This is a genomic window from Haloarcula sp. NS06 (assembly GCF_051122755.1).
In the GTDB taxonomy this organism is placed as follows: domain Archaea; phylum Halobacteriota; class Halobacteria; order Halobacteriales; family Haloarculaceae; genus Haloarcula.
In genome coordinates this window covers 230,687-346,029 of sequence record NZ_CP184845.1, presented here as the reverse complement: position 1 = coordinate 346,029, position 115,343 = coordinate 230,687, and the positions used below count along the sequence as shown (strand labels likewise).

Here is a 115,343-nt window from a genome sequence, read left to right as displayed (position 1 = left end):
GCCGTGTGCTACAGAGCCCCAATCAACAATCTGTTGCTCCGTCCTCATTTCGTATCGAATAGCAGCCGAGGTTAGTTCTGCCATTGAGCCATAACAACTGTTGATCAAACGAGCTACCGGATGGACATCCAGCATCTGTACACGAAGCCACTCCCGTGCTGAGAGATCGCCAATAGTAGCATGCGACTTCACTGCAATATTCAAGAGCTTTGGAAAACAGAGAACCAACAACGAACCATACCGAGTATTCCGGCCATCTTCCCGGTCACGCATCATCACTGAAGTAGCAGCAACCCATCCAAGAAGTCTCGTGCCGATGGCAGTACTCTCCCAGAGTCCACTGGTTGCGCCCGTTTTGAGCAGGTCCTTGCAGGTGTCCATGACCTCAGTGCGTATTCGCTCTTCCGCCGACTCATAACCTAGCGTGTCGATTAGTTCTACGTGCCCAGTGATGACGTGCTGAAAGGCTCTACCTGCGGTGTGCTCTATCGTGGCTTCACCAATTGTCTCCACCGTCTCAGAGACATCAAGTCCGACTTGTGTGAGATCGTGGTCAACTGCTTCTTTGACAGTATTTGGAATTTGATCCGTACACAAGGTTTCCAACGATTGGTCCATAGGAGAGTCTTCGGCAATTTCGCTGTCACCGTTGAATGCGATTAAAGTCGATACCCTTCCTGCCAGAATATCCAGCCCGAGTGACGCACTGGCTCGATCCTTGTTTGTTATGAATGAGTGAATAACCGAAATCAGTGCGAGGAAGGGATCTGGATTCGCTGAGTCCTTAGCAGAATCGTTGATTTCGTCAGTCATTGACTCCGGAGTCATTCGGTTCTTGAGATCTCGCAAAATGCCCTCTGGGGTTGTCTTTTCCAGTGTATCGCTCACGAAGCGATATAGTGTCAAGAACGCCCCGACCGCTACAGCAATTGAGAGCGAGAGTATGGCAGTCTGCGCTGTTGGTGATAGTTCCTCAAAGATGAATAGTCCCAATATATTCAGCCCGATTGACCCACCGAAAATACCGACAGTCAATCGATATGCTGGGTCAGATGTGAAATTTGTTGCTAGTCGTGGGGCGTACTGAGATGTGGATAACTGCACTCCCAATACAACTACAGAGAACACGATTGCAAAGATCCCAGTCTGGGCTCGAGCGAGTGTACTCAGCACTGACTGGCCTGTCGATTGAGGATCGTAACTAAATATGACTGCAGCAACAAATATACACAAGAATAGGACAAAAGCACCCACCCCTCGTCGGACAGACTCACGAATCATACCCATGACTGAATTGAGCCAACTGTTAGTCTCTTTTGACGTATTCGATGAGAAGTGCTGTGAGATTTTCTCCGCTCCAAGGTCCTAAACTGAATTCGGTGTTGGTTGTAAGAAGATTTCCAACGACGCGTATGAGGTGCTGAATCGTACTTACGCCCACGAATACAATTTTAGCCGGTTCGTCCTCAATGAGGTGACGTTGCAGCCGACGCCGTCGCAAGCAGAGTACCAGCACGTGGCAGCGACGGTATTGGTGGATAAAGCGCTAACCAACAGATGGTGGGTGATGCCATGAGTGCTGGTTAGCCACTTCTCCCACTCCGTTTTCTGACCGTCATTTATTGCTCGGTAGGTGTGTGAACTTACGGGTGAAATGGGAGCAGAAAGAGGAGGTGTTTTACCGCATCGTACAACTGCATTATTATACACACCATTGAGATTCATCCTGTGACAGTTTGAGGTGCATTGTGTCTTACTCCAAACACGTATTCAATAAACATCCACGCAACATTTCAAGAATAGAGACTCTGTGCACGGTTTGAGTCGATTCATCCCGCCTGCCCGGTACTCGGTATTACTGTCCTCACAATAGTGCTTGTTAAATATTCGGTCTGGCTTCTCCCCCAGAAGTGCTGCGGCTCCTGTTTTGTCAGTTGTGTGGATAGTAATCGACGAAATGAGTACCACACAGTCCACTCGAAAAAACCGTGGCACTGTCAGCTCCCGTCTTGGCGTGGCCGTAATTATAACCGTTACCGTGTGGATATATCTGGAGTTCGTTGCCATCTTACTCGGTCACTCCCCGAGGGCAGGACCGCTCCTGCTTGGCGAGTTCCCAGTCGTCCGTGACGTGAGCGCCCAACTCCTCCGTGGATTCCTCGCTGTCGGGCTCACACTGCTAGCCGTGCGGGTGTTCGATATTTCATCGCCGCTCGAATGGATGGGTGTGCGCCGTCCAAGGAAATGGGAGTGGGCGTATATTCTTCTGGGCGTCGTGCTGGCGTTCGTCTGGCTGGTCGGTTCTCTCGTTCTGATTCAGAATGTCCTTGGACTGGAGCGCACGATGCTACTAACACTTCCAGAGCGTGTCCGAATCGCCCGGGTAGTGACGTTGTTAGTGCTTGTCGGCCCAGCCGAGGAGGTGATTTTCCATGGTATCATCCAACGGTCACTGGAAGACGTTATCGGTCTCTGGCCAGCTATCGCTGCTGGTGGTATACTCTTTGGAATGTCTCATGCTGACCCCGCCGCCCTTGCTCTCGGTGACCTACTCTTCTATATCGCCCAAGGTGGCTTCGGCATGATTGCGGGTTGGATCTATGCCAAAACAGATAATATCGTCGTTCCAGCGCTTGTTCACGGGATTTTCGTTTCGCTCACTACCGCCTTGCCACTACTGGCTGGCTGAGGTGAATAGGATAATTATCGTACTAGCGCTTCAAACACTCGTGCTACGATTGTCCGGAGATGAGACCAAACAGTTGTAGGAGCGACACCAACCTCCTCGGCAATAGTCTTGTGGATAGCCTCTCTGGAGTTGCTGTAATACCAGTAGTCGAAAACACGCCGATTCTATTCGGCAACGCTCAGGGATATAGAACCGCTACTGGGGGTCGACAGCAATCAAGGAACCCCAGTATCGTCGCCAACGCATAGTTCATCCCTTTATTTGTCCAATTATCCAACGGGGCGGCATGGCGCAGGCGCCGTCGGAGTTCGGGGCGGAATTCGAAGCGAAGACAGAGACCTTCTTCGGCACCGCTGAGTTGCTCTACGCCAACCCCGGCCGGCAATACACCCAACAGGAACTCTCTGACCGCTTCGACTGCTCGGTAAGCGTGCGAATTTTGTGTTCAGATTTCGTGCCGTACTTATTTCTGGTAGTTGTAATTTAGTCTATTCGTCCCGCCCTCCGATACACCATTTCACTAACTGTTGGAGTAGTAATCACAGTTCTTGCAGCAGAGTTCGCCACATCGGACCACCTGATCATGGTCTCGCTTCTTCCACTCTACGGTGCAGTAACGTCGATGATTTTGGCACACAAACAACAGTGGCTTGCTCTGTCTCGTGGCAAGTCCACCCGGTCATCGAGGAAGCGAGGGGGTATTATCGGAGGTCTTGGCGCATTTACTGGGTCTCTGCTTCTCCAAGCGTCAATCCCCGCTGGACTTGCTGGGTATGGACTCATGCTTCTTGGCATGGCTGGGGCTATCGGCGACATGGCTGAGTCATGAACCGCCTGCACTGACCGCTTTACTATATATGCTAGCTACGTTCCGTTAGTCACTTCACGGCCTCAAGGAGTTCATCTCGTTCTGACCAGGGGACGACAGCGTCCGAATCATCGAACAACGTCATCATTCGCTCTTTTTTGAACTCCCCCTTAATTTCGTACCGATAGCAGGTGACGTTTCCACCGCAGGTGTGGGTCTCACCGGACGACGGTCCCTGTACCAGCAGCGTGGCGCCACTCCGTCGCTCAACGTTCCCTGACTCCTGGAAGCTGAACGTGGACCTCGAACGGACCTCACCGTCGACGAGGAGCTGGAGTTCGTACTCCTGTTCGCCGTAGTTCTCGGAACTCAGATTGACGACGTGCCACCGCTGGCCGGCTGCGAGCCGCTTGGAGCGGTTCAGCAGTGTTGTCTCGTCGGCCCGGACGCGGATACTGAACGTCCGCTCGTCGGCGTAGTCGCTCTGGACCGCGACTCCGTACCGGACCGGCCTTTCTTCCGTCCCGTCGGGTGTCAGAGTCGGCGTCCCATCGGTGAATCCGCTACAGCCGGCCAGTATCAGGAGGACCGCCAGCAGGAGGGCTTCGAATCGCATGTCTCCGACCTGCCGCTGTTCCGCGATAGGCCTTGGAACCGGGACAGTTCTTGCCGATATTCCCAAAACAATTATTGTAAATAGTGCTGTGTTGAGTAGCGGGTCTGGCGTGGTCGGTCGGAGGTTACACCGGCTTGTGAGCGAGTAGTTTTCGTGCAAAGTCCGATATTCTGTTGGCGACTCGCTGGTAGGCGTGGATACGCTCCAGCAGGCCGGTGTGTCGGTGTTCGTCGCGATGTCACCCACATACCCGACGATGGACGAAGACGACTTTCACGAGCTACTCAGCTACTTCAGAGCGCTCGGTGAGGTTGTCGTCTTCCACGAGCCAATCAATCCCCGTGGCGCGAACTTCCAGCAGTGTCTCACCGCCGCCAAAGAAGCCGAGTACGATGACGTTGTCACCGAACTCTAGCAGATGCAGGACAGCCACCAGTACTGGGTTGAATCGCGCTTGAGCAACTAACTACGGTCCAGCAGGTCGCGACGCGCTTCGACGGGCTCGACGTACATTCCTGGCCCGACGATGAGCTGGTGCGCTCGACAAGCGGCCAACTTCGGTCGAAGCTGAAAGCGATGAAACAGGCTGTGTCACCGGAATCGTTCTCTGGACAGGATTATCGGGAACCATCTACTCGGGTAGTGTTAGCAGAAGAATCTGAACAGATTTAGAGATTCATTTAGCCGAGAAGCAACTAACTCAGTTCTCTAAACAGTATGCCAGACACCAGTCGGATACTCGATTTTTACTTTCACCTCGCTGGGCGAGTGTTTATTTCCGATCACCTGTTTGTACAAAATGTCTCCCATCGAAAAACAGGCGGAGACAGTGAAACCAATGCCAATTAGCAAGAAACCAAGCAAGGCAACAGAGGCGAATATCAAGCAGAACGTTCCCAGTAAGAAAGGCGTCTACGAGCTGATTTCATTTGGGGAGGTAAAGTACGTGGGAAGCTCTTCGGATCTGCAGGAGCGACTCCTGACGCACCATCGGGAGCGAAAGCCCAATAAGTACCGTTACAAGACAGTGGGATTCCTGAAAAGCAAGGCAAAGGTGGAACGAGAACACTACGACCGGCATGTCGAGAAGCACGGTCAGCCGCCTGAGTGGAACGACAAGCGACCGTAGCTGAAGAACACGGTTCAAAGTCCTAAACGACTACTTCTCAACCGCCTCTTCTACAATCTCAATTTCTTCGCCCGTCAACCAGCGAGTTGCATTTAGCGCAAGCAGAAGCTGAGCTATGACACAGAAATAATAAATAAAGCAGTGGGTGATTTGACACTGTATGAGCGGCCCTCGATTAGAGCGATCTCAGGTAATTCTGTACATTGGCGTCATCTTCCTGATAGCAGGTGCTGGATTAGTTTATGTGGGCTATCCAGCATACACTACCTCGATAGTTGCACAGGAACCGAATAGAGAGGCAATGGCAACTGCGGTGGAGTCATATTCTGCGTCCGAAATTGACCCTATCGCATTCTCAAACCTCTCAGCACCAGAACAGACGGCCATCACACGTGCCAGCCAGTCATCGCAATTGACCTACACAGACCGTGGAGCATCCGATAGTGGGACACAGTTCAATTATCGAAACGATATCGTGAATTCGTACTTTGTCAGCTATAACGAGTCAATCCTTCGGGTTGAGGTTGTCATTGCGATGAACCCGGTATCTGTCGGAGCCGGCTCTCTCAGCGGAGTCGGAGGAGCTATACTTGTTATCAGTGGATTATGGGGACGCCACCGTAGCGATTGATAAATAATCCTTAGCTAAACTCCACAATGTCCATAGTCACTGTCCCGGCGATCGACGCTGTGCTTCGAGACACAGAAGGCGTTCCGTCAAAAGTGCTTCGTGAGCTGGCACTTGCTGAGTTGACGATGCAGCCGACGCCGTCGCAGGCGGGGTATGAGCACGTGGCAGCGACTGTGTAGCGAAAAGCGCTAACCAACAATGGCTGACCGATGCCCAAGGCCGTTGGTTCGCCGAGAACCGATTGGCTTCTGCCCGTCGGTTGTTTCTCACAATCTCACCAGAAATGCCCGCCCGGTGTGTCTGTGGATGTATCGCTGTAGATTCTACCCGATTGTGTTGCTGTTCATACCGGCTTGCTGAATATAAAACGCGAGTCAGTCATTGCCATCAGCACCGTTCCACGATCAAACCGTACTCGTCTTAGTGGCGGGTACGTGAATCCCCGCAACATTTCAACGTTGCGGGAGACGACACGCTTGATGCCCTCCATCATCGATGAAACCGTGTTCGGCGAACCATCCAGAGGTCTTGCATTGGTTTACCTCTGTGGCGCACTGCTGCTGGCCGGGCAGCAAGGGTACTACGTCATTGTAGAAGAGGCGACACCGTTCTATGCTGGACTGTTTCTGAGCGCCGGGATGGCCCTCTCCGGTATTGCCGAGTCCCTGCCGAAACCTCGACGACGGGCAGCTGGCGTCTTGCGGCTCACGGCACTCGTCGTGCTGGTGAGCATGCTCGTAATTTTAGTCGTCACACCCGAACTCCTCATTAATTAAGAGCGGTGGTCAATTCGAACTCACTGCTGCCGACCGGGTCTGTTCATGAAGAGAAACCGCCACGACTGGTAACGATTTACGGGATGAATCTGCCCTGTCAGTCACACGGTTTCTGACAGAATTCGACAGTCTGTAACCACACCGCTGCACGTACAGCGCTTAATTAGAAATTGAGGAGACTACGTCTAACCTGTTAGTGAACAGCCACTCCAGTCATACCCCGGCAAATAGAACGCGCTCGCCATGCTGCATACACCTTTGTATCGGTTACGCCGCTACTGACAGATTCTAAGCGAGTCATCAGGTTAGCCGATACATGAGTCACTATACTGAGTAGAGGGAGGCCATGGCGGTAGCCTCTTATCACAGACCACTCGAACTCACATATGATTGGGCTGGGGACGCTAATTATAATTCTCACAGTCTTTGTCGTGATGACTCTGACTCTTGGTCTGCTACTTCAGTTGCTGAAAGACGCTGACGGACTCTGAGCAGTCAATTAACTGTACTGACCCACCACAAGCGATTGCTTCAGTACCCGCAGTTTCTCGACGCCGAATCATGAGACATCGACGGCGTCCCGCCGGAAGTGCTTCGGGTGCTGGCGCTTGCGGACCTAACGGTGCAGGCGACGCCCACCCAGGCCGAACACCAGCACGTCGTGGCAACGGCCTGAACGAGACAGCGATACCTCTACTTTTTTGCTGAGTTGCGTGCGTACTTTGCATGGGTTGCGGTGGTTTCAAATTCCATCCGCTGACTGACCGCGACCCCGCGCCGAGGCCTGTTAGAGGCAGGTCCCACGACGGGGCGAGTGTGTATTCATAGCTGACGAGCGACTGGTACGTAAACCCCCCTTGGACTTCCGGAGTGAGGGGTCGCTAACCAACACGCGGTGGCAACAGCGGTCAACTGTTGGTTAGTTAGAGACCGTTATTCGATCAGTACAGACAGATCATAGCCCAATTCGTTCTGGCAAGTGACTTCGAACAAATCGTCCTTCACAACAGCAGGACCGGTCCGAGAAAAATGGCCGTGAGGACCACTGAAAGAGCTGCCATCCCATACGCGTAAAGTCCGTACTCTGCTGGATATTGATCCTCCACTTCAGCCTTCCACAGTCGAACAAGTCCGAGGGCTAAAATCAATAGACCAGATCCAAATTGAGAGAGATTTGCTAAATCGAATGAAATGCGATAAGTTGTGACGACCCCCGCCAGTAAAACCAAACCACTGTATATGAAACAAACCGTTACGAATCGAGCTGCTCGCATATTAAAAAACCACTTTGTCATGTCAAATAATAATACCGATAAATACGCAGACCTACTAAACAGGCGTTTCATCACTACGACTGTACAAAGAACCCACATTGGCAACGACTGGCCAGAGCGTATTTTCGGATAAGCGATTTCGAACAGTCGGCTTAGACCGCCCGGTCGACGAGTTCGTGCACCCAGTCTGGGGCGTCGAGATCAGCTGCAACGCCGTGCTCCCACGCCGCAACGACCTCGTAGCCGCCAGTGCGTTGGATTTCGAGCCGCCACCGGCGCGTATCGTCCTCGGCCTTGGGTTCGACTTCGAACTCCGCAGTGTCGTCGCCGGTTGCACCAAGGTACTGGACGGCGAGTTCAGTCCCATCATGCAGTTCGACCGTCTGGGCCTCTGTTGCGGCCATATACAACCGAATACGTGAGACTGGCTATTAAAATGGGCTTGTACTTCCGGAGTGGGGATTCGCTAACCAACGTGCGGTGATGAGAGCGGGAGATGTTGGTTAGTCAGAGGCCGTGATAATTGGCCACCTCCCCACTGATCTTGGTCAGTACAGGGAGGGTGCGTAAACTCACTTTTGTGAGGTCCACAAGACAGATAATCCCTTGACCGGAAGTTCATTTATGCCCCGTGACACTATCGTTTCATGGAACACATTTGTTCTATTCCTCCTCTTTCCGCCTCTTGCCATCATCGCTATTGTATTGTTCCCTCTGACGCTACTCGTTCTATTCTGGCTCTATTACAGGGGAAAGACCGAAGCCCTACGTGAGAGAACTACCCCCGAGTCAGGGAAATCTGTTGAGTAAGCATACTTACTTTACACCCACTTCACACACTCCCGCGATGAAGACAGTATGTAATAACCCCGCACTACCGAACCAGCACGTGCAACTCCAGCGACGACGAGAGTAACACATTGCCTGCCTAGGAGAACGCAACCGCCACAATCGTCACTATTGAGTCAGGGTATGAAACGGCGATTAAAACCCCCGCAAGATGGGCCGCAACTGAATCGTCCCAACGCTTGCTCTCTTCCCAGGGCAGGGGTACGTCACCCCTGCCCCGTTCGCCGTAGCGAGGTCCTCACGGACTACTCGCGCTTAAGCTGCAAGACGCGAACCGCGATGGACAATGCCGTCAGGGCTGTCGTCACAGCCCACATTGCCATCTTTACTGCGCTGCAGCCCGCGAAGAGCGTTCCAAGCATCTTGCGGGGTTGGTGACATAACATCACCAGTTTATTGAAACACAGCCCGCCGTAAAGCGTTATTGGTGACAGTGCCGCGGCTCAGAAATCTGGTACACAGGGAAGTGAAAGTCACCTCCCCGCAGATGCTTGGAACATTTGTATATACTGCCTATCCAGTGATATAAGTTACGCAACATTCCATCCCTACACTGCCTCACGCCGCCGCTCGTACTCCTCGCGTTCCAACGCCCACTTGTACGCACTGCCGGGCGTCGGGTCTCCAAGCCACTGCAGAAACCGCTCGGTCTCCGCGAAGGGCAATGCCAACCCCCGATCCCACACCATAACTTCGTAGCCCTGCTCAGCAAGCGCCTGGTCGCACGCCTGTCGCTTCCCGTCGTCGGTGATCGTCCAGGTAGCCCGTGGCTGCGTTGAACTCCCCGGCCACACTAGCCCACCGTCACAGGCATACCAGATGCGTGCACTCGGTTTCGTTAGCGTCCAGTCCGACGGCGGGCTGTCCATCCATGTCCAGTACCGCCCGAGGGCTGGATGTGAGAGTGTCCGGAGTCGGTAGGCATCAGCGTCGTCGCGAGTAATCCCGCAGGCAAGCCAGCCAAGCTGGTCACGAATCCATGTGAGGTGAGTCCGCCGCATCGAGGACAGTCGCAGCGCTGGCGGCCCGTCGTTCGGGTTATCGAGATTCCCGTCACCCACCAGACAGCCACGAATCGCCTCGTGCTGGGCATCGCTCAGGTCACGGAACGAACAGCGCTTGCTCCGCGACCAGTGCTGTGCAAGGCGCTGGTACTCGCTGTCGCACTGGTGGCAGACGCCCCCCACGAGCGTCGACGACCCACTCGCTCATACCCGCTGGTCCGAACGGATCAATATGTAGGTATCGTGTTCGCTTCAGTGTCGGTCGAATGCTATTGCTGTAGTCTGGTGCGTGGACGATAGGCAGCACAGCAGCTCTCAGTCACAGTTACTGGTCAGTACAGTGATTGTAACTCAAAGGCCACAAATGTCATACGTTGGCCGTGGCCGAGATCTATTTGCGGGTTGAAACTAAAGCGTCAAAAGGATACACTACCGGTTGTCAGCCGTTGGGTCGGCTTCCCCATTCACCAAGCGATACACTCCGAGCACTAACAGGACGATCCCGGCGAGCCCAACCCCGTAGCCGAGTGCATCCACGAGGCCACAGATCTTGCATCTTGAGGCGGTGATTATACTGTATACCGTCCCGTTTTTTTCCACAAGGGCAGTGGCCGATGTGTCTCCAGTTGGATACTCGAAATCTGGCGGTGACTGATACACCCGGATAAATTCATCAGCACGAAGTCCTTGGTCGAACAACTCTTGGCCCCCCTTTGAAAGGTTACTGTACTTGAGTACCTCGTCGTCGGGAGAGATATCCGATTCATCCACCTCCGTGACGAGAACTTGGGTTCCCGTATCGGGGGCAACGAACAAGAATAGGCCAGCTATGAAGAACGCTGCTACTGCAATTATAATGAGCGCGCGGCCACTGAATCGAAATCCTGCTGGTGTGCCCATCTTAGAGACTATCTGAAACGGATCAGGGAGGTAGTGTTAGTATCGAATTCCTCAAGCGAGGTGACGGTTTCATGTCCCGTGCAAGTGTGTATATTCTTTGTGGCATCGTTGCTCTTGCAGGCATGACGACGCTCCTGCTGCCGATTAGCGCAGATGCGTTCGGCTTCCAAATCGCTCTCTTGCAGCCCTCGACAGCGGGTACCATCGGCTACGCTCTGGCAGTCGCTGGCTTCGCTAACGTCGCTCTTAGCAGGGTACTCAAATTCGGGCTGAGCTTCACGGAGACAGCCATCACTCGTCAATCTGCTCCAGCAATTAGATTTCCTCATGCTAACCAACGAAGGAAGGGTAACATCTGCGATTGTTGGTTAGCCAACTCCCAATCCGCTTTCTGACCGTCGTTTGCTGCTCACGACCTTACCAGAAATACCGGCTCAGTGTATATGCGTACTGGACAGGTGGCGTGTATTCACCGACAGAAAACTTATCACCGGAACCGAATTTTACCGAACCACTGTGCCCTCCCGGCGAACGGTACTCCAGACAGGACTCGTCACGTTCAGCACGTATCTTGCGGGATGTGCCTCCCCAACCACCGATAAAAATGCTAGAACTCCCGCTTCATATGACGACTCCGGAACCTTTGGCGAAACTCCAGATGGTCCGAAGTCGTATCCTGACCGCCCCGACAGCCTGAGTCCTGAAACCATCTCTTCGTACGTTCGAGAGTTCGAATATGCGAGAGTGTACAACTCGCTCCACGAATCCGATGCAGAGACCGTCTCGGTTGATTGTACGGGTGTGTACGATACTGGCACTCGTGGCGGTCACTACGCCCTCGCAGCGTGTACTGGGTACGCTAATTACGCCGACGAAGTTCATGCCGACCACGGGCAACGCACGGCGGTTTACTTCGTGGGCGACGGGCTGACTGTTCGAATTGAACGCCTCGACAGTCGACACTGGAATTACAAAGATGTGTTTTCGGCCGAGGAACCGGGTGAGAATGTCGAACAACCCGGTGAGGGCTCATCGGCAGGCTATCGAGTGTATAATATGGATACAAAGGCCCAGGAACTATCGGTGACAGTGGATTTTCTCGGTGGGCTCACTCCTGCTGAGGCATTTTCCACTGAATACACTCTCGCCCCTACTTCGGGTATCTTGCAGGATAGTGTTACATACCGACGGGGTGAGTATCGAATTACTGCTGATCTTGCGAACGGATCCAGTGCATCGACGCAATGGACAGTCATGAAGGACGAAGACTATGGCCGAAACAAGACATCGATTATCGTCGACCCTGCAGGTGAACTCACGATTCGCAAGCCGCCGTTTGACAAGGCACGTTGATCGGACTGAACGCTGATCGTTCCTGTTTTCTAATTTCTTCGACGTGTGCTGCCTATGCCCTCTGTAGTAGCCTCGTGCTCACCAAGAAATTCCACTGCGGAACATATGTTCGAGAAAGCACTTATGATAGGAATAGCACATCTAAACTAATGTTCCGAAGAGATTTTTTAATACTATTGTCTTCCCCCTGTCTTTATTTGGCAGGCTGTTCTTCTTCATCAGACAATACAAGCACACCGTCAGAAATACCCGGTGAATCCCAAAAATCTCAACAGCAGTATCTTGAAATCCGAAACCGGACAGAAAATGAAGTGAGCCTATCCCTCAAAGTGGAAGGTCGAGATTCAATTATAATACAGGGAGACTATGAGGTGGGAGGTGACCAAACAAGAAATATCCCACTTCAAATCACTGAGGAGGGAAAATACGAGTTAACAGTCTCTCGCTCAGGTGGTAACGAAGTTTCGCAAACGTTGGTAATTGGAGAATATGACTTAGAACACGGTCCAAATGTGGTTATCGAACTCCGGGGCGGAAAGATAAAAATAACCGAATTAGAGTGAGCCAATTATAGACTCGTCCTAATAAATAAGAACGTGTCATAGAATCGACCCCATGTCTGTGGGTCGCTCATCGGCGATCTCGTGTGGGAGTTGAAGCGTGAGCTGTACCGTGGAAGAACGGCGGCGGGTTCGTCGAGTTGCGAGAGCGATTCGAGACGGAGTGTCTACTGAGTCCGTGGATGTGCTTGCACCGAGTGCGAGTCAGTACGGTGAATGGACGTTGGATGCTGTGTTACGTGGTTCGGAGGGTGCTCCGCCGGAGGTACTTCGGGAGCTGGCGCTGGCAGAGTTGACATTGCAGCCGACGCCGTCGCAATCAGAGTATCAGCACGTGGCAGCGACAGTGTCGGTTGAATAGAGCGCTAACCAACAAACGATGCGAATCGCCAGCACCTGTTGGTTAGCCAGTTCCCACTCCGCTCTCTGACTGCCATTTATTCCTCGGGTCCTTCCCTGAAACAACTGCTCAGTAAGCGAGCGAACTGTTCAAAAGAATTCCTCGAATATTCGACCTGCAACGAAGATAGCGATTGGAATTCCAACTAACGCGATGATAGCCACAAGAAACTCGCTAAAACTCCCCGAGCCGATTCCTCCATACTGGAAAAGCAATCTCATCTGAGATTGGATATCGTTCACCCAACGCTGTTATAGTTTTTCTGTCGGTTTTGTACACAACTGAGTAGTTCACTACAGACACATCTGGCTTGAACTACTGCTATGCCCACATCCTGTACTGACCGTACCGCACGCAAACTACTCACCGTACGGGATGGCTGTAATTTTATTAGCTACAAGCATGACGACGGGGAATTGACTGAGGCGTTTCTGCGGGTCTTTCGGTTGGAGCGCCCGGCCACCGGTCTCCTCCGTCCACGTATCCTCTGGCGGGTGCTACGTCCAGAACTTGGGACAGCAGGCAACCAGTCGGCGCAGTGACGGCCGGCACGCGAATCGCTCCACCGTTCGTCCGACAACGGCGCCGAAGACGAGTACGCCGATCCCAACGAAGAGAACACCGAGCTGAAACTCAAGGACTGCAACGGACAGCCAGCCGATACCCAGGTTCATCGCAGCTAAGACATAGGGATAGAGTAGTTGAAGCAGATTCATGGCTCGTAGCTAATCATGAGCAGGAAGTGTTAAACAAACAACGAACGCTCAAAAGTACGTTTGAGCGTTCACATCCCAGCTGAAGTCTGATTGCCGATCGCATATGCTTCGATATCAGGCTGCTCGCTCAGTGTCCGAATCAACGATACTGGAATCGGGGTCAGTATTGACGGTCACGCTCAATGGCATGGCGAGCGGATACTTCCTGGCGCAGCATCCACTGACCCTCGTTCCAGTTGCGGAGTTAGCCGACAGTCAGAAGCAGGTTGTCGAGGCGAGCCTCAACGATCCACTCAACATGTATCGCTACGTGCGTCTTGATGAGACAGTTGCGAGCGGAGAGAACCGCTCACTGGTGAAATTCCAGAGTTGAGCAGTACTGCCCTCTGGCCGACCTCACGGACGGTCCTATGGGAGACCACCACTGAACGCGGAGAACCGCAGGGCGTCCAATTGCATCGGAGTAGCCCACCTCCTTTACTATCGTAGCCTGTGTGGGTTGCAACGTGAAGCAGTGTCCCGAGACGCCCGCGCTTGACGAGGTTGAGTTCTCTGGACACGTCTGGGTGCAAGAACTCCCGACCGGTGGGAAGTTCCGATTTCAGGTGGCTGCATCGGGGCTGGTCACGTTCGCTACAGCCCAGCAATCTTTCGACACACCCGCCACTGTCCCACCGCAGTTCCGTCTGGCAGCCGAACTAATCAACGAGCGACTGGACCGTGACGCACTGGCAGCGGCGACGGACGACCCGGGTGATGTGACGTTTTGCGGGATTGCCACCCGAAATAAGGGGGTCGAGTACGACTGGCACACAGTCCCGGCGTTCGTCGGTGTCGACATCTGGTCCGATCGTAAGGACCAGTTTCTCTCGCCGGATGCGGCGGCTGGCGTATTCAAGCGGTTGGGGCTGCCGACGCTCCCAGCCATAGAAAAGGAGCTGGCCGCTGTACACGCTGATTTCACTCGGTATGCAGACCAGGATGGATTCCCTGAGTCAGAGTGGCGAGAGGGGCACGCCACTGGTGTGCTGATCCGAGACAAATCCGGTGGGCGTGCCGCCGAATGGTGTCGAGAGCAAAACACAGTGACTGCTCCCGAACCACAGGCAGCGGTGGATTTAGCAACGGAGTATGCGACTGACAAGCGAATCGAACAGACGATCGCTGAGCTGCAGGCAGATGGACACTCGGTGATTGTCGACACAATACGTGACCGGCTCGTCGCGGATGTGGCCCGCGAGGCATATGTGGATCTGTTCGTGGATGGCGAGTTTGTCGCCTCGCTATCCGCGTTCCGGTCTGCCGTTGCTGGGCGTGTTCAGCAACACCAGTCCACAGCGGATTAGACTGTTGGCTGGCGTCGTCGTTCTGGAGTGACTGGAACGAAAACGTCTCAGTCCGGAATTCCAGCCGCGCACAGGTTGAAGTGTAAATGGAAATATATTATTCAGTATTGTGGACGATTCCGACCATACGCAGGAAGCAGGTAAGTCGACAAACAATTCCAAATTCGCGCTGAATCGACGAACACTCCTTCAGTCGGCCTTTGCAGGAATTGCGATAGTAGGGAGTGTCGGTCTACCGATAGCAACTACCACTAATCGACAGTCCGACGCGAAGGATGGTGGAGATACCACCGATAGCTTGGAGGGCTTTCCGCCAAGTGGAATCACCGAGTATGGACGGAGCGTTACCCTCGGAAACGGAAAGGTCCGGACTTTCACGAGTGAAACACCTTCGGGGGAGCCAAAGTACCACGGAGTTGAGTTCGATCACGCCGCACTCGAAGGGCTTCCAGACGAGACAGATGTAAGCGAATCAGACAACCGAGCAGAGACTGATAAGTATCGGATTGGCGGACAAGCAGCAACGATCCACTTCAAACAGTCGCTTCAGTTCTTTGTACCTTTCCCGGACGCGGCCAATACGCCATTTACTTTCTTGGGACTCAACTGGAATCCAGACGGCCATTTTGGTGGCAAAGGAGCGTGGGAGAAGCCACATTTCGATATCCACTTCCACATGCTTGACCCGGCAACGGTGGACAACATTGCGGGCCCGCAGCTTCCACCGTACGATGCCAGAACACCGGGCGGAATCGAGACAAATTTCGACTTCGCTCAACTTCCAGCGGGGTACACGCGACCACCTCCGCCTGTCGCTGATGAGCGGTATATTACAGACATGGGTGAACACGCAGCGCCGATAGACGCTCCTGAACTCCCAAATGGCCCCGACGAGCAGGGTGACCCCATGAACTTCGACAACACACTCATTCAGGGGTTTATTGGGGACAAAGAGGGGTCACAGTTGGCGTTCGTAGAACCGATGCTTACCCGGGAGTTCTTGAGCGGTTTCCAAGGCAGCAAAACATATGATATCCCGCAACCGGATGAATATCCACACGACCAGCAGCACCCACACGAGTACAGCGTCCGAGACGTTCCATCGACAGACAGAATCGCAGTTATTGTGGAGAGTTTCAACCAGGGCTCCACTTGAGCGAAAGAGTCGTCTTCTCTGTACGCTCTCACCCTTGTAAATGACAATGTGTTATAACTTAGACAGAGAGCCTAAATCGGGCTAGTGAGTCTGTTCAGTTAGTAGCGGCTCAATGCTCTCAGGAATCGAGTCCTCTGAGATACGCCCAGTTGCTATGTTCCACTGCCTGTCAATCTCAGTACCACGGTTTTGGCACTCCGAATGCCCGTCCTTCCAGAAAAAATAATTCCCACATTCATGACACTGAACCTCCTCATCACCAACACCGACTGGAACCCGAGGTCGGTTGTCAACAGGGTCAACCGTGATGGAGGGCATTGCTCACTGCAACGACGTCCCACAGTAAATGTGTTTTCTCGTTCAGTAGACGACCAGCTACCCGTTACAATGGAATCGCGGGCCAGTTCTGCCATCGGATGAACAACCGACTTCATCGGTGGCGGCCGATATGAGTGCCTTGACTGGCTTCGCATGAGTCCGTGACATCAACCACGGACAGATGGAGTGGCGTCCATTGTGAACGCCCGTACCTGTGTACATATGAGATCGTTTCGGGTTCTCTACTACACCAGACCTAAGCATTTGGGCGGTACAGAAGCTGAAGTATCATTCCACGTTTAATCCGGGCTGCAATTCCGGCGTTCACTTCTCTCACCCAGTTAGAGTGCTTTCGGGGGAGAAATAACGCGAGGTATGGGCCCTCGGCAGCTCTTAGAAATATTCAATTCTACTAAGAGTACCGTCGGATGCCACCGAAGTGTTCCAGACTTTGTCCGCACTCCTTCGCAAAGTCAATTAGCAGGACCCATGGCCCAGCTCGTCAAGCGCGACACCGAGGTGTGCGACCATGGTCATCTTGCTGGTCTCGCCCTTGTCGAGAACCGTCGCCGCCCGTAGTGCCTCTAGCCTTGAAAATACGGCAGACAGACGGGTTCCCACCCGGAGTAATTCATATAGCCACTACCCACAGTCAGAAATCGCCCCCGCTACGGTGGTGTCTGCTAATTCTGCACTGACCGTACCGCACGCGAACTACTCACCCAGGGCCGACCGCCCTTTCTCGGTGTCGACGGTGAAGGTGCAGCGCATTACTGGGACAGCTACGAGTTCGCCGTGGCTGTCGTGGCGGCTAACGGTGATGCCGAGAAGATTGTGTTAGCCGAAACGCCGTTTGAGTCGCTCTCGGAGTGGTGCGAGTATACTCGTGGCGAGCCTGGCTGGGACGTTGGGCCACACGTCGGTGGGTCACTGGTGGGCGATCTTGTCCGGGGTGTTAAGACGTGAGCCGTACCGTGGAAGAGCGCAAGCGCGTTCGGCGAGCCAGACTGAGGCGACACCCTGCCAAAGCGGATGATTAGGTGGACAATCGGGAGGCGTAGTCGCGGCTGGAATGCCATGCAACACTCACCGGGTGACTTTGGAACAACTGGTACACTTAGAGGGGTATAACAGTTAAGACAGGACAGAAGGAGAGCTGCCCAAGTTCGGAGATAGCCACTCCTCAACCATGGTGGAGGCACAGAACGACGAATTACGGTATTGCTTGCACGGTGCGGACTCCGCTCGGTCAGGATACTGGAATAGCAGCCCAGATCAGGACTTTGCGATCAGTACGGAGAATCACTCTAAGACACGTTCGCGCTCGGTTGTCTGCTGTTCTGGTTCCTCTGTCTCTATGAGGTGGTCAAGACGCCGCTCAAATTCTTCTTGATCAAGTTCACCTTCTGCATACCGTCGCCGAAGCGTTTCAATTGGCGTTTCGCTTGACTCGTGTGGCTGCTGCCCGTCTTGCAGACTATCCGCAGGGGCTGCATTCGCTTGTCGAATGACCCCCCATATCAATTGTCCGGCGACACTGAGTGTGACGGTGCTGAGCAATAGGAACAATATCCCTGACACGACGCTTCCAGTCAGCGCAAAGAGCCCAAACACGAGTGCTGGGACACCAATCAAACAGGCGACAATGGCAATCGCAGTTCGACCAGTGGGGCTTTGGGGGGCATATCGGTGGACCAATTCGAACACACCTACGTTATTACTATTTTACAACTTAATAACCCCGGAAACGGAACATGATTTCTCCGGAGGGTCAAGATAGCCTTTTACGAAGAGGGTAGAACACTGGCCAGTTCGCAAGCACACTGGCTAGTCTTTTCTATACGGTAGTTCAGCAAACATTGACGTAAATGCATACCGCTATACGGAATTTCTACAAATTCTTTCTGACAGGAATCAGATCTACCTATTAGGGTTATCGATGCCAGCTGTTTCGAACATGATGTTCGCCAAATCGATATGATCGTGCATACTATTCACCTGTTCGGCATTCGGCCCGCTGGCGAACGTGGGGACTTCTTCACCGGTATGTCCAACCGTAGTCCAACCGATCCGAGCGCGTTCGTTGATTACGTCTTTCATCCCGACCCCATAACCGAGTGCGGCGTCGACCTCCGTCTCAGTCGGCTCAAACCCACCAAACTCTTCGATCAAATCAGCAATTTCATCTGCACCCTCATCACCGAATTCCTCCTCAACTCCACTGATTGCCTCGTTCATTGCCTCGCCGCTGGCTGTAACGTTATCCAAGACATCATAGTTCACGTCATAGGGGCCTTCAGTACCGAGTGAGAGGCCGCCACACTCATGATCCGCTGTTGAGATAACGAGGGTATCATTGGCCGTTTCTGCAGCCCTATCAAGTATGACTCCAACAGCGTCATCTGCCTCCGTCTGCTCGTGGGCAACCGCGAAATCATTGGCATGTGAAGCGTGGTCAATTCGTGCAGCCTCAACCATGAGGAAGAACCCATTATCGCCGCTTTCGGCCTCGAGAATATCTATTGCCTTTTCAGTCATCTTCGGTAGACCTGGTTCCTCAGACTCATCTCCCATCCGGTCAAGCGCATAGCTCATATGACTATCTGGGGCGAAGAGGCCAAGCGTTGGCTCCTCATTTACGGAGTCAAGCTCACTTTCAGTGGTCACGTAGTTGTATCCTTGATCCTGGAACTCCTGTGTAATGTCACGCCCGTCGTCACGGCTTCCCGGGAGGAAATGTCGTCTGCCACCACCAAATAGCACGTCCACGTTCTGGTCGTCAACGTATTGTCTTGCGATTTCGTCCTCTTGATCGCGGTCAGGGACGTGTGATGCGAAAGCTGCGGGTGTGGCATGCGTCATCCGCGCAGTGGTGACCAGTCCAGTTGCATACCCCTGTTCTCGGACCGCTTCAAGAATTGTCGTGACTTCCCGGAACTCGCCGTTATCCTCAACACCGCCAACGCCGCCATTGTAGCTTTTTACACCGGCGCTAAACGTTGTAGCTGCCGCCGCTGAGTCAGTGATTACCTCGTCGGGGTCATGTGGATGTACTGTGGTGAGACCGACGTTGTCATGACGGTCAAAATTATACTCTGCACTGCGGGTATTCTGTGGGAATGCATCGGGGTCTTCCTGATAGGCTTTGAGATATCGGCCGATACTGATATGAGACGTACCTTGGCCATCACCAACGTACATAATAATATTATTTTGATCCGACTGCTGTGTAGCTGCAGTAACTGTTGTACCACCTATTGTAGCAGCCCCAACGGCCGCCCCGACTGACTTAAGAAGTGTTCGCCGGGATGTATTAATTCGCTCACGGATTGATTTGGCAGATCCAGCGCCTTGCTGCGAATCAGAATTTCCCGTCATTACGGTAAGTTCACAGGAGTTTACTGTTTTAATAATTGATATTTTTTGTTCGTAACACTATGTACCACTAAATACAGAATAGGAATTCATTCACTCACAATTAGAAATGTCTAGAAACACTCAGTCTGGCAAGTGATCACCCCGGACCGTACATTGTTCCCTATTTTCTCAACACGACATATGTTGTTTCGATCAATTGTTGGATAAGAGCGAAACAGAAGGCCAAACAGATAGGCATCTGTTCGGTACGTCTGCGAACTGACTGTTACGTCGCCCAGTAACTATCACTACTTTTATACTATTTCGTCAGCCGTGCTGCGTATCTCCCATAGGATTATCACAGATACTAATCCAGCCGTTCAGCTGCTGTAATAAATATTTTATATCAACAACGTGTCTCTAAATATGAATGTCCTCCAAAGATATCCGAACAGGAGACAATCATGCGTAATCGAATAGCTCAGCTCATCCCTAAAAAGCTGCGCCCCCAAGCTACTCTGGCTGTATCTAGCTTCGTGCTCGGCGTGATATTTCTGGGTAGCTGGCTCACTGCAGCCGGAAAGCATCTTCTCCATCCTAGTTATGTGTCAGCGGGTGTGCTTGTCTTGTTCTTCCTTGGAGTCGGATGCATTCTGAGTTCGCTATGTCTGGTCTACGCGATGATCGAACACTCAATCACGACTGACCAAGGCGCAGAAGACGAAGATGCCGATTCAGCGGTTGATATACTCCGCAAGCAGTACGCAGCGGGAGCAATTACTGACGAAGAATTCAAACGCCGGTTGAATACGCTGCTCCAATCCGAGGACACTGATCAGCGTGAACAGGCAGAGTCCCCAGCATTTGAGGATGTAGTAAACCGTCCAGCTAGCGCTGATGCTCCATCCACAGCGGAATTGAACACGGATCAAAGTCGATGAGTCAGTTCCTGCGTAACTAAACCGGCAGTTGGCTCGGGATAGGAGTCAGGCCTTGGCAACCGTATGGACTGTACTGACTGTTCCGGCCACGAACTACTCACCCAGGGCTGACCGCTCTTTCTCGGCGTCGACGGCGAAGGCAGGGCCCACTACTGGGACAGCTACGAGTTCGCCGTGGCCGTTGTGGCGACCGATAGCGACGCTAAAAAGTGGAATTGACGGAGACGCCCTTCGAGCCGCTGCTGAGTAGTGCGAATACACTCGTAGCGAGCGCGGCTGGGATATCAGTCTACAATTGTCGCCAAACTGGGTTAGTTCACAGCGAGACTGAACTTGACCCACTGAGGGTCTCTGGGACAGTTAATTGCATCTCGGTGGTTCCACCAGTCGGTGTGGTAATTCGTATCATCGCCGAGTCACCCTCTGCGAGCGAGTTACCGAAGCTGTCTATGTTAGTTCCACCGACGCTAACATCGAACGGGGCAGCTCCGACGTCAAGTGTTATTTTGAGTCGGTCGGCGCGGTCGTTCAAGACTGGCCGCGAGCCGTCGTCGTCTTGGATTATCGTCGTTCCGAACGTTCCGTCGGCGGCACCACCCGATTGGCTCTGATGGACCAGACTGTACGAGCCTGACGAATCGACCCATTGGATAGTCGTCTCAGACAGATCGATGTTACCGGCGCCCGGCGCTCGACTCACGCTGATGTTCACGACGCCAACACGGTCTTCGCCGCTCACAGTACCTATTTGTCCGGTTGTAGAGGCTTCCTGTAGCCGATTGGTGACTTGGTCAGAGCTCTGTTGCCCCGTCTGTTCGGCGCTTGATTGAAGAAATCCGGCCGTATTGATCAGAACGCCGGCCGCGATTGCTGCAACGAGTACCATCGCAATGAAAACAATGAGCGTGCCGATACCAACCTGTCCACGAGAACCGTCCGGGCCAGTGTCGTAAGCGCCTTCCATATAATATCAAACAAATAGAACCGATATATAATGATTCCTGCAGCATTTTCACACGTGATACTTTCGACGCCCTTCGACGGGCTCGAAGCGCATTCTTGACCAGATAACGAACTGGTGCGCTTGACGAGCGGCCAACTCCGGTCAAAGCTCAAGGCGATGCAGCAGGCTGTGTCACCGGAGGCATTCTCCGAGCGCGAGACGGACGCTTCGCCTGAGCAATCGGAGTTAACACGGGACGGCGAGTCCGTCGAGCATCTTATTTAGCGGCCAGCCGACACCGTTTCAGGCGGGGTATCAGCACGCCACGCAACAGCATAAATCAGCAGAACACCAGCCAAGAAAGAATGAGCATTGTCCCAGTTGTTGGTTAACCAGCACCCGCTCCATTTTCTGACCGGCATTTATTATTCGGTTGGTCATCTGAACCAACTGCTCGGTAACCATGCATAGTAGCACGGGAGGTCGTCGGTCAGAACAAAGGAATGGTGATCTGTATGGGTGCCCAAGTCGATGATGAACATCTCGAGTGAGACACTTACTGATCTTTCTCTCGTTCAGAAATTTTATCATTTTCCGAGAAGCCAGCTATTCTTGTGAAACGGTTGGTAACTCCGCGCCAATTAGCTGCCGTGACGATTGCAACATCGCTTTGTTCAGTACTGGCGACTATCATTGCAATTGTAACGTATACACAACCCGATCCCGATGGGACGAGCTTAGCTGGTCTCTTTTTTATGGTGCTACTAGTTGTCGGGCTTCTGAGTGCTGGAAGCGGCGGATTGTTAGCCGCACATACACGGTGGGGGCAGTCCGGAACGTGGCCTAGGCGCCTTCTATACACCGGCGCTGTTGCTGGTGTTCTGGCTTCGGTGGTGGTGATTTTGTGGAGTGGAGCCAGCCAGATTCCTGAAACATCGGCTCTTGATCGATTGCTTCCGCCCATTGGTGGCGTCTTCTTCGGCATTGCCATGCTAGCAGCAGCAATTATCATACTCTGTGCAGCATTGGGCCTTCTGACACAGGGCGTACAGACGCTCACGAAGCACTGATTGTGAAGACACGGCTACTGGTTCGGCGCGAAACCATAGTTAGCTTAGACGTGAGTCCGCTGTACTGACTAAATCTCTGCTACCTATTCACTTACGACACCCATTATTCCTCAGCGTTGACGGCGGGGGTACTCCGCTTCGTGGCAATTCTTGTCTCAGGAATTTTAATCGCTGCTCCGTCCATCGGTTTTAGACTCATTATCGGAGGATAACCGTCCGTGTTGTTGCTCTCTGTACCGACATCCCTGGCGAGCGTATTGGGTATTGAAGGGTCAATTCGCAGTGTTACTTCCCACCCGCTTTCCTGCAATCTATTTCACTCGAATAGTCTCCTGCTGCGGACTCTTTGAATCGGTCACGCCGTTACTGATAGGGTAGTATTGGTAGGAGCGGGCTATACAGCAGAGTCGCATAACAGGGAAGTAGCTATTGATCGGTACAGGAGCGCACCGTCACCAATCAGTTTGAAATATCTGGTGTGTACCTGCCACTGTTGTCTGTGGTAACGACTGCGAGCTCGATCTGGCCCGAATCTCTGAGAACGGCTTGGAGATAGTTCACATATTCTCGTCCAGGTGGAGCGGGGTGAAACATAGCTTCAGTTTGAAACTCTTCCTGAGTAGTCTGTTGCCCGTCGACGGTACATTCGACCGCGTACCACACAGGTTCAGTGAACACATCAGTATATGTTGTTGACTCCTCTGACGACAACTGCTCTGTGGCGGTCAGATTGCGTTGTGGTGCTGGAACCGGTACGTCGCCCGCAACTGTTCCGGTTTCATTGTTGAGTTCACTCCCAACGTCCGTCACAGCCAGTTGTATTGCATGAGGAAGAGAATCTTGGTTAATAAACTGGAGGCTTCCAGCCGGGGGATCATCGGGCCCGATTGTGGAGCAACCGGCAAAGTTGCCAACAGTGCTCGCTCCGAGCGTGGCCAGAAACGCACGTCTATTCAGGGAGGGCATAGGCTATCCAAACTGCTCTTGGATTAAATAAATAGCCACCTCAAATAGATTCGGTAGTACGGGATGCTCCGGGAGTTAGGCTGGGTTGGCGTTGCACCCGACGCCGTCGCAGGCGGGATACGAGCACGTAGCAGCGACGGTGTAGGTAAGTAGAACGCTAACCAACAAGAAGTGAGCAAGGCACACAGCTGTTGGTTAGCCAGCTGCCACTCCGTTTTCTGGCAATCAGTTATTCCCGGGTACTTTCCTGAAAGGACTGCCCGATAAGCGTGCGTATCTCGCAAACGAGGGGTTAGTACCAGTGGGGTTCAGCGAGAGTGCTTCGTAGATGGACGGAGCGAATCTTAGTCGGTCACTGGTGGATCGGTATCCTTGTCATCACGGTGACGCCACCACCAGTAGAGACCACCACTGCCTGCAACAAGCAACACGATAGCAACTCCATCAAGTACGTGATTAAGGGGCGTTCCAGTTGGAACTGGTCCATCCTGTGTTACCTGAAGCAGACTATACGAAAGCCACGTCGCACACACCCCAAGCAACATCGCGAGCCGGGGGGTGGAATTTTGCCGCGACGATATTGTACTACGGCGAATCCAAGGAGAAGCAAGTAACCACTTCCGAGGGCGAGGCTGAAAATCTCGGGAACCATCACAGCCCGAGTTTCAGATTCCACTCGTGAATTGCTTTTGTCTTTCTATATCTTGGTATTGAACGAGTTTCGAAGGAACTCTGCGTCACGTCCTCGTACCTATCTTTGCTGAGACGACGTGTCTGGCCGGGCATGGCTATTGTGCAGAATGATGCGCTCTAAAGTAGCTGTACACCAAGGCTACGCATACGTTGATCAAAGCGTAACCCATGTCTCCAAACAAGTCCCTCCTATTCGCTCTAGTGTGTGGCCTTGCTGTCGGCAGCCTCGTCTACCGATTCTTGCTTCCGGATTGGTTCTTCGCGCTCGGCATTGCAGCAGTGTACGCCGGTAGTGTGTACTTCTATGTCTCGTTCGATATCCCGCTGCTTGGAGAACATATCACGTTTCGGAAACAACCACACAGACTTGGCCATGCAATTGGGATGTTCGGGCTGACTATAAGCCCATTAGCACTCATCGAATACGTTGAATTACAAACAGCCGAGGTAGCCGGAGTCCTTGTGTGGACCACTGGTGTCATTGCATACCTTCTCTTGATGTCAACCGCTCAGGGCCAAGAGTAACAGTGGAAGTCCAGACTTCAGACGACCCGTGTGGGGCTGAAACTCGGTATCCTCAGAGTGTGGTTGCTGTGGGATATCTCCACTAATTCATTTCGGTGGTCCTGTAGCGGTGATTGCCCACAAACGTGGAAGGTCAGTGACCAACTCTGATTGAATCACCACTGACCGGTCCAGTGTCCGCTTTTTTCATCTTCAGAATGACCGGGATTCGGTTCAGCCGTGCTATCGAATTCGAAGTATGTTTCTTATTCAAGTATAATGAATTGATTGTCCTCACTCATGACCCAACGATTCCCGACCTCCGTCCGCGGTCTGGGCCTAATCGTTGCGAACTGTATTCCGCTGGTCGGAGTCACTGTCTGGGGCTGGGACCTCTGGCTATTACTCATCGTCTACACAACTGAGGCCGCCTGTTCAGTCCTTATTGCAGCTACGAAGGCGTTGTTCGCTAAGCAAGGATCTCCGGGGCGTCCCGGGCAGCACGAGCCGTTACATGAACTTCGGGAGAAACGCGGTGGTTTCCAGATTTATTCGGACTGGCCGCCAATATACCCGCGAAACATCCCCTTCGCGCTAATGGTGCTAGGGGTTTGGTTCGGGTTCATCGGGCCAATCAGCCTCGTCTATCTTTTGGCGGTCGGACCTACAATTCAGCTCTCAGTGGGCCTCACAGTGAGTATCGTGGCGTTGATTCTCTCACAGGTGGAGGAGTTTGTGGTCGAGTACATTGGCACCGACGAGTACCGCGATGTGTCCGCACAAGAGCTGATCCGGACTCCAGCACAGTTGACTTTAGTGCTCCTCTTTGTCGGGTTTCTCACGTTAGGTGGGTCCCGAGCCGGTCGAATGACGTTGCTAACCGGACTCGTCGTCGGGAAAACTCTCAGCTCACTCTACCGGTTCTACGTGGATCATATCGGAGAGTCATCTCTCAGCGTCGATCTGGACCTGGCAGATGAGTTGCCCAAAAGCGAACCGCCACCAGAACTCACGGTACCGGAAGAACCGGTAGAGGCTAGTGTTATTGTCGATAAGAAATCGGTTCTCTTGGGAAGTCTCAGCGCCGTCGGGTTCGCACTGATCTCGCGGTTCACAGTTCTCACTGTCGCGGCGTTTGTCATCGCGTTACAGATCGGGAACCCAGTCTGGATCGGACTGGTTTCGGTCGTAGTTCTCTGTATCGTCGGAGCTCATATACTGAGTTTTTCTACGGTACGGAACAATTGAGTATCAGCGCCGAGGTGAGTTTCTGGTCGCCTACGACCGATTGTTGGAGTCCCCGCAGTGGATCGCTACGGTCGGTCCGGGAACCGATTTCTCCGTGATTAATGCTATCGTCGACCGGCTTCGCGGCACGGGACGGCTACGGATCGCCGGGGTTGATTCGGTCAACCAAGGTACCGTGCAGTTTGGCCCGCTATCTGATCTCGACGGAGCTATCGAGACGTTGAATCTACCAGTGTACCAAACGGATCGCCCAGACCGAGATCCGACGATCATCGCGGCTGCCGGCGGCTTGTTGCTCTTTTTCTCGCAGTTCCAGCTGGACTGTTTCTGGCCCCGGGAGTCGACTCTGGGACAGCCTACGCTTCACTGGTTGTTATCGGACCCTTCGCAGTAATTCACGCGGGTATCTTGTTGTACGTCGCGTTGTCTCGGATCTAAGTGGAACTCCTCGACGAGCCATCGGTCAACTGTTTCCAATGTCGGATGAATTGATATGGAGTAGTCGAAGAGAATTCAATTGGAGTCCGCGGTTCGGGTACCAGACAGCTTCACCGGACGTATGATGCACGCCTATGTGGTCCTCAAGCAATTGTGGATCACGCCACCGGAACCGGCCGTTAGAATCATAAAATATCGGCAGTTCGATTTCTCTCAAGAGAGTGTGTATTGCGGTTTAATTCGGCGTAGCAAACGTAAAATGAAAATTACGACAGAACACAGTCAAGGGGCGGATCCAGTAAAGAAGCCCATCGGTGCCGGTCGTCTGAGGTTGAAACAGTGAACTGACTTTTTCTGCAGTGACAGTAACACGGACGTAAGGCCAATGAGTGACCGTCAGTGCCCAGACTGTGACGTACAAATGGAGCAGACAAACATAACCGCAGAAGGTGTAGGCAATCTCTATGTTGAAACTGAGAGAGACGGTGGGATACTTGACCACCTCGGTGTCGGTCAGCAAACGCCACTCCATACATTTCTCTGCCCGGAGTGTGGGTTGACTCGGCTCTACGCTGATCTTTCAGAGTAACCCGCTGCACCTGATCCTCTACGGGGAGACCTGTACTGTGTAGCCAACAACACTCATAACATCCACCCAACGCTGTCAGTACCAGTACGGCCGATACAGTGGTTTAGGACCACAAACCATTCGTCTTTAGCTAATACTCACAGTAATACTATTAGACCGTGATTTCGGTCGAATTTTGGCTTCATACCACACCAGCACGCCCAAATCCACCGATTTTAGCGTTGGTCATCGCGGGATTTGACAAGGAACAGCGCCTCGACTGACGGAATTGTCACCCCTAACACTCACAGTTATAATTATTTGACTGAAGGTTACTATCGGTGTTAGCTAAAGACGGATGACCAGAGTAGACTATTTCGAGGATCTCATCCTCCACCGAATCAAGTACACGATTGTCGATATCCAGAATGTAGCAAGGAAGACATACATCGCGTCGCCTTGGGGGTATATCGACTGCGTGAACCCCAACGAAACCGCATAGCCGATAGCAGCGACAAGAATAGGGACACCGACGTGCACAAGAACGGATGGCTGTTGGGCGTCGCCCTGCAACCAATCTCTCTTGCTATGAAGATACATTCCAACCACTGTCAGGGGGGTCAAAACCAGTATTAGGGCGACCAGTCCGAAAGCAGAAAGAATCGACACGATATCAGTTGTTGAAGCAAAGAAAACGGCCCAGATGACGAGGGGAGACAGGACAACGTACCCGAATATAATGAGCGGCCATCCACCGGGGAGAGTAACATGGGATTCAAATCGCTCGACAAGGGCTAACGAAAATGGGTACCGCCATGCCGTCCCAAAAATGGCTTTCACCATCGCGATGAATCCGACAGCGAACGTCCAAACCGTGACAGCGAACCAAAGCGTGAGCAGTGCCGAAATACCGATGCCGGCGACGGTCGACACGGACGACGGAAGAACGGAAACATCGGTAATGCCCTGTCCAGTAAGTTCGGCATACGTGAACAGAGAGCCAAACGAGATGGCTGTTAGCAGCAACACAGTAAGGTGCCAATCAAGCGCATTGCGGGCGTTTCGCTTTGTGAACTCGTCAGTGGCGAGGAGGTACAGGAGTCCAGCTCCGACGATACCGGTTGGAATCGCGAGGAAATGGACGAAGATTCCACTGAGAGAGCGTTCATCAAGCAGTTTGGGTCCGGGCGTAGGTGGTGTGGAGGACATGGGTTGCGTGGAAGGTTTCGAAGTCGTATTGTTGATTTCTGATTCGCTTTGCTTACGTCGACGGCAGGAGGTTCAGTGGGCCATATTTGTCACGAACCCACCGAGCGGTCCGTTCGGTGACGAGCAACAGTATACTCACGAATACCAGGTTGAACGCGGTATCCCAGAGTACAATGTCGCTCTGGGCACCGCTTACGTCAGCACCAATGACTGTGAGGACGCCACCAAGTGCAAGCAGGACGAGGCTCAACTGGAATCCAGCGAGCACAAGGGTGCGGATTCCGGCCGTGTCCGAGAGGGTAAGGAATCCGCGAGTGGAGAGCCGATCCAGCGGGGAGTTTGCGTTCAGCGCGCGTTTGCCCTCGGGTGATATCGGCCAGTCCGACTCCGGATGATTGATGTAGTACAGGCTGATCGAGTCAGGATACGTTTCAGTTGCGACGACATCGATCTCCTGTAGCTCCTGAAGCCGGTTCCGAACCGTGGCCCGACTGACGTCAGGCTTAATGCGCGCATGCAGTTGACGGATCGAAAAGAACGGTCGATCGGACTCAAGCATCGTCTCGACAACGTGTTCTTGCGTGAGCGTGTTGTCGAGGTTCCGATCAATCCGTTCGTCAATCCAGGTTGGAATCGCGGACACGGTATCGGTGGATAATTGGCGGGGATAATTAAAATCGGACGAGGATTTCAACCCCATGAACTGCGATTTGGTGGCCGTGAAACGGAGTTAGTCCATCTTTAAGAACTGAGAACCCACCGTACTGCGACCGTTTTTGATACAGCTTTTGAAAACACAAACTGAGAGGAGTTCGGAGCCATGCACTAGCTATTTTTTAGCGTTGACACTGACCGACGGTCGCCTATACAGACTAACAAGCGCACCATTGACCTGTTCGGGAACTATTTGATACTAAAGCTCTCAACCAGCTTGGTCGTTGTCAGCAGCAGCAACGCGTGCTATTACTTCGGTAGGTGACACGCAAACGTACGTACTGACACGGGTAGTGGTTCTACCGGATGGCTCAGATCTTCTTTACAGCGGAAAAAGCTGTAAAGAGAGCGAAAAGCCCCCCAATTCCGATAGCGATGATCGGGGCGTTTGATGTTTCGTTCTTCAGAAACGCATCTCCTGGTTCATCTGGCGACACGTATGCAGTTGTTTGTGTCCCCTGCTCGTAATCTTCGATTTCCGATTCGGCTGCTGATCGTGTCTCATAATTACGCTCAATATTCGCTGGATAGAGTTGTGTCCCGGTGTATCTTGTCCCATTGTACGCGTATTCAAATTCGACTATCGGTTCGTACTCCACACCTGGGTTTGACGATGTGCCACTATCTGTCTCGATACTGAGTTCTGTGACAGTCGCGTCCACCGCAACCGAATTTCGAACTGCTTCGGTCTGCTGGACGTAATCGTATCCTCCATAGCTAGCGATAGCGACACCGATAAGCATGTATAATACTGCTCTCCCCAAGGTATCAGGGCCAGTAACACTGAAGCCTGAATCTTTGGCCATACTACCAGACCCCCTCGTGCTGCTGAATTTCTGGTAACAGCCAACAGCTGTCTCTGAGGCCTCGAAGTAATTGAGGACTGGCTCGCTTATTCGGACGGAAATGTCGGGGCAAGCAGCTTGGGGCCACAGGCCCGGCGTCGTGTCGTAGGAGTGCTCGGTGGTACTCTTGGAGGGCGGAATACACAAGAGACCATCATAGTCGCTGGCCACTAAAACATACATATCAGCGTGTCATAGAATACGTCTCACGCCCCCTACCTGGTGACTTTGGCTTTGCCATCGTCATCTTGGGTGGTGTCGGATTCGCTACCCTGTTGGGTCTGCCAATATCGGCGTCCGGGTTACTGTTTCGGAGGGAAACAGTGTAGTGAGCCGACGCATGATTCTTGATGAGGAGTCGCTGTTGGACATAGCTCTTGCCTCCTCGTCCCTCTCGAAAAGTAGCCTCGATAAGCGACTACTGTCATGCGGTTTCTTTCTTAGCTAAGGACGGATGCACTGTATTTCAGGTTCTATTCAGACGGGAGTCGGCATGGACCAGATGTTGTCGTTCACTCGGAGAGGGTGTCATAGAACGGTTGGCTTGGTTTTCTGATACCGGTCGAGAGAACTGCTGTTGTTACTTTTGAATAGCGGCAATAATGTCTACCTCTCAGACAGCGGTTTTCTGGAAGCTACTGAAGTGTGTGAATCGTTCTATGACACCCTGAGTAGAATACACAGAACTTGCCAGAGTTGAGAGAAACGCTTCTATCTGTCTGTCCGGAGCGAGGATGCTGCGCCGATGCCTGTAAACTCAATCTGTGCTCCACCACTAGGACTTTCGGTTACGGTTGCACTCCAGTTATGAGCGTCAGCAATTTGTTTGACAATTGAGAGTCCAAATCCAGTCCCACCGCCTGTACTTGTATAACCGTCCGTGAAAATCTGGTCACGCTCTACTGGATCAATACCGGGTCCATCGTCACTGATAAAGAATCCATTTGTAAGTGTATCAACTGTAACCGTCACGTCGGTACCACCATGGGTCACTGCATTTGCAAAAAGATTCTCAAGCAGTTGGCGGACACGTCCTGGGTCGGCCTCAAATTCAATATCATCATTGATGATAAGTTCAGCGTTAGCGGTTTCTAGAACGTCCCAGCAATCATCGGCGAGTGATGCAAGGGAGACTATCTCAGTGGTATCGATTAATTGTCCCCGTTGTGCGAGTGTGAGCACATCCTGAATGAGCGTGTCCATCCGGTCAAGTGCCCTGTAACCTCGGTCAAGATGATCGACATCAGTCGTCTGGCGAACGCCATCAAGTGTCCCTCGTAAGACCTGCAGTGGATTCCGCAGGTCATGAGTGACAGTCTGAGCAAACTCCTCAAGCTGCTGGTTCTGTTTCGTAAGCTTCTGTGTTTGTTCGCGGAGAAGTGCCTCCCGGTCGACACGCTCCAGCGCGGTCTCAAGTGTCGAAGCGAGAATCCAGCCGAACCGCTTGTCTGTCCTGTCAAACGCGTCTGGCGTATTGGCTGCAAACACAAGGAGTCCGTGACCTACCAAGGGATATAGCAGCGCGCTACGGCCTGGGGTATCTGATGGGAGCGCTGGGTGGTCGCTCGCGTCATCCACATATTCTGGCGTCCCTGAATCGTACACTTCCCAAAGGAACGTACTGATGGGGTCGGCATCTGCGCCATGTTCGAAACCATGGTGTGTACTGAATTCCGCTGCGAACGTATCGGTCGTAAAGAGTGGTTCCAAGACTTCTTCACGCTCATCTTCTTCGATGAACCCGGCGAGAGTCGTTCCAAGAATGTCTGCTGCGGCATCAACAGTAAGCTCAATCGTGTTAGTCAGAGTCGTGGTTTGCATTAGAGCACTCGTTCGCTCTTGAAGCAGCGCAAGCCGTTGCTCTCGGTCGAGACGATCAAGCGCACTCTTTGTATTCTCTGCAAGGAGTTGCCCTAACGAGACGTCAGTATCGTCGAAATCACCAGGCTTGGTTGAGTTTGCGAGCAAGAGACCATGCTCCCCAAGTGGGAAGTACAACCCACTCCGAAACACTGTTTCAGGGTTGTATATCTCTTCAGCGTTGTGGATGTCGTCGTACTGTCTGGCCTCTCCAGACTGAAATGTTTCCCAGGCGATTCCATGATCAAAAGTCACTAGTTTGTCGACGAACCGCTGTGTTCGGTCTGACACGGCGACGGGTTTTAGCCCGCCTGCTTGTTCATCGTAGAAGTGGACGCCGTTCAGTTCGAAATTAAGAATCGCGTCTGCTGTGTCGCTAGTGATCTGTGCAACTTCTTGTTTGGTTTTAGCATCATACAGGTCACGCGTCGCTTTGTGAAGCTTCTCAAGACGACGTTCGCGTCGATGACGATCAGTGATATCAGTGAGAGAGAAAACGACACTCTCGACTGAGCCTGCATTCAGAATTGGTGCGCCGCTCACAGCGAGTGAACGCTTCGTCCCATCGGGCCATCTGATTGTATGCTGGTCTCGTACCTGTTCACCATCATTCAAGACACGCCTGAACGGTAATTCGGTATCAGGAATTGGATTCCCGTCGGGGTCTCTGATATCCCACTCAGGATCGTTATACGCACGCCCTTCGAGTTTTTCTTGTTCCAATCCGAGCACTGTCTCAGCCCTGTTGTTCGCGAAAATAAACTGACCGTCTCTGTTGAGCTGAACGACACAACTCGGGACAGTCTTCAGCACCTGTTCGAACCGGCGGCGCTCTCGAGTTGCCTCTGTCACAGTTTCGTCGGTTGTGACAACAGTACTGATACTATCTGCTAGCAATTCGTATGGCTCGTCGCTCTCCGTCTTCTGGAGGTAGTCAGAGATACCCGCAGTAACGGCGTCACCGGCAACCGACTCGTTCCCGTACTCGGTGAACAAAATAAATGGGAGGGTAGGGTGGTTACTCTGGATGTGTTCGAACAGTTCGAGCCCAGTACCGTCTGGGAGCTTGTACTCTGAGACGATGCAGTCGTATCTATCGTTGCTCAGAGCCTGCAATGCAGACCCCAACCCAATAACAGTCGTGACCTGGACTTGGGCGTTCACCTGTTCAACTTGTTCAGCTGTTCTACGTGCGAACTCCAAGTCTCGCTCAACGTATAACACCTGAACGGTCATGAAATTAGATTGACCGCAGGCTACTAGAATGTTGCTTCAAATGTAGCCTGAAATGAGTATATATAATATCAATATAAAATCATCCAGTAATTAATTACTGAGTGCGTGGACCACCCACTATCGGGCGGATGCCTATCGCTGATGTCAGCGACTGTCGTCGCGAACGATAGTACGGACTTCTTGCTCTGGGAGCCTGTCACTATGGACGGCTGGTTTCTCAAGCGGTTCCAATTGTAGTACTCGTGAGGATTCGTCTGAAGCGTTTTGTGCGTTCTACTCGTTTCTAGTCGACCACTATCCTAAGTCCCTGAAAACTATCTTGAAGTGAGCATATTGTCGAGAAGAGTCTTAATCTACCAAATCCACCATCGAGCGTAGTTCAGATTCGATTTCCGCCATCTGCTCCGGGTCCCAATGGAACCGTTCCTCTATCCCCTCGTCAGTAAACCGGAGTGAAGCTCGTACGTCACGAGTCCGGTCGTGCTGGAGGAGTGCTACAGCGTACGCGAGCATCTGCAGTCGATAATGTTCCGCAAGCACATCCGAGGTTGTAGCTGAGAGATCGTTGGTCTTGTAGTCGATAATGTGGAAGGCATCCGGCAGGACGAGCAGCCGGTCGATGTCACCAACAATCCGCGACTCATCGATTCGGGCGACAACAGAGTACTCGTTGTGAACCTCCTGAATCTGGGCACCGGACTCAATGTGGCCCACATATTCGACTGCATCAGCAGCGTGGTTGACAGCTTCACGGAGGTCTGCTTCTGTCGGCTCTTCATCAGCCATCTGACTCAGGCGGTAGATGAGGGTATTCCACTCATCTCTCGATGGACGGAGTTCGTTGATCCGGTGAACGACCGTCCCGAACGTCGTTGGACTCAGGCCCGCCGATTCCTCACGGTGAGAGTAACTGTGACCGTCTGTAGACGCGTCTGCCACCGCATTCACGAGCGTCGTGGCCGCGATCCGTTTCGCCGGCGCTAGTGACGGCGGTGAAGGAATCGATATCTCCGGCGCTGGATCAACAGCGTCGTCGTCGGTCTGCCAGTCTACTGGGCGTGGCGGCCTGCGAACGGAATAGCTGGCCCCGTCCATCTCGCCACGGGCCTGTCCATCCCGAATCGCCTCGGCGACGAGTGCTCCATCGAGGAGGGCTGGCTGTAACCAGTCGCGCCATCGGTCAGCGTCGTCGAAGTCGGCAGGCTCGCCAAGTTCGATTGTCCCGGACTCGTCGACGTCGAGTTCGATGGCCTCCAACCCCTCTTCCAGCGGTTTAAATCAGAGGTGATTGACCATGGCCACGACTGGTAATCCCAACACGACCGACCGCACGCTCCATATCCGATTCCAAGAAAGTAGTGACGATGATCTTGAAGATACCCTCGCTGCACTCGATCGAGGCGAAATGCCTGCCCCACATCTCGAAGTCGTGTATCACGATCCAGCCGATGTCCATCGAGTCACTCGACCAAAGTCCCTTGAGCTCTTGCGGGCGATCGTCCAGCACGACCCTGACAGTATCCGTGAGACAGCTCGCCTCGTTGAGCGAGATGTGAGTCAGGTTCACCGAAACCTGACCGAACTTGAAGAACTTCACTTAGTTGAGCTCGTCGACGACGGCGAATCGGAGCGATCGTCGGTTTGGTACGAGGCAATTGATATCGATTTGCCGCTCGTGACACCGGATGTCGGATCGGACGAAGCGACGGCATAGTTACACTGGACCAGCATCCTGAGACTCGGAAGTGATATTTCTGGCGCAGCGGGTTCAGGAAAGCCGGATACTACGTGGAACAACGGGTACGGTGTCGGACGAATAGTTGAACGGCATATCGAGGAGACAGAACACGCGCCAGAGTGACGCAGTTCACTCCTCGGATACGGTGGGGCAAAGAATTCGTGCTGCCTTTCGTTTAGATCCGGCGCATTGTGGTCACTGTTTCTCGACCAGTCACACGCCAGCGACACCCGTTCCAGACGGATTCGACACGTTCGAAACGACCGTCTGATCGCGGGTTGAACTGAATTTTGCGCTTCGGGCCACGGACCGGTTCATAGACGAAACCCTTCGCGTCGGTTAGCGTCACGGTACGACTGTCTGTCGAGTTGTCTGGATCAGTCATTGGTGAGTCACAACTATGGGTAGAAACCGCGCTAAGCCGCGTGTAGAAGAGAAGCAAGCTACCGACTTAGCACCGCCGTGCTTGCGGCTAAGACTGCTGTTTTACACGCAGACGGTGCACTTCTGCTTCAGGACCGAATACTGACTATGAGGGGGCTGTTGCATGCATACCGACCGATAACGTCAGCGTGTTGTAGAATCTCTCATATCATATCCCTCAACGGTTCAATTCGAACGGCGGAATTCTCTGCCACGCATTAACATACTTATAATAAGCAGTTCACAATCCAGAGTATCTATGAGCGAGACAGCTGATACGATTCACGTTCTCCATGTCGATGATGACCCAGACCTCGCCGATTTAACCGCGGCGTTTCTTGAGCGTGAGAACGACCAGCTGGATGTTCAGACTGCGACCAGTCCCAGCGAGGGACTGGATGTACTTGCGGACATGAAGCCGGACTGTATCGTCTCCGATTACGACATGCCCCAACAGAACGGAATCGAGTTACTCAAAGCAGTCCGGCAAGAATATCCTGATCTTCCTTTTATTCTCTATACTGGAAAGGGGTCGGAGGAAGTCGCCTCAGAGGCGATATCGGCTGGCGTGACAGACTACCTCCAGAAGGACTCCGGACCCAGTCAATACGCGGTTCTTGCTAATCGAATTAGGAACGCTGTCAGACAGTACCATTCTCAGCAGATAATCGAACAGACTGAGCGAAAACTTTCCCAGATTGCCGGTAAATCAGAAGACGTTCTATTCCTGGTCAATGCGGATTGGAGTGAATTTCTGTTCGTCAGCTCGTCTTATGAAGATATTTGGGGGGAATCAATCGCTGAACTGAAAGCGAACCCGGAGTCATTTCTAGAGAAGATTCACCCTGACGACCGGGAGAACGTCCGGAGGTCGATGGACTGTCTCATGGACGGCAAGCCCGCCGAACTCGAATATCGCGTTCGCGGTGCGGATGGGGACTATTTCTGGGTTCGCGGCCCAAGCAAACCAATCTTCGACGAAGACGGGACCGTCGCTCGAATCGTTGGCTTCGCCCGAGATATTTCTGAGCAGAAAGAACACGAACAGGAACTCCAACGAGTCCAGACCCGAATGGAATTCGCACTTGACGCAACCGACGCTGTCGTCTGGAGCTGGAACGTCGATACCGACGAAACCGAGTTCTATCCATCCGCCGAGAACCTGTTCGGGTCCGAGGTCGACACTCGAGAGGAATTCCTAGAAATCGTCCACCCAGAAGATCGACAGCGAGTCCAAGATATCTTAGAGCTGATGCTGGAGACGGGTGAACTGAAGCAGGAGGAGTTTCGGATTTTCCGGGATGGAGAGGTGCGCTGGATTGCCGCACCGGGCCAGCCAGTTCTCGACGATGACGGACCAAATCGAGTACTCGGAGTCTCTAGAGATATCACCGAACGCAAAGAGCGCGAACAACGCTTCACACAGGCAACGGCGCGGCTTGAGGTACTCTTCGAAGAATCCCCCGATATGATTAATATCCACGATACGGAGGGGAACATCATCGATCCAAACCCGCTTTTATGCGAAGAAACGGGATACGATGAGGACGAACTGACTGATATGAAGGTTTGGGAACTCGATCAGGAACTCGATCCTGAGGCGGCACGTACGCAATGGGACAATATGGAGTACGGGGATCGTAGACGCTTCCAGGGAGTTTACCAACGGCGTGATGGCTCCGAGTTCCCGGTGGCAGTTCATGTTAGACGTCTCAGTGTGAGTGGAGAAGACCAGTTTATCGTAATCAGTCGAGATGTCACCAAGCGCAAAAGGTATGAACAGCAACTCCAACGAGAGCGTAATCTCTTTCGAGCGGTCTTCGAGGAAAACTTTGATACAATGATCCTGACTGACGACGATAGACAGTTCCTCAAGGTCAATCAGAGTGCGTCCGAGTTGTTTGGACTCTCAGAGAAGTCGTTAGTAGGCCGAACGGTCGAGGAATTCACGCCGGCGGATTTCGATTTTGAGGAAGCATGGCGAGAGTTCCAGCACTCGAATAAGAATCGTGGGACCTTCCCAATTGTTCGACCTAACGGTGAAGAACGGATCGTCGAGTACGCCGTGACAAGAGATGTGATCCCGGGCCAGCACTTAGCAGTTCTCCGTGACGTGACTGAGCGAGAACAGCGCCAGCGAAGACTCCACCGACAAAACGAGCGATTGGAGGACTTTGCAAGTGTTGTCAGCCACGATCTTCGGAATCCGTTGAGTGTAGCCGAGGGTAATCTTGAGCTTGCTCAAAAAGAATGTGACAGCAAGCATTTAGAGAATGTCGATCGCGCTTTGGGTCGGATGGGAGCCCTCATCGGAGACCTCCTGACACTAGCTCGCGAAGGCGAGGCCGTCTCCGATCTTGATCCGGTCGATCTCCGGGCGATTGTCAAGAACTGTTGGGCAAACGTTGAGACGACGGATTCCACGCTTGTCATCGACATTGAGAAGCCGATCTTCGCTGATGAGAGCCGCCTGAAGCAGGTAGTCGAGAATCTCGTCCGTAACGCTGTCAAGCACGGCGGCGATGATGTGACTGTTACTGTCGGTGAGTTGGATGATGGCTTCTACGTTGAGGATGACGGATCAGGGATCCCAGAGACCAAACTGGATACTGTGTTCGATGCTGGCTACTCGACAAGCAACGACGGAACTGGCTTTGGGTTGAGTATCGTCAAGCAGGTCGTTAGTGCCCACAACTGGGATATCCACTTGACTGAGAGTTCTAGCGGTGGTGTGCGGTTCGAAATTACTGGCGTTGAGTTCGTAGCTGAATAGACGCTCTGTATCTGCACTGCTTTCTGTAGATGCCGATATCCCAATATTTCATCACACGCTACTCGCTCGCTGCTGAAGTCTTTCACAATCAGTTTAGTCGCTTCGCTCAGGCCGACACCACCCTGTTGGTGGAGCATCCAAGCTCGAAGTCCGTGTCCTGTGCAGCGCCATTCGGCTTGCTTGCCCGCCGCTCGTCCAACGTGGACTCGTTCAGGTTGTATGCCTTGCGCGATTTCTGCGCTGCACCTTCTGCCGTCACGTCCTCACTGAACTCGGATGCTTCGATGACCCGACTCCGCGGACTGTGCCGGCTGACGTACTCGCCAGTGCCTGCTTCGAGGCGCTGGATGAGCGTCCACTGGCAGGCGTGAACCTTCTTGTCCGCGCCACGTGCCCCGTAGTCGCGATGGGGCTTTCCGTCGATGATGCGAACGACATCGCCTTCGTGGAGGTCCGTCACGATGTCGCCTGCCCACTCGGTCCAGTTCCGACAGTTCCGCGTGTTCTCGTGGATGATGAACTTGAATGACTCGCCCGTGGCAACATCCTCGATGAGTGCCACCTGATGTTCACTCGCGTTCATCGGGTCAAACAGCCGAACCACTTCGCCCTGGACGGTCACGGTCTGTCGCCAGTCCTCGATGTCGCCCACCGCGGTCGGCGCGACCTTGTAGTAATCATCGGCATTCTGCACGGCGCTCAACGCGGCGTCCCGCGCACTCCCCGTCTGGAGTCGCTCGTGGCACAGCAGGTGCAGCGCCCGCCGTTCGGTCAAGTTCGTCTTCTTTGCGACCTGCTCAACGTACCGGCCGAGCGCCTGAATCTCCTCACCGATGCGCTCGACTGGTGACCACGACTCGTCGGCCTCCAGCCCGGCTGCGAGTTTCGCTCGTTCGTCGAAGTCCGCGAGGTCCCGGTCAAGCCGGCCTGCGGAGTCGTGTTCGGGCTCCGGAGTGACTGCCGGCTCTGACGCAACCGCCGTGGCGCCGTGTCGGCTCGCCGCCGCTCGCTCCCGGGTGGGCGACATCCCGCTGTCGGCTTCACTCTCACTGTCGGCGTCGAACCAGCCCGTCGCGTACTTCACGTTTTCGACCGGGAGCTCGTCAAGGGACGGCTCGCTGCCCTGCTCCACGGGGTCGGCACTCGGTTCTGCGATGGCTCGTGCCTCGTTGGCCAGCCGGGTGTGGTCCGTCTCTTCGGCAACACGCTGCTCGTAGGCAGCGAGGGTCTCTTTGGGACGACGGTCAACGAGTTCGGGGATTGGCTCCTTGTCCGACTGGTCGGCAACGGGCAAGTCGTCCAGTCCCATGTTCTCCGCGACCTCCTCATCCGACTTCGTGTCGTATTCGCCACGGTCGAGTCGCTCCGGTGAGGTAAACCGAACGTCACGGTCCACCTTGAACTGCTGGGTGTTGTCGCCCTGCATTTCCGCCGTGTCTTCGGCCGTCTCGACCGACTGCCCTTCGTCGCCCTGGGCAGCCGTCAGGAGCTCCTCTTGGTTTTCGAGGTGAGCGCCCATCGGGGCCGTCGGCGCTTCGAGTTCCCTGACTTCCGGGTTCTCGTTGGTTTCTGGCGTGTCAAGGTCGAACATTCGCTTGGCAATCTGCTCCTCGCTCTGGTAGCCGGCACTCGCCGTGTTCGCGTCGCCCAGCGTGACCTCGTCGCTGCTGGTGTTGTTGAAGTCAGTACCGTCGTCGGAAGTGTTGTATTTCGTCATTTCGAGTCACCGTGTTTGCAAGGGCAAGACCGCTCTGCACCGCACCTCTCTCTCTACTTACCCTGCACTCCCACTGCGGGAGTATATAAAAGACCCTCCGGGTTGCCCACGTGTACCGGCTGACTGGCCAGCCGACAGTCGCGGAATACACCCGAAACAGGCACACTACTGCTTCCTCTCCAAAATATCGTGTTCGTACCATCTCTGTAACAACTTCTCAAATGCTTGCACTACAGAGATGCGGTGGCTGGTGCTGTGGGGTCGCCGTAGCGGTTGCTGTAGCGGTGGCCGTAGCGGTTGCTGTAGCGGTGGCCGTAGCGGTTGCTGTGCGGGTGGCGGTCGCTGTAGCGGTGGCCGTGCGGGTAGCGGTTGCTGGCCGTGGAGGACTGAAAGGGCGAGGTCGGTCGATCCGTCCCGGAGCCCGTAAGCACCTACTGGAGCGCAGCGTGGCTCCCGGAACGTGCGGTCGACCGGGCGAGGGCTTTCGGGCGGTCGAAGGGTCCAGCCTGCCTGTCGGTCACTGGCTTACGCTCGGACCACCCGCTGGACGTTCCCTGCCTCGTCGAGAGCGTAGTCCATCTGCTGGCGCTCGCCGTCGCGACAGGTGTAGGCCCGTGGCAGTGTCTCGTTCAGCCACCGTTCGCGGTCGGCGTCAGTCTGGATGGCCTCGTTGGGCCGATGCACGCTGAACAGGTCCATGCTGACCCAGCGGTTGACTGTGTACTCGCCGGTCGGCGTATAGACCTTCACCCGCTGATCCTCGACGTCGACGCCCACGACGGCGACCGCCGACTGCCCTTCGGCACATTTCAGCCCGTCACCGATATCCACAGCGTCGGGGTCGATATCGAGGTCGTCACTCATCGTCGTAGAACTCGTCGGCGGGGATGCGCGTTTCCTGTCCGGGACCGTGGACAATCTGGACATCCTCTCCACGGCGAAAGACGGTGTCAGCTGGCGTTACGTCGTCGGGACCGCGCGGCGGGTCATCGTATCGTCCCATGGTCTGTGTCAGCCCCGTCGCCCGAATATCGCGATCCCGTTGGCAACAGTGGGCTGAGGTGGCCTGCACAGAGCCGGACCGCCGCCCGTTAGGGCAAGGTGGAGCGTTTCCCCGAGCGCTTGCGCTCGGGAACCGCAGGCGTATAATAAAACAAGAGAGTGGCTGTTACCGGGGAGTCGGCCGCCCATGGCGCAACCAGAAGCGCTGGGTCAGGTAGGCGGTGAGGTACATGATGCCCAGCAGGATGACGCCCTCAACGGGGCTGGACATCGCTGTCTGGACGATCCACCCCAACGCGCCGATGCAAGCGATGGCCAGCTCCACGTCGGCGCTGTTCATCGGTCTTCCTCCGGGTCTTTGAGCCTGATGGCGTGCTGGGTCTGGAGGGACAGACCCGACACGACTGCGTCCTGCACGGCCTCGTCGTAGATGGCTGTGGAGGGCTCAAGGCTGACCGGGAGGTACAGGCCACGGTTCTCGTAGTCAAGCGAGACCTCGATGGTGCCCAGCGACTTGGTCCCCTTGGTGAGCTCCACCTCGACGACCGAGGGGCAGCCGCCGACGTCGAGGTTGTCGGGCGCGTTGGCCTCGATGGGTGGTTCGGCGTCTGGACCAAGGCCGTTGTACTGCAGGTCCTCGCGGATGGCATCGATTTCAGGGTCTTCCAGGGCCTTCGATGGCGGGGCCGGCTGGCCGTTCTTGCAGGGCTTGCACAGGAGGTCCTCGTCACGCTGGTCCGCTTGGTAGGCCGTGGATTCGTCCGTGGTGAACTGTCCGCCGCAGTTGTCACAGCTGACTGTAACTGCCCCGGGACGAGGCGTGTCTCGCGTGTTGACTGCCGTGCGACTCATAGGAGGAGCCCTCCGAGGACGGCGCCGACGAACGTGATCCAGATGAGCGCGATGCAACCGAACACTGCTGCCTTGGTGTGGAAACTGAACATGGCTCACTCCAGCAATATTACTCGAATATCGCTGCGGGTCGTTCCGTTTCCTTTCGGCGATGATCGGCAGGGGACCAGTAGCCGGGACCGCAGCCCGTCAGGGCAAGGTGGAGCGTATCCCCGAGCGCTTGCGCTCGGGAACCGCGCGGGTAAGAGGCGATCGGCCAGCCGGCGTGTATCGGCTGCCAAAAAAAGAGGCCGGTGGGCGTCAATCGAACTGCGTGCCACAGTTCATGCATTCGCCGTACGTCTCTCGGTGGCGTCGGCCGGGAAGTTTGAATCGCCGCTCTGGGAGGGCCACGACATGCGGGTCGTCGCAGCAGGACTTGGTTGTGTCGTCCCACTCGTCGTCGGCGGTGACGCCAGGGCAGTCTTCCGAGCAGTCTTGACAGTAGACCTCAAGCTGGTCGAGGACATCAACCACTTGGACGGGGCTGCACTCTTCCCCACACCCATCGCACGTGGTGCGTGTCTCGCGGGCAATGGCTTGTGCGTCTTCCAAGCGGTCCCAGCCGAACTGCGTGTCACACGTTTTGCAGATGGCATACACGCCTTCGAAGCTGTCACTGCGTTCACGGACAACTCGCGGCACCTTCGAGATGGAGGGGGACTCGCAACAGCGGTCAGTCGTGTCGCTCGATTCGTCGTCGGTCGCGTCGGTGGTGTTGGCAGACATCTCTCTTCGAACTCCGGCACTCCACTTGCGGGAGTGTATAATCAATCCACCCGGACTGCCCTCGCTGTTGCCTCCCGAATCGGCTGTATACGGGAGCTGATACATTCGGGTATCGAGTTCCCCGCTGCCCTGCCTCCATCGCGACGGCTGACCGCCACCGTGACCGGCGGCCGTTTTCACTCTGGTCCGGGGGTCTGTTTCACTCCGGCGTCCTGTCTGGAATAGCGTTCTGTCTGCTTCCGTGGCTGTCCGTGGTCCCGTCTTCCTCTCCCTTTCTGTATAGTTTCTTCCTCACTGCTTGTTGCTGGTGGCTCCACCAAATTTCGGGTTTTCTGTTTTTTCACTCACGTTTCCGGAATTCTTCCACTACACTGCTGTGCTGTTGGGGTGCTTCCGGGGGCTTCTGCATTGCCGTGGAGCAGGTGTGGTCGCGTTCAGGCTGGGGTTGTGCTTCTCGGTCTTGTCTCGGCTTTCTGATACACGTCTCACTGCCTATCCACTCTGCCTGTCACTCCCGCTGCACCCACCCCTCGGGAGGACTGAAAGGGGCCGGGGGCTCGATCCGTCCCGGACCCCGCAAGCACCGCAGCTCGCGAGGAGCGCAGCGGCGGTCCCGGAACGGTCGGTCGAGCACCCGGGGGCTTTCGAGGTCTACACCATCTCGGCCACGGCTGTCGCGGTCGCCGCCCCGGTGGTCTTGTCGAGGTGTGACACCCCACTGTTTCCGCTGTTACTCCACCCCCCATTTCGAGTGTTGTCCAAGGCCGACCCCACGGCGATGAGCTACGCCGACCACGCGCCAAAGCGCCTGTGTTGTAAACCTGATAGGACTGCGTCTCTCCCTATGGGTAGTCTGTTGCCTGCCCCACTGTGCCCTACGTCTCTCCCCATGGGGCTCACCCCGTGTGCAAGATGACTTCCCACTCTGTTCCTCGAGTCTGTCCTTCCCCATTGTCGCCATGGCAGCCGCCCACCCAGTCGTCGCGATCTCCCTTCCACTCTGGCTCCGGCCTGGCCGACTGTCCCACCGTCGACGACGTCTGTGGTCTCACCTGCCTCGCCATTGCCGGCGGCCTGCTGCTGTGTCTGCACACTGAGTTGCCACCTGTCGCGTCTGCCTTAGTCATTCTGATAGTTCACCCCTCTCGGGGGTCGCCCCCTTGGCGCTCTGCTGAAGCCCCTTTCTGGTCGGCTCTGGCTTCACCTCTGTATTCCCGTATTCCCCCCTTTCTCTTTGGACAAATACCCCAGGAATACAGAGAGTGTACGCCGACTAGAATTAACCATAGATGCTAAAAAAGAATCTAAGCCCGTCATTGATGTGTGGACGCTTCTTTTCACTGATGAGAGGTTGATATATGGGCGAAGAACTCTTGTAGCTCCTATATACAGCGGTATTAGAGGATTTTCGGCCACTGAATGAGCACTTTAGAGAGTGGACGCCGGTTAGAAGTGTGGACGCGGCTGATTTCGGTAGATTAGAAGTTATTGCTGGAATTTGGCGGGTTCTAAGGTGTGGACATTGCGGTAGAAGTCTGGACACACCTGATATTAGCCGATACGGGGTGCTAGTCACTCCACTCACGTCCGAAAAGGTGTGGACATCGCAGTAGAAGTCTGGACACGCCTGATTTCAGCCGATTCGGGGTATTCAAGGAGAACTATCTACCCGTAGAGTGGGTATATCACGACGTAGAAGTCTGGACACGGCAGATTCCATAATCTATGCGGGTGGCAATGAGTAAGCGTCTGACAATCCTACTGGTCCTGATATATCTACACTACCGAGTTGCCTACTGTGGTGTAGCAACTAGAGGTAGTGTGGGTCAGGCAGAAAATGGCCGAGCAGCAACTAGCTACAGCGACGAATATCTTTCAGACCAATTAGGCCTGATACTGACCTGCGCTGTTACTGTCGTCGAGCTGGTCGTACATCGCGTCGGGGAAGGGAAGACTCTGGTAGATGTTGTATGGGCAGAATGACTTGCCGACACAGTGGCGCTGCATATCGTGGTTGTCACAGTGCATCGGAAGCGGGGGATTCCCGTCGATCTCTCCGTGCCGTAATTCATAACGAGCCTGATAATCGGTGGTGTCTCTGTCGTACCAGTCCCACTTACTTTCGAAGAGATCGTGGACGTCAGCGACCACCGCATCTTCGCGCTCGGCTTCGGGTAGATCGTGGTAGCCTTCGAGCCAGAACACCATCCGAACGAAGTTGAACAAGTCTTTTCGTACAGGTCCACCGTTATCTAATTTTAGGGCATCAATCATATTCTTGAAGCACGGTAATTCGAATATATCATCCAGTTCATCGACCGTGATTTGCTTATAGTTTCCACTGCCACGACCGACTGAATAATCTGCGGTTCCTCTGTCGTATCGTTCAATCTGAACGGCGGGGTAATCGGATGAGTCAGCCATTTCACCTAACTTCATTGCCAGCGATTTCGTATTTTTGATATTTCGTTTTGCCCGCCCCTCACCGAACCCATCGGCGTCGTATTCCATGACCGCTTCGTAGTAGTCTTCGGCCTGATTGTACTCGGTGCTGTCGAGGTCGTCGGCTTCTTTGGCCGCGTTGCGGACGAGTCGAAGGAGATTATCTTGGGGGTCCCAGTCGGTCCAGAGGTCTTCCTGTTCACCGTGACGTATCAGCGCCTCGATAGTCTCTTTGATGACCTCGGCTTGGTTGTAGGCGTACTGGAATTGCTCCTCCGGAACCGATTCCCAGGTCACGCTGGCGATCCGCTCGAAGACGTCTTTCTGACGCTCGGTCAGCAGGGCTTGCCCATGGTCAATTGGGACGTAGATACAATTATTGTCGATGTGGTAATTCGGCTCGCCAACAACTTCGTTTGTGTCGGGATTATAGCTCCCACCCCAGCCCCCATTGTGGAAGCGGGCCTGACAGATTTCGCTCGCTGCGGCAAGTGGAATCTCGGTGAACCAGTCGAACTCTGGGTGTTCGTCAGGGCGTTTTTTCAGCGCACTTGCGCCCTTCATTGGGCGGGGTCGTTCGTGGTCAATCTCGGCCTTGTAGAGTTCATCGAGAAGTTCCCCAGTCGTCTGCATATCCATCTGAGTGACGATGCCCAGTAGCATCTGCGTGTGGTACTGGCGAACGTACTGGATGAGCTGTATCTTCTCTGGCGGTGCATTCTCGACTTTCGGATGCATCCTGATGGCACAGGCAGTGGTGGCGGCGATGGCAGTGGCCCGTGCTGGGTCCATGATCGGCGGGTCTTCTATCCGCTTGTTCCGAACAGAGCCGTCCATTGCCTGCTCGAAGAAGTATTCAACGTCGGCAGCAAGGGCCTCGGCGTCGTCGTCGTACCAGTCATAGCCCCTATCGAGTAGTTGGATAACTTCGTTGTCGGAGTGAAGATCAGCGAACAGTGCGACTTCGATGGCCTTGCGGTCGGTGTCGACGTGCATGGTTACTGGGTTGCTTCGGGGGTGTCACAGACTGCTGGAACAGCCTCTGAGCGATAGTCAAAGTCTGGACTTTCGATTGGCGTGACGACGCGAGAGACGCCGGCATGAAGCGAATACGGGAGCCTGATAACACGCGATTCGTCTGTCGTTACAGGCGTGTCGATGGGGATGTCTTTCTTCTCTTCAAGTATGGTGGCGATGTGCCGCCGGGGAACCTCGCTGTATCGGTACTCCGGGTCGGGGTCATACATGTAGACGTGACAGCCTTGCCCGGAGTAGACGACTTGTGTGGCGTCGGTGTCCAGGCTACTCTCGAAGTAGTCTTTGACCTCAAAGCCGTATTCCAGCGCCTGGTCGAGGTCCTCGAAGCGGTAGGGGAAGCCCTCTGGTGGCGCGTCGATGACGCCGGCACGCTGCTTGAGGCTTTCCTCAGCGTCCTCTCCGTCGCCGTCGACGGCGGCTTTCGCATACTCCAGCGCGACGTCTTTGGCGTCAATGTCGACGACAAGGACCCAGTTTCGGTCGTGGAAATCGGTGCCGTAGTAGACTGCTTCTGGAACAGATGGGGCGTCAGCGAGCTCCGGTGAGACGAGTTTGTGTCGCCCGCTAATTGGGTCGTTCGCTGGTGGGGATTTGATGAACTGCTTGATACCGCTGTCGCCGGTCCACTGAGTGAAGTCACTGCTGTCATCACCGAAGGCTCCCCTCCGAACGAACTGTTTTCCGGGGACAGTGTCGCCTTTGACGGGGTACGCTTCTCGGAACGCAACCCCGACTTCCTTTGGTTGGCACTCCCGGACGAACGCCGGTATCTGATCGAAATACTCGTCGAACTCGTCCTGATAGTACTCTGCGATTTCGTCAGTGGTAGCTTGTTTCCAGGCCATTAGTTGTTCTCCGCCAGAGTTTTGTACGTTTTAACGATATCAGCACCCGGCTTTGGCTCGTCATCTAATTCTGCTTGCAACCTCCCTACTCGGTTTATTATCCGAACTGCGAGCGAGTCTGAGAACACGTGTTGATTGAGCATTGACCAGACCTCTGTCATGGCTTCTGCCTTCGGGTATGCCCAGATTGCATCCCCGGGTGCTTCTGAGAGCTTCTTGTAATCTTCAACAACTGCATCTGAATTATTCCCGGCTGTCTCTACCTCGCCAGTAACTACGACACTGCCAATACTGTCATACCCAACAACATCGTACGTTTCACCATTGTACCGTGCGTAGGGTTCACTCCAAGCAACGTCCTCTCTGTCAGCAACGTGCTCTGTAAGAAGGTAGACCCCGACCCGGTGGGGCATCTTTTCCATGTGGTCTCCAAACTCATTCCCAGGGACACTGTCACTGACTACCCGCCATCCTCTGCGCGTTAGCGAGTAGTACTTTTTCCGGAGGACCTTCGCGTCATCAATATATCCGCACTCAATCAGGCTGTCAACGTCGGGGTTCCCGGCGCGATCCCGTACGCTTGTCATCGAGTCGGTCAGCGTATACCAGTCCAACTCGTCGCGGAATGCGGCGGCGATAAGCGCCATGAACTCCTTATCATCTTCCGAGAACTCGTGGTCGTCGTGACGATCTAAGTTGAAGTCCGCATACGCTTCTTTGAGCGGCGTTTCCAGAGACACGTTCGCCGGGTGCTCCGATGGCGTGTCAGTCTCTACTTCTTGTCCGCCGCTGTCCTCTTCGTCGGCGTTGTCTTCTGTGTCGTCACTAGCCTCTTCATCGGTATTCTCTGCGTCTATCAGTTCTTCCGCTAGTGTGGGTCCACTGTCATTCATGTCTTGAGACTCTTCGTTCTCGTCGTTAAGCATCCGCTCAAGTTCACTGTCGGAAATAATCTGGCCGCGGCTTTCCGGTTCAGCGCTGCTATCGTGTGTCTCGGGAGGTTGGGTAGGCGTTTCTTCGTCGTTCTCAGGGTTGTCGTCTGCTTCTTCGCTGTCCGTGTCCTCTTCCTCTCCCTCTCCCTCTTCGCTGTCCACTACGCCGGTATCCGACTCGGTTCCATCAGCAGGCTCTTCGTCGACGTCGGGGGCATGGGGCGTGGCTTCTCCGGTCGGCGCATCGACTTTTTGCATTGCTTCCGGGTCAGTCTCGCCGTCGGACGCCTGATTTTTCGCGCTGGCGTGGAGGTCAGTGGGCGTGATATCAGTGCCCTGCCGCGTAGCGACATTCGAGACGGTCAGAAGCGCCCGGTAGTACTCTTCCTCGGGCAAACTCGTCAGCAGTGTATTGACTACACCAGCGAGGGCGTCAGGCCTGTCGAAGATTAACTCGCCATATACGTCTTCGACCTCGTCTTCGGGGAGTGGGGTGAGAGAATCAAAGTCAGGACCGTCGTTGGTTTCGGGTTCTGTTGCCTCATCTCTCTCCGAGCTCGTGTTGGCTGGCGCTTCTGATTGTGGTGGTTCTGAGTCGTCGACTTGCTCTGGGCCGGCGGCAGAGTCAGCATCTGCATTGGGTTTTGCATCTGCGGTCGCCCCAAGAGGCACTGATTCGGAACTGTCCTCGCTACTAGTTCCTAGTAGCCCTCCAGCGCCTCCCGACGATTTCTTGTCGTCTTCGTCTTCACTTTCACTGTCTTTTGGGACGCCTGGTGTTGGGACGGCTCCTTTTTTATCGCCGTCGTCGCTATCGTCGTCGTCGGTGGCATGAAACCCAATGGCATCTCCAGAGGACTGCCGTTGGGCGATTTCTTCGGCGGATGGTCTGATGTACCCGTGCCGGTTCGCAACGTATTTTTGCCGCTGCTCATAGAGTTCGTAGAACTTCTCTCGCTCTTGTTCATCGAATGCCCCATCTCCTTCGGGGTGGCCATCGGGTATTCCGAGGGATTTAATCGAGAACGGCGGTGGAACGTCTGCACCGAACTGTGGTTCTGGGAGGTCGGCAATCCACTCGCCACCGCTCAACTTCCTGATTTTGTTCCGGATTTCTTTGCTTTCCTTGTCACCGTGAACAAGGGACTCGACGATTCGCTGATCCGGTTCGAGTTGCCCGATAATTTTCGTCTGAACGTTTGTGATGAGTTCGTTGTACGTGTCGCTGTCTGAGTGCTTACGGACTTGTTCGGGGAACTGCATCACCATGCCCAGCGACAACCCGAACTCCCGCGCTTCGGGTATGAGCGTGTTCGTAACGAGTTCTGTAGAGACGATCGGGGCAGATTCCTCGATAACGAGGTTTACCGTGTTCTCGATGTCTTCGTGAGACTTCCGGTCGTTGTACCGCGACCGGACTGCGCCCCACAGCGCTGACAGCACATACATCGAGAACGCTTGCTGGGATTCGTCGCGAACAAAGTCGCCGGTGTCGAAGAGGATGACCTTGTCTGACGTGAGGAGTTCACGAAAGTCGAGGGCGCTTTTCGGTGGGTCGATCTTGTCGTTGTCGTCGTTGTCGTTGTCGTTTTCCTTCGCCTTTTGATAGTCGTCTTTGGTGATCCCGTTGATTTCGTAGGACCCGGTTTCGTTGTCCCAGTCTGGATTCTGGTTGAACAGTCGGTAGAGGTTGATGTCTTCTTGCAGGTCGTCGAGTCGGTTGATGACGGCCTGCATCGTGTTTTTGAAGTCCTGTTCGCTGTTGTTGAGCTGGTTGGTCAGGATACGCTCGACCTGGGGCTGGTGAGACACACGCGGGATAGTCTGGTCGGCGTACATCTCGACAGCAGTGGTGTACAGCTCGTCAAGCGTGAAGCTATCCTGTCCATGCCGAGAGTCAAATTGAGATTTAATCAGCGCCCCCAGGACGGTCTTCGCAACGTAGGCAGTGTCGTAGTTCTCGTCCACCATCTGCATAATCATGTTGAACTCGTCAACTTTCAGTTGAATCGCGTCGTCGCGATTCATCCCTTCGTACAGGTATGGACGGATATCGAAGAACGAGATTGCGGGGAGGACTTCGGGGACGTCGAATATCTGGACGTTTCTTAGTTCCTCGAAGGTCGCGGCATGGGATTTGGCGTAGTTTTCGACCATGTCCCCGCTCTTGGGGTCAACGAGGATTGTGGGGCCGTCGACGTTCTCATGCAGCGATAGCAGCATTGCGATGGTGTTGATGGTCTTCCCTGCCCCCGATGCACCGACTTTCAGCCAGTGATTTGTGAGAACGTTTTCGGGGACACTGGTTGGCTCGTCTTCGGGGATACCGTCCTCGTCGAAGGCGTAGCCGATGTCCATGCCTCCAGTGAGTTGATTGTGTATCTGGGGCCGTGGCCGGCGGAGATGGTTGGCGTCAGCGTCAGTAGTCCCAGCAGATCGGAAGGCATCGCCGTCCATCTCTTCACCGCTGGGAATGATCATAAAGTCGCTGAGTTCGTCGGCGTTCAGGATGAGTTCTGGCCGCTTTTTCGGGTCGTTCCAGAGGTTGAATCTCGTGTGCCAATAGCGCCGGTCCTCGCGCGTGACGAGATCATGGTTCATGAAGTTCTCAGCGACTTCAGGGGCTGAGAGGTCCGTCCCGTCTGGAGGGCTTTGCGGAGCCGTCTCGCCGATGACGTGGTAGTACACTCCGTCGAGCGGGTCGAACAGTGGTTTGAGCGATCCAAGTGCTTCATCTGCGGCGGCCATGCTCCCATTTTTCAGCGGAGTGGCCGTGTCTGGGTCGGGGTCGAACTCTTCGTAGGGTGTGAGAGAGATTGCCCGGACGTTTGCGTTGAAGGTCTTTTTCGGACGCTTGTTCTCGATGAGTTTGATACGGCGGTACTCGTAGGCTTTCAGGTCTCTGTCTTCGTCTGTCTCGTAGCCACCGAGGACGTACTTTTCGAGCCACGGTTGGCTGAAGTCGCCGCTGCGGATGCTCTGTTTCCGTGATTGGGCTTTGTCACTCCAGTCGCGCCGTGCTTGGAATACGACTTGGAACGCGGTCGGCACTTCGGCTTTCTCAAGGTGTTCAAATAGGGTTTCGATGGTTTCGGGCGATTCAACGTCGCTTTCGTCATTGCTTTCTGACTCGTATTCGGGGTTGGATTCGGTAGCGGTTTTGAGTGTAGTCATCCAGTCCCCGATTGTTTCTTCTTGGCCGTACCAGCGCGTTGCTTTCGGGTGGGTGTAGTCCATCGCTGGACGGGCAAAGATATTGTTTCCGTCCGGTGTCAGGGTCGGGCCATCAAGGGTGAAATCGGCAACTTGGTTCTTGTCGTGGGCAGTTTCGATAACGTGTGGGGCTGCCTCTGTGGCAGGGTTGACGAGGATAACCGTCACGGCGAGTCGTTCGAGTGTCAACAGTGCGGCTACCGGAATCACGACGACTACAACGCGGCGAAGAACGCCGGTTTGCAGTATCTCCGTCGTCAGCAAAACGCAGACGATGGAGGCGCACCCGTAGATATGTGCTTGAATCGCGGGACGCTGAACGTGAGTGGGGAATACGCACCCCCTGCCTCTGTTGAGGCATAGAACGGGCGTCCACGCGAAAGCCTCGGGGCTTGACCCCGAGGCGATTTACTCTGAGGTGTAACGGAACCTGCAGATATCGATCACTCAGAATCGACGAGACCTGCAAGCCACTCAGGAACTGGGACAATGGGAGACGACACAACTGCTGATTCAACCGACTCGCCAAGATATGTGAGTCGTGCAGTCACTGAACTCTCTGCTGGGAGTTGCTGCTCAAGCAGCCACGCATAGAACGCTACCTGCAGCCGATGCTGTTTCCTAGTTTGTTCCTCAATTGAACTGTGTGTGAGTTTTAGCTCGTCAACAACCCACTGTCCATCGGACTGAACAGAGACGATGTCTGCTCGATTTTGGGTTTCTATCTCGATGCCATCTATCTCAAGCACGGTATGAATTGGTTCCTCGACGTACTGGGTCTGGGCTTGCTGGATCTCCTTCCACGTATCGCTGGTAGCAAACTGTGGACAAATACGATCACTGAGATACGTCTGAATCGAAGTTCGCATTGCAGGTGTAATCCGAGAATTCGAGGCCGTAACGCTCTGAGCTAGAATCTCTGGGAGCGGTCCATCAAACGACCGGAGGCTCGCGGTAGACACGTTCTGCGAGACAGCACGTGTGAGAACCTGATGCGTGATTTCTCCAAGCTGTTCTCGCTCGATCCCATCCGGAAGGTCTAGGTCTAGGTCTATTGACTCACTTCGAGTAGAGACGCTCTCTGCTCTCTCACCTAGGATATATTGCGCCTTTGAACCAGTCCCATTGGCGGTGAGTTGGTACACCGATGTTCCGTTCACATATCGGCTTGTCCATCCGGTCTTGGTTTTAGCTGGGACGTGAGCACTCCGAGGCGTTGGGTGTTGGCCCTCGCTCGATTTGCGCTCTGGCAACGCGACATCGTTCACACCGACAGTGAGTGCCTCTTCTTTCTCAGCGTTGGACACTGGTGCCTCGTATATACCTGCTGATGAGTTCTCTTCAAACGAGAGTGCGTCAGCCAGCGTTGCTATCCACGACGTCTCAACACCGTTATCTCGGCGTTCATAGGGTAGTGAGAGGACGAGATGATCGCGTGCTCTCGTGAGAGCCACGTACAGGACTCGCCACTGTTCTGCACAGTATCGCTGACTGATCCTACTGAGCGATGGAGGGCCAGCAATGCGACCGTCACTCCAGTAGTCACTCGCCCACCGAAGTGACCCATAGTCCGTCGTCGCAGGCCCTTGGTCATCTGACTGTGTGAGCGGTGTTCGAGAGACTGTCTCTGGCGGCGCAAGCGCCAGTGTATCGCCGAGTGCGAGAAACGTGTCAGTATGCGGGCCCCGAAAATTCACGGAGCCGCTCGCATCTGCGAGACAGACAACGCTGTCTTCGTCGCCTTTCATATTGTGGATCGTCCGAAACACGATATCGTACTCGTCTTGATTTGGCACGGGGTGGACGAGGCCGTCTTTTGGCTCCGCAACATAGCTGTTCAGGATCTGAGCGAGTTCACTGAGTGAATATCTTTCATCGCCTTCCCAGTCTTCGATCGAGTAGAGAAGTGCATCGCAGGCTGCCAGACGTCGTTCAGGATCTGGTACTTGCCCAAATGGGTCTGCACGCAAGCCAAGCATCTTGATGATCTCTTCGGCAACGAGCGACCCGGGATCACTCGTGTGCCGAGCACGCCGCCGCGCAAGAGCCACGAGCCCGGCCAGGAATCCGTCTTCAGTGGCTGCTTGTCGATCAGAATCACCACGTTCTGCCACGGCATCGATCTGATACCCGGCATCCTCGAATAACGCAGTGCTCTCGGACGAAAGCGGGAGACACTCGGACTCAACGAGGCGACGGGTGCGTTCGGGGTCATATGGCTCAACCAGCCATCGGACGACTCGACAGATGAGTTTGATCAACGGGTTCTCGAAGAGGTGAGTACTCGCATTGACGACAGAGAAGCCCTGATTTGTCATCTGCTCCGCCAGCTCATCCATATTCGAGCGAGTGGCAAACAGGACTGTCACGGTGTCATGTCCGAATGTACCATCTGTAAGTCCGCCAGCGAGATAATTCGCCACTGGCGTCTTTTCTGTCTTGAACCAGTCTGGAGTACCAGGAGCCCCTTCTGGTTGTGTGTATCCCGCAATATGGACTGCAGGGTCTGGTGTCCCACTTCGCGTCGGCTCAAGCGAGGAATAGTCGGTGTTCGCCGAGACAGCGTCGACACCGCCTCCACGGGCTGGGTCTGTGAACACGTCCCCGAAGATCGTATCCACAGCTGCTGCGATGTCTGGGCGCATCCGGTAGGTGCGAGACCCAGAGTAGGACCGATGCTCTGTCCATTCCGTCTCGAAGTATTCACCACGCTTGAAGCCCGTCACAAACTGCTCTGGCCGTGCATTCCGCCAAACGTAGATGCACTGATCGACATCGCCAGCCATCAGCACCCGTGTCTCGTCGGTAACAAACGGCGCTAGCGCATCGTGCTGTGCAATCGAGATATCTTGTGCTTCATCGATGAGCAGCGATTGGAACTTGGCAGTATATCGCGCTTTCACGCGGGCTCGGTATTCTTCCGACGCACTCTCGTCGGCGCCGGCTATGTCCTCCAGCGGGTTGTCGAAGTATTCAGCGATCCAGTAAGCGATGTCAGCGTGCGAAACAACACCCTGCTCACGACACGCAGCATCGTACGCACGTTCGTACCCTTCGAGAACAGTACAGAACTCTTCGATACAGGTGAGCCACTCTTCATAGCACTCTTGATCGTCCTTGACAGCCTCGTTCGTTTCCCCATCTGTTTCAGGCGGTTGTTGGGCTGCAAAGTCGGTGGCGACGTCGTCGTCGTAGAATGTGCGTATATCTCCAAGGAGGTCTGCAAGCGTCTCTGGTGGCCCACTTGGATACACATCGGCGACGGTGTCTCGAAGCCGGGCCTCGAAGTCGTCGATCGAGAGCCGCCGATCGCGCTTTTTCGCTCTCGCGTCCTCGAGAAGGGCATGAAGGCGGTCATCCGAATCGGCAGCAGTCGGATACGCAGTATCGAGCCGTGTACACTGGTCAGAATAGGCATCATCTTGGCGGACCGACGCTATGCAGTTCTGTCGAAGGAGCGAGAGCTGCGACGCGTTCCCGACGCTCGGCATGCCATCGAAGCCAAGTTCAGACGCAATATCCTCGAAAATCCCACGGAGTACGCTGTCTATCGTCCCGATATGGTCTGTCATCTGAAGGCGGCGTTTGAGCTGGTCTGCCGTCTCGGGAGATATCTGGACAGGATACTCTCCATCTGTATCCTCAGCAAACGCATCAAGCGCGTCTCTGATGCCTGGTTCGATGCTCGCTGCATCCTCGCGTGAAAACGAGATCACACAGAGTTGTTGTTCGGGACACCGGTCGCCGGCAGCATCAGCCCGAACAAGGGCCTCTGCGGCGATCTGGTTGAGCGTCGTGGATTTCCCAAACCCTGGATTGCAATCCAGAGCGAAGAAGCCAGCGTCGTGCTGAAAGTAGTCCTCGCGGACAGCAGCCTGTTTCCCCTTCATCGGGGGAACAGTCTCACTCATTCATTTCCCCCGTCTGTGCTGACGTTCTCTGGAATCGAATTCCGAATCCGGTCAGGCAAGATGACATTTTCTCCCAACAGCTCGCGATACGCGTCTTCACTGAGTGTCGTTGTCGAGAGGTTCTCCAGCAATGGTGACCGCTGATAGCTGACTCCTTTCACATCTTCAGTAAACCGGGTCACAATCATGTGATTCGTCGCCGTCCGAACTGCGTCGACTGCGTGGTCGTACTCGCGTTCTTCAGTCCACGCACCTCTGACACCAAGGGTGCGTGCCTCGGGTGACTCGCCGTCTGTGACGACCGTCTGGACTTCCACCGGGAATTCGCCGTGGGGTTGCTGCGGCCATTCACCGTCGACGAACCCGAGTGCGATGACGAATGGATACGACCGTAACCACGTGTCAGTCGCATCAAGTACATCGAGTCGCTCAGCGTTCTCGTGTTCCCGGCGGCCTGGGCGAGCTGTTGCGATCGTCTCGATCACCTCCAGAACTGACGACCATGACGACTCGATCTGGTGTCGGTCACGCCAGTCGGCGTATTTTGCACGAGCCTCGCGTAGCAAGTGATCAGAATCAGTATCCCCGGCGACGCGCTGTATGGCCCGGGCAGCACGTGATGTCTCAGTATATGCTACTGTATCGTTTTCCTCGATGTGCGGAAGAACAACAGTCTCAAACCCACCCAGAACTGGGCCAAGCGTAGCGAGAATATCATCTGGTACCGGCGCAGATCGATGGCGCTGGCACCAATCAAGATAGCTCTCGAAGCGACGCTGGACGTTCGGACTAACCGACGTCGTCATGGCAACAGTGTCACGCCACTGATCCAGCGTTCCGGAATAGTCCGTGCCGACGCCCTGCCGGATTTCACTAATTTCAGCGGGTGTAAACGGTGTAACGATCTCCTCTCCCTCCGCGTCATCCTTCGTGACGAGCCACTTACATTCCAATGGTCGGAACATGGTCTCGGCATCGATAGTGCCGGCAGACGCAGCGGCAAGCACTGAACAGGTTTCAGCCACGACTCGATACGGGAGCGATCGCTTCAACTCTAGTTGCGTCCAAAACGAGAGATGACGTCCGTATGTGTTCGACGCACGGGTCAAGTCACGTTCGTACTTGTCGATATCACGAGCAACGATCGCGATATCACTCACGGAGACGCCCTCTCGGAGAAGTCCCTCACAAACCGCGAGTGCAGCCCTCGCCTCCTCAGCCCGTGTTGGGGCCACAATTTCCGTTGCTGGCGTAGTCCGGAACTCATCGATCTGCAAGCGCTCAATCGAATCTGACGGACTCGGAGTACTACTACCGTCCAGTCGCGACTGAAGTCGGCTGGCAATCCGCGGGCCAGTGCGTGCACGGAGATAGAGATGAACGGTACTCGAAGTCTCGCGACCGATTGCTGTCAGAAACGCGAGCAGCGGCGTCCCCAACGTACTAATTCCGACGACGTTGACCCGCTCAATCTCAGAGTACTCTTTCTGCCAAGCATCTCCTCCTGTGTTTGTTACCACTTCAGTACCCGCCTCTAACACCGCCTCTGTGGAGATGTATTCCTCGACGCGGTCGCGAAGCTGCTCCTCAAGACTGCTGATGCCCGTCAGAAGGTCAAGTGCATCTCGACGAGCAACACCGTCAAGCTCAGCACAGACCGTCTCAAGTGCGGAACGGCGTGTTGAATGATGCCCTGTGAGTAGCGACAGTTCTTCTCGCGCCGCTTCGATCCGATCCAACTGGGTTGTAAGCGACGTTCCAAAGACACGAGATAATCGAGACACATCTCCAGACGGAGACTCCAACAGGTCTTTGAGCACCTGGAGGCGATCCATTCGATCAAGAACCGCTGGATCTGATCCCTTCGGTGATGAAAGAAGCTCGGTCGCTACGGCTGCTGGCGTGAGCAATGCAAGTGAACTTCGCGGCTGATTTCTATCGGCAATCGCTCGTTTCAGGTTTCGCCGATGAAACTGTTCAGGGGCAAGAACAATATCTGTCGGCTGCTGAGCACGGCGAGCGCGGTTTATCAGCTCCTCTTCTGCACAAATATGGATATTTTCTACGTCAACGGGCAACTTTGAATGGAGGTGGCTGCTCATACTCTCTAGTTTTGTGAACGTAACTCAGTACAAGCGCGCATGGTATAGAAGCTGGTGTAAGACACCTTTTTATCAGCAAGCCGGCTACTATTGTGTGCACACAACACTGGCGCTCCACGCCATCTTTTTTGGGACGCACGCTTACTCACCCAGTAGCCACCTTGCTACGCAGAGCCGCTGATACGATTGCAATCTCAAACGCTTGTTTACTACACTTTCAGAGGTTTCGAGCCTGATTGACTTACTATTCTCTGTTATTTGTCAGCAGTCTGCTTCAATGCCGGCCACCAGCCGCTTGTCGAGGAATCGTTCTCGGAGTGTCCCGTCGGTGCTGATGCTTTCGAGAAGTTCTCGCACCCGGACAGAGGATTGTACGAGATTATATCGGTCGACAAGGGCAGTGACAGGGCGTATGCTAACTGGCCGGCCAGTGACTGCAGCATCCCGAAGCGCGAGGCGAATGACCTGTAGATCGTGTCGGGACCCGAAGCCCCACGCTGTGGCTCGTTCCTCAAGTTCGGTATCGTAGGTGTCGAAACCGATGATGTCGTGACATTGCCGACAGAGACAGACGCCTTGATCGGGGTCGTGGGACCAGTGATGATAGTCCAGATTCCCGCCGACAAGTGCTGAATCACGCTTGAGTTCAGTCAGCGTTCGCCGACACAGCGGACAGGAAACCTCCCAGTTCCACCCGAACGCTGCAGTTTTCGTGGCGAACCGCTCAGTGTACTCGTTGGTACGGGGTTCGTCCTTGCTGTTGGTGATTCCACTCCAGAGCCACTCATCCCAGAAGCACTGGACCATCGTTGTGAGTGTTGCCGGGTCAACAATCTGGAGATAGGCTGCGTCGACGCCGACAGCACACCACGTTCGCAAGTCGACCTCACACTGTGTGCATGCCGTATCGAAGTGCGGGACAACGCTTGGGAGGCCCTGTTCGTACAGCGCGACTGCCTGACCACAGTTCGGACAACAGATTGCGACGGGAACGTCTAACAACGCAGACTGCTCATCAACCCGAGACAGGATCTGTGCACGACTGCCGTATGGGCGCTGTGGTGACTGGCTACAGGCAGTCTTGTTGAGGAGATCGTCCAGTTCGTCTGTACGTGACTGCTCAGTCATACTCCTGCATCGGCATATCGCTCTGTTTCGGGATTCTGCTCTCGGAGGCGCATCTGCAGGTCCTCAATCGGCTCAGTATCGACAGTCTGCCAGTCACCACCGCAACGGCGCTCTTCGACCCGCCACATCGTCTCCTCCCCACGACAGGCGAAATATCGGATACGCCGTGGTTGGCCGTCAGCGTCTCCGTCGAAAGAGAGAGTAAGAGCGGTTTCTAGTTGCTTCTCGGTACACACAAGTGTACTGAGCAGAGAACGGGACGGCAAGAGGGGTGGGGTTACCCCCCGTAGCCCTCACCCTCAATTGGGCCGCTAAACACGCCGTAGAGAAACTTGAAGTACCACAGCACCAGCAGCAGCACCGGGAATCCGAGAACGGTCACGAGGTTCAGCGCTAGCGGCGACACGACCGCTTCCCTAACCAGTAGCCCGGTCGGCGGATAGATCGTCGGGTACAGCAGAATTGCGACCAGATCGTCAACAGTGTGGGAAGCGCCAGTGCACTCGCCAGCCAGGCCCGGTACTGGCCGCGTCTGGCCAGCACGCTCCCGATCAGCCCCACGGCGACCGAGAGGGCGGCGACTGCCGCCACGGGAAGCGAAAGCACTGTGTCGGCAGCGCCACCCGCGTCGGTCAGGACAACAGTTCCCAGCAGTACGATAACCCCACCAAGGTATGCCAGTGTTGCACCGATGCCGTACGTACGTAGTTCTGACGCTAGGCCGGGCTCGGTCTTGGCTGCGAGGAACGCCGCCCCCGTGACTATCGAGACGGCGACCAGGCCGACGCCAGTCAACGCCACTGGTAGCGTCGCCCCGCCGAACAGCCAGCGACCCGCGAGCATCCCCAACAGGAGCGGCGCAAACACGCTCCCGCCGATGAACGCGTAGTCGGTGTAGCGCTTCCAGCGCTCGTCGTCGCGCTGCTCGCGGAGTTCCGGACCGAGGCCGCGGAACACTAACGCGACGACGAACCCGAGCGCGAGCAGATAGTTGTCCGCCAGCAGGCGCGAGTACACGCGCGGGAACGCCGCTAGCAGCATCGTTCCGAAGGCGACGACCCACACCTCGTTCGCGTCCCAGACCGGTCCGAACGCCGCCAGGAACGTCTCCCGCTCGTGTTCGCCCGTCCGGGTCGCGTAAAGCATCCCGATGCCGAAGTCGAACCCGTCGAGGACGACGTACATTCCCAACGCGAACAGCACGGCGCTGAACCAGATCTCCGGCAGGGACTCAACGAGGTACGCGTCGACGGGCAACAGCGCGTCAGTCATCGCTACTCACCCACGGAATCGGGCCGTGCCAGCGGCCGCCACTCGACTCCCGGACGCCGAGTGACTGGAGTTCCTCTCGGACCAGCCACTTCAGGATGTACAGCGCAGTCAGCAGCAGCCCGACGTAGAGCACGACAAACGCAACCAGGGTCAGTGTCGCCTCGGCCCCGGTCAGCGTCGATGACACCGCCTCGCTCGTCTTGAGCTCGCCCTGGATGACCCACGGCTGCCGGCCGATCTCGGTGACGTACCAGCCGGTAAGCAACGCAGCGTAGCCGAACGGCGATGCAGCGATCATCGCCTTCAGGTAGCGTGTGCTGTCGGACAGTCGCCCGCAGTACATGAGGTAACCGCCCCACAGTGCCAACCCGATGAACAGGAACCCGAGCCCGACCATGAAACGGAACGACCAGAACACGAGTGCTACGGGGGGGTTCTCCTCGTACTCGTTCAGTCCGATGACCTCGGCGTCGAAGTCCCCGCCACTGGCGAGGAACGACCCGACTGCGGGAAGGCTCACGGTAACGAGGTTCTCGGCCCGCGGGTCGGTGAGTGCCTCAGGTGATTTCGGAAACGCGAGCAGGTGTAGGTCGGCCTGCCCCGTCTCGTAGTGTGCCTCCATCGCGGCAAATTTCTGTGGCTGGGTGTCCTCAACGTGGCGGCCGTAGGCATCGCCGTGGACTGCCTGAAACGGTGCGGAGACGATCAAGAGTACGACAGCCATCTTGAGTGCGGTGTTCCAGGCTTCAGTGTCGGGCTTTTTCCATACGATGTACGCCGAAACGCCTGCAACCAGTAGTGCGACCGAAATAACCGACGCGTTCGTCATATGGACGTACATCCAAGGCATTCGTGGGGTGAAGAACGCGGCGAACGGATCGGTTAGTTTGGCGACCTCCATCCCGTTGCGGGTGACCATCTCGTAGCCCCGTGGTGTCTGCATCCAGGCGTTAACGATCAGGATCCAGAACCCCGATAGCCAGGCGCCGAAGCCGACGAGTACCGATGAGATGAGGTATGTTCGGTCCTCAACGTGGTCGCGGCCGTACAGCAACACGCCAAGGAAGACAGCCTCTAAGAAGAACGCCATCTTCGCCTCGAAGGCCAGTGGGCCGCCGATCAGTTCACCGGCCACCTCGGCGAACTGTGGGAAGTTTGTGCCGAACTGGAAGCTCATCGGAATCCCGGTAACTGTACCCATCACGAAGCCGGCGGCGAAAACCTTCACCCAGAACGAGCGCAATCGCGCATACCGCTGCTCGCTCGTCCGTACGTCTTTCCAAGTGAAATAGATAATAAACGGGGCGAGCCCGATCGAAAGGGACGCGAAGATGATGTGAACAGAGATTGTCCATCCGAACTGCATGCGGCTCGCGAGTTCCGGAGAGAGGGACGCCGCCCACACTGGGCTGACGGCGTTCAGTGGTATGATTGGACCCATTCACCTCACGCTACAGCACAATAGCTTATGAATAGGTCCTCAGTTTCCACTGTGAAGAATTCACCACAAAGTATTCCATTATTAGAACCGTACTTCTTGTACATCTCAATTGCCGGACAAATATACGAAATCTGATAGAGAGAGTTGACTGGTGAGTACGAACACTCGCCGATGGTGACGGCAGATAATACGCTGACGCTGTTGAAGAAGGAAACCGGAGTCGGATAGTGATGTTTTCACCGTGATAGTGCGGCGTCTGAGTGACAACACTCTTACAAGTCTTCGGAATTCGGAGATGCTGTCAATATTACAATAGGAACGGGTGATTGAGAGCTAGTCTGGAGCGGTTTCCACTCGACGATTCGTCCAAATACATGCATTACAGGCCCTCTAAACCCGCTGTAGTCTCAGCTTCTATGGGCTCACAGTAGTTGAGACCGGTCGTCTCAATGTATATGCCGTGAGAAGGTCAGGATGATCGCAAAGAGATCGGGGGGATCAACTGCACCATAGGTGTGTATATTTCGCTTCAAAGGGTAAGCACTACCTTCCCGACGCTGGTCCGATTTTCTAGTCGCTGGTGAGCCATTGCGGCTTTTTCCAGTGGGATAGTGTTATCAAGCACAGCTTCAAGAGTTCCGTTGGCGAGTTGCTGCAGAATACCGTCAGCAGGATCGAGGACACGGTCAGGGGCTTCTGCGAGCGCACCGCCGTAGTGATAGCCATAGACTTGAAGATTCTTTGTGAGTAACCCACTGGAATTTAATTGCGTTCCCTTACCACTCGCCACACCGAAGGCGACCAACCGCCCAAACGGGGCGAGTGCCCGCAGACTGTTGTGGTGGACTTCCCCGCCAACGCCATCAAGTACGAGATCAACGCCCTCTCCGTCGGTCAATGTATCAATCGCTTCGACAAACGGTGTTTCTTCGTAGTTGATGCAATGGTTACAGCCGAGGGCATCAATACGGCCGAGCTTTAGATCAGTGCTTGCTGTGCCGAACACTTCTGCACCGGCTTCCCGAGCAAGCTGTACGGCTGCGGTACCGACACCACCAGCTGCTGCATGGATGAGGACTTGGTCATTTTCATCGAGACCTCCCCACTCAAACAGGCAATTATGTGCAGTAAGGAATTGAATAGGAACCGCCACTGCCTCATGAAGCGAAACCGAATCCGGAACGTGGAATGTATGAACAGGTTTGGCGAGTGCGTACTCGGCATAGCCGCCTGTCCCGCTTGCAACATAGCCAACGACTCTCTCGCCACTGTCGAATGCTTCAACAGCAGATCCGGTAGAATCAACGAATCCAGCAATCTCAAACCCAGGTACATATGGGGGAGAAGGGCCGCTGGGATACGTGCCACGACGGTGCATCACGTCAGCGAAGTTGACCCCTGCGGCTTTGACTTCGATCCGGAGTTCGTTGTGTGATGGAGCTGGTTGCTCGTGGTTTGCCACTTGAAGTACGGTAGGGGTTCCGTACTCACGAACCTCGATAACTCTCATAAATCGTTTGAATGAGGCTGTGATGATTGCAGTTTCGACCTTGCCAACATGGATTGACGCAAAGTTGATGAATCCTACCCCGTTCGACACTGCGAATCAAATATCTACGAAACCCGCTGTAGTCTCAACTTCCCCTCCTTCTCAGAAGTTGAGACTGGCGCTCTCAATGCATACGGCTCAAGCCCCGACTCCTCAGTAAGCCAGAGTCGGTTAATCGGCTTGTTGATTATGTTGAATACTTCGTTCGCTAGGTAGAATCGATTCCGATCACGGTGAGTTTCTCGGGTGTCCCGTCATCGGGCGGTTGGGGTGGAGCTACGGTACAGGTGAGCCAGACCACCGAAGAAGGACTGTTAGATGAACAGCAGACCTCGATGGGTCTCTGTGCGGGTAACAGCCGCTAAGAGGGCATTTAATTGCCCATGACCCGGTAGTTTATTTTGTCGGGCATATATGAAATCTCATGGCCAATGGAGGCGACTCCGAGTTCAGCGATGAGGAAATTAGCGGCTATATGAATGACGTGGTCATCCTGATGTCAGGCTTTCTGCTGACGGTGTTTCTCACATTCCTCCTCGTTGAGTTGGTAATCGGGCCAATTCTGGCCTCCATTGTCCCTGCGTTTTCAGGAAGTATCATCAACTGTACCTTGACCGGCACCGAGTCCGTGTGTACCGGCGGGTTGAGTGCTCGTTGGCTGCTGGTCGTCGCCGTTGGCCCTCCGCTTACTATCCTTTGGCTGAATAATTATCAGGGCAGGGTTCGGCCTTACTTGGCTGCCCGCGGAATTGTGCCCGAGAAGACTCAGTAAGCTGGCTGTACTGAGCAGCGCGAGAGTGATGAGACCGTATGTTGCGAACAGTAGTTGAGACTGGTTGTCTCAATGCATACGGGGGAGATATTCTGCTCCTACGGACGTCGACGCGGAAACCGGCCGTATCAAGGAACTGGTTGCCAACCGAAACTATGCATCACAGCCCCCGCTAAACCTGCTGTAGTCTCAACTTCCACTCCTCCTCAGAAGTTGAGACTGCTGTTCTCAATGCATACGGACTACGCTTCCGGGGGTTTCGTTCAAAAGGGCGTGGCGAATCGCCAGAAGTAGCGTTATTCCACTGTTTCACCGCCTACTTAGTGTTTCTGAGAACTTATATCAAGATGTATTAAAGAATTCACCGCACAAAGTTCGTCCACGCACAGCGGCGTCAAGCGACCCCTTAGTCGTCACGAGCTGGCATACGTGGATCTACTCGTGCAGGGAGTTGAAGATGGAGTTGACTGGTAAGTATGAACACTTGTCGCGGATTACACCGGACAGCACGTTGACGTTGCTGAAGAGGAAGACAGGAATCGGATATTTGGCCGCTCTAAACCTTCTGTAGCGTCAACGTCCCACAGAATCGGTTACATGAGACTGAACTGTCTATGGGCTACACGATGACGTCAAATTGGTCTTGGATTTCCCCAATGTACGTGCCACCTGATGTGTCCCCAGCGGTACCCCAGGCATGGATACCTACGAGATAGAATGTGTCACCGTCGTCATAATATACCGGCCCACCAGAGTCGCCACCAGCAGTGATATCTTCGTACTTAATTTGTCGTACACCCGCATCAGTTGGTTCCGACTCTTTTAGAGTTCCAGATGTCCGAACAGTCTCACTACCCTGCTGGTAGATCTCTTCCTCATATGCCTTGTTAGTTACCCAGTCCCATGATTTGATGCCATTGACAGATTTGTCGGTATAACCTCCACCATTCTCGGCTAATTTACCATTAACGGTAAAATCAAGATCGCGGTAATTAATCGTGGCTGCATCAAATCCATTTTCTTTTTTACTTTGTTCCTCATATCCGATGTCTTGATTATAGTATGGCTGATGATTTTGAGAGCCAGCACAATGTGCAGCAGTGAGGAGCATTCGGCGTTCCCGGTCCTTGTCGTAAACGTGGTAGCCGAGAGTACATTGGTCAAATACTGACCTCTCAATGTGGCATCCCCCAGGAATTGGTCTATATGTTTCGTCAAACTTTTCTTCGTCTTTCTTTTTTCCTTGGGAAACAAATACTTGATATCGATGGGTCTGTTGTGGATATCCATCTTTTCCAACCGTTCCTTTAATATGTGAGGGGAGTTCGGAACGGAGTTTGCCAACAGTCACATCCGGGGACCGTTTTCTTTTTTCTGGTTCACCCTCGTTGTTCCTACGTTTGCTGATATGAGTAGTGTGCTTTACGTGGATTTTCAGCTTCAGGTTGTTGGGATTATTTGACGTGTACTTGACTGTAGTCTCAACAAGCCCTATCCTCCTACTTTGGTATAGCATCATGTAATTTATCAGGTCCGGCATATACAGTTTCCAAGTCGGTTAGCCCCTGAAACGGCGATATTCTGGTTTTAGGTCTAGGTTTGTATTACCGCAGTAAGCACCACCAGTTTCACCCGAACCGACGCTGTACGGGAAGCATGGATCGGCTTCCGCCGGAGTACAACGCTACTCCCGGGATGATGCCCTCGAAGCAGCCATCGAGAAGCGACTGATCGACATCGACTCCGGACGCTACCGAACAACCGTCGCGAGCGTGCTGCGGAAGTTCGCGGCATGGAGTCGAGACCAGCATGGCATTACCAGTCCAGAAGAGATTGACGACAATCGCTGTCGACAATACCTCGTGAAGCTAGCCCGAGCCGATGATCGGGACGATATCTCGCCAGAAACAGCACGGCGGTACTTCGCTTACGTCCGCTCATTTCTCACCTGGCCCGTCTACGAAGGGCTCATACCGACGAACCCAGCTAAGACCAACCACGCCGAAGGCCCCCGACAGACGAGACCAAGACTGACCAACAATACTGGACGACACGCGTCCGCGAAGCCATCTGTGCCACTGCGACCGCCCATGTTGATAAGCGCCGAGCGCAACGACGTCGATCGGGAGGCAGCCTATCGGGACTAGGCACTCGTCTTCTTGTATTCCGGAGACCACAGCGCGGAACTCGTCGCCGTCTCTGATGGCGAAGAACGGAACGGCATGCGGTGGCGGCATATTGACCTTGACTCCGGCACGATGCAGGTCTTCGGCAAGAACCGCACTCGTGAGTCTACCCCGATCATCGACGACGCGCTTCGCCCTCTCCAGCGCTGGAAGCAACTCGAAGCACTCTCACTGGAGCAACAACGTCGGGCGAAAACCTACGCCTCAGGTCTTGTTGCTGGTCGCAACAAGACCTGTGGCGGGCATCGTACGCGAGATTCTTCCAGCCAACAGCAAAGGTGCCCTCAACAAGTTCCTCACCGAGTACAACTGGGACGAACAGCAGTTCAATCATGTACGCCTCGAATACTCCCTGAAAGAAACGGTGTATAATTTCCTCTCGTGGGTTCGAGACAGCGATGATCGTGGCGTCGATGACCTCATGAACGAGATTGACCACCTCTTCGTCCACTCAACCGCCGACGCTAACGTGCAAAGCTGAGTTACTGGGCAAATCTCTTTCTGGCCGGCGCGCTCGGCATGCTGATCAGACTAGAGTAGGCGAACAAGACTGCCGTATCCGAACCTCCCCTTCGAGTCTCATCGGCGCCGTTGCGATGACGACACGGGAACCGACCTTACTGATACTGGGTGGGGTATTGGTGCCAGCGCAGGGCTCCCTGCCCGAAGTGCGTGGGCTCCTGTCGAATCCACGAGGTGGCGAGGCCGACGATGGCTAGGGTTCTTTCTCATTACATCGACATCGCTGCTGGTCGCCCACGCGGTCGGGATTCTCGTCGCTGCGGAGTGCGTACGCGTCGTCGTCATCGCGATTATCTTGTCGTTCCTGCTGGTCCTACCCGGGAACTCCACGGCTTCGCGAATCAGCTCTCCCACGAAGAAGTCCAGATTGCTGCAGAGTCGCGATCATCGCGTTCATCATCTATCCGCTCCTGCCCGGCGGAACGTACGGGCCGTGGAATGCGATCGCTCGAAACTTGTCTGGATGCTCGTCTTCGCTGTCAGCGGGATAGGGTTCGTCAAATACGCCGTCATGCAGCGCTACGGGAGTTGCGGGGTCGCAGTCACGGGCTTTTTCCGCGGGCTGGTTAACTTGACGGCGGTAATCGACGAGATCGTGGGCCGCACGAACAGCAACGCGTCGATCATGAACGTCGCCATCGGGACGATCCAGATGGCCGACGCCGCGATGACCGTTCGGAACTTCGCAATCGTGATCGCCTTCATTCCCCAGTCCGCCCTCGTTGTTGGCCTCGCGCTGGGTGGCGTCGCGCTCGCCCTCCACGGAACGACTGGGGCAGGGGAGTAAATCTGGACTTTGACTCGCCGTTCAGTAGCACGAACGCCCTCAGATTTGGCGTCCACTTTCTGGCCGTGTTGATCATCACCGCGGGAGCACAGCAACTGCTCGGAACGACCGGCTTCCTGTTGACCAGTTTCCTCAACAGCATCGTCTCTAGCGGCACCACGACGGCACTGATGACACTTACCACGACCAGACAGATTTCCGCCGCGGTCGCCGCACAGGGTGTCTTGCTCGGGACGCTCTCCAGTATTCTAGTGAAAATCAGGGTCGCCACCAGTATCAACCGCTTGTTGCTTGACTCCGTCGTACGCAAGTCACTCTACCTCTCAGTCATTGGTTTCGCGGGCACCCTTCTCAGCAGTCAGTTGCTCTGAACCGGGCAGTTTCCACCTCGCGTGTCGGCCGGCGACTCGATCGAGTGCTTCGACCGCGCCGTCGGCGTAGGTTGCCGCGAGGACAGTGGTCGCTGCCTCGCGGGCGTGGTCGTCGCAGTTCCCGACGGCGAAGCTCTCGCCCGCGGCTTCAAACAGTTCGACATCGTTGACGGAATCGCCGACAGCGACGAAGTCGGACGGTTCGACCCCCAACTCTGCCGTCAAGCGTCGGATTCCGTCCCCTTTCGTGATGTCCGGAGATTTGACATGGTAGGCGTAGCCGGTGTCGACAACACTCAGTCCGTGATCCTCGGCGATTTCCACGAGAGCGTCGTACTCGCTGCCGGTACTCACCGACACCTCGGTTTCCCGCCAGCGGTTGAGTAGGTCCGCGTCACCCCGACTGATGTCGTAACCGGCCGACTCGAACTCCCTGACCACTTCGTGTGGCGTTTCCCCGTTGCCGAGAATCGTGACGACATCGTCCGTCGCGACAACGCCCCCGTTCTCGGCGACGACGTTCGTCTCGATGCCGAGGAACTCACAGAGTGCGACCGGATAAGGGAACGCCTTCCCGGTCGCGAAGGCCACGGGAGCCGGCCAATCCCGGAGGATATTAAATATCTGTGGATCGATTCCGCCCGACTCACGGGTGAGCGTCCCGTCGATGTCGAGTGCTACTGGTGGTACCATACTTGCCATCACCTCCCGTCCCCTTAGTAAAGTTTGCTGTCGGCTAGCCGGCTTACGTAACCAAATTTCCGATACAGCGTCTGAAGTGCCGTTTTAGATCCTTTATCAGCGGCTTCCGTCGACCGAACGTGTGCCATCCTGGAGGTATATGATGCTTATTAATATCTGATCGATTGAAGTGTAGATCGGCTGCAGCAACGGCCAATCGCTGTATAGCGAATATTCCGTGGTATCTATTTTGAATGTTCAAATATAAATATATTAATACAAGGTTTTATCATTTAGGTTATTCATACCATGTGGTGTAGCAATGAAAGAGCATAATTACTCACGTCGGCGGATCCTTGCAGGGTCCGCTGCGGCACTCGCAGGCGGAATCGCCGGATGTTCAGATCAATCGAACGGCTCGGACGGTAGCAGCGACGGCGGAAGCGACGGAAGTGATAGCTCCAGCGGGACCAGAACCGGCTCGGATAGTGGCGAGAGCTATCAGGTCGGGTATGGGGACTACGAGACGACTGTTAACGCCGCGAACTTCCCGAGCGGCGACAGTAAGCTCTACGTCTACGCCGTACAGTCGGGGTGGTCCAACTGGCCCGCTCTGATGAAGGCATTCAATAGCCAGTACGGCGTCACACTGAACGATGACGACCGCTCCTCTGGTGAGGCGCTCAAAGACGCCCGGGCACACGCTCAGAACCCGACACACTCGGCGTTCAACGGCGGGTACACCTTCGGCCTGCAGGCGATGCAGGACGGACTGACTCAGGCGTACAAACCCGCCAACTGGGACAAGGTGCCAGAGAAGCTCAAGACCGACAACGGTCACGTCACCGCGACCCGACGGATGACCACAGCAGTGACCTACCGAAAGGATATCTACGAGGAGCGCGGCCTTGATGCACCGGAGACGTGGGAGGATCTGCTCAACCCCAAAATTATGCAGGATCTCGCGCTCCAAACTCCCCAGGCTGCGGTCGGGTTGGCCTGTGCGCTCTCAATCAACAATGCCCGTGGCGGGAGCATGGAGAACGTCCAGCCGGTCATCGACTACTACAACCAGATTCAGGAGGGCGGCGCGGAGTTCACCGATAACTTCCTCGCGCAGTTCACGAAAGGTGAGTACGCGACGTTCATCCGGTATGACTACTCCGGACTCGACCTGAAGTACAACAACGAGAAGATCGATGAAGACAAGGTCGGTCTCGCGCTCCTACAGGGCGAAAACGGCAACAAGGGTGCGTTCAACCAGCCCTACGGCTATGCGATGCTGAAGGGTGCGCCCAACCCTGCGTCCTGTAAGTTGTTCATGGACTACGTTCTCTCGCTCGAGGGCCAGCGGAAGTTCCTCGACGCGTACGTCCGTCCGATCCGGGCTCCGGAACTAGACATGCCCGACGAGTTCCCCGCTCAGAGCAAGTATCAGGATACCCAGTTCCAAGTAGATTATCAGAACCTCCTCAGCAATCAGGAAAGTATCATTCAAGAGATCACGCGCGGAGCAAGCGTATAACCGATGGCGACTGAGTCCGAAACATTCGGCTCCTCAACAACCGAGCGACAGCGTGAGCGTCGCCGGATCGCGGCCCTCTGTGTGCCGTTTTTACTGCTCGTGATCTTTTCCGGCTTTTTCCCGCTCGTGGAGATGTTCCGGATCAGCTTCTCGGAATCGCAGTTTACCACGCAGGGGTTCTCTCTCGATTCGTATCGAACCATGCTCGAGGAGCCCTACTACTTGCGGGTCGCGTTCAACTCGCTGTGGTTCGCCGCGGCGACCACGGTCGCCTCCATCGCCGTTGCGGTCCCCGTGGCCCACGCTCTTGAGAAGTACGACCTTCCCGGCAAGCCCGCTCTTGTGACGATCATGTCGTTCCCCAACAGCCTCCCCGGCATCGTCGCGGCCTTCATGATCATCGTCCTGTTCGGGAACACGGGCGTTCTGACGAACTTCTTCGCGTTTCTCTCTGGATCCTCAGCGACTGATCTGGCCGTTGCGACGAGTGTCATCGGACTGTTCTTCGCGTATATGTACTCAATGATCCCACGTGCGATGCTTCTGCTCCGCGGGACCTACGCAGAGGTGAACACCGACGCCGAGGAGGCCGCCCGTAGTCTCGGGGCGACGCCCTTCGAGACGTTCCGCTACGTCACGTTGCCACAGATCAAACCAGGGCTGATCGGCGCGTGTATACTCGTATTTCGGACGGCACTGGCCATCTTCGGGACCATCCTCATTCTGAAGAGCCTCATCGTCTGGACGCTCCAGATCAACCGTGAACTGGCAAACGGGTTCGAGATTGCACAGGCCTCAGCCATGGCGACAGTCTGGTTCGTCTTCGTGTTCGCGTTCACAATGTTGACACTGCGCTATACGAGCGCGGAGGTGAGCATCGGATGAGCTCAGACCTCCAAGATAGAAGCCTCTCCGCGCGGTTCGGACGGCCAATAGTCAAGCTCGTGTTGGTCCTGACAGTGCTGTTTCTCGCAGCGCCGGTCGTACTCACGTTCGTGAGTTCCTTTGCGGCCGACTGGTCCGGAGTACTCCCGACTGGCTTCTTCACCACCCAGAACTGGAATGCCGTCATCTTCGGCAACGATATCGGCGCCAACGCCTCGCTGGGTTCGTCGCTGTTTTACAGCGTCGGACTCGCACTGGGTGGCGTTGTAATCAACCTGATCGCAGGTGTCCCCATCGCCTACGCCGTAGCTCGGTACGACTTCTGGGGTAGCGACTGGGTCAACATCTTCGCGATCCTCCCACTGGCGCCCGGTATCATTCTCGGCATCGCCTTCCTTCGAACGTACCCGAGCATCTCCAACTCGGGTATCGCGCTGATCATCGGCTACTCGCTGCTGAAGGCCCCCTACATGGTGATGGCCGTCCAGTCGAGTTTCGAGTCGATGGACCTCCAACAGATCGAGGAGAGCGCCCGCTCGCTGGGTGCATCTTGGCCCCGGACCTTCCTCACGGTCATCGTCCCGAACGCTAGAACCGGCATCGTCGCCGGATCGATCATCTCGTGGACGCTGGCCGCGGCGGAGTTCAACTTCTCCTACATCGTCTACTCGAAGGGGACGCCCCCGCTGTCGCTGTTCCTGTTCAAGAACATCACGAACAGTTCGTTCCTGAACGCGGCGTCGGCCGTCTCCGTGTTCTTCCTGCTTATCGCAGGTGTCACGATCGCACTCCAACTCATCGGATACCGAGGAACTGGACAGAAGGTGTAACCAATGTCTGAAATATCACTAGACAACGTAACGAAACAATTCGATTCAACGGTCGCCGTCGACGATATCTCCCTGACGATCGAGAACGGTGAAGTCATGGGGATCGTCGGTCCCTCCGGTTGTGGCAAGACGACCACGCTTCGGCTTGTCGCTGGCTTCGAGACCGCGACTGAGGGAGCGATCCGCTACGACGGCGACGACGTCACGCACGTCCCCCCGGAGAACCGCAACGTGGGACTGGTCTTCCAGTCGTACGCGCTATTCAACAACATGAGCGTCCTGAAAAACGTCACGTTCGGGCCTAAGATGCACGGCGTGGGCAAGTCGGAACGCCAAGAGCGCGCTCAGGATCTCCTCGAACTGCTCGATATCGGCGATCTGGGCGACCGTGATCCACAGACGCTATCGGGCGGTCAACAGCAGCGGGTCGGACTCGCGAGAGCGCTTGCCATCGAACCCCGACTGTTGTTGCTCGACGAGCCGATGACCGGGTTGGACGCAAAGCTGAAACAGAATCTCCGGAAGGAACTGGGCGAGCTACTGGACGATCTGGGTGTGACGACGCTGTACGTCACCCACGATCAGGAGCAGGCGATGTCGATGTGTGACCGCATCGCCGTAATGAACGACGGCCTCGTTGAACAGGTCGGCTCGCCCAGCGAGATCTACGAGTCGCCCAACAACGAGTTCGTCGCCAACTTCGTGGGGACATCCAACATCTTCTCAGGGTCGGTCCGGAACGGCCACGTTGACTTCGGATTCGCCAGCGTCGATTCGGGCGGCCTCCCGAACCGGGATGACGCTACGCTCGCGGTGCGTCCCGACGACTTCACGCTCGGAGACGGGCCGATCACGGCCGAGATACAGAACGTGTTCTACCTCGGCGAAAAAGTCCAGGCGATCGCTGAACTGGACGACGAGACCGAGATCACGGTCGAACTCGACCGGTATGAGGACCACGTCGAGAAGGGCGATCGGATCAATCTGAACATCGACACCACGAACGTGCACATGATCAAGCAATGATGAGGAGCGCTATCGTTGATCTGGACGGGACGGTCTATCGCGGGGAGGAGTTGCTCCCCGGCGCCGACGAGGGGATCTCTCTGCTTCGGAACGGCGACTTGGACGTTCTGTTTGTCACGAACAAACCGATTGAGCGGCGCGACCGCTACTGTGAGAAACTGAACGATCTGGGCGTCCCCTGTAGCTCCGACGACCTCATCACGTCGGCGACGGTGACCGCGGATTACCTCTCACAACGCCACCCCGAGAGCGTCTCCTACGTGGTCGGCGAGGACCCACTCCGGGACGAACTCCGCGCGGCCGATCTAGCGCTCACCGACGATCCGGCCGACGCCTCCGTCGTCGTCGCATCGATGGACCGGGAGTTCGACTACACGACTCTTTCGGACTCGCTCGCGGCCATCGACGAAGAGACGCTGTTCATCGCGACGAACCCGGACCGGACCTGTCCGGTTTCCGACGGCGAGATCCCCGACGCGGCGGGTATGATTGGCGCCATCCGCGGCGTGACCGGCCATCAACTCGACGATATGATGGGCAAACCGTCCGAGACAATCATGCGGACGGCGACAACCCGCCTCGGCGTGGAGCCCGATCGGTGTTTGATGATCGGGGACCGGCTGGAGACGGATATCGAGATGGGCAACCGTGCGGGGATGACGACCGTCTTGGTGCTGACCGGTGTCACCGATCCGTCGGACGTAGAAGAGAGCCCGGTCCAGCCCGATCACGTCATCGACTCGCTGGGCGACATCGACGAGGTAGTCCACGGGTGAGTTGGGAGACGTCGGAGGACCCATCGATCGTCGCCCACCGTGGCTTCGCCGGGCGATACCCCGAGAACACCGCCCCGGCCGTGCGGGCGGCCTCGGCCCACGAGGAGACAGAACTGGTGGAGGTCGATGTCGTGCCCACCGCCGACGGGACAGTCGTCTGCTTTCACGACAACCACCTACACCGGAGGGGTGAGAACCGCGGCGTGACCGACGCGCATGGCGTGGTCTGGGAGACCGACACAGAGACCGTGACGGGCGCGACCGTCCTTGACAGCGGGGCGACGGTGCCGCGCTTCGGGACGGTGCTCGACGCGCTGGAACCGGGCGTCGGGATCAATGTCGAACTCAAGAACCCGGGCAGCACCGACAGTGCGTTCGCGTCGTCGCTGTCGAGAGCGGCACGCGAGAGGGAATGCGACCTGTGGCAACCGTTCGTAACGAACGTGGTCGAATCCCTCAAATCGTTCGACGGACCCGTACTTGTCTCCTCGTTCTACGAGGGCGCACTCGCGGCGCTGGAATCAGTGGCGCCCGACCTCAGGTCGGCCGTCCTGATCTGGGAATCACTGACCGACGGACTCGAAATCGCACGCCGGTACGAGGTCGACGCGGTTCATCCCCCATGGAATCTGGTTCGCGGGACGCCCTTCGTTGGCGAACCGTTCCATCTCGACCGCTCACCAGTCGTCTCCGAAGACATCGTCGCGGCGGCTCACGACGCCGGAATGTCAGTCAACGTCTGGACGGTGGAGACGTGGTTCTACGCCGAACAGTTGGCCCGGGCCGGCGTCGACGGACTCATCGTTGACTATCCGAGGCTACTCAGACGGGGGAAGGGGCGACCGGCCGGATGACTAATTACCCCGTGAGGTGTACTTTCACCAGACGCGGACGAGGGTGACTACAGAAACACACGATGGATCTCGCTGAACGTATTTCCCGTCGCCGAGTAAGTTCGACCACAGAGGACATCGTCGCCAACTGGGAGAAATTGGACCCGACAATTCACCTCGACGAGCCGGTCGGCCGCGGCTCCGTCCTTGAGCAGATCCTCGACACCCTCGAGACGCTGTTCAACGGCGAGTTGCCGCCGAACCTCGTCGTCCGGGGACCTGCTGGCGTCGGGAAGTCGGCCATCGTCATCTCGCTGCTATCGAAACTCGCCGACGAGCTCGCTGAGTCCCGTTCCCGTCGATACACCGCCACTCGAGGCGGTAAGCGCCGCGACCGGATCCGATTTGCGTACACCGATGCTAGACACGCTTCGAGCCTGCACAAGCTCTATCACAGCGTCCTTGAGTACCTCACCAACGAGCCCGTCCCGGAACGCGGTATCGGCACCGATGACCTCCGCGAGCGGATCGAATCAGAACTTACCGGGACACCGGGTGCTGTAATTGCCATCGACCACGCCGACGAGGGCGATATGATCGACGCGGCGACACTCAAGCGACTTGACGAGGAGTTCGGCAACGCCTCGCTGATCACGATCGGAAGAAGCGATCCACAGTTGATCACGCCCGGCCAGATGGCCGCACAGATCGAGGTGCCGGCCTACCGAACACACGAGTTGATCGATCTGTTGACCGTGCGGGCCAGTCACGGGCTCACGTCCGGTATCACGCACGCGCAGGCTCGAACAATCACTTCTTGGGCCGAAGGTGATGCCCACGACGCGCTGGTGGCGCTCTTTACCGCCGCGATGTCGGCCAGCGAGTCCGGCCACGCCCAGCTCCGTGACGCCGACATCAAGATCGGAATCGACCGTTCGCCGCTGGACGGCGTCTCGCTGGGCCGGGTACTCACACTCAGCGAGAACAAGCAGGTCGTCCTCGAACGCCTCTTCGACGTTCCCGAGGAGCAACGGGTGAGCATCGAGACGACCGCCGAGACGATAGCGGCCAACTCCGCGCTCACCAAGACGACCGTCCGACGGTTCCTCTACGAACTCGCCGACGAGAACGTCCTGAAGAAGGTCCGGGCCGAGACGGCGCCGGGAAACAACGGGCGGCGCCCGACACGTCTCGAACCCCTCTTTCCCGTCGCCGTGTTCAAACAACTCCGATCGCTCCGACAATGACTCCGAGTATTCCCCCCGACGACCGAACGAACAGTAATCGAGACGACGCGGCGGCGCGGTACGTCGGTGCCATCGACCAGGGTACGACGGGGACGCGGTTCCTCGTCTACGACCGATCGGCACGACCCGTCACCAGCGCCTACGCCGGCCACGAACCGATCAGACCAGCCCCGGGACACGTCGAACATGATCCGACGACGCTGTGGGAAAACACCGTCAAGGTCGTCGAACGAGCCTGCGATCAGGCGGACATCCGGGCCGAGGAGCTGGCCGCCATCGGCGTCGCCAGCCAGAGGGCAACCGTGGTGCTTTGGGACGCCGAGACCGGGCAGCCGGTCGCCAACGCCATCGTCTGGCAGGATATGCGAACCGCCAACCGAACCGAGGAGTTGCGCGACAACGAGACCGAGAATCTGATCCGCGATCGAACCGGACTCGTCCCCGACACGTACTTCCCCGCGACCAAATTGGAGTGGCTCTTGGACGAGACCGATGTCCGGACGAACCCGGAGGGGATCCACTTCGGAACCGTCGACTCATGGTTGCTGTACAACCTCACGGGGACTCACGCGACCGACGTCACCAACGCGGCACAGACGATGCTGTTCGACATCGAAAACCGGGGGTGGGATGAGGAGTTGCTATCGATCTTCGACGTCCCCCGAGAGATTCTCCCGACAGTCCACCCTTCCAGTGACTCCGATGTTTACGGGGAGACAACGGTCGACGGCTACTTTGACGCGCCCGTTCCAATCACCGCGGCGCTTGGTGACCAGCAGGCTGCGCTGCTCGGCAACGGCTGTTTCGAGGCCGGCGATCTCAAGGTGAGTTATGGTGCCGGCTCCTTCGCACACTGCAACACAGGCACCGACCGGGTGCATAGCGGAAACAATCTCCTCTCGACGATCGTTTATCAAGAGGCGGGCTCGGAACCGATCTACGCGCTGGAAGGACCGATTTTCACCGGGGGCGCCGCCTTCGACTGGTTGCTTGACGTGGGGATCATCGACTCGGCGGGCGACATCGAGACGGTTGTCGACCAGACCGACCACTCCGAGGGCGTGTATCTGGTCCCCGGGTTTCGCGGCCTCGCGGCGCCACACTGGAACCAGTCCGCTCGTGGCTTGCTCGTTGGAGTCACTCCCGACACGACTCGGGGCCACCTCGTCCGCGCAGCCGTCGAGAGCATCTCATACCGGGTTCGGGAGGTCGTCGACGCGATTGGCCGGGATGTTCCGATGGAGACCGATTCGATTTGCGTCGACAGCGGACTGGCCGAGAACGACCAGTTCTGTGGGCTGCAGGCGGATGTCCTTGGGACATCCCTCGATCGCTCAGGGACTGAAGCCCCGACCGCGCTGGGAGCCGCCTACGCCGCCGGCCGAGCGATCGAGTACTGGAGTCAGTCAGAGTTCGCCGCCCAACTCGAATCGGCGGCCTCCTTTACGCCCTCCGAAGACACCGACTACGAACCCCGCTACGAACAGTGGGCTCGCGCGGTGGAACTGGCGACTAGGTGGACCGCCTCGCCGTACTCCGGATGATTACGGTAGCCGGTGGATTGTCTCCGTCCCATCGCCGGCCCGCAATGGGATCTCGATCCCGCCGTTCCGCGTCACGACTGCGTAACCGCCGGTCTCGACGTCTGGCTCCCGTTCCTTATTAAATGCGTCGACGGTGACATGGGGGAGTCCGCGGTAGGTCGTCAAGTCGCCTCATGGAGGTGACCGTTAAACGTTGCTCGGATCGCTTTCTCAGGACCGGCGTCGATCGCGTCCAGAAGAAGGCGCTTGTCGCCACAGAACGCCTCCTCGGGGATAGTGTCGAACCAGTAGTTTGAGCCGATCTCCCGAAGATGAACGGGATGGTGGACGAACACCAGTGCGTCCTCCAGTCGATCGAGCGCGGAACGGACGGTCTCGATCTGTTCGGCCCCGAGTTCGCCGCGGGCGTTCTCGAAGCGTGCACGCGCGGAGTTTAGAAAACAAGATCACGCTCGACGTCGACACCCCATAGCGGATCGTCAAGCACCGCAGCCAACCCCTCGGCGTCAAAATTGTCAAGATTGTAGTTGCCGGGGATCGCCCGGTAGGGGGCTGAGGGGTCATTGAGGTGGGAGCGGAGCGCGTCGAGGCGGCGCCGATCTGTCGCGGGGTCGGGCCCGTCCTGAATCAGGTCGCCCAACAGTACGACCAGATCCTCGTTCTGACCGGCGGTAGCGAGCACGCAACGCCACCAAAGAACGGCCCATCGCCTTTGTGACACTCATCCCGATGCGGTGCCGGCTGACGGGCATCACCGACATGGTCAGTGTTGACGCCGGTTCCAACCCGACACTGGTCAATGCCATTCAGGCCATCAAGGAAGGCGATGTTCTCGTAGTCAACGGCGACACACGCACGTGGAGTGAATTCTGGATCCACGATTTCGATCAAATAGAGGCAACGCTCTTGTGGCGTAGATTGTTGGTGAGTTAGAGCGCAGTTTCGAGGATGTTTTTGAATGCTTTTTTCGCGGTTTTCAATAGACACGACGACGAAGTTGGAACGCTCTGAGCTACGGCGTCAGCTTGTCTTTGAAGATACCTCGATGGGGCGAGAGCCAGGATCGCGCCAGCGATCTGTGGCTCTCACAGGTATTGACCTGAACGTCTCCGTCGGCATATTCGCCGTCGCCGTGGACGACGTATTCGCGGTCGAATGTATCGTCCTCGTCAAGCGGTTCGTATGCTCGAAAGCTTCGGTGTAGACGATCAGCGACTCCTCTTTTCGGTCAGCAAACAGAGCCGGATCGTTGATTCGTTGGCAGCTTCTGCTGGCAGCACATAGCGGTCGCCACTTCTACGATCAGTAAAAATGAACACTGGTGACTTGTCCTCGGCGTACGTGCCACGTCCCTGCGTGGACAGGCACTTGAGCCGCTGCTCCAATCAAAAAAGAGCGTGGGAGAAATTTGGAGGATAGTAGTAAGCACTATCGGTTTTACGCGGACCCCCGCTGTACGGGAAGCATGGATCGGCTTCCTCCTGAGTACGACGCTACTCTCGGGGATGACGCCCTCGAAGCAGCCATCGAGAAGCGACTGGTCGATATCGACTCCGGGCGCTACCGAACAAACGTCGCGAGCGTCCTGCGGAAGTTCGCGGCATGGATGCAGGACGAACATGGTATCGCCATCAACGCAGTCGTAGTAACGACTTGTGCAAAAGCCATAAGAAGTGATCTTAGCTGTATCTCAGCGTGTTGGAGTGCTTTCAGACATGGAACACTATCTAATAGTCGATAGGAACATATTTATTTGATAAAATTACAATAACGCAGTGCAATGCTCAAAGCGCTCACAATCTAGTCACCGAGGTTACACAGCGCCGGGAGTGTCGGCGTTGACAAGGTTCGAGGTTTTCAGTCAGCGCAGTATTATACCGACTGTCCTGTCCAACTCACTCTAATCACGCTGATTTTAATTCGAAGTAGTCAATCTCAAGTTCTCTATTGCCATTCCCATTGGTATCTGAATCGAGGATCAAATAGAGATTGTCGTAATTTGCAACTATATCTTGCTCTTCTGACTCTGTAAAGGAGTAGGAGTAGCTCTTAGAGCCCTTGACCTTCGTAGGGAGAGACTGTCGATAGGTGAGTTGCTCGCCACTCTCATTAACAAGGTAAAATCCAAAAGTGCCGCTGCCACCGCCAATCTGAATGCGCTCTATGTCGAAGATCATCTCATACTCAGTGGCTGTCTTGTCTACCGGCGGCAGTGCATATCCGACTTTGAGGTCCTCTTCGTTCCCCACAGAGATAGCTGTCGCAGTTGTACCATCGTTGTCGTTGACTCCAGAAGGCTTCTCGATAGTTCCACTTGGATCCGTTGGCTGTGAGGCGTCACCGCTATCATCATCTCTGTAGTTGCTCGCATCGCCGTAGTCGAATGTGCAGCTAATATTGATGTACGAGGTAGGACTGGTTCTCCGGGTCGCGGTAACCGATGTGTTGTCCGTTGTCGCCACAAAATCCAGGACAACTTGATACGAATCCCCGAAGTCATCGGTTTTGCTGGTGCAACTAATGTCCACGTCAAACTGGGCGTTGCCTGTGTTCCTGACAGTCGCTTCAACTGGTGGAGCAATAGTCTCTGTGCCGTCCCGTGCAATCAGTTTCACAACGCTCACATCAATATCTGACTCAGACAGCGAACCGATGTTGTCTGTTACTTCGTACACGGTTGCCGTGTCATCCTCTCCAGAGACTTCAGCAGTGCCAGATGTATCGACCAGTCCGAGAAGTGCATTGGCGTCTTTTGACGTGTCGATATTGCTCTCGCGGCTAGCACTGATTTGTGTGAACGCAAGTGACTCGGACACGAGCAGCGTGCCGCCCCCAGCTATAAGACCAAGAGCAGCGCGACGTGTGAGTGGCTGTTTATCCATCGTGAAGTGGAATATGCCGTATACAATCCATTTGGTTCCGCTTACATAAACACTGGTCGATAATACGAACAATCTTTGAAACAAAGCATGGAAGGGCCAGTACAACCGGAGCCTGTACCTACGTATTCACTTGAGGGGTAGGTGTATCAGGCTCTATACTGAATATGTGACCTGTATCTCGCACAGCTACTAGACATTTCTCGGAACTAATACAGTCTCTTGTCGACTTCCCAAATGGTTGTTCAATTAGACCATTGCTCCTCATAGGAGAATCGGTAGTAACGACTTTCTGAATAAGCCGTGAATTGGTCGGTACCGCCAGTACATAGTCCACTATCCCTGCCGTGCCAGCACGATTGCGTACAAAATCAAGCCGGTTCCGAGTAACTGGGTGAATCCTTCGGCAGTTTATACATATACCGCCCCGGCATAGCGTACGATGACTACAGTTGCAACGAAGCTGACAACTGTCAACGTTCCGACGATACACCCGACGCCGTCGATCATAATCCAGTCAGCTCGAGATATACTGGCAGACCTGTGTGAATGGTCTGACTACGAGTTTGAGGAACCACTGGAACCACACGGCGCTCGTCGTGGCCTCTGGCGGGAGATCTATCGCGAGAACCCACAGTTGGCACGGAACGTGTACGTCACAAATCCATCGAGACAACTTATGAAGGCTCCGCTCAAGAGGCCGCAAAACGCACTCGTGACGAAGCGAACGATATCATCTCTAGTGAGGAGACCAACTAACCTGGGCTGTACTGTGATTAATCGGTTAACAAGGAGATTTATTTCATGACTTCTGGGAGGAACTACCTGCTCAGGAGGCGTGCGAAGTTATCGGATTTTTACCCACCGCAAGCGCTATAGAGTACAGAATTTATTGTTCTGATATGTATAGGACTGTTCGAGATTCGCTTGAAGACTGGTATAATCCGAGTATTCAGTCTGCGGTGATTGTCTTGATGGGTTGGAGTTTTAGTCTCTTTCTGTTCCTCAACAGTCCCGATTTAACGAATCCGTACTACGTTTTCGGAGTCGGAGTAATGGGCTTCGCAATCGTCTTTGCGGCGCTTATGCTTATCTCTGTGCTACTGAAGCGCCAATAGACCACTACCCTGTACTGACCGTTTGTTGGGAGAGTCATATGTAGTGTGAGGTGCGGTGTATGACACCGTTTACAGTGCTGCTATGTATCCAAACACAGCCCATCGGCCTAATTTGAGAGCGACCCCGCAATTGGCTACAAACTCGGGGTCACCGCGTCCATATTATGCGAGCCCACTCGACTGGCGATACTGATAATCGCCAAGGCCCAGCAGCGGGAAAAAGAGGATACCAAGGAAGGTGAGCCCGAGTCCAAACCCGATACCTCTCCCGAACGCTCGAGCCACTCCAGCATGAATCTTGTACAGCGCGTATAGATTTATGACCGGGATAAATACGAGGACCAACCACCACCATGCATTCTCCCCGATCCGAAGCATGATATAGAGGTTGTATATCGGAATGATTGCCTTCCACCCTGCGTGACCAGCTTTCTTGAATACCATCCACATCCCGGCAATCTGGATGCCAACAATCAGCAGGTTGAACAGGAGGAGCACAATACCACCGGCATCACCACTTTGCAGGGGGGTAATTAACACCTCAAAGGGGACCATACCAGTAGTGGTTTACTGATTTGGTAAAAAAGTGATGAATCTTATAGGCGTGCTTGAATACTGTTTCTGTCGGCCGATAGTATTGACTAATAAACAGACTACTCTGGCGCAACGACGTCTTCACACATTGGACACTCGGCCCAGACGCCTGCCGTCCCGTCGCTCTTCTCATATTCGACCAGTGTCCATGCGGCTGTGATGGGCTCACCACAATGTGGACACCGACCAATGCGCTGTGTGTTTCCAGGCATAGAACGTAATCAGGGAATGTGACGACGTTGTGTGTGAAGAAATATCAAGCCGCTTCGGTCTTAACCGTTTGCGTCGTCAAAAAATCAACTATAGACTGTCCAATATCAAAAGGTCCGACTGACAACCCTCCATTCAATGGCCAGAGAGAGTTAATCAGTTTCAGTTTCACTCCGGTAGCAGAACATTCTAGCTTCCCTTGCAGAACAAAGCGTATGGAAGAAATAATCCCACTCGGGCGTGCGCGTCGGCGCTGTGGCGAACAAGTTGTCTTCAGTGTCGAGACCGAGTGGGGCGTATATACATATGATCTTGAGGCGCACCTACAGACCAACCCCGGACATAGGGCACCCATCAAGATAGAGTGAGACTATCCAACGCCACGAACAGTTACGATGAAGGGAACGACATCGCTGACAAATAGCGAGTAGTGAAGCAAGGACGTATCAGCCTCGCTGGCGGTACGGTGGACACTCTCCCATTGATCGAATACAAGTGTAAATCAGAGGGGTGTACATTGTGGCGGTCAACCTAAGAGAGACAAACAAATACTGGCCGGCCTACGCCAATTCAGCAGAGGAACTGATGTGGGTCCTAAGCACTCCTGTTCCGCCTCCTGATTTGAGACAGGCAGGGACATGAACGCGGCGTTAGACATCCCGGATGATTGTAGAGAATTGCGCTCCATATGGGGACGCTTAGACTTGCAAAGCGCGTCATTGAAGCAGAAGCACTGACGCTAACAGTAATTAATAGTTCTCTTTCTTTATTTAGAATACCGATTAAATTAACACTCTATGAAAAACGACTATGCCAATCCGCACTCTATGTGTGATATGGTCAAGGTAGATTCAAAGGGACGAATAGTTCTCCCGAAGAAGGTTCGAGAAGACCTTGGGATTACTCCTGGAACCGAGGTAACCATCCGAGGAGAAGACGGGAAAGCGGTCGTCGAGCCTAAAGAAAACCCCGAACAGATTATCGAGCGCGCGGAACAGTTCATCACCCAGATGTCTTCCGAGCACGGGGAGACGAAACCGCCTGAGGAAGGAGTGGACCCCATTTCCCAGAAGCACAGGGACGTGATTCGAAGAGGTGCAGAAGAAAACAGTGATGAATGACGCGTTCGATACCGAAGTCACAAATCCCGACACAATCGCTAAAAGTGTTCAGAACGCTAATCAGCCATTAAGCGGCGTTTGAGCCCCTCTGAGTCGTCTGTTCTTGTGAATACACCGTCTTCAAGCCACCAATACTGAGCCGACGATCCGCATTCCGAACTGAGATTTACGAATTCGGGGTGGCAGGTCAGAAAGAATACTTGGTTTGTCACTGAGAGCTCACCAATGACGTCGAAGACACGGGAGATGTGATCCGGATCGAAGTTTGTCGCAGCATCGTCAAGAATCACTGGAAGCTCGACCTCTATCTGACGAATCCGGGCAAGTCGCACCGCGAGGAACAACTGTTCGGCAGTAGCGCGGCTCAGTTCACCGACACCGTGGTGCGGACCATTGCTACGGAGGGCGCGAAACTCGAGGTCCTGTAATTCCCCATCGAGTTCGATACCATCGTACTCTTGCGTGATACTGCTGAAAATCTCGCTCGTCTCATCGACAAGCGAGTGAATCACGTCCTCCATTAGCCGCTCGTGAAGCTGACTAATCATCTCCTCGGCGATTCGGTTAACGGCGTACGCTTCACCCACACGCTCGAATTCGACACGCCCATCATCGATCTGTGCCTGCGCTTCTCGGAGATCGTCTTCAGAGGCTAACTGATCCCGTTCTCTCTCCAGCTCAAGACATTCTTCGTGGATCTCATCACGCCGATCTTCTAAATCGCCGATCTCGCCCTGGATGTCCCGAATCCTGTCTCCGATTGCATCTTCGTCTGCGAACTCATCGGCTGCTACCTCTGTTACTTCTATCCATGGCTCATCGTCATCGCGCAGCGGTGCAAAGACCTCCCGAGTAGACGGGCTATCAAGTCGGTTGGTTACTTGAGTTTCGAGCTGTTCGCGTTCCTCAACCGCAGTTGTGATCTCCTCCGCGTTTTCAGCCCAGTCATGGAACTCCTCTATACGGCGACGGATCGTCTCGTTGTCCGTCGACGCTTCGACGGACTTCTCATCGCGCCACTTCGTCAGTACTGAGTCAATATCGTCGACGCAATCCTCGCGATCGGCCTTTGCATTATGCACTTCTGTTGCCAGTCGAAGGTCGGCCGCAGTGGCCTCAAGGGTCGATAGCAACAAATCCGCGTTCTCCGGCGGGGAATCCTCCGACCAGGAGCCATCACCGATATCCTCTAAGAGTTCGTCGACCTCCCGAAGCTCTGTCGCGAGGTCTTCCCGTTCAGCTTCCCACTGCTCATACTCACGCCGATAGGTGTTGGTCTCCTCGTTCAGGTCGACCACCCCATTGTAGAATTGCGGGACCTGACTTTCCGGAAGATCCTCTGGGAGCCCCAGTCGTGACGCGAGTTCCTCTAATTCGCGTTCTCTGGTCTCGAGGTCTGATTCGACGCTTTCGAACTGCGTCTCAGCGGCTTCTATTTCACCCTTGAGGTTCGAAACCCGCGCTTTGAGTTCACGACGAGGTTCTGTATCGATCGTCGTCTTCGACTGTCTCCGGCGCGTCCCTTACTGCTTCCAAAGGGTCCTTAAGCTACTTGGAAACGCCGGGGTCGTCCACTTCCTGCTTGGCAAGTTAGTGTTCGTTGGTTAGCACAGTAGGCGTCAGAAGTGTGTTGAGTATCCGCTGGAAAGAGGTGATGTGCATCGTGTTCAGATTAGCTGATTCCATGCGAAGCTGAATGATCTGAGCCAATCGTCGGCTGTTTTCGCTTCGGCGTTGCTGAAACAGTTTGAGAAACAGATAGTTCGTCGTTTTATTTCTCTGAAGACATGTTCGACAGCGTTCCGATTTCCATGTTTTTCGTATCTGAATCGAAGCCATGTCGATGACATGCAGCTTGTAACGATTTGGAGCCATCGACGAGAAACACGGCGTCGTCAACGTCGTGTTTCTCACTGAGTTCGGTGAGAAATGAGTGGGCGAGAACCTTCGTTGTAGTTGGCTTAACCTTCGTATAGAGCAACTCGTTTGTTTCTGGATCGACAGCAGCGTACAGCCAATACTGTTCATCGTTGAGTCGGATCACAGTTTCGTCAACCGCAACGTGATCCGGCGATCGACCGTCTTCGGGCTGTAAATCTGCTTTGTGAACCCAATTATGTACAGTTGATCGAGCGCGTTGGACACCGAATACCTCAAGAACTGAAACAGTATTCGAAAGTGATAGTCCAACCAGACGCAACTGAATACTCAGCTTCATCAGCAGTCGCGGTGTCGCTTCTCGCTCCACAAAATCCAAGTCAATCTGGTCGATACTACCGCTGAGGCCAGCGTTTTCGGGCATGAACCACTCAGAAAACGCTACGCCTCACCTTTCAAACCTTATCTGAACACCGCGGTTCAATCGACCCCAAAATCATATGATATTCGCCCCCTGTTCGGTCTAGCAGGGGCCAGTTCCGAACCCAAATTCAAGCACTCGACCCGTGTCGTCCGGCGCGAATCGATTCAGTAGACCGACCTATGTATCCCGGTTGAGGACCCGTGAGTAGAAGAAACCGTAGAGTTTCGCGACTCGTCGAAGCTTCGCCGACAGTGGGCGTTATTGATGTCCTCGACGACCGTGGAGAGGTCCTTACGCTTTTGTACTGGTATTCGAGAAAAAGTACCGACTGCGCGTGAACAAATATCGATGCATCCCTACAGAACCTCGTGGCCTCTCATGCCCGAGAACGTACTGTGTGGTCGACACGACTGGAACTTCGATATCGCCGCCATCCTGTCCGTTGACGACACCTTGGACGTTGGTACCACTACCGGTGCGGTCGACACCATCGACGCGCTCGAATCCGCGGTACGTCTGGACTTCTTCGGCGATGGTATTTTTATCTCCGGTCTGAAGGTCGATATCGCCGCGAGCGTAGCCCGCTCTGAGCCCATCTCTAATGTCTGTATCGAGATTATCAGTCCGGTCCGGCAGCGCTTCGTCTATCTATCCGTATCCAGTACGGGCCGAAGGCTGGATGTGAGAGTGTCAGAAGCTGGTAGCGCCGGTATCGTCACGAGTAATCCTAGGGACAAGGCGGCGGAGTTGGTCAGCCTTCAAGTCACGATATGAGCAGAGTATGCTCCACGATCAAGACTGTGCAAGGCGCTGGGACTCGCTATCTCACTGGTGGCAGACATTCCGCCGGGCACCGACGACATACTCTCTCATATCCACCGGTTCGAACAGACGCCACACCAACCTATGACGTTGTCCCCATCTCGACTGTTGTGAGTTTATACGTAGTATCGCCTGCTGGTGTCCCCGGGTTCACACCCTCAACGGACATGCTCGTCCAGTAGATGGATATTGTTACGCCGTCAGCAGTTCCTTCGGGATCAACATAAATTGTCTCGCCTGCCTCCCACGTCTCTCCAATCCCGACCTGTGGTGGGTTGTCACCACTTGCCTCGGTGAATTTCTCTCGCCTGCTTGCGTACGCATCGTTTGCAGGCGTTGAACTGCTGCTTGGGCGGCCGCCTATATCGAGGTGTTCTGAACCAGAAACGTAGAGCTGGTCGGTTTGTGCGGTATCGCCTGCCACAAGTGTAATCGCTACCACCTGTTCTCCGTCATCTACGGCTGCTACAAATTCACCTGATACCTCGATGTATGGTGCGTCCGCTTGGATAGTAGAGCCGAGGTCGAGCACCAAGACGCTAATCGTTGCACTGAGTATCACAACAACAGCGACCAGCAGAATAGTCAAAATAATAGGAGAAACGGCACGGCGTCAGTGAGGCATATGATAGGTTATCCGCTATTATGATACATAACCAGTCACCTACTTGTGGACAGCCATCAGGTTTAGTCAGTAGCTCCACTACCGTTGTCCCAGATCGGAGATAGTGAAAGCCCAAAGTACGCACACAGACTTCCTAGTTACTCTGCAGGCTGATGTCTGAACACAGTCCCTCTTCAGCACAGACTGGCGTCCAAAATCCCACACATGGCGACTGGGGCAGTCTGTCTTAGGTAGCAATGTGTCTCGCAGGTGCCCCAAATCAGATAGATATATTTTCGTTTTAACCTATGCATATCCTGCAGGTGGTGGTCCATCCATACAGCCTGCTACTGTCTCGTAACCTGTGTGATACCTGTTTGGCTCAGGCAGTCTCGTAACGGCGAGAGTATGAGTCTATAGTCGGTGTCTGCGCACCCTCGCAGTTTCGAAAATGCTCTCGTAGCCCAACATTGCATGCTGAGGGCTTTGCTGTCGAGTCGTCTGGCATCGATGAAGTTGTCAGCTACGACAGCTTGTACTCACAGGCGCTGAATCACAATGAAGCAGTGAACTCAAATAGATAGTATATAGTATAACAATTGGTAGCTATTGGATGCTAATTGATACGCTGCTGTTTGCGACGACAACGTTCCTCATTTGGGTCGCGCTGATCTATTCGGTGTCGGCGCTCTGGTGGTTAATAGAAGTCTTACCACTGGGTATCGGATGGAACTCGAGTGAGATGGACGCGTGGGGACTGGATGACGTACAGGTTCGTGTCCTCACAATCGGAGCCGAAGAGGTTGTGCAGGCAACCGTTGACTCGGTTCCCGGCGGTGTTGCCGGGATCAAGGTTATTGCTGAACAAGATATTGAAATCGACGGGGCAGCAGTGCACATCGTCCCAGACTCATTCAGTTGTGAAGCCACAAACAAGGGTCGCGCTGTCGAATGGGCACGAAGACATGTCTCCTGTGACGCAGAGTACGTCTTGTACCTCGATGAAGATACACTGGTTACTGGGTTGACTGGCCTCCCTGATGCAGACTTCGTGCAGTTTACTGAGAAGCCGATTTACACAGGCTCACGGCTCGCCTATCTGTGTGAGGTGTTCCGCGTTGGGTACCAGTTCGAACAGCGTGCCTTCCGTCGTCTTTCGTATCCACTGTATGCATGGGGCGGTGGGTTTGCAATCCGGCACGAGTTAGAGGATGAGCTCACCTGGGACGTAGCAACGATCACCGAGGACACGAACCTCATTTGGCGAGCTGCTGACCAATTCGACTTAGAATATCGGCTCGTCGACGCTCGGTTTCGGAATCAAGCGCCACCATCGCTGAAAGCATTGATTAAGCAGCGTCGCCGGTGGATGTCCGGAACACTGAAAGATAATCATATCCTCCCGCTAGTGTATCAACCACTGACGCTAACTCGCGTCGTGTCGTGGGGCTTTTCGCCGGCCATCCCACTGTTGATTATTGGTGCTTCGTTCGTCCCCGGTGCAACAGTCAGCATCCAGTTCTTCGAACTGATTTCGACTGCATTACTGGTTGTTCTATTTTTGTATATGCTGTTTGGCCTGTGGGCCTACAGAAAACATCCATTATTATGGCCGGTGTTTCTGGTATTGACACCACTAGCCGTTGTCCTCCATGCAATCGGGGCTGCATGGGGTGTTCTTAGCCCAATCGAGGAGTTTGAGGTCACAGAGAAAGTCGCACCCGAGACCGTCGAAGATATCAACCCAGAACTGAGCGAGGGTGCGATTGCAGCTCATGATGGGGAAGACCGTCTCGTTCGGGACTCGGCTGACGAATTCGATACGGAACTGTTCAAAGGTTAGCTGTAGTCACAAATCCGATTTTGCCAGCGGCTCCGGATTCTAAGCCAGTTTATTTTAGACTTCTCAGACCGGCCAGCCGATGCCGCGAGGTAGATATGGAGGCTGTCTGATAGATATCAACTCTGCGTGTTGCTTACCCTCTGTGGTTAGAAATTCTCAGCTCGGATCACGTTCACAACGAGTTCTATACCGGGTCCTGAACGCGGATAGCACGTGGGGCAGACAGCCGGGCGAAATAGATGGATAGCTATTGGACAACGGCGTAATGACATATTATAGAACCACTCACAGCCGATTTACTGCGGGGTAAATCGGCCCAATTGTTAGAATATATACATAGGGGCGTGCAAGCTGCAGAGCATGAGTACAGCGGTCGGTTCTTGCTGATGCTATGCCAATTTTGAGAAATCAATCCGTCAACAGCACTGCCCGTCAAGAGCAGGTGGCGTTCAGATGAGAGCGTTGAAGAATATTTTGTAGAATGCGATGTTTATGCGGTCAACGTGGCTCTAAGAGCCTACCTCCTGACCCGGAAACATTCACTCTGCGAGAAATACAAACCTGAATGATAGCTTCAGCAGATGAAGCCGACCAACGGCCCTGATGGGTATACCACCTATCTGTTCGAGTGTGATGCAATCGAATCAATCGCTGCTCACACGACTCGCTACTGAACATCCAGTTGTGGTGTTTTCGGCACTGGCAATCGGACTCTCTTGGGCGGTCTGGATCGCGACGTTTTCCGTAACTGCCCCGCGATCAGGACTGGGGTACTTCGGTGTAGCACTTGGGGCCTTCGGCCCTGGCGCCGCGGGAGCGGTCGTGACGCGTCTCCGTGGCGACTCAGTCCGCACTTGGCTCGCGACGATTTTCGATTGGCGGCGACCACTCCGTTGGTACGGACTCGCAATCGCTGTCCCGGTGGTCGGAACCTTCGGAGTTGCTGTTGTCGTTTTCTCGCTTGTTGGGCTCCCTAATAGCAGTTCCCTCGGGAAACTGGCCCCGCTCTTCCTGTTCAATTTCGCGATGACGACGCTGTTCACCGGCGGGAACGAAGAGTTCGGGTGGCGGGGGTTCGCGCTCCCACACCTCCAGAAGCGGTTCAGTGCGCTCACAGCAAGTATTCTAATCGGTGGCGTCTGGGCACTCTGGCACGTCCCGATGTTCGTCTACGGCGTGTACCAGCTCTACCGCTCCTGTACGCCGCCAGCGTGGTCAGTTTCGCGGTTATCCTCACGTGGTATTACAATGTGTCGGATGGGTGCGTTCTCGGTGCCGTGTTGCTTCATGGGACGATCAACGCTACGGTGAACGTCCCTGGGCAGACTGTCGGTGGCACGGCAGCGGTTCCGGTCCCATATGCGGCAGTTCTAGCCGGCGTGTTCGGTGTCCTCGCGACTCTGCTTGTCATCCGCTATGGTCCTGAAACGCTTTCCCACCGAACCGCTGTCCGACCGCGCTGGACGGCAACCCAGTCGGCCAACGAGTCCGGGTCCGGAAGCCCCTCAAACGGTCGACGCGCAACTGACTCGTCCAGCTGACACCCCACCCGACCTGCGTTGCGTTCGGCGTTCGACAGGCAGTATCAGTCTTGTCGTGGCATCCACAAGCCGTAGAGAATCAGTCCTAGACCGGCAAACTCGGGTACCTGAACGAGGGTATTGACAACCGGGGCAGGCAGTTCTAGAAATGTAAATGAATAGCAGGGCCAGTGGGGCCTGAACAAACAGCACCAGTATGAACCCAATCGCGACGTACAACATCGGTCGGCTCTGGTTTTGCCGGTATGCCGTGTATGCGAGATAGCTGATCGCCAATCCGAGAATCATTGTAATGCCCTCGCTGGCTTGGCGAACGGCCCGGAGCGTTTCAAAATCAATCTGGAGCAGTATGTCTAACATATCATGGACCCTCTACGAACTGTGTGAAGCGGTCGACCATCCGGCGCCGGCGTGAGACTGTAATCTCGAAGCCGTCCTCGGTGAGATCGAGTTCAATGTCATCAAGTTCTGTCCGATAAAGCTTGTAGTTCTTCCCATCAGTGACTGGCTGGGTGTCTTCGGTAACAAGATCGTACTCGCGGAGTCGTTCGAGCCGACGATAGACTGTGGGTTCCGAAACCCCAGCGCAGTCGCTGAGCTCTGCCGCCGAGCGAGGCTCCTTTTTCGCCTCGACGAGAATCGTGCGCGCACACTCATCACCGAGCAGATCTGCGAGTGCTTCGGGATCTCGCACGTCAGACACGATATCTGGTTCATCTCCTGTCGTGTCAATATGTGTTGTGCCGTTCCGGGCGTTCCGTCTGACTTCAGTCAGTGAAGCCACCAGAAACTGCCATACACATGTGCACTCAGTTTTCAGGCACAGATGGCGGAGAGACAGGCACAGACTGTACTGCGAACCGTCGCACAGACACTCATAAAAAGTTTTGTCGTGCTCCCGACCATCCTGACCGGGATTGGTTCTGCCACCGGTCGCTGGCTCGCAAGCCGCAGAACCCAGCGCCAGCGCCACAGGACCGTGGCGAGCGGCGTAGCCGGCATGCTGGGGGCAATGTCGTGGACCGCGGTGACGTTCCTCACTTTGAGGGGCACTATCGAACCGATAGGGTATCGGGAAGGCATCGTCCATGTGGGCGTGCTGATGGCGTCGTCGGATGCGTTCGTCCTCTGGCAGGAAGTGGCTATATCCGTCGTACTTGCACTGACGGCCGCCGCGTTTGCAATTTCTGGCGGTGTCATCAGCGGCTTAGTAGAGATACATGGAAGCACCAAGAGTTACCATAGAGATCCCTCATGAGTTACCGACATGTATTACAGTCGCTACCGTGTTCGACCGTCCAATTTCGGGACGTCAATTATTCTCGATAGCACCTAACTGATATGTCTACACGCACACCAACGAGCGTCCTTCTCCCAACGGTTTCCTGGACTAGCGCCTGTGATGAAGTCGCCGCACAGCTAGATCCAGAAGACGAACTACTCATTATTCACGACGATGAGGATGACCCGGTCTTGGGTCGAGAACGACTCCCAGAGAACGTTCGGTTGATCTGTGCCGGCGATCCTATCGGGTGTTCTGGGAAAGCGAATGCCATCGCTGCTGGGATGGAGGCCGCCAATCACGACCGTCTTGTCTGGACCGACGACGATTTTCACCATCCATCTGACTGGCTCAACCAACTCCATCAAGACTACGCTGAATACGGTCCGACGACAGAGTTGCCAGCGTTTGTGGGTCAGGATCCCCTTGCAGTCCTATTGGAACCGATTTATGTCCTTGGTGGCACGCTCGGGACATACATAGGTGACCACGCTTGGGGTGGGGCTGTAATATTTGATAGAAGTGATCTTGACGAGACAGCGTTCCTCTCGGAGCTCCGCCAGACCATCAGCGACGATGGACTCCTCGGAGAACATACCAATGTGACTGCAGTTCAGCGCGTACGCAAGGTCCCGATGGGTGGCAGTCTCCGGCAGACACTTGAACGGCATATCCGGTTCAACCAGATTTTCACAACGCATGATCCAACGGTGGCGAAAGTCTCGTTTGCTGTGTTGGTCGCTGCTCTCATCGGCTGTATCCTCTTCCCGCCCCTCACGGTGGTACTGACACTACTGACAGCAGGTGTTAGTGCTAGCTTTGGAGTTCGGCGTGTCTCACTACTGCTAACAGTGCCGGCCCTTGTAGCTGCTGTCCCCCTCGGTGTGTATGCTTTCGTCCGGGATACGTTTGTTTGGGGAGGGCGGCGGTACCGCTGGCACTCGAAGTTTGATGTTGAAGTGTTAGACAAGTAGTGAACTTTGAGCAAAACTGATGTGTGCAGAGATCACTGCCTGCCGACTTTAGTTGATTATCTGATATTCGATGGCAGGCGATGTGTTGGTCCCAGAACATACAACAGTCGTCCCCTGTATCCTGAACAGGAGGTTCCATAAGGTGTGCACATGCAGACCATGTACCTCGCTTTCCAGTTCGCTCCTAGAGGGCTGGCAGGCCGGCTGAGAACGCGAGAGACGGGCGTGTGCTGGCGTAAGACTGGGAGTCGGGCAGGACAGGTGATTGGCTGGTGTGCTCTCAGCCACCGGGCAGCCGCCGCTGGGCAGCACTCTCGCTCGTTCCGGAGCCGGGACGGGAACAGAGGCGGGACGAGACGGGTGCAGAGTAGAAGGGCCTCGTGTCTGGCAGGAGGTGGGTTCTGGCACTGCTATACCTGGAGTCGAGTAGTGTGGCACTCGTGGTAGGGTCGAGAGAAATAACACTACAGAAAGCGGAATTCACGGCACTGCTGATGGGGGAACTCGTTGCACTATCTTCAGAGGCACTACTGACTATCGGGGCACTGCTGGGACTTGCGGAACCGGAACCACTCCAAACGGAATCGCGACGACGAGTGCGGTGTCGGACCAGCACATCTTGAAAGCCCCACGCCGCTGGCGGTCGCTGACCCGACTCCAACAAGCGCCAGCGGCGTGCCCCTTTCAGTCCCACCCGACTACTGCAGCACAGCAGTAGTCGACGCACGCGTCAGAGTCGCGCGCGATCTGGATGAGGAACCCTCGCGGCCGGCGGCTACGAACGGTCGTCGCTGACACTAGCGTGCTCGTCAGTCTCACCGTACCCAAAGCCGATGCCGCCGTCGAAACCGACGTTCCCGGCCCGCTGCAGTCCCTGCTCACCTCGTGTGACGTATTTATGCCGCCAGAAGTGGTCGCGTAGCTCCGTGGCATTATGTAGTATCAGGACACCCACGCCGCGACTGCGAGCAACGCCTCACAGCCCGCGGCCCTTACACAGTTGCAGACCCTTTCGAGCACAATGATAAGCCGGGTTCTCGGCCACCCTGTGGGCTCGACGGTGGCGAAACCGACGGGATCGAGGTTTCACATATAACGTAGTATGCACTAGACTGACAGCGAGTTTAGTTTGCCCTGGGAACCAAGCGAAGATGAAAGGAGTTCCCGTTCCCCGCGCCGGAGGAGACTTGACATTGCGGGTTGAGAAATGTCGAATTCCTCAGCAAGTTCTTGAGCCGTGACTTTGCGTGGACTCTCGTAGTAGCCGCGAGAGAGCGCAAGAGTGAGTGCGTCTCGTTGTCGGTCTGTCAAACCCCCTTCTGCTATACCATCAGATACCGATGGATCGGAGGTAATAGACACGAGTTCCAACGAAATGTCGTGGTTCTCGCAGCTTTTCCTGAAGTCATTAAACGATTCGTAGTCTCTGAATAGCTTCTTTTCACGCCACTCATTGTCGGTAATCGTTGTCGATTCCAACTGCGTAGCGTCAATATGCTCTGACTCAAACGCCTCGGATATCGACTCCTCAAGTTCGACTGTGAGCTGGTAGACAGTCCCGTCGTTCGTGTCTCCGAGGAGCGTTGCCTCCATGATTTCATCCAGAGCAGCGAGATTCTCTGGTGAGACGTTATCATCGGGGTCAATCCGGACAGTGAATGTCCGCACGTCCGATTGCAGACACAGTGCGTGAACGCATTCTATTTCGTCGACCTCCAGTGTATCCGGAATGCTGACGAGCGGAAGCGACGGCGAACTGATGACGAATTCAGTTACGATGTTCATTGTATCCCCTTGCGATCTATGGGCGTTTAAATTCTGGAGAGAGGGTAGAGAATCGTTCTTCGTATAGGCGAGACTACTGCCCACTCTACGGGAGTCTACGATTGGGATAGCGGTGGCGAGCCGAAATCGTAGTACTGCCCAGGTATCTGACCGAGTCCAGTACGATCACGTCTCTGGGTTAGGCGTTAGTCAGATGAGAGTCGAAGAATTCGGTCAGTTTCTCCACGGCTGGAGAGACGTACTTGTCCTTGTCGTAGAGGTCGGTATGCATCGCACCGCCGATAGTGACTAGTTCGGCGTTCTCGCCAGCCTTTTCAACCGCATTCTCGCTGTAAGGCAGCGTGGCCGCCTCGGTACCAGCAATCATCAACAATGGTCGTGGTGCAATTTTGTCTATGCCATCGAATGGTTCGAACTGGTCAAGGAGGTCGGCGCTGCGGGCGACCCACTGGTTGGTCGCCCGAGGGTGACGGCCACGAGACGTCTTATAGTAGTCAACAAGTTCGCGAATGCTCGTCGGCGTTGAGTCGTCAACCTCGTCCAGTTCCGGCAATGCACTGACCAGTTCAGCGGGGAAGCCGACAGCTTCCTGAGTGCGCAATTCGCCCGCCTGCTCAACCATCTGTTCCCATGCTTCGGGATCGGGACTCCGGAAGAAGTCAGGAACATCCGCTGCGCTGACGGTGGCCACGGCCTTCATCCGATGATCGGTCTGTGCAGCGTGGGGGGCATAGCCGCCGGACCCGCAGATTCCAAGCACACCGATTGCGTCGGGGTCAACGTCCTCACGGGTGGACAGGTACGTCACCGCGCTACGGAAGTCCTCGGCACGCTGGAACGGATCTTCCAAGCCGTGTGGCTCCCCTTCACTTTCGCCTTGGTAGGCTGCATCGAAGGTGAGCACGATGAATCCCCGGTTAACCAGCCGCTGGGCGTAGAGGGCCGGTGACTGTTCTTTGACTGCGGTCGTTTGATGCCCGATCACGATAGCCGGACGCGGCGTCGAAGACGGATTAGCCGGCATGTAAAGGTGCCCGGCAAGGCTCAGGCCTTTGCTCGGGAATTGGACACTTTCGACCTGTGCTTCCAGTTCAGTTGGGTTGTCAACTGACATCATCAAAAACGAGGGCGGGGATTTGCTTGCGTCCAATGTTATACTAAAAATGTCTTTAAATACTCTGTCTAATGTAGTGGTAGATCAGCAACAGTCACCATAGCGGATCGGAAGCAGTCAACGAGTGTCGATGGCGTTGGAGGTTGGTTCCTCGATTTCGCACTTCACGGTGACGTGGAGTTCTCCAGGCGTTCAGTGGGACTGGAGTAGAAGCTCACCGGCATAGATTTTCTGCGGCCGTAGGCAGGTGGCGGCCATCAGCAGGTCCCCAAGAAGTGCTGCAAGTGGTACAAACGACTGTCCCCGATGCGAGATGCTCTTTGAGGAGATTGTAAACAAAAAACCCAGAACATACTTATATGAATTGGACCTATAATTTACAAAGATGCTGACGAAGGCCGGTATCGCATTGCTAGATGCTCTTAGCGCTGGCCGTGCGGCGACTCCAGACGAACTTGCAACAGAAACCGGGTACTCACAGGACCACATCTATGATGTCCTCAATGAGTTGCTCAAGGACGGCTTGCTCACCGAAGCCCGTGGGTCGAAGAACCGACGTCTCGTCCGGGTGACTGACCATCCGGTCGTCGAGTCGTATCGAGACCTCCGTTCGAAGCTCGGGCACGTCGACTGGACTGAGATTCTTTCGCCAGCGACGCTACGGGTGTGCTGGTATCTCGACGAACCACGTCGAGCGACCGAGATTGCAGACCGACTCAACATCACCCGACAGGGTGTCCACAACGCGCTGTCGCCGCTCAAGCACCGTGCGATGCTATCGCCATCGGGCCCAGAATACGCGTTGACGGAAGACCTCTCGCCACTGCAGACGTTTGCACAAGCAGTCGTCACCCATGAACATCGCTCGCGAGCACGAGAACTTGCGCCGAGTGCGACTGTCGAGTGGTGTGACTCGGAGCGAGCACTCATCCGCGTCCAGACACCTGAGGATACGACTGCACTGGAGTCAGCTGCTAAGTGGCGGATCACTGGCCTCGCACGATTTCAGGAGTATGGGCTGCAGTTCTTCCTTGCCGGTGAACCCGCGTTCTGGTACGCTCCCAACGAGGCCCTCACGCCCTCGGAGGTAGTGTGCCACACCCTCGTCCTCGACAGTGGCTCGCGGCGCGTCAGTTACTCGATGCTGTTGATCGAGAAACTGGATATCGAACAGGAGACGCTCACAGAAACGGCAACGTGGTATGATCTGGAGACAGCCGTGGCCGCGATGTACCGACCCCTTCAGGGAGAGTTCGAGGTTGCTGATGACAGCCCGGTCTCCCTCCCGAGTGAAGCAGAATTCACCGCGCTCAAAGAACAGTACGGTGTCCCATGACTGTGTTCAAAGGTGGCGAAGCGATCAGAGCGTTTCTCGAAGAGTTCGACAGCTGGCTCTCAGAACCCGTCGACGTGTATCTCCTCGGCGGCTCAGCGATGACTGGACATCGAGTACAGAGTCGAAGGCCGCATCGAGGAACACAGCGGGGACGTGCAGCTGAAACAATCCATCTTGGAGGAGACGTACAACTAACGGACAGGCGTCGAACGAACCAATGACGCGGTGAAGGACTGCGGCCTCGGGCACGTCCGCGCCCGAGGACGCGTCCACGCACGAACAGAAGTGTTCGTTGCGCTCTGCCTCCGGCTCGTTGTTGCAATCACCAACTACGAGCAAGGAAACAACCCGGGCTGTGAGAAGCTATGAGATCGATTCTATGACAAGCTCGGATAAATCCAAAAAGACGAGATTCGGATGTGGCGCGAGGGGAACTCGCGGATCATCACAGATGTCGAAACTGGCGCCACCACACAGGGAGAGATTCCTCAGATGTCTCTGGAAATGCTTTGTGACGCTGTCTGCCGGCTTCTGTTATCGTTCGCGCATAAGCGGCGCCACTCACTACAGGGACAGGAGTGTCCGCAGTTCTGACGGGCTGTCGAAATGTTGAATGGCATCGGCCACCTCCTGTTTCTCAAACTATTCGTGAGAAGACGGTGTGTCCGGAGCGACCCGCAGTCGTTTTTGCCTGTCGAGACGACACAAATCAATGATGTTAGTCGTGCCTACCCCCATGACAGCCCCACTGGTCGAACGACTTGACACACCCGTGGCGGCATTCCAGTCCAACAGTGACACAGCTATGTGGCGTCCCCAGAGCACCCGTGAGCGACGACGATAGCGACACCGCGAAACCCGCCTCACTCCTGACGAAGACACAGCGGTCCCGGATTTGCGCGGCGTTTGCCGAGCAGGACAAACACCAGCGTCGACGAGACCAACAGCAGATCCGCGAACGAGTCTGGGCCGGAGTGACCGATTTTGACCTCCTCGCTGACTACCCCGACCGGCAGTTTGAACTCGCTTTCGATGACCTTGACGACGAGGAGATGACAGCCACCCTTGCAGACGTGTGGCTGGTTACTGAGCGGCTACGAGCACTCCGCGGCATCGAACGCAAAGCAGTCATCGAGTGCGCCAGCGAGCGTTCAAGCGCGTTGTCGTCAGAGACAGAGGGAGAAAGTATCGACAATGTGGAGCTCGTTCCGGCTGCGACATACCGTCAGCAGGGCCGTGCGGCCGCCGAAGCTGAACACAGGAACCGCTGGGATGAGCGCGTCGACAGCTTGTTGAAGACCGCCGCCGTCGCTGCACTTCCACTACTGGTGGGTTGGTTTGCTGACACGGTGACCGAACAGAATCTGCTAGCGACTCGGGCTGAAGTCGGCATTGCGATGGCCTTCTCAGCGCTGGTCGTTCTCGTAGTGGCCGCTAGCGTCTTTCTAATCAAGGGTGCACAAGCGCTGAAACACGATATCATTCCGGCCACCAGGCGGTTCCGGGAGGATCCGACCGCTATTGTCAACAACATGACAGCGGCGCTCCGGCGGCCCGGAGCGAAACTTAGGGCAATCTGGGACGAGCTCTGATCTCACCGCATCGTCTATGGTTAGACTGGGACCAGATTCAGGACCAACTCGTGGACAGTGACCGTCCATGTCATCGCGTGAGTAATCGCTGTCACAGCCAAATTTTCCGTCCGTTCGTAGGCATAGCCCCAGACCATCCCGGGGAGAGCGGTGGTAATTCCCCAGCGTAGTGCCCCGAACATACCCACATCCGGCGTGAATAGGCCAACTAAGATATGCATGAGTCCGAACAGGAGTCCACCGCTGACCACGACTCCAGCTAAATTGAAGCCTTTGCGGAGCGTTCCTTGGATGATTCCTCGGTAAACGAGTTCCTCGGCTGGGGCAGCGAAGACGAACATTCCGAGGAAAGCGGCTGGCCAGAGCAGCGGCTCGGTCGCAAGGTCAACATGTCCAGTCCCGGCCACTGGGTCAGGGTGTGGCAATCCGAGAGCTGCCAGCACTGGAGGGAGCACGACTCCCTGTATAGCGAACACAAGCGGGATGAAGATGATCCAGGCGGCGTCCTCTAATGTGGGAAGGCGGAGTTTACAGTAGTGGTCAAGATCACCACGCCAGGCAAGAAACACAGCAGCGAAGACTGTGAAGCCGACCTGGATAGAGCGAAGTTGGAGGGCCGAAACGGCAGGGACCGTCAGGACGCCAGCAAAGCGAAGTACAGTACCGGCGACCACGATGCCGACAACACCAGTCACGCACGCGATGACAGCAATTCCCAAGGCTGCCACGCCGGTACGGAGCCGCGTGGAGATCAGGGGGATCCAATCAGCATCCCAGTTGGTCAAGACGCTCATGAGTCACCTCGGGGCGTCAGCCGACTGCAGCGGTGATCGGAGACAGTGTTGCGTACCCTGGACCGGGGTTGGAGTCGTGATGGGGTCGTCAACATCGCAGGTCAATCCGAGGAGGAGAGGATGTATAATGCCAGTTGGCTGTTTACGGGCAGTATACGGCCATACACCCGATTCTATCCGTTTATGTTGACGGCGGTGTACGGGCGTACACCCTTCTATGACACTCTGCCGTGAGGTAGAATGGTTAATTTTTTAATTATTCGGAAATGGGACGACGATATGGTCCCGCTTGAATTGCAAGCTCCCCTCCAAAGCAGTGACATCATCAGTGGTCCTGTAGGCACCGTAGTACTCCTATTCCAGATAGCCCTTGTTGGAGTCCAATTTGCTGGGATGTGGGCGGTATTCAGCAAAGCTGGCCACGCAGGCTGGAAGGCAATCATCCCGATATACAACCTTTACGTGATGCTCCAGATCGGTGAGAACAGATGGTGGTGGCTGCTACTACTGGTTGTTCCGGTTGTGAACCTCTACGCAGTGTACAAAATCCACGCTGGAGTGGCTCAGGCGTTCGGAAGAGGCATTGGGTTCGGGCTTGGGCTCGCATTCCTTGGCATCGTCTTTTTCCCACTCGTAGGCTTTGGTGACGACCAGTATCGCCGCTCAGCCAACTAGCATGATGGACGTACAAGTGCGTCCGTTTGTTGTCACGGCTGCAACACTCTGTCTCATCGTGCTCGCCGGTTGCGGACAGCCCGCTGGCTCACTCTCAATGGACCCGGTGAACGACAGAGAGCTAGCTAACAACGCCAGCACGCAGATCTCTGAAGAGACTTGGCAGCCCCAGAAGATCACGACCGCGGCGTACGGGTCCTCCGTCAGGCCGTCAAAAACGACTCAGCGACGGTCGCTGCGACGGAACCGCCGCACAGTGCTAACGAGACGGTGTACCAGACCAGTGACCGGTTCTACACGCTTTCGTACACTGCGGTCAACACGACGACCGGCCGCCAAGTGACGTACCTCTTTGATAAGAACGCGACGACAAATGAGACCGATCAAAACAGGCTGACTGTCGTCGACTACGATGATCTACCGCCGACCGACCAAGCGATGCTTCACCCCACCGTATCGTACCTCTCAAGGGACAGCCTCGAGGAAGATGAGGTTCGGCCTGGAGGCGTTGAGAGAGAATGGACCTACTCCCCAGCCGAATTGAACCGGTCGGCGATTGCTGACGGCCAGTACGATGCGGTCAGGTATGAAGGCACGCTGATTCAACTTGAGGTCGTGTCGAACGAGTCCCAACCCCTGACAGTGTACCGATACCGGCCTATGACGGTAGCGAGCGGCGTCGGCCCGTACGCCGCGTGTCTTCGTGACACATATGCGTTCGAACTGAACGGGCTTGACTCAGATACACGAGCGGTCGTGGCTGAGGCAACCAGCGAGACGTACCGCGCGGAAAATACCAGTGACACGGCGTTCCGGTCGATTCTTGACCGGTTCCACGACCATACGGCGGTTTCGGCAACCGACCAGTCCGGCTCATGGCTCGTCCGATACAACGGGCAACTCTACTGGGCCGAACTCCGATATTACGCATTCGATGAGTACGAGCAGATAGCAGCGGCTGACTCGCCCGCAGTCACCTGTTCGCGATAACGCGTCTGAAGGTGACTCCATGAGAATCCCGCTGAAATCCCTGGAGCGTGAAGTACGTCATGGAGTCACCCTCGTGCGTCCCGAGAAGGGAGATGTCGAACGCGAGATAGAAGTACGCCGCTCCGGCGTAGGTTGCTGCCGTCGCGAGCACCGGGAACCAATCCAGAATGAGAACATAATCAGTGGTTGGTAATACAGCTTCTTTATTGGGGTAACTCTCTGAAACTGAAACGGCTGTGTCGGTCAGTACAGACAAAGCATTGACGACTCAGAGGTGACCGATATGAGGCAGGGACGTTTCTATGTATAAGCTGGTATATGAAGTGAGATGATACTACCGGTGGGTTCAGCATCGTTAAATTGGATATCGCCGTCCAATCGAGACATGATTCGTTTGACTAACCACAACCCCATCCCACTGCTGTGTGTCAACGAATCAATGTTATCTTTCCCTGAAATCACGCTTCGTTCTTCGGGTGGGATTCCCGGCCCGTTATCTATAATTTGGAGTTCAACCATCGTGGCGTGTTTTGTTGCCGTTATCTTCACCTGTGCTGGCGCGTCGCCAGTATGTACAATTGCGTTCTCGACGAGTTCTTCGATGCCCCGTTGTAACTCAGGGATCAATAGTAGCTGTACGTCCGCCGGGACTTCGACTGTAATCTCTACGTCTGGATACTCTGTCATCACTCGTTTGACAGCGGTATCCACAACATCGGCGATGTTGAGGTAAGTTGGATCGGACGGGTTTACAAGAATTTCAACGATTTCGCGCTGCTTGTCAGTTTGTTCAAGGATGCGATCGGCTACTTTGTCAATCGTCATAGCTAATTCTGCTCCCTGATCTGAGCCCTGATCTTGAATCATCTCCGCGTGACCCAGAATCACGTTCAACTCGTTGTGAAGGGTGTGCCGTAGCATCCGATCAAGGGACGCAATATGTTGTTCTCGCTCGATCTGGTCAGTCAGATCATGCATCGTCGCAACGATCCCCTCAATCTGCCCAGTGTCGTCTTCGAGCGGATAATATCGGATGTCAAACGTGCGGTCTGCTCGTGCCGGTCGTGTTCGCGCCATCCGGTATTGGACTGTCTCGCCATTAAACGCTTGCTCCAAGTATGGTTCGACCGTCTTGTAGATCTCTGAGCCGATGCCGTCGCTGAGCATCATCTCGGTCAGAGAGTCGTTATCGAGGCCGTGGAAGTCGCGGTATGCCTCATTAGCAAAGAGATAGTGCTTTTCTTCACCGATTGCGGCGATCAACTCCTCGGAACCTTCAACCGCAGATTCGTACTGCCGAAGCTTGAACTCCCGCTCCTTACGGTCGGAGATATCCTGCTGAATGGCGACGTACGCCTCGATTTCACCATTGTCGTCAGTTAATGGTGCAATCGTCTGGTGCGCATAGTACACATCACCTGATTTCCGTTGGTCTTGAATCTCTTCCTCCCAGACGTCTCCACTGGAGATTGTCGACCACAATCGCTCGTAGTACTCGTCGGACATTTCGCCGGATTTGAGTATACGTGGGGTCTGGCCAACGACTTCCTCGCTTTCGTAGCCGGTGGCCCGCTCAAAGGCTGGATTTACGTACGTGATAGTGCCATCCGGATCGGTCATATAGATCGAGTGGCCAGCCGATTCGACCGCTCGCTGGAACCGACGAAGCATCTGGTGGTATTCGACGCGTTCGGTCATGTTCTCCTGGAACCCGATGTAGTTTGTGACCTCGCCCGTACCGTCGGTAACTGGTGCAATTGTCACGCGATTCCAGAACTCCGTCCCATCTTTGCGGTAGTTCTGCAGTTCCACAGTCACGGGTTCTTCAGCGTCGATGGCCTCACGCATCTCGGCGACTGGGCTAGGATCGGTGTTTTCACCTTGGAGAAATCGAGTGTTTTGACCGACTACATTTTCTTGCTGATAGCCGGTCAATTCTGAGAACTTGTCGTTCGCGTAGACGAGCGGATTGTCCGGTTGGTTGGCATCAGCTATCGTGATGCCGATGGGCGCTTCGTCGATGGCCCGATTCGTGAGGTGCAGTTCTTTCTGCTGACTAACATCCTGAAAAATGAGAATGACTGCCGGTGCTTCGGCCCACATCGCTCTGGCTGCGGTAATCTCAACTGGGATATGTACTCCATTGGAAGCGATGAGTTTCCCGTTACGGTGGTCAAGAGTCCGAGAACCGGACTGTACTGCATCAAGGAAATAACTGATAGAAGTATCGTCGTCTGAGAGGAGAACGTCCGCTACAGAGTCGTTCGATATCTGACTGCGGTCGCCGCCGTAGATGTCAGTCACTCCACTCTCGTTGAGATACGCTATTTCGCCGTCCTGAACGATGGCAATGATATCGTGTGCAGCGTTGAGGAGTGTTTTGGCTCGTGCTTCCGTATCGACGATATCACGCTGGTTGCGGTAGTATCTGACTGCATCGGTGATGAGTGTCGCAAGGTGATCCCACGGATTCTCGTGCTGTTCTTTGACGATATAATCGGTGACGCCAGCAGAAATGGCACGACTGGCGACCGCTTCGCTCCCCTCGCTTGTAAATAGCATAAACGGAAGTATCGGAGCCTGTGCACGCACAGATTCAAGAAACGCGACGCTATCCGCATCTGGTAGGTCGTGATCGCTGACAATGCAATCAATCTGTGTCTCTCTTCCCAATATATCAGTAGCCTCTCCGACCGAAGCTGCGGATACGACCCGGATATCGCCGTGATCCGGAAGCACACGTTCACAGGCGGTGGCAAATTCCTTGTCGGCTGTAACTGTCAGGACGCGAATTAGATCCACGATTCTATACACTACCAAACCTCTGTCTCTCAATCAATTTGGCTATTCTCTCTTTGGTATCTCTGAGCGTGTCATAGAAACATCCTCACGAGATTTGTTCCATCGATATTTGACTGAATCACCAGTTCGGTAAGCACGCTTACTGAACGGGCATTTCACCCCTACAGCTGAATAAAGAAACCGTATTGACAACTACTGTAATAGAAAACGGCACCGCTCACCACCTCGAACAGGCCGGCGACGGGGTGTGCTACCCTGGGGGAGCGTTCGGTCACGGTTCGGAAGTGGGTAGTTCGACACGTCGGCTTATCCCTCTCAGTACGGGTTCCATACGTACACCACCCCCGCGTACAGGACGCCCTTATGGCTCCAACCGAGAGTGCTTCGATACCAGCTCTCTCGATGAGCAGAAACGCCGTCAGCGAAACGACGCCGAACCAGAGCGCCCCCTAAACCATGGATTGCTGCTCCCGTGACAGCGTCTCCGGCCAGCTGCTGATGGGAGTCCAGTTGTCAGCCACGATTAGTCAGGAACGCCCCCGCGCTATTGACCACGTCGCTGTCGTCCCGGGTGCCCTTCCTCGCGGGCCAGTGGTGGCGAGCGCGGCAACAGTCCGTGTTTTCGCACCGTTCGGGCCGGCAGAGCCCTCGCCAGCGATGATCATATCGAGCATCTGGCTGACAGTGAATAAATGTGGGCTCCTGTTTCCGCGCTAGAAACCGGCGGCGAGCTGGGACGCACCGCTGCAGTTCGGTCAATCGAGCGATTCCGCGTTTCGGGGAGCGAGATACTCTCCATCTTTCATGGAGACATCCTGTTCTCAAACTGTTACGGAGTGAAAGCGGCTGCCGTCTTCCATTTTCAATAGAGCGCGGATTCCGCGCTCTGTGTGACCAATCCGGCAGCCCGCTCACCGATGGCAATGACAGGTGCGTTAGTGTTCCCGCTTACGATTTTCGGTATAATGGAGGCATCCGCGACCCGTAGGTCCTCAACTCCTCTGACGCGGAGTTTCGGGTCGACAACGGACATATCGTCGGCTGCAGGTCCCATTTTGCACGTTCCAACTGGATGGTACACGGTGTGACATGTCTCTCGGATGTGGGCCTCAATTTCGTCGTCTGTCTGGACGTCTTCACCGGGCCAGACTTCTTTCCCACGGATCTCGTCAAACGGTTCAGCCTGTGCAATTTCCCGGGCTTTCTTGACACCCTCCCGAAGAACTGTCAGATCGGAGTCAGCGCTGAGATACTGTGGGTCGATGACAGGATCATCCGCTGGGTCATCCGACTCTAGTTCTACGGTTCCAACGCTTTCCGGGCGGACCTGGGTTGACCCAATAGAGAACCCCTGCCCGTCAGGGTTGTCGAAGCCGTGGTTCATGTAGTAGGACGGGGTAAAGTGAAACTGGAGATCCGGGGCGGGCTGGTCATCATCGACGTATGTATACCCACCACCTTCCGCGATATTTGAGGTCGGAGCAGGCCCCTCCCCAGCAGTCCGCTCATAGGCGACGAATGCAAACAAGTGATCCTGAAGGTTCTGCCCCACGCCCGGGAGATGAATACGGGTGTCGATGTCGTGTTCAGCCAAGTGGTCCGACGGGCCGATGCCTGAGAGCATCAGTAACTGCGGTGAATTGAACGCCCCGGCGCAGATGAGGATCTCACCGGCGGCGTCCGGGCTATGCGTCGTGCCGTTCTGTTCGTACGTAACCCCGGTCGCTCGGTTATCTTCAAACCGAACCTCGGTAGCCTGTGCCCGCGTTTCGATAGTGAGATTCGGTCTGTCAAGCACCGGTTTGATGTACGCCGCAGCACTGCTGCAGCGCTTGCCATCCCGTTGTGTAACGTGATACAGCCCTGCACCGACTTTCGACTTGCCATTGAAATCGAGGTTGTGACTGAGACCACACGCTTGCGCGGCCTCGATATATCGCTCGGTCGCCGGGTGCGGGTCAACCTGGTCGCTTACTGTCAACGGGCCGTCTGTTCCGTGATATGCTGACTCTCCGCTTCCGCGGAAGTCCTCGGAGCGCTTGAAAAGCCGGCGCATCTCCTCGGACGACCAGCCATCGTTCCCGAGGTCCGCCCAGTTATCATAGTCCCAGGGGCACCCGCGGTTGTATATTTGCGCGTTTATCGAACTCGACCCGCCGAGAGTCTTTCCTTGCGGGTGGTACAATCGCCGATCGTTTAGTTCGGACTGTGGCTCAGTGTAGTACTCCCAGTCAACATCCGACTTGAATAGGTGCGAGAACAGTGCGGGAGTAGTGATCTCTTTTTCGCGCGTTTCTTCTGGAGCACCCGCTTCAAGGAGCAAGACCTCAGTCTCGGGGTCTTCTGAGAGCCGACGTGCGGCCGCACACCCTGCGGAACCAGCGCCGACAACAATGTGATCGAAGTTTGCCATCTGGAGCGGTGACAACATCCAAGTCCTGGCACAATAAACGTGTATGATTGTTTTCTGACGGTTTATCCGCCAGCCTGAGCCGCCTCGGTTACCAGCAACACAGACGTGGACTTCGGGTTGAGTTCCGCTGACCATTGGCTCCGATATGCCGACGTGGAGTACGGCGTCGACGGAGACGCGATCGTCGCCCACAATCGCCTGTTCTGACAACTGCTCTGTCGGGTCGTGAGACGGACGGAGCCTGCGCATCGAGCGTGACTGGCTTGACGACCGACTCGGGACCGAAACCGTGACAGTGGCCCTAGATGACGACATGCTCCGGTTCCCGTAGTTGGAGTCCTGCGACGAGGGTTGCGGCGTTCGATCGTCGGCTCGATCGGCCAGCGAAATGAACACTGTAGCGGCAGGCGGCCAACGCCTGTACGGTCAGCAGACCGTGTTCACATCCTCATCCAGTTTGGAGAGTAAAGACGCGTCTATCGGCGGCGTTCAGCTGTGATAGATATCCACTTGACGTCGGGTAGGGTGGGCTACGCGATATATTGCAGTATCCTGACGGGACTTTCGTTCCTGAAGACAAGCCCGCTATGTCTCCGTAACAACGGTTCAAACGCCACGCCACCGCTTGGCTCCTCCCACCTCCGCAGGATGGGATTCCCGGGCATTTAGATATCCAGTTCCAAGTTACTCGATCCCGGCGCGTATCTCACGAACGACCGATAACACTGACCGCCACTGTGTCGCCGAGCCAGGGATACCGTCCTCGTCACTTCCAGCGCGGTCCGTAATCGCTGCCTGAACTGTCTCGGGATCGTCGATCCGCCGGAACTGCAGATCATCGCCGCCCGCGACTTCGACGGTGACGGTTCCGTAGCCGAAGGCTGAGCCCGTGACGGACCGGCTGTAACCGGTGTTTTGGACCTTGTTTAGTCCGACGCGACGGACAGTGCGACCGGCTATGCCGTGTTTCAGCCAGACCGCCCGCGTCGTGAGCAGGTACTTCGTCCGTCGCACCCGGAGGATGGCCCAAGCCATCACCCCGACGCCAGGAGCGACACCAATGGCCGCTCGTGGGTCCGCGAGCACCGCCGCTGCGGCTGCGAGGGTACACACTGCGATCCCGACACCGACGCCGGGGAGCGCCGCCGAGAGCCGCGGCTGCCCCTCCCAAGCGACGCGCTCGTCGGTGTGCCGGAACCACCAATCGTCGCTCATCGCTCCTCAGAGGCTGTTCTGTCACTGGAGTGCTGTTCCCCGCCGACCGGATCGTTGCCATCGTTGTCGGCCAGTTCCTGACGGATCGCCTGGAGCTCGTGGAGGATCTCGTCTAGCACGTCGCTGGTGTCGGCTTCCTCTGCCCCGTTGCTCTGCTCCCGGTTATCGACCTCTCGTGCGATCAGTTCCTGCACCGACGCCGGATCCGGGATACTGCGGAACTTGAGTTCGACGCCCGACCCGCCAGCCGTGCTGACGTCGACGGAACCGTATCCGAACGACGACCCCAGCGCCGACTGCGAGTAGGAGATATTCTGTATCTTCTCGAATCCGATTTGTTGGACATCGCGAGACAGAATTCCGCGCTTGCTGTAGAGCCCGCGATTCGTGACGACATAGTTCGTGTTCGTGTATTGGAGGTACGAGCTAACGAGGATCGGAATCCCGATGAGGACCAGCGAAAGCGGGATCCCGATGATGAATGCGGGCACGAGACTGTACTTGTGGGGCGTACTCGCCCACTGAATCGATTCCCCATCTTCGAGTGTGAGCCACTCAAGATCGAGGTCGACTGCATCAGCTGAATCGCGCTTTGGGGTGTCCTGGAGGGCCGTATTGGACATACATCCGTCATGATGATCGAGTCAGAAAATCATAACGAGTTGCGAGTGGCCGACTCCTTTGGCCCCAGTATCAATGCTTGACCGAGACTGTTCACGGATACGCCAGAAACGGTCGGTCTATGATATATTCAGGCACACAATATTTATTTAATGAATATACTTATATTAGTATAACCTATCGACATGATTGGGCCAATTATTGAGGTGATTGTTAAGGTGGCTTTTGAGGTTGTCTTTGAGATCATAATAGAGCCCATTGCCAGTGTCATATGGAGGTTCCTGCTTGTTGTGATCGGCATCGTAACGGCGGCTATCGGTATTACAGTGATTAACGAGTCACCGAAGGCAGGTGGGGCACTAATTATTGTTGGGACGGTCTTGCTGGGAGGGTCACTCGTCTCGTTGTATCGATAGTGGATTGATACCGAGACAGGGAGCAGCCGTATTCAAGCGGGTGATGGAGACATATTCGTGAAGAACGTAACACAGTCTCGATGCTGTTGATCTGTGCTGTACTCCACACGGTATGGTTAGCAAGTATCGGCGAATTCAAGTGAAAAACCGCCACCCCTGAGCGACACGAAACCACACACCGGACCACAGTGAGACCAGCGCTGGAGCCCCGGGTAGGTTGCTGTCGCGGACTGCAAGATACTTGACCGTCACGACCCCGGTACACAGGAGCGCCGCGAGTTCAACTGATCCGAACACCAGTTCCTCGAAGGTCTCGCCGCCGTAGGCCTGTACTATTGGGACAGCGAAGTATACGATCTGGGAACCACCACCCAGTAGAATCAATCTTGATGGAACCCAGGTCGCGTCGGTCGCTCTCACACGTCGTCGGTCCAGCACCAGTCCCGCAACGTAGACCGGTGTATAGAGGTGGCCCAGCCCGAGGAACAAAAGCATCAGCCCTCCGGGGAACAACGGAATGAACTTCGGTAGGCCGAAGGCTGTCGTTGCGGTGCTGATGAGTGCAAATAGGAGCACGCCGGCTGAGAGCCCCGGTTGTCAGAACTGGATGGACGGCAAGCACAGTGGCCCACCGCCACGATGCGTTCACCTCGTTGGTGGCCAATGTATCCAATTCTTTGATTCTCGACATAATTAACCGTTGTTCCAGCCTGTGGGCTGATTTATTGCATGCCGACCAGACTGGGCAAACGGTGACGCGAAGGGAGGTGCGAAGGCTGCATGAAAGCCGATCGTCCGTCCCCCTGATAGTGCTCCACCTGGGGTCCTCGTCGGGATCATATACGTCCCCCCAGTCGAGTCCTTTCTCTGGGTCGACTCATCGAGAACATTTGCTCTATTCCTCCTCTTTCCGTCTCTTGCCATCATCGCTATTGTATTGTTCTCTCTGACGCTACTCGGTCTATTCTGGCTCTATAACAGGGGAAAGACCGAAGCCTTACGTGAGAGAACTACCCCCGAGTCGGTGGAGGCCGGCCGCCATCACAAATCTGTGGTGACGACCGAACCGGAATTAGAATCCAATTCAACAAACAGACTACCGGTAGTATTGATGGCAGTCATCTGTGCAAGCAGTCGGCTATTCACCCGCTAGATGTGTCGGTGAGAAAATAGGGTATCGTCGGCATCGCTGACGGAGGCACCACGCCAGACAATATGACCTCCTGAATCGATTTCGACCAAGTTTTTACCCCGCTCAGATTGGTACGTCGAGTCAGAAACACCGTCCGAATGCGGGTCAAGAACAACCCCCACACCGTGTTCAAACGGGAGTGCAGACCAAATCTGATTGGGAAAGCGCTGTTCAGTGCCTGTCCCGACAACTGTACCACGATAATCTACCTGTATATCCTCACTCAGGTCACTTGCACGGTGGTCTCGATGAGCAGCGTCCAGCCCGAGGCAACGTCCGAGTCTATCGGTTCTGTGGGGACAGAGCCGATATCTCCGGTGAGGCGTTCACCTACGTCCGGTGGCCCGGCGAAGTGGATCGAGACGATGGCGTGTTCGAGTTTACGATTTGCCGGGATGTGCGCTTCAGGACCGCGACAGCGTCCAGCAGGCGGCGTCGCTCTTCCACGAAGCAGATCGAGACCATCTCCTCACCTGCGACGTCTGTGAGGCTGTTGTTGCGCGTCGGCTAGTACTCGCCATCCAGCAGCAGAGACGTATCGGCTCGCAAGCGTCATCCCTTGGTCAGTGAATATCAACGGCTTCGACGGAACAGCGACCTCTTGCACTGGGTGCGGTCCCATCGTGCCGGTCGACTGCGTGAAACGTCTTTACCGGACATACGATGAGGAAGTGTCTCAGTAGATTCCTCTAAGCATTTTTTGAAACAGTTGAGGTTCGTGGCGTCCAGAGGCCATATAGTATCAAACATAGCCCAATAGTCTGGTTGATAGCACTAATCGCATAGAAAATAGCTTCCTCTGCTACTGGGAATATGAACACGAATAACAACAGAGTGGGCGTCAAGAGTACAAAAATAAACCCGACAGTAACGAATAACATTGGCCGCTGACCATTCCGAAGATAGCCGCGCATAGCAATATATGTAGTACCAACCCCGAGTGCAAGGGCTATGAGTGAAAAGACTAAGCCGACGATTGCAAGCGGGTGCCACGAACCCGTCTCTATCATTGATCCCTCACTTGGTTTATAAACTCGCTGAAGCGGTCAGACATTCGTTCCCGCTTACTGATAGTCACATTAGCATCCTCTTCAGAAATGCCAATCACAATCTGAGCTGGATCGGCGGTATAAATCTGAAAATGGTGGCCGTCTTCATCATATTCCATTTCCGTATCTAACAGACCATATGACGAGAGTTTGTCTGTCCGACGATAGACTGTCTGTGTCGATATATTACATATCTCACTCAATTCATCAGCTGACATTGGCCGTTTCATTGTTTCTTGGAGAATGTTTCTCGCATGTTCATCGCTTAGGATATTCAAGATGCCACTCAACTCTTCGTCGGTCATCGTGTCTATATATCTCTGAGACGCACTCTACCTGCCATTGCTATTCAGATCCATGTTGGAACGGAACATAAGTTGTAACTCACAGTTCCACAATTTGAAATTGTGTCTGATCTTTCTTATTGTCTCTGTGAATAGATATGTTGTACTTATGACCGCGAGCGCCACTGGAAAGGAGAGTAATCGTAATCAAAATACTGCTATTGCAGCACTGGTTCACATCGCTGGCCTGCTGTTTGGCTTTTTTGCCATCGCCTTTGTGTATTTAGTATCGGATGATAACTTTATAAAAGCAAATGCAGCTAATGCGTTAAATTGGCACGTTCCCATGTCTTTGGTCGCTGTGTTCGTTGCTATAACCGGCATCGTAGTGGGTGAGCTTATTGGTGTAGCATTGGCAATACTCATAGCGGTAGCAACGATTTGCTTTGCACTTATCGCGAGCATGAAAGCGTATCAAGGCCAAGCATGGAAGTATCCGATATTCTATCAGATGATCTGATACTCTTTGACCGGCGGTTCCACGCCACACTGTCCCCGCTTGGCTACAAATCGTTCAACTCACTTTTAGCTGAACTCACTGTCCGCTTCACAGTCTTATTGAGCAGGTATTTCAGCCAACACAGTGAGTAAAAACCCTAGGGAGTTGCAAGTGCCCGTGGAGTCAGTACAGTTCCGACAAGGAATGCAAACACGGGAAGCGAGTCGCCTTCGCGGCCGGCAAGCGACCCATCCCGCAGTGGGTGTACGACGACGCTCTCGACGACCAGTTCGGTTGTTGTCAGTAGCAGCAATGCGTCCTATCGCTTCCGGTATTTCGTTCGGCTACACGCTGTTGAAAATCCGGCTCGGTATGGATGGGAATTATTCGGGTATTGTGGGTGTCCAGACGCTTGAGCTGTCAATAATGACTGAGCTGCGAACCGGTCTGACTTCCTGTGGATATGTCCCAACTGGTAAATGGCAGTCAAGAGTCTATCAGGTGAAATGGGCTTGCCTAGACTCGTTCGGCATGTTAGTCAGTAGTGTTATCGCATCAATGGTTTTGCTGGTGTTCGGCATCATTAGTTACTTCATCACTGTGTTCATCGTTCAGGTGGGTGCAGGGTTAGCCGGCTATTCACCCGGTGGGGATTTCGTCGCGCTTTCGGCTGCGATACTCGCTACGGGCGCCATCGTTGCCGGCTCGACCCCGATTGCAATCACTGAGTGAAATCAGCGAATAGAGCGGTCTGTCCTCGGTGAGAATCCATCGGAGGCATTTGTTGATTCTAATTCTGTCGACCGTTTGTTACACTCCGTACTGAGCAATTCAAGTCGGTGAAATCGTGTGCCGAACCGGTGACCGATACCCGCTCTGTATGTAGCAGCCAATTCATAACCTACTCAACTATTCTTTAGTTATGACATTATTTCGTGGTGTCGGCTCAAGAGCGAAGTAACTACGAAGATGATCCTAAGCCGGTAATAAGGGGTGACGGCCTTCCCCAGCCGCTGGGAGGAGTCTGGACTGACGGTCTTCCAGCTTACCAAGGCACAGGGTACGACCATCGATACGTCGTCCACGATGAAAGATGCGTCTCTTGGGCGAAAGCATACACACCTAGAGGACAACAGCCGCGAGTGCCGGCACTGTTAGCAGTATGAGACACGCTGAACTCCAAAGCTATCACCAGTACTGGCTATCAGTAGTGTCAGTACCACCGTGAAGAGCGGGAAGAGGATACAGCCAATGAGAACAGCAATCAACGCAACAAACGAGACTTTCGCTACCGTTGGCTCATGCGTTGGGAAAATCTGAGTGAAACTGTCTCAAGCTATAGAAGTATTCCTCACGAAATCATGCCATATGTCGATTTCTGTCGTGACCCTTGCGATGGCTACACCTGCAGAGGGTGTGGATAGTTCAGGCGAGGTCAGTTCCACGGCCGGGGGTGAGTCTGGTGGTCTCGGCGAGTCAATCAATGGTATGGCCCCTGGCGGCAGTGAGGCCAGGGTCGCAGCGAATGCGACTTCGGCCGCAAACGGGGCCGCGGACAATGCCCCTGACAGATAAGCACGCAGTGGTTCAACAATTGGATCTGATCGAGATAGTAGCAGAATACCGCCTCGTCGCTGACCGCTTCTTTTGAGTCCTCTAAGCGGGTGTAGCCACCGTTTCATTGTATGGGTGTCTGACAAGGGGATCAGATTGTTAGGGAGTGAGTGGGTCGCTGGGTTGTGGCTAACCAAGACCACCGTGAGGAAGTTCGAGATGTCTTGTTGCACACCGACTCCTCGTTCCTCTCAAAAGTACCCACAATAAGCCGTCGCAATCACGTCGGTCCTTTCCTAGCTGAAAGACGGATGAGAGCAAATACTTAAACCGGACACCCACAGCTCCTGTCTATTCGGGATGTAGCTGCCGTTGAGCTTCTATTGCTCCGTTTTGGCGAATCCGGACTTCATGCGTCTCAACAGAAAAACGAACCTCGCTAAACTGTCGCCCCGCTACTGCCTGAAGCCCGTTGCAGAGCGACTCCGCGTCAACATACTCGTCCAGTACTGGTACGCCATCAGTAGATAACTTTTCCAGAACCTCTGCAAGCTCTACGATGAGCTCGGTGTCGCCATCCCAGTCATGAACTGCAAGCGTTTCCCAGTTCTGAGAAAGAGATGGAGTGACAGCACTCTCTGACATACCTGTACTTGGATACATGCGTACATGAAAATATCGTCCCAAGTATCAGTAGTGATAACCACACAGAAATAAGTTAAACCAAGTAATCGACTTCCGGTCACGCGCGCCCCCGACTTTTTCCATATTTTGTCCCAGTCTGGGCCAGAGGCACCCCACCGGAGGCCACCAATGACGACCCACTACGCACTAACGGGCTTCCGGCGCGATCTGCTGGAAGCCAGCGCCGCGGTCAACGAGGATCCCTGCGGTTTCGCGCCCAAACACTACCTCGACGAGCGCTACGCCGGCCCGATTAATCACAGTCGTCCCTACTAGAATCTCGACCAGAACATCATCAATCGCGACGAACTCGACGCTCGCACGAGCGGTATACGTTGACTGACGCTGGCACACACTACTCTACTCCAACGGCAAGCAGACACACTCGCAGGCCTGCATGAGTGGCCCCGTCCTGTCGCTACTGGGGGTGAGAAATAATGCCCCAACAATCTACAGAGGGCCGTCAAACAGTACCTCAAAGTGGGAACCCAGTCGGTTGATGTTGTCAGAGGCACGTGATCACTGGGTAGGTGATTACCGACTGGTACCCTGGCAGAATATATGCAGCACTCTTGCGTAACTGTTGTTGTCGGGGAGCTCAAGTCGGTATCGTTCACAGTACAGCCACCCGCCAAAACCGGCGAGAGACTGTATTGCGTGCCTCTGACAATTCCCCAGGACAAAGTGAAAATCTTTGTTCTGGTACTACGGGTGTAGTTAGTCAGTACAATTATAACTTTTGCCTCGCGTTTCGAACGGAATACGCCTCTCGACAGCTTGAAAATCAGGCTCTGGGCTGTGGAGAGATGGGAGAAATAGAGAGTATGTATGGCGCTTCGGTGCCTGTATCGGAGCTTATTCGATCGCTGTGGAGCCGTTTCTGAATACGCACGTCCGTTCAGGCCCGCAGCCGCCCAGCCACGACGGGTGGCGTCACACCCGTTGTGGTGGAGTCGTCACCCTAACCCTGCGACACGCACGACTAGAATCTGAATCGGCGCCGTTGGACGTGGTGGCACGTGCCCTGCCGCCGCCGACGCCGCTGTCTACTAGTTGCAGGAACCGGGAGCGACCTATCTTTTCAGCAGTGAGTGCGTAATCGTAAGATGAACCGAGCGACCACAGCGATTCCAGTGGTCACAACAGGTGTGACAGATCCGTCTCACCACTGAATTGGACCTGTCGAGCCCGGGAGTGGCTCCAGGGCCGGTCACCTCCGGACCCCATTACTGTTAGGCACTTCCAGTTACAACGGTCCCGACAGAGATGCTCAGTTGTTGCTGATGTCTGAATCCGTCGTGGCCGAACATACCGCTGGCGACGTTCTTTCAGCGCGTTGGACTGCCCCCTGTGAAGCCACCTCAAACTCGGTTGCTATCAGCGGGAGCGTGGGCACCCGTACAGTTTCTGACTAACCACCACTTGACCGCTATTTCCGCTGAGTGTTGGTTAGCACATCCACTACCCTGGGAGTACAATGGAATGGTAGTTTACATACTATTCGCTCGTCAGTTGCAGAAACAATCTACGCCATCGTGGGATCTGTCCCTAACAGGCCTGGGCGCCGGGTTGCGGCAGTTTGAATTCAATAAAAGGGAGATATCGCTGTCTCGTTCAGACCGTCGCAGCGAGGTATTGGTTCTCTGTCCGGGTAGACGCCGGCTAGATGGGCAGCCCGGCCCGCTCCAGTTTAGGGATGTTTGGTTTTTTGACAGCGCGTACCAGCACATCGGGGAGGCTTTTTGTGGCATTTGTCCGAAAGGCTACCCATATGCCACGTCGAAGCATCTCATACGATGAGGACGGTCACATCTACGAGTTTTCTCCGGAGATGGATCCCGTCTATACGGCTACTGACGGGGAGTCGCTCACAATCGAGACTATCGATAGTCTCAATAAAACGATTCAGACTGGCGACGACCTCCTTGATTCGATTCCCGAAGAAGTAAACGCAGCGACCGGCCCAATCGCGGTAGAGGGTGCTGAACCGGGTGACCTCTTGGAGGTCGAAATAGAAGCGGTTCGGGTCAATGAGGGTCAGGGTCGGGTCGTCACGACGCCGGACTTCGGATTGCTACAGGACGACGAGGAGATTGAACACCCCGCTACCCGAATCACCGAAGTCGACGGCGACACAATTGAATTCGACGGTCATGAGATTCTGATCGAGCCTGTAATCGGGACAATCGGTGTAGCTACCGCAGAGGAGAGCATCACAACATTGACCCCCCACAACCACGGTGGGAACCTCGATACCACCGATATGACCGGCGGTACCACTGCTTATTTCCCCGTATTTCAAGATGGGGCAATGTTGGCGATGGGCGACTCCAAGGCCGCTATGGCCGATGGAGAAATGTGTGGAACAGGTGCCGAAATTGGAACCGAAATCGATGTCACGGTTTCAGTGATTTCGGACCCCGATATCGGGCTTGACCGTCCCATTGTGGATACGGGTGAGAATATCAAATCAATCGCCAGCGCCGACACGATGGAAGAAGCAGTCAAATTGGCTAACAGTGATGTCCTCGACCTCTTGCAAGCCGATCACGACATGTCAAAGACCGAGGCGTACCTCTTTTCGAGTCTCGTTGGCGGACTCGAAATAAGCCAAGTCGTCGATCCGCTCGTAACTGTGCGGAACTCCATCCCCGCAGAGCACTTGTCACTCCCGTTCTGATTCACGTGTTGGTTTCATCATAACACGAACGGAGCGACGACAGCGATGTGCTCGGTCACAACAGGTGTGACGCCACGTCTCGGTCAGATAGACCTGCTACATAACCTCGG

At 55.0% G+C, this 115,343-nt stretch carries 94 protein-coding genes and 25 pseudogenes (1 of these 119 cut by a window edge); 58 read left to right on the top strand and 61 right to left on the bottom strand.

Features of this window, described 5'->3' with window-relative positions:
• A protein-coding gene (locus ACODNH_RS21500; RefSeq protein ID WP_434531751.1) for a hypothetical protein crosses the window boundary here: on the bottom strand, nt 1-813 show its 5' portion. Its footprint begins 381 nt before the window's first position; 813 of the gene's 1,194 nt are visible here — the first part of the coding sequence; its start codon is at nt 811-813; the stop codon falls past the left edge of the window.
• 12 nt (nt 814-825) lie between these two features.
• Nucleotides 826-1,281 (bottom strand): annotated as a pseudogene (locus ACODNH_RS21495) (DUF2254 family protein); the annotation flags it as partial.
• A gap of 676 nt (nt 1,282-1,957) precedes the next feature.
• On the opposite strand from ACODNH_RS21495, the gene ACODNH_RS21490 reads away from it, so the two are divergent.
• On the top strand, nt 1,958-2,689 hold the full coding sequence (locus ACODNH_RS21490) for a lysostaphin resistance A-like protein (protein WP_434531564.1): 732 nt from the start codon (nt 1,958-1,960) through the stop codon (nt 2,687-2,689).
• A gap of 14 nt (nt 2,690-2,703) precedes the next feature.
• Here the strand turns inward: ACODNH_RS21490 and ACODNH_RS21485 are convergent.
• Nucleotides 2,704-2,817: pseudogene (locus ACODNH_RS21485) on the bottom strand (helix-turn-helix domain-containing protein); the annotation flags it as partial.
• 158 nt (nt 2,818-2,975) lie between these two features.
• On the opposite strand from ACODNH_RS21485, the gene ACODNH_RS21480 reads away from it, so the two are divergent.
• The gene (locus tag ACODNH_RS21480; RefSeq protein ID WP_434531563.1) at nt 2,976-3,176 is read left to right on the top strand and encodes a hypothetical protein; all 201 of its coding nucleotides are present in this window, start codon (nt 2,976-2,978) and stop codon (nt 3,174-3,176) included.
• Nucleotides 3,177-3,567: 391 nt separating this feature from the next.
• Here the strand turns inward: ACODNH_RS21480 and ACODNH_RS21475 are convergent, their stop codons facing one another.
• Nucleotides 3,568-4,113 carry a hypothetical protein gene (locus ACODNH_RS21475; RefSeq protein WP_434531562.1) on the bottom strand — a complete coding sequence of 182 codons (546 nt, stop codon included), beginning with the start codon at nt 4,111-4,113 and terminating at the stop codon, nt 3,568-3,570.
• A 173-nt stretch (nt 4,114-4,286) separates the two neighbouring features.
• Between ACODNH_RS21475 and ACODNH_RS21470 the strand changes: the two are divergent.
• From ACODNH_RS21470 to ACODNH_RS21455, 4 genes and pseudogenes are all read left to right on the top strand, one after another.
• Nucleotides 4,287-4,785 (top strand): annotated as a pseudogene (locus ACODNH_RS21470) (radical SAM domain-containing protein).
• A gap of 127 nt (nt 4,786-4,912) precedes the next feature.
• Complete coding sequence (locus ACODNH_RS21465) at nt 4,913-5,242, top strand: hypothetical protein (RefSeq protein WP_434531561.1); 330 nt, start codon at nt 4,913-4,915, stop codon at nt 5,240-5,242.
• Nucleotides 5,243-5,899: 657 nt separating this feature from the next.
• A complete protein-coding gene (locus ACODNH_RS21460) occupies nt 5,900-6,052 on the top strand; it encodes a hypothetical protein (RefSeq protein ID WP_434531750.1) in 153 nt (50 codons plus the stop codon).
• Between the two features lie 300 nt (nt 6,053-6,352).
• Nucleotides 6,353-6,649, top strand: a complete 297-nt coding sequence (locus ACODNH_RS21455; RefSeq protein WP_434531560.1) for a hypothetical protein — start codon at nt 6,353-6,355, stop codon at nt 6,647-6,649.
• Nucleotides 6,650-8,075: 1,426 nt separating this feature from the next.
• Here the strand turns inward: ACODNH_RS21455 and ACODNH_RS21450 are convergent.
• The 3 genes from ACODNH_RS21450 to ACODNH_RS21440 all read right to left on the bottom strand — a co-directional run bounded on the left by ACODNH_RS21450 (nt 8,076) and on the right by ACODNH_RS21440 (nt 10,676).
• Nucleotides 8,076-8,327, bottom strand: coding sequence for a hypothetical protein (locus ACODNH_RS21450; protein WP_434531559.1), 252 nt, complete (start codon nt 8,325-8,327; stop codon nt 8,076-8,078).
• Between the two features lie 993 nt (nt 8,328-9,320).
• Nucleotides 9,321-9,959: a hypothetical protein gene (locus ACODNH_RS21445; protein ID WP_434531558.1), complete on the bottom strand. Its 639-nt coding sequence runs from the start codon at nt 9,957-9,959 to the stop codon at nt 9,321-9,323.
• A 246-nt stretch (nt 9,960-10,205) separates the two neighbouring features.
• On the bottom strand, nt 10,206-10,676 hold the full coding sequence (locus ACODNH_RS21440) for a hypothetical protein (RefSeq protein WP_434531557.1): 471 nt from the start codon (nt 10,674-10,676) through the stop codon (nt 10,206-10,208).
• Between the two features lie 516 nt (nt 10,677-11,192).
• Between ACODNH_RS21440 and ACODNH_RS21435 the strand changes: the two genes are divergently transcribed.
• From ACODNH_RS21435 to ACODNH_RS21405, 7 genes and pseudogenes are all read left to right on the top strand, one after another.
• Entirely contained in the window at nt 11,193-12,029 is an 837-nt protein-coding gene (locus ACODNH_RS21435) for a hypothetical protein (protein ID WP_434531556.1), read from the top strand.
• A gap of 149 nt (nt 12,030-12,178) precedes the next feature.
• On the top strand, nt 12,179-12,592 hold the full coding sequence (locus tag ACODNH_RS21430; RefSeq protein WP_434531555.1) for a hypothetical protein: 414 nt from the start codon (nt 12,179-12,181) through the stop codon (nt 12,590-12,592).
• A gap of 97 nt (nt 12,593-12,689) precedes the next feature.
• Complete coding sequence (locus ACODNH_RS21425) at nt 12,690-12,950, top strand: hypothetical protein (protein WP_434531554.1); 261 nt, start codon at nt 12,690-12,692, stop codon at nt 12,948-12,950.
• An 885-nt stretch (nt 12,951-13,835) separates the two neighbouring features.
• Complete coding sequence (locus ACODNH_RS21420; RefSeq protein WP_434531553.1) at nt 13,836-14,078, top strand: hypothetical protein; 243 nt, start codon at nt 13,836-13,838, stop codon at nt 14,076-14,078.
• Nucleotides 14,079-14,211: 133 nt separating this feature from the next.
• Nucleotides 14,212-15,051 (top strand): hypothetical protein, encoded by an 840-nt coding sequence (locus ACODNH_RS21415; RefSeq protein WP_434531552.1) that lies wholly within the window; start codon nt 14,212-14,214, stop codon nt 15,049-15,051.
• A 106-nt stretch (nt 15,052-15,157) separates the two neighbouring features.
• Entirely contained in the window at nt 15,158-16,207 is a 1,050-nt protein-coding gene (locus tag ACODNH_RS21410; protein ID WP_434531738.1) for a hypothetical protein, read from the top strand.
• A gap of 1,014 nt (nt 16,208-17,221) precedes the next feature.
• Nucleotides 17,222-17,491, top strand: a pseudogene (locus ACODNH_RS21405) (hypothetical protein); the annotation flags it as partial.
• Nucleotides 17,492-17,827: 336 nt separating this feature from the next.
• On the opposite strand, the gene ACODNH_RS21400 reads toward ACODNH_RS21405, so the two are convergent.
• A complete protein-coding gene (locus ACODNH_RS21400; RefSeq protein ID WP_434531737.1) occupies nt 17,828-18,106 on the bottom strand; it encodes an SHOCT domain-containing protein in 279 nt (92 codons plus the stop codon).
• 339 nt (nt 18,107-18,445) lie between these two features.
• A complete protein-coding gene (locus tag ACODNH_RS21395; RefSeq protein WP_434531551.1) occupies nt 18,446-19,903 on the bottom strand; it encodes an alkaline phosphatase in 1,458 nt (485 codons plus the stop codon).
• Nucleotides 19,904-20,346: 443 nt separating this feature from the next.
• Between ACODNH_RS21395 and ACODNH_RS21390 the strand changes: the two genes are divergently transcribed.
• Both ACODNH_RS21390 and ACODNH_RS21385 read left to right on the top strand, forming a co-directional pair.
• A complete protein-coding gene (locus ACODNH_RS21390) occupies nt 20,347-20,823 on the top strand; it encodes an SHOCT domain-containing protein (protein ID WP_434531550.1) in 477 nt (158 codons plus the stop codon).
• Between the two features lie 63 nt (nt 20,824-20,886).
• Nucleotides 20,887-21,154 (top strand): annotated as a pseudogene (locus ACODNH_RS21385) (hypothetical protein).
• Here the strand turns inward: ACODNH_RS21385 and ACODNH_RS21380 are convergent.
• Nucleotides 21,140-21,787 (bottom strand): archaellin/type IV pilin N-terminal domain-containing protein, encoded by a 648-nt coding sequence (locus tag ACODNH_RS21380; RefSeq protein WP_434531549.1) that lies wholly within the window; start codon nt 21,785-21,787, stop codon nt 21,140-21,142. The pseudogene ACODNH_RS21385 and the gene ACODNH_RS21380 overlap by 15 nt on opposite strands.
• Nucleotides 21,788-21,907: 120 nt before the next feature.
• On the opposite strand from ACODNH_RS21380, the gene ACODNH_RS21375 reads away from it, so the two are divergent.
• A complete protein-coding gene (locus ACODNH_RS21375) occupies nt 21,908-22,051 on the top strand; it encodes a hypothetical protein (RefSeq protein WP_434531548.1) in 144 nt (47 codons plus the stop codon).
• Between the two features lie 1,244 nt (nt 22,052-23,295).
• On the opposite strand, the gene ACODNH_RS21370 is transcribed toward ACODNH_RS21375, so the two are convergent.
• Nucleotides 23,296-23,802, bottom strand: coding sequence for a hypothetical protein (locus ACODNH_RS21370; RefSeq protein WP_434531547.1), 507 nt, complete (start codon nt 23,800-23,802; stop codon nt 23,296-23,298).
• A 344-nt stretch (nt 23,803-24,146) separates the two neighbouring features.
• Nucleotides 24,147-24,454: pseudogene (locus tag ACODNH_RS21365) on the bottom strand (hypothetical protein).
• Nucleotides 24,455-24,663: 209 nt separating this feature from the next.
• Between ACODNH_RS21365 and ACODNH_RS21360 the strand changes: the two are divergent.
• On the top strand, nt 24,664-25,020 hold the full coding sequence (locus tag ACODNH_RS21360; RefSeq protein WP_434531546.1) for a hypothetical protein: 357 nt from the start codon (nt 24,664-24,666) through the stop codon (nt 25,018-25,020).
• A gap of 279 nt (nt 25,021-25,299) precedes the next feature.
• Nucleotides 25,300-26,247, top strand: coding sequence for a DUF6498-containing protein (locus tag ACODNH_RS21355; RefSeq protein WP_434531545.1), 948 nt, complete (start codon nt 25,300-25,302; stop codon nt 26,245-26,247).
• A gap of 1,378 nt (nt 26,248-27,625) precedes the next feature.
• On the opposite strand, the gene ACODNH_RS21350 is transcribed toward ACODNH_RS21355, so the two are convergent.
• The 5 genes and pseudogenes from ACODNH_RS21350 to ACODNH_RS21330 all read right to left on the bottom strand — a co-directional run.
• Entirely contained in the window at nt 27,626-28,462 is an 837-nt protein-coding gene (locus ACODNH_RS21350) for a DUF4870 domain-containing protein (RefSeq protein WP_434531544.1), read from the bottom strand.
• A gap of 52 nt (nt 28,463-28,514) precedes the next feature.
• Nucleotides 28,515-29,105: a hypothetical protein gene (locus tag ACODNH_RS21345; protein WP_434531543.1), complete on the bottom strand. Its 591-nt coding sequence runs from the start codon at nt 29,103-29,105 to the stop codon at nt 28,515-28,517.
• 382 nt (nt 29,106-29,487) lie between these two features.
• Nucleotides 29,488-29,982, bottom strand: a complete 495-nt coding sequence (locus ACODNH_RS21340; RefSeq protein WP_434531542.1) for a DUF3592 domain-containing protein — start codon at nt 29,980-29,982, stop codon at nt 29,488-29,490.
• A gap of 750 nt (nt 29,983-30,732) precedes the next feature.
• The gene (locus tag ACODNH_RS21335) at nt 30,733-33,117 is read right to left on the bottom strand and encodes a GAF domain-containing protein (RefSeq protein WP_434531541.1); all 2,385 of its coding nucleotides are present in this window, start codon (nt 33,115-33,117) and stop codon (nt 30,733-30,735) included.
• Nucleotides 33,118-33,465: 348 nt separating this feature from the next.
• A pseudogene (locus ACODNH_RS21330) lies at nt 33,466-34,362 on the bottom strand (PD-(D/E)XK nuclease family protein); the annotation flags it as partial.
• Between the two features lie 49 nt (nt 34,363-34,411).
• On the opposite strand from ACODNH_RS21330, the gene ACODNH_RS21325 reads away from it, so the two are divergent.
• Both ACODNH_RS21325 and ACODNH_RS21320 read left to right on the top strand, forming a co-directional pair.
• On the top strand, nt 34,412-34,831 hold the full coding sequence (locus tag ACODNH_RS21325; RefSeq protein WP_434531540.1) for a transcriptional regulator: 420 nt from the start codon (nt 34,412-34,414) through the stop codon (nt 34,829-34,831).
• A 5-nt stretch (nt 34,832-34,836) separates the two neighbouring features.
• A pseudogene (locus ACODNH_RS21320) lies at nt 34,837-34,978 on the top strand (IS200/IS605 family transposase); the annotation flags it as partial.
• 52 nt (nt 34,979-35,030) lie between these two features.
• On the opposite strand, the gene ACODNH_RS21315 reads toward ACODNH_RS21320, so the two are convergent.
• Nucleotides 35,031-35,240, bottom strand: coding sequence for a hypothetical protein (locus ACODNH_RS21315; protein ID WP_434531539.1), 210 nt, complete (start codon nt 35,238-35,240; stop codon nt 35,031-35,033).
• Nucleotides 35,241-35,537: 297 nt separating this feature from the next.
• Here ACODNH_RS21315 and ACODNH_RS21310 point away from each other — a divergent pair, with 297 nt between their 5' ends.
• The gene (locus ACODNH_RS21310; protein WP_434531538.1) at nt 35,538-38,051 is read left to right on the top strand and encodes a PAS domain S-box protein; all 2,514 of its coding nucleotides are present in this window, start codon (nt 35,538-35,540) and stop codon (nt 38,049-38,051) included.
• Nucleotides 38,052-38,157: 106 nt separating this feature from the next.
• Here the strand turns inward: ACODNH_RS21310 and ACODNH_RS21305 are convergent, their stop codons facing one another.
• The 10 genes from ACODNH_RS21305 to ACODNH_RS21260 all read right to left on the bottom strand — a co-directional run bounded on the left by ACODNH_RS21305 (nt 38,158) and on the right by ACODNH_RS21260 (nt 50,884).
• Entirely contained in the window at nt 38,158-39,768 is a 1,611-nt protein-coding gene (locus ACODNH_RS21305) for a hypothetical protein (protein WP_434531537.1), read from the bottom strand.
• A 230-nt stretch (nt 39,769-39,998) separates the two neighbouring features.
• Entirely contained in the window at nt 39,999-40,199 is a 201-nt protein-coding gene (locus ACODNH_RS21300) for a hypothetical protein (protein WP_434531536.1), read from the bottom strand.
• Between the two features lie 94 nt (nt 40,200-40,293).
• Entirely contained in the window at nt 40,294-40,632 is a 339-nt protein-coding gene (locus ACODNH_RS21295; RefSeq protein WP_434531535.1) for a hypothetical protein, read from the bottom strand.
• The gene (locus ACODNH_RS21290; RefSeq protein ID WP_434531534.1) at nt 40,625-40,771 is read right to left on the bottom strand and encodes a hypothetical protein; all 147 of its coding nucleotides are present in this window, start codon (nt 40,769-40,771) and stop codon (nt 40,625-40,627) included. The genes ACODNH_RS21295 and ACODNH_RS21290 overlap by 8 nt, the downstream gene beginning before the upstream one ends.
• A 165-nt stretch (nt 40,772-40,936) precedes the next feature.
• The gene (locus ACODNH_RS21285; RefSeq protein WP_434531533.1) at nt 40,937-41,110 is read right to left on the bottom strand and encodes a hypothetical protein; all 174 of its coding nucleotides are present in this window, start codon (nt 41,108-41,110) and stop codon (nt 40,937-40,939) included.
• Entirely contained in the window at nt 41,107-41,622 is a 516-nt protein-coding gene (locus ACODNH_RS21280; protein WP_434531532.1) for a hypothetical protein, read from the bottom strand. Before ACODNH_RS21280 ends, ACODNH_RS21285 begins: the two co-directional genes overlap by 4 nt.
• Nucleotides 41,623-41,922: 300 nt before the next feature.
• Entirely contained in the window at nt 41,923-42,390 is a 468-nt protein-coding gene (locus ACODNH_RS21275) for a hypothetical protein (protein WP_434531531.1), read from the bottom strand.
• Between the two features lie 1,884 nt (nt 42,391-44,274).
• Complete coding sequence (locus ACODNH_RS21270; protein ID WP_434531530.1) at nt 44,275-45,828, bottom strand: primase-associated protein; 1,554 nt, start codon at nt 45,826-45,828, stop codon at nt 44,275-44,277.
• A gap of 2 nt (nt 45,829-45,830) precedes the next feature.
• Nucleotides 45,831-46,715, bottom strand: a complete 885-nt coding sequence (locus ACODNH_RS21265) for a hypothetical protein (protein WP_434531529.1) — start codon at nt 46,713-46,715, stop codon at nt 45,831-45,833.
• Nucleotides 46,715-50,884 carry a hypothetical protein gene (locus tag ACODNH_RS21260; RefSeq protein ID WP_434531528.1) on the bottom strand — a complete coding sequence of 1,390 codons (4,170 nt, stop codon included), beginning with the start codon at nt 50,882-50,884 and terminating at the stop codon, nt 46,715-46,717. Before ACODNH_RS21260 ends, ACODNH_RS21265 begins: the two co-directional genes overlap by 1 nt.
• 114 nt (nt 50,885-50,998) lie before the next feature.
• Between ACODNH_RS21260 and ACODNH_RS21255 the strand changes: the two are divergent.
• A pseudogene (locus tag ACODNH_RS21255) lies at nt 50,999-51,223 on the top strand (RNA-guided endonuclease TnpB family protein); the annotation flags it as partial.
• Between the two features lie 80 nt (nt 51,224-51,303).
• Here ACODNH_RS21255 and ACODNH_RS21250 read toward each other — a convergent pair.
• The 7 genes and pseudogenes from ACODNH_RS21250 to ACODNH_RS21220 form a co-directional block, all read right to left on the bottom strand.
• Nucleotides 51,304-54,771 carry a UvrD-helicase domain-containing protein gene (locus tag ACODNH_RS21250; RefSeq protein WP_434531527.1) on the bottom strand — a complete coding sequence of 1,156 codons (3,468 nt, stop codon included), beginning with the start codon at nt 54,769-54,771 and terminating at the stop codon, nt 51,304-51,306.
• Nucleotides 54,768-56,555 (bottom strand): hypothetical protein, encoded by a 1,788-nt coding sequence (locus ACODNH_RS21245; RefSeq protein ID WP_434531526.1) that lies wholly within the window; start codon nt 56,553-56,555, stop codon nt 54,768-54,770. Before ACODNH_RS21245 ends, ACODNH_RS21250 begins: the two co-directional genes overlap by 4 nt.
• A 579-nt stretch (nt 56,556-57,134) precedes the next feature.
• Entirely contained in the window at nt 57,135-58,001 is an 867-nt protein-coding gene (locus ACODNH_RS21240; protein WP_434531525.1) for a hypothetical protein, read from the bottom strand.
• The gene (locus ACODNH_RS21235; protein WP_434531524.1) at nt 57,998-58,129 is read right to left on the bottom strand and encodes a hypothetical protein; all 132 of its coding nucleotides are present in this window, start codon (nt 58,127-58,129) and stop codon (nt 57,998-58,000) included. Before ACODNH_RS21235 ends, ACODNH_RS21240 begins: the two co-directional genes overlap by 4 nt.
• Nucleotides 58,130-58,278: 149 nt before the next feature.
• A pseudogene (locus ACODNH_RS21230) lies at nt 58,279-59,273 on the bottom strand (cytochrome d ubiquinol oxidase subunit II).
• A complete protein-coding gene (locus ACODNH_RS21225; protein ID WP_434531523.1) occupies nt 59,266-60,714 on the bottom strand; it encodes a cytochrome ubiquinol oxidase subunit I in 1,449 nt (482 codons plus the stop codon). Before ACODNH_RS21225 ends, ACODNH_RS21230 begins: the two are co-directional and overlap by 8 nt.
• 529 nt (nt 60,715-61,243) lie before the next feature.
• Nucleotides 61,244-62,224 carry a quinone oxidoreductase family protein gene (locus ACODNH_RS21220; RefSeq protein ID WP_434531736.1) on the bottom strand — a complete coding sequence of 327 codons (981 nt, stop codon included), beginning with the start codon at nt 62,222-62,224 and terminating at the stop codon, nt 61,244-61,246.
• Between the two features lie 463 nt (nt 62,225-62,687).
• Here ACODNH_RS21220 and ACODNH_RS21215 point away from each other — a divergent pair, with 463 nt between their 5' ends.
• Nucleotides 62,688-63,035 carry a hypothetical protein gene (locus ACODNH_RS21215; RefSeq protein WP_434531522.1) on the top strand — a complete coding sequence of 116 codons (348 nt, stop codon included), beginning with the start codon at nt 62,688-62,690 and terminating at the stop codon, nt 63,033-63,035.
• Between the two features lie 619 nt (nt 63,036-63,654).
• Here the strand turns inward: ACODNH_RS21215 and ACODNH_RS21210 are convergent.
• Entirely contained in the window at nt 63,655-64,575 is a 921-nt protein-coding gene (locus ACODNH_RS21210) for a trypsin-like serine protease (RefSeq protein WP_434531521.1), read from the bottom strand.
• A 116-nt stretch (nt 64,576-64,691) separates the two neighbouring features.
• Here ACODNH_RS21210 and ACODNH_RS21205 point away from each other — a divergent pair.
• The 4 pseudogenes from ACODNH_RS21205 to ACODNH_RS21190 form a co-directional block, all read left to right on the top strand.
• Nucleotides 64,692-65,380 (top strand): annotated as a pseudogene (locus ACODNH_RS21205) (site-specific integrase); the annotation flags it as partial.
• 6 nt (nt 65,381-65,386) lie between these two features.
• A pseudogene (locus ACODNH_RS21200) lies at nt 65,387-65,574 on the top strand (IS701 family transposase); the annotation flags it as partial.
• Nucleotides 65,562-65,702 (top strand): annotated as a pseudogene (locus ACODNH_RS21195) (IS701 family transposase); the annotation flags it as partial. The pseudogenes ACODNH_RS21200 and ACODNH_RS21195, both read left to right, overlap by 13 nt.
• Nucleotides 65,703-65,740: 38 nt before the next feature.
• Nucleotides 65,741-66,901, top strand: a pseudogene (locus tag ACODNH_RS21190) (DUF4010 domain-containing protein).
• A 33-nt stretch (nt 66,902-66,934) separates the two neighbouring features.
• Here ACODNH_RS21190 and ACODNH_RS21185 read toward each other — a convergent pair.
• A pseudogene (locus ACODNH_RS21185) lies at nt 66,935-67,594 on the bottom strand (phosphoglycolate phosphatase); the annotation flags it as partial.
• A gap of 310 nt (nt 67,595-67,904) precedes the next feature.
• Here ACODNH_RS21185 and ACODNH_RS21180 point away from each other — a divergent pair.
• The 8 genes from ACODNH_RS21180 to ACODNH_RS21145 all read left to right on the top strand — a co-directional run bounded on the left by ACODNH_RS21180 (nt 67,905) and on the right by ACODNH_RS21145 (nt 76,248).
• Entirely contained in the window at nt 67,905-69,107 is a 1,203-nt protein-coding gene (locus tag ACODNH_RS21180) for an extracellular solute-binding protein (protein ID WP_434531520.1), read from the top strand.
• Between the two features lie 3 nt (nt 69,108-69,110).
• Nucleotides 69,111-69,992 carry an ABC transporter permease gene (locus tag ACODNH_RS21175; RefSeq protein ID WP_434531519.1) on the top strand — a complete coding sequence of 294 codons (882 nt, stop codon included), beginning with the start codon at nt 69,111-69,113 and terminating at the stop codon, nt 69,990-69,992.
• Entirely contained in the window at nt 69,989-70,822 is an 834-nt protein-coding gene (locus ACODNH_RS21170) for an ABC transporter permease (RefSeq protein ID WP_434531518.1), read from the top strand. The genes ACODNH_RS21175 and ACODNH_RS21170 overlap by 4 nt, the downstream gene beginning before the upstream one ends.
• Before the next feature lie 3 nt (nt 70,823-70,825).
• On the top strand, nt 70,826-71,848 hold the full coding sequence (locus ACODNH_RS21165; RefSeq protein WP_434531517.1) for an ABC transporter ATP-binding protein: 1,023 nt from the start codon (nt 70,826-70,828) through the stop codon (nt 71,846-71,848).
• A complete protein-coding gene (locus ACODNH_RS21160; RefSeq protein WP_434531516.1) occupies nt 71,845-72,624 on the top strand; it encodes an HAD-IIA family hydrolase in 780 nt (259 codons plus the stop codon). The genes ACODNH_RS21165 and ACODNH_RS21160 overlap by 4 nt, the downstream gene beginning before the upstream one ends.
• A complete protein-coding gene (locus ACODNH_RS21155) occupies nt 72,621-73,478 on the top strand; it encodes a glycerophosphodiester phosphodiesterase (RefSeq protein ID WP_434531515.1) in 858 nt (285 codons plus the stop codon). The genes ACODNH_RS21160 and ACODNH_RS21155 overlap by 4 nt, the downstream gene beginning before the upstream one ends.
• Nucleotides 73,479-73,540: 62 nt before the next feature.
• On the top strand, nt 73,541-74,704 hold the full coding sequence (locus ACODNH_RS21150) for a Cdc6/Cdc18 family protein (protein ID WP_434531514.1): 1,164 nt from the start codon (nt 73,541-73,543) through the stop codon (nt 74,702-74,704).
• A complete protein-coding gene (locus tag ACODNH_RS21145) occupies nt 74,701-76,248 on the top strand; it encodes an FGGY family carbohydrate kinase (RefSeq protein WP_434531513.1) in 1,548 nt (515 codons plus the stop codon). The genes ACODNH_RS21150 and ACODNH_RS21145 overlap by 4 nt, the downstream gene beginning before the upstream one ends.
• Here the strand turns inward: ACODNH_RS21145 and ACODNH_RS21140 are convergent, their stop codons facing one another.
• From ACODNH_RS21140 to ACODNH_RS21125, 4 genes and pseudogenes are all read right to left on the bottom strand, one after another.
• Complete coding sequence (locus ACODNH_RS21140) at nt 76,249-76,413, bottom strand: hypothetical protein (protein ID WP_434531512.1); 165 nt, start codon at nt 76,411-76,413, stop codon at nt 76,249-76,251.
• Nucleotides 76,410-76,583, bottom strand: coding sequence for a hypothetical protein (locus ACODNH_RS21135; RefSeq protein ID WP_434531511.1), 174 nt, complete (start codon nt 76,581-76,583; stop codon nt 76,410-76,412). The genes ACODNH_RS21140 and ACODNH_RS21135 overlap by 4 nt, the downstream gene beginning before the upstream one ends.
• Nucleotides 76,584-76,681: 98 nt before the next feature.
• On the bottom strand, nt 76,682-76,930 hold the full coding sequence (locus ACODNH_RS21130) for a hypothetical protein (protein ID WP_434531510.1): 249 nt from the start codon (nt 76,928-76,930) through the stop codon (nt 76,682-76,684).
• Between the two features lie 247 nt (nt 76,931-77,177).
• Nucleotides 77,178-77,624, bottom strand: a pseudogene (locus tag ACODNH_RS21125) (transposase); the annotation flags it as partial.
• 89 nt (nt 77,625-77,713) lie between these two features.
• On the opposite strand from ACODNH_RS21125, the pseudogene ACODNH_RS21120 reads away from it, so the two are divergent.
• Nucleotides 77,714-77,875 (top strand): annotated as a pseudogene (locus ACODNH_RS21120) (tyrosine-type recombinase/integrase); the annotation flags it as partial.
• Nucleotides 77,876-78,152: 277 nt separating this feature from the next.
• Here ACODNH_RS21120 and ACODNH_RS21115 read toward each other — a convergent pair.
• The gene (locus ACODNH_RS21115) at nt 78,153-79,130 is read right to left on the bottom strand and encodes a hypothetical protein (protein WP_434531509.1); all 978 of its coding nucleotides are present in this window, start codon (nt 79,128-79,130) and stop codon (nt 78,153-78,155) included.
• 484 nt (nt 79,131-79,614) lie between these two features.
• On the opposite strand from ACODNH_RS21115, the pseudogene ACODNH_RS21110 reads away from it, so the two are divergent.
• Nucleotides 79,615-79,886 (top strand): annotated as a pseudogene (locus ACODNH_RS21110) (tyrosine-type recombinase/integrase); the annotation flags it as partial.
• A 521-nt stretch (nt 79,887-80,407) separates the two neighbouring features.
• Here ACODNH_RS21110 and ACODNH_RS21105 read toward each other — a convergent pair.
• Nucleotides 80,408-80,800: a DUF5684 domain-containing protein gene (locus ACODNH_RS21105; RefSeq protein WP_434531508.1), complete on the bottom strand. Its 393-nt coding sequence runs from the start codon at nt 80,798-80,800 to the stop codon at nt 80,408-80,410.
• Between the two features lie 1,085 nt (nt 80,801-81,885).
• Between ACODNH_RS21105 and ACODNH_RS21100 the strand changes: the two genes are divergently transcribed.
• Nucleotides 81,886-82,170, top strand: a complete 285-nt coding sequence (locus ACODNH_RS21100; protein ID WP_434531507.1) for an AbrB/MazE/SpoVT family DNA-binding domain-containing protein — start codon at nt 81,886-81,888, stop codon at nt 82,168-82,170.
• Between the two features lie 56 nt (nt 82,171-82,226).
• Here the strand turns inward: ACODNH_RS21100 and ACODNH_RS21095 are convergent, their stop codons facing one another.
• A complete protein-coding gene (locus ACODNH_RS21095; protein ID WP_434531506.1) occupies nt 82,227-83,468 on the bottom strand; it encodes an ATP-binding protein in 1,242 nt (413 codons plus the stop codon).
• Nucleotides 83,469-83,837: 369 nt separating this feature from the next.
• Nucleotides 83,838-84,472: pseudogene (locus tag ACODNH_RS21090) on the bottom strand (IS6 family transposase).
• 378 nt (nt 84,473-84,850) lie between these two features.
• Between ACODNH_RS21090 and ACODNH_RS21085 the strand changes: the two are divergent.
• Nucleotides 84,851-85,246, top strand: coding sequence for a hypothetical protein (locus tag ACODNH_RS21085; RefSeq protein WP_434531505.1), 396 nt, complete (start codon nt 84,851-84,853; stop codon nt 85,244-85,246).
• 130 nt (nt 85,247-85,376) lie between these two features.
• Here the strand turns inward: ACODNH_RS21085 and ACODNH_RS21080 are convergent.
• Nucleotides 85,377-85,895, bottom strand: a pseudogene (locus ACODNH_RS21080) (type IV pilin); the annotation flags it as partial.
• Between the two features lie 616 nt (nt 85,896-86,511).
• On the opposite strand from ACODNH_RS21080, the gene ACODNH_RS21075 reads away from it, so the two are divergent.
• From ACODNH_RS21075 to ACODNH_RS21065, 3 genes are all read left to right on the top strand, one after another.
• A complete protein-coding gene (locus tag ACODNH_RS21075) occupies nt 86,512-87,741 on the top strand; it encodes a glycosyltransferase (RefSeq protein WP_434531504.1) in 1,230 nt (409 codons plus the stop codon).
• A 633-nt stretch (nt 87,742-88,374) separates the two neighbouring features.
• Nucleotides 88,375-89,052 carry a CPBP family glutamic-type intramembrane protease gene (locus tag ACODNH_RS21070; protein WP_434531503.1) on the top strand — a complete coding sequence of 226 codons (678 nt, stop codon included), beginning with the start codon at nt 88,375-88,377 and terminating at the stop codon, nt 89,050-89,052.
• On the top strand, nt 89,049-89,282 hold the full coding sequence (locus ACODNH_RS21065; RefSeq protein WP_434531749.1) for a hypothetical protein: 234 nt from the start codon (nt 89,049-89,051) through the stop codon (nt 89,280-89,282). Before ACODNH_RS21070 ends, ACODNH_RS21065 begins: the two co-directional genes overlap by 4 nt.
• Here the strand turns inward: ACODNH_RS21065 and ACODNH_RS21060 are convergent.
• Both ACODNH_RS21060 and ACODNH_RS21055 read right to left on the bottom strand, forming a co-directional pair.
• Nucleotides 89,247-89,570 carry a DUF7521 family protein gene (locus tag ACODNH_RS21060; protein WP_434531735.1) on the bottom strand — a complete coding sequence of 108 codons (324 nt, stop codon included), beginning with the start codon at nt 89,568-89,570 and terminating at the stop codon, nt 89,247-89,249. The two genes, ACODNH_RS21065 and ACODNH_RS21060, sit on opposite strands and share 36 nt — an antisense overlap.
• A gap of 73 nt (nt 89,571-89,643) precedes the next feature.
• Nucleotides 89,644-89,985 (bottom strand): ArsR/SmtB family transcription factor, encoded by a 342-nt coding sequence (locus ACODNH_RS21055; protein WP_434531502.1) that lies wholly within the window; start codon nt 89,983-89,985, stop codon nt 89,644-89,646.
• Between the two features lie 123 nt (nt 89,986-90,108).
• Here ACODNH_RS21055 and ACODNH_RS21050 point away from each other — a divergent pair, with 123 nt between their 5' ends.
• The 3 genes and pseudogenes from ACODNH_RS21050 to ACODNH_RS21040 form a co-directional block, all read left to right on the top strand.
• Nucleotides 90,109-90,540, top strand: coding sequence for a hypothetical protein (locus ACODNH_RS21050; RefSeq protein ID WP_434531501.1), 432 nt, complete (start codon nt 90,109-90,111; stop codon nt 90,538-90,540).
• 83 nt (nt 90,541-90,623) lie between these two features.
• The gene (locus ACODNH_RS21045) at nt 90,624-91,538 is read left to right on the top strand and encodes a glycosyltransferase (protein ID WP_434531500.1); all 915 of its coding nucleotides are present in this window, start codon (nt 90,624-90,626) and stop codon (nt 91,536-91,538) included.
• A gap of 751 nt (nt 91,539-92,289) precedes the next feature.
• Nucleotides 92,290-92,630 (top strand): annotated as a pseudogene (locus tag ACODNH_RS21040) (hypothetical protein); the annotation flags it as partial.
• A gap of 15 nt (nt 92,631-92,645) precedes the next feature.
• Here ACODNH_RS21040 and ACODNH_RS21035 read toward each other — a convergent pair.
• Together ACODNH_RS21035 and ACODNH_RS21030 are read right to left on the bottom strand one after the other, a co-directional pair.
• Entirely contained in the window at nt 92,646-93,323 is a 678-nt protein-coding gene (locus ACODNH_RS21035) for a helix-turn-helix domain-containing protein (protein WP_434531499.1), read from the bottom strand.
• A gap of 178 nt (nt 93,324-93,501) precedes the next feature.
• Nucleotides 93,502-94,437: an alpha/beta hydrolase gene (locus tag ACODNH_RS21030; protein WP_434531498.1), complete on the bottom strand. Its 936-nt coding sequence runs from the start codon at nt 94,435-94,437 to the stop codon at nt 93,502-93,504.
• A 385-nt stretch (nt 94,438-94,822) separates the two neighbouring features.
• Between ACODNH_RS21030 and ACODNH_RS21025 the strand changes: the two genes are divergently transcribed.
• From ACODNH_RS21025 to ACODNH_RS21010, 4 genes and pseudogenes are all read left to right on the top strand, one after another.
• A complete protein-coding gene (locus ACODNH_RS21025; protein ID WP_434531497.1) occupies nt 94,823-95,773 on the top strand; it encodes a MarR family transcriptional regulator in 951 nt (316 codons plus the stop codon).
• 105 nt (nt 95,774-95,878) lie between these two features.
• Nucleotides 95,879-96,142 (top strand): annotated as a pseudogene (locus tag ACODNH_RS21020) (transposase); the annotation flags it as partial.
• A 27-nt stretch (nt 96,143-96,169) separates the two neighbouring features.
• Nucleotides 96,170-96,367: a type II toxin-antitoxin system HicB family antitoxin gene (locus ACODNH_RS21015; protein ID WP_434531734.1), complete on the top strand. Its 198-nt coding sequence runs from the start codon at nt 96,170-96,172 to the stop codon at nt 96,365-96,367.
• Between the two features lie 233 nt (nt 96,368-96,600).
• Complete coding sequence (locus ACODNH_RS21010) at nt 96,601-97,365, top strand: hypothetical protein (protein ID WP_434531496.1); 765 nt, start codon at nt 96,601-96,603, stop codon at nt 97,363-97,365.
• A gap of 20 nt (nt 97,366-97,385) precedes the next feature.
• On the opposite strand, the gene ACODNH_RS21005 is transcribed toward ACODNH_RS21010, so the two are convergent.
• The gene (locus ACODNH_RS21005) at nt 97,386-98,159 is read right to left on the bottom strand and encodes a lysostaphin resistance A-like protein (protein WP_434531495.1); all 774 of its coding nucleotides are present in this window, start codon (nt 98,157-98,159) and stop codon (nt 97,386-97,388) included.
• Between the two features lie 279 nt (nt 98,160-98,438).
• On the opposite strand from ACODNH_RS21005, the gene ACODNH_RS21000 reads away from it, so the two are divergent.
• Both ACODNH_RS21000 and ACODNH_RS20995 read left to right on the top strand, forming a co-directional pair.
• Nucleotides 98,439-98,834: a DUF5684 domain-containing protein gene (locus ACODNH_RS21000; RefSeq protein WP_434531494.1), complete on the top strand. Its 396-nt coding sequence runs from the start codon at nt 98,439-98,441 to the stop codon at nt 98,832-98,834.
• 159 nt (nt 98,835-98,993) lie between these two features.
• On the top strand, nt 98,994-99,824 hold the full coding sequence (locus ACODNH_RS20995; protein WP_434531493.1) for a hypothetical protein: 831 nt from the start codon (nt 98,994-98,996) through the stop codon (nt 99,822-99,824).
• On the opposite strand, the gene ACODNH_RS20990 is transcribed toward ACODNH_RS20995, so the two are convergent.
• From ACODNH_RS20990 to ACODNH_RS20970, 5 genes are all read right to left on the bottom strand, one after another.
• On the bottom strand, nt 99,808-99,975 hold the full coding sequence (locus ACODNH_RS20990) for a hypothetical protein (protein ID WP_434531492.1): 168 nt from the start codon (nt 99,973-99,975) through the stop codon (nt 99,808-99,810). The genes ACODNH_RS20995 and ACODNH_RS20990 overlap by 17 nt on opposite strands.
• A 149-nt stretch (nt 99,976-100,124) precedes the next feature.
• Entirely contained in the window at nt 100,125-102,626 is a 2,502-nt protein-coding gene (locus tag ACODNH_RS20985; protein WP_434531733.1) for a PAS domain S-box protein, read from the bottom strand.
• Nucleotides 102,627-103,488: 862 nt separating this feature from the next.
• A complete protein-coding gene (locus ACODNH_RS20980) occupies nt 103,489-105,057 on the bottom strand; it encodes a GMC family oxidoreductase (RefSeq protein WP_434531491.1) in 1,569 nt (522 codons plus the stop codon).
• Nucleotides 105,058-105,723: 666 nt separating this feature from the next.
• The gene (locus tag ACODNH_RS20975; protein ID WP_434531490.1) at nt 105,724-106,254 is read right to left on the bottom strand and encodes a PH domain-containing protein; all 531 of its coding nucleotides are present in this window, start codon (nt 106,252-106,254) and stop codon (nt 105,724-105,726) included.
• Nucleotides 106,251-106,877 carry a PH domain-containing protein gene (locus tag ACODNH_RS20970; RefSeq protein ID WP_434531489.1) on the bottom strand — a complete coding sequence of 209 codons (627 nt, stop codon included), beginning with the start codon at nt 106,875-106,877 and terminating at the stop codon, nt 106,251-106,253. The genes ACODNH_RS20975 and ACODNH_RS20970 overlap by 4 nt, the downstream gene beginning before the upstream one ends.
• A 183-nt stretch (nt 106,878-107,060) precedes the next feature.
• Here ACODNH_RS20970 and ACODNH_RS20965 point away from each other — a divergent pair, with 183 nt between their 5' ends.
• Nucleotides 107,061-107,291: a hypothetical protein gene (locus ACODNH_RS20965; RefSeq protein WP_434531488.1), complete on the top strand. Its 231-nt coding sequence runs from the start codon at nt 107,061-107,063 to the stop codon at nt 107,289-107,291.
• 135 nt (nt 107,292-107,426) lie between these two features.
• Here ACODNH_RS20965 and ACODNH_RS20960 read toward each other — a convergent pair whose 3' ends face one another.
• A complete protein-coding gene (locus ACODNH_RS20960) occupies nt 107,427-107,867 on the bottom strand; it encodes a hypothetical protein (RefSeq protein ID WP_434531487.1) in 441 nt (146 codons plus the stop codon).
• An 864-nt stretch (nt 107,868-108,731) separates the two neighbouring features.
• On the opposite strand from ACODNH_RS20960, the pseudogene ACODNH_RS20955 reads away from it, so the two are divergent.
• Nucleotides 108,732-109,157 (top strand): annotated as a pseudogene (locus tag ACODNH_RS20955) (hypothetical protein); the annotation flags it as partial.
• Nucleotides 109,158-109,172: 15 nt separating this feature from the next.
• On the opposite strand, the gene ACODNH_RS20950 reads toward ACODNH_RS20955, so the two are convergent.
• The gene (locus ACODNH_RS20950) at nt 109,173-109,493 is read right to left on the bottom strand and encodes a DUF7521 family protein (RefSeq protein WP_434531486.1); all 321 of its coding nucleotides are present in this window, start codon (nt 109,491-109,493) and stop codon (nt 109,173-109,175) included.
• Nucleotides 109,490-109,837 carry an ArsR/SmtB family transcription factor gene (locus tag ACODNH_RS20945; RefSeq protein ID WP_434531485.1) on the bottom strand — a complete coding sequence of 116 codons (348 nt, stop codon included), beginning with the start codon at nt 109,835-109,837 and terminating at the stop codon, nt 109,490-109,492. Before ACODNH_RS20945 ends, ACODNH_RS20950 begins: the two co-directional genes overlap by 4 nt.
• A gap of 148 nt (nt 109,838-109,985) precedes the next feature.
• Here ACODNH_RS20945 and ACODNH_RS20940 point away from each other — a divergent pair, with 148 nt between their 5' ends.
• A complete protein-coding gene (locus tag ACODNH_RS20940; RefSeq protein ID WP_434531484.1) occupies nt 109,986-110,336 on the top strand; it encodes a DUF4870 domain-containing protein in 351 nt (116 codons plus the stop codon).
• Between the two features lie 136 nt (nt 110,337-110,472).
• Here the strand turns inward: ACODNH_RS20940 and ACODNH_RS20935 are convergent, their stop codons facing one another.
• Nucleotides 110,473-110,628, bottom strand: coding sequence for a hypothetical protein (locus tag ACODNH_RS20935; RefSeq protein WP_434531483.1), 156 nt, complete (start codon nt 110,626-110,628; stop codon nt 110,473-110,475).
• Nucleotides 110,629-110,846: 218 nt separating this feature from the next.
• Between ACODNH_RS20935 and ACODNH_RS20930 the strand changes: the two genes are divergently transcribed.
• Nucleotides 110,847-111,047 carry a hypothetical protein gene (locus ACODNH_RS20930; RefSeq protein WP_434531732.1) on the top strand — a complete coding sequence of 67 codons (201 nt, stop codon included), beginning with the start codon at nt 110,847-110,849 and terminating at the stop codon, nt 111,045-111,047.
• Nucleotides 111,048-111,250: 203 nt separating this feature from the next.
• A pseudogene (locus ACODNH_RS20925) lies at nt 111,251-111,418 on the top strand (IS1595 family transposase); the annotation flags it as partial.
• A gap of 802 nt (nt 111,419-112,220) precedes the next feature.
• Here ACODNH_RS20925 and ACODNH_RS20920 read toward each other — a convergent pair.
• On the bottom strand, nt 112,221-112,514 hold the full coding sequence (locus ACODNH_RS20920) for a hypothetical protein (RefSeq protein ID WP_434531482.1): 294 nt from the start codon (nt 112,512-112,514) through the stop codon (nt 112,221-112,223).
• 168 nt (nt 112,515-112,682) lie between these two features.
• Between ACODNH_RS20920 and ACODNH_RS20915 the strand changes: the two are divergent.
• Together ACODNH_RS20915 and ACODNH_RS20910 are read left to right on the top strand one after the other, a co-directional pair.
• Nucleotides 112,683-112,991 (top strand): annotated as a pseudogene (locus tag ACODNH_RS20915) (DNA-binding protein).
• Between the two features lie 1,333 nt (nt 112,992-114,324).
• The gene (locus ACODNH_RS20910) at nt 114,325-115,233 is read left to right on the top strand and encodes an acetamidase/formamidase family protein (protein WP_434531481.1); all 909 of its coding nucleotides are present in this window, start codon (nt 114,325-114,327) and stop codon (nt 115,231-115,233) included.
• The last annotated feature ends 110 nt before the right edge of the window (nt 115,234-115,343 follow it).

What these genes read in the sequence shown, in the direction of transcription:
- ACODNH_RS21070 (WP_434531503.1), top strand. Translation starts at nt 88,375, where the DNA reads ATGCAATCGAATCAATCGCTGCTCACACGACTCGCTACTGAACATCCA.
- ACODNH_RS21250 (WP_434531527.1), bottom strand. Translation starts at nt 54,771, where the DNA reads ATGAGTGAGACTGTTCCCCCGATGAAGGGGAAACAGGCTGCTGTCCGC.
- ACODNH_RS21030 (WP_434531498.1), bottom strand. Translation starts at nt 94,437, where the DNA reads ATGTCAGTTGACAACCCAACTGAACTGGAAGCACAGGTCGAAAGTGTC.
- ACODNH_RS21240 (WP_434531525.1), bottom strand. Translation starts at nt 58,001, where the DNA reads ATGACTGAGCAGTCACGTACAGACGAACTGGACGATCTCCTCAACAAG.
- ACODNH_RS21235 (WP_434531524.1), bottom strand. Translation starts at nt 58,129, where the DNA reads ATGTGGCGGGTCGAAGAGCGCCGTTGCGGTGGTGACTGGCAGACTGTC.
- ACODNH_RS21000 (WP_434531494.1), top strand. Translation starts at nt 98,439, where the DNA reads ATGGTCCCGCTTGAATTGCAAGCTCCCCTCCAAAGCAGTGACATCATC.
- ACODNH_RS21360 (WP_434531546.1), top strand. Translation starts at nt 24,664, where the DNA reads ATGTCTCCAAACAAGTCCCTCCTATTCGCTCTAGTGTGTGGCCTTGCT.
- ACODNH_RS21045 (WP_434531500.1), top strand. Translation starts at nt 90,624, where the DNA reads ATGTCTACACGCACACCAACGAGCGTCCTTCTCCCAACGGTTTCCTGG.
- ACODNH_RS21455 (WP_434531560.1), top strand. Translation starts at nt 6,353, where the DNA reads ATGCCCTCCATCATCGATGAAACCGTGTTCGGCGAACCATCCAGAGGT.
- ACODNH_RS21285 (WP_434531533.1), bottom strand. Translation starts at nt 41,110, where the DNA reads ATGAACAGCGCCGACGTGGAGCTGGCCATCGCTTGCATCGGCGCGTTG.
- ACODNH_RS21115 (WP_434531509.1), bottom strand. Translation starts at nt 79,130, where the DNA reads ATGGATAAACAGCCACTCACACGTCGCGCTGCTCTTGGTCTTATAGCT.
- ACODNH_RS21100 (WP_434531507.1), top strand. Translation starts at nt 81,886, where the DNA reads ATGGTCAAGGTAGATTCAAAGGGACGAATAGTTCTCCCGAAGAAGGTT.
- ACODNH_RS20930 (WP_434531732.1), top strand. Translation starts at nt 110,847, where the DNA reads ATGTTAGTCAGTAGTGTTATCGCATCAATGGTTTTGCTGGTGTTCGGC.
- ACODNH_RS21270 (WP_434531530.1), bottom strand. Translation starts at nt 45,828, where the DNA reads ATGCACGTCGACACCGACCGCAAGGCCATCGAAGTCGCACTGTTCGCT.
- ACODNH_RS21295 (WP_434531535.1), bottom strand. Translation starts at nt 40,632, where the DNA reads ATGAGTGACGACCTCGATATCGACCCCGACGCTGTGGATATCGGTGAC.
- ACODNH_RS21220 (WP_434531736.1), bottom strand. Translation starts at nt 62,224, where the DNA reads ATGAGAGTTATCGAGGTTCGTGAGTACGGAACCCCTACCGTACTTCAA.
- ACODNH_RS21260 (WP_434531528.1), bottom strand. Translation starts at nt 50,884, where the DNA reads ATGGACTACACCCACCCGAAAGCAACGCGCTGGTACGGCCAAGAAGAA.
- ACODNH_RS21315 (WP_434531539.1), bottom strand. Translation starts at nt 35,240, where the DNA reads ATGACTGATCCAGACAACTCGACAGACAGTCGTACCGTGACGCTAACC.
- ACODNH_RS21480 (WP_434531563.1), top strand. Translation starts at nt 2,976, where the DNA reads ATGGCGCAGGCGCCGTCGGAGTTCGGGGCGGAATTCGAAGCGAAGACA.
- ACODNH_RS21105 (WP_434531508.1), bottom strand. Translation starts at nt 80,800, where the DNA reads ATGGTCCCCTTTGAGGTGTTAATTACCCCCCTGCAAAGTGGTGATGCC.
- ACODNH_RS21350 (WP_434531544.1), bottom strand. Translation starts at nt 28,462, where the DNA reads ATGTCCTCCACACCACCTACGCCCGGACCCAAACTGCTTGATGAACGC.
- ACODNH_RS21265 (WP_434531529.1), bottom strand. Translation starts at nt 46,715, where the DNA reads ATGGCCTGGAAACAAGCTACCACTGACGAAATCGCAGAGTACTATCAG.
- ACODNH_RS21340 (WP_434531542.1), bottom strand. Translation starts at nt 29,982, where the DNA reads ATGGCCAAAGATTCAGGCTTCAGTGTTACTGGCCCTGATACCTTGGGG.
- ACODNH_RS21465 (WP_434531561.1), top strand. Translation starts at nt 4,913, where the DNA reads ATGTCTCCCATCGAAAAACAGGCGGAGACAGTGAAACCAATGCCAATT.
- ACODNH_RS21060 (WP_434531735.1), bottom strand. Translation starts at nt 89,570, where the DNA reads ATGATTCTCGGATTGGCGATCAGCTATCTCGCATACACGGCATACCGG.
- ACODNH_RS21165 (WP_434531517.1), top strand. Translation starts at nt 70,826, where the DNA reads ATGTCTGAAATATCACTAGACAACGTAACGAAACAATTCGATTCAACG.
- ACODNH_RS21395 (WP_434531551.1), bottom strand. Translation starts at nt 19,903, where the DNA reads ATGACGGGAAATTCTGATTCGCAGCAAGGCGCTGGATCTGCCAAATCA.
- ACODNH_RS21170 (WP_434531518.1), top strand. Translation starts at nt 69,989, where the DNA reads ATGAGCTCAGACCTCCAAGATAGAAGCCTCTCCGCGCGGTTCGGACGG.
- ACODNH_RS20945 (WP_434531485.1), bottom strand. Translation starts at nt 109,837, where the DNA reads ATGACCGACGAAGAGTTGAGTGGCATCTTGAATATCCTAAGCGATGAA.
- ACODNH_RS21145 (WP_434531513.1), top strand. Translation starts at nt 74,701, where the DNA reads ATGACTCCGAGTATTCCCCCCGACGACCGAACGAACAGTAATCGAGAC.
- ACODNH_RS21380 (WP_434531549.1), bottom strand. Translation starts at nt 21,787, where the DNA reads ATGGAAGGCGCTTACGACACTGGCCCGGACGGTTCTCGTGGACAGGTT.
- ACODNH_RS21050 (WP_434531501.1), top strand. Translation starts at nt 90,109, where the DNA reads ATGGCGGAGAGACAGGCACAGACTGTACTGCGAACCGTCGCACAGACA.
- ACODNH_RS21180 (WP_434531520.1), top strand. Translation starts at nt 67,905, where the DNA reads ATGAAAGAGCATAATTACTCACGTCGGCGGATCCTTGCAGGGTCCGCT.
- ACODNH_RS21490 (WP_434531564.1), top strand. Translation starts at nt 1,958, where the DNA reads ATGAGTACCACACAGTCCACTCGAAAAAACCGTGGCACTGTCAGCTCC.
- ACODNH_RS20965 (WP_434531488.1), top strand. Translation starts at nt 107,061, where the DNA reads ATGATTGGGCCAATTATTGAGGTGATTGTTAAGGTGGCTTTTGAGGTT.
- ACODNH_RS21310 (WP_434531538.1), top strand. Translation starts at nt 35,538, where the DNA reads ATGAGCGAGACAGCTGATACGATTCACGTTCTCCATGTCGATGATGAC.
- ACODNH_RS21075 (WP_434531504.1), top strand. Translation starts at nt 86,512, where the DNA reads ATGCTAATTGATACGCTGCTGTTTGCGACGACAACGTTCCTCATTTGG.
- ACODNH_RS21475 (WP_434531562.1), bottom strand. Translation starts at nt 4,113, where the DNA reads ATGCGATTCGAAGCCCTCCTGCTGGCGGTCCTCCTGATACTGGCCGGC.
- ACODNH_RS21305 (WP_434531537.1), bottom strand. Translation starts at nt 39,768, where the DNA reads ATGACGAAATACAACACTTCCGACGACGGTACTGACTTCAACAACACC.
- ACODNH_RS20970 (WP_434531489.1), bottom strand. Translation starts at nt 106,877, where the DNA reads ATGTCCAATACGGCCCTCCAGGACACCCCAAAGCGCGATTCAGCTGAT.
- ACODNH_RS21450 (WP_434531559.1), bottom strand. Translation starts at nt 8,327, where the DNA reads ATGGCCGCAACAGAGGCCCAGACGGTCGAACTGCATGATGGGACTGAA.
- ACODNH_RS21035 (WP_434531499.1), bottom strand. Translation starts at nt 93,323, where the DNA reads ATGAACATCGTAACTGAATTCGTCATCAGTTCGCCGTCGCTTCCGCTC.
- ACODNH_RS21280 (WP_434531532.1), bottom strand. Translation starts at nt 41,622, where the DNA reads ATGAGTCGCACGGCAGTCAACACGCGAGACACGCCTCGTCCCGGGGCA.
- ACODNH_RS21460 (WP_434531750.1), top strand. Translation starts at nt 5,900, where the DNA reads ATGTCCATAGTCACTGTCCCGGCGATCGACGCTGTGCTTCGAGACACA.
- ACODNH_RS21370 (WP_434531547.1), bottom strand. Translation starts at nt 23,802, where the DNA reads ATGCCCTCCCTGAATAGACGTGCGTTTCTGGCCACGCTCGGAGCGAGC.
- ACODNH_RS20980 (WP_434531491.1), bottom strand. Translation starts at nt 105,057, where the DNA reads ATGTTGTCACCGCTCCAGATGGCAAACTTCGATCACATTGTTGTCGGC.
- ACODNH_RS20940 (WP_434531484.1), top strand. Translation starts at nt 109,986, where the DNA reads ATGACCGCGAGCGCCACTGGAAAGGAGAGTAATCGTAATCAAAATACT.
- ACODNH_RS21390 (WP_434531550.1), top strand. Translation starts at nt 20,347, where the DNA reads ATGCGTAATCGAATAGCTCAGCTCATCCCTAAAAAGCTGCGCCCCCAA.
- ACODNH_RS21025 (WP_434531497.1), top strand. Translation starts at nt 94,823, where the DNA reads ATGCTGACGAAGGCCGGTATCGCATTGCTAGATGCTCTTAGCGCTGGC.
- ACODNH_RS20950 (WP_434531486.1), bottom strand. Translation starts at nt 109,493, where the DNA reads ATGATAGAGACGGGTTCGTGGCACCCGCTTGCAATCGTCGGCTTAGTC.
- ACODNH_RS20920 (WP_434531482.1), bottom strand. Translation starts at nt 112,514, where the DNA reads ATGTCAGAGAGTGCTGTCACTCCATCTCTTTCTCAGAACTGGGAAACG.
- ACODNH_RS20910 (WP_434531481.1), top strand. Translation starts at nt 114,325, where the DNA reads ATGCCACGTCGAAGCATCTCATACGATGAGGACGGTCACATCTACGAG.
- ACODNH_RS21430 (WP_434531555.1), top strand. Translation starts at nt 12,179, where the DNA reads ATGTTCCGAAGAGATTTTTTAATACTATTGTCTTCCCCCTGTCTTTAT.
- ACODNH_RS21290 (WP_434531534.1), bottom strand. Translation starts at nt 40,771, where the DNA reads ATGGGACGATACGATGACCCGCCGCGCGGTCCCGACGACGTAACGCCA.
- ACODNH_RS21085 (WP_434531505.1), top strand. Translation starts at nt 84,851, where the DNA reads ATGCCCGAGAACGTACTGTGTGGTCGACACGACTGGAACTTCGATATC.
- ACODNH_RS21225 (WP_434531523.1), bottom strand. Translation starts at nt 60,714, where the DNA reads ATGGGTCCAATCATACCACTGAACGCCGTCAGCCCAGTGTGGGCGGCG.
- ACODNH_RS21150 (WP_434531514.1), top strand. Translation starts at nt 73,541, where the DNA reads ATGGATCTCGCTGAACGTATTTCCCGTCGCCGAGTAAGTTCGACCACA.
- ACODNH_RS21160 (WP_434531516.1), top strand. Translation starts at nt 71,845, where the DNA reads ATGATGAGGAGCGCTATCGTTGATCTGGACGGGACGGTCTATCGCGGG.
- ACODNH_RS21210 (WP_434531521.1), bottom strand. Translation starts at nt 64,575, where the DNA reads ATGCCGGACCTGATAAATTACATGATGCTATACCAAAGTAGGAGGATA.
- ACODNH_RS21355 (WP_434531545.1), top strand. Translation starts at nt 25,300, where the DNA reads ATGACCCAACGATTCCCGACCTCCGTCCGCGGTCTGGGCCTAATCGTT.
- ACODNH_RS21275 (WP_434531531.1), bottom strand. Translation starts at nt 42,390, where the DNA reads ATGTCTGCCAACACCACCGACGCGACCGACGACGAATCGAGCGACACG.
- ACODNH_RS21175 (WP_434531519.1), top strand. Translation starts at nt 69,111, where the DNA reads ATGGCGACTGAGTCCGAAACATTCGGCTCCTCAACAACCGAGCGACAG.
- ACODNH_RS21335 (WP_434531541.1), bottom strand. Translation starts at nt 33,117, where the DNA reads ATGACCGTTCAGGTGTTATACGTTGAGCGAGACTTGGAGTTCGCACGT.
- ACODNH_RS21325 (WP_434531540.1), top strand. Translation starts at nt 34,412, where the DNA reads ATGGCCACGACTGGTAATCCCAACACGACCGACCGCACGCTCCATATC.
- ACODNH_RS21005 (WP_434531495.1), bottom strand. Translation starts at nt 98,159, where the DNA reads ATGAGCGTCTTGACCAACTGGGATGCTGATTGGATCCCCCTGATCTCC.
- ACODNH_RS21440 (WP_434531557.1), bottom strand. Translation starts at nt 10,676, where the DNA reads ATGGGCACACCAGCAGGATTTCGATTCAGTGGCCGCGCGCTCATTATA.
- ACODNH_RS20975 (WP_434531490.1), bottom strand. Translation starts at nt 106,254, where the DNA reads ATGAGCGACGATTGGTGGTTCCGGCACACCGACGAGCGCGTCGCTTGG.
- ACODNH_RS21215 (WP_434531522.1), top strand. Translation starts at nt 62,688, where the DNA reads ATGGCCAATGGAGGCGACTCCGAGTTCAGCGATGAGGAAATTAGCGGC.